The 115,343-nt window shown below is 39.0% G+C and carries 98 protein-coding genes, 16 pseudogenes and 1 other annotated feature (1 of these 115 running past the window's edge); of the genes and pseudogenes, 58 read left to right on the top strand and 56 right to left on the bottom strand.

Annotation, left to right across the window (positions count from 1 at the left end):
* The 3 genes from ACT3S9_RS19635 to fhuF form a co-directional block, all read left to right on the top strand.
* Positions 1-961: the final stretch of a pyridoxal-dependent decarboxylase gene (locus ACT3S9_RS19635; protein WP_444751166.1), read on the top strand. Its footprint begins 971 nt before the window's first position; 961 of the gene's 1,932 nt are visible here — the last part of the coding sequence; its start codon lies beyond the left edge, outside the window; the stop codon is at positions 959-961.
* 45 nt (positions 962-1,006) lie between these two features.
* The gene (locus ACT3S9_RS19630) at positions 1,007-3,154 is read left to right on the top strand and encodes a TonB-dependent siderophore receptor (protein WP_444751118.1); all 2,148 of its coding nucleotides are present in this window, start codon (positions 1,007-1,009) and stop codon (positions 3,152-3,154) included.
* 105 nt (positions 3,155-3,259) lie between these two features.
* Complete coding sequence (fhuF, locus tag ACT3S9_RS19625) at positions 3,260-4,063, top strand: siderophore-iron reductase FhuF (protein WP_444751117.1); 804 nt, start codon at positions 3,260-3,262, stop codon at positions 4,061-4,063.
* A gap of 64 nt (positions 4,064-4,127) precedes the next feature.
* On the opposite strand, the pseudogene ACT3S9_RS19620 reads toward fhuF, so the two are convergent.
* The 7 genes and pseudogenes from ACT3S9_RS19620 to ACT3S9_RS19590 all read right to left on the bottom strand — a co-directional run.
* Positions 4,128-4,834, bottom strand: a pseudogene (locus ACT3S9_RS19620) (aspartate-semialdehyde dehydrogenase); the annotation flags it as partial.
* Between the two features lie 16 nt (positions 4,835-4,850).
* Positions 4,851-5,282, bottom strand: coding sequence for a hypothetical protein (locus tag ACT3S9_RS19615; protein WP_193039146.1), 432 nt, complete (start codon positions 5,280-5,282; stop codon positions 4,851-4,853).
* Positions 5,283-5,333: 51 nt separating this feature from the next.
* On the bottom strand, positions 5,334-5,741 hold the full coding sequence (locus tag ACT3S9_RS19610; protein WP_193039147.1) for a hypothetical protein: 408 nt from the start codon (positions 5,739-5,741) through the stop codon (positions 5,334-5,336).
* An 86-nt stretch (positions 5,742-5,827) separates the two neighbouring features.
* Positions 5,828-6,148, bottom strand: coding sequence for a hypothetical protein (locus ACT3S9_RS19605; protein ID WP_444751116.1), 321 nt, complete (start codon positions 6,146-6,148; stop codon positions 5,828-5,830).
* A 5-nt stretch (positions 6,149-6,153) separates the two neighbouring features.
* Positions 6,154-6,753: a hypothetical protein gene (locus ACT3S9_RS19600; protein ID WP_193039149.1), complete on the bottom strand. Its 600-nt coding sequence runs from the start codon at positions 6,751-6,753 to the stop codon at positions 6,154-6,156.
* A 15-nt stretch (positions 6,754-6,768) separates the two neighbouring features.
* Positions 6,769-6,933 (bottom strand): hypothetical protein, encoded by a 165-nt coding sequence (locus ACT3S9_RS19595; RefSeq protein ID WP_193039150.1) that lies wholly within the window; start codon positions 6,931-6,933, stop codon positions 6,769-6,771.
* Between the two features lie 33 nt (positions 6,934-6,966).
* Positions 6,967-7,200: a hypothetical protein gene (locus tag ACT3S9_RS19590; protein ID WP_193039151.1), complete on the bottom strand. Its 234-nt coding sequence runs from the start codon at positions 7,198-7,200 to the stop codon at positions 6,967-6,969.
* Between the two features lie 137 nt (positions 7,201-7,337).
* Between ACT3S9_RS19590 and ACT3S9_RS19585 the strand changes: the two genes are divergently transcribed.
* Positions 7,338-8,222: an IS982 family transposase gene (locus ACT3S9_RS19585; protein WP_193039152.1), complete on the top strand. Its 885-nt coding sequence runs from the start codon at positions 7,338-7,340 to the stop codon at positions 8,220-8,222.
* Between the two features lie 219 nt (positions 8,223-8,441).
* On the opposite strand, the pseudogene ACT3S9_RS19580 reads toward ACT3S9_RS19585, so the two are convergent.
* Positions 8,442-8,584 (bottom strand): annotated as a pseudogene (locus ACT3S9_RS19580) (transposase); the annotation flags it as partial.
* Positions 8,585-9,501: 917 nt separating this feature from the next.
* On the opposite strand from ACT3S9_RS19580, the gene ACT3S9_RS19575 reads away from it, so the two are divergent.
* Genes ACT3S9_RS19575 through ACT3S9_RS19560 form a run of 4 tightly spaced genes read left to right on the top strand, consistent with a single transcriptional unit; the run spans position 9,502 to position 12,369 of the window.
* Complete coding sequence (locus ACT3S9_RS19575) at positions 9,502-11,052, top strand: PepSY-associated TM helix domain-containing protein (RefSeq protein ID WP_193039161.1); 1,551 nt, start codon at positions 9,502-9,504, stop codon at positions 11,050-11,052.
* Complete coding sequence (locus tag ACT3S9_RS19570) at positions 11,049-11,402, top strand: hypothetical protein (protein WP_193039160.1); 354 nt, start codon at positions 11,049-11,051, stop codon at positions 11,400-11,402. The genes ACT3S9_RS19575 and ACT3S9_RS19570 overlap by 4 nt, the downstream gene beginning before the upstream one ends.
* Positions 11,399-11,683 (top strand): DUF3325 family protein, encoded by a 285-nt coding sequence (locus ACT3S9_RS19565; RefSeq protein ID WP_193039159.1) that lies wholly within the window; start codon positions 11,399-11,401, stop codon positions 11,681-11,683. Before ACT3S9_RS19570 ends, ACT3S9_RS19565 begins: the two co-directional genes overlap by 4 nt.
* Before the next feature lie 17 nt (positions 11,684-11,700).
* Positions 11,701-12,369, top strand: coding sequence for a hypothetical protein (locus tag ACT3S9_RS19560; RefSeq protein ID WP_193039158.1), 669 nt, complete (start codon positions 11,701-11,703; stop codon positions 12,367-12,369).
* A gap of 738 nt (positions 12,370-13,107) precedes the next feature.
* Here the strand turns inward: ACT3S9_RS19560 and ACT3S9_RS19555 are convergent.
* Positions 13,108-13,368, bottom strand: a complete 261-nt coding sequence (locus ACT3S9_RS19555; protein WP_443490314.1) for a hypothetical protein — start codon at positions 13,366-13,368, stop codon at positions 13,108-13,110.
* 30 nt (positions 13,369-13,398) lie between these two features.
* Between ACT3S9_RS19555 and ACT3S9_RS19550 the strand changes: the two are divergent.
* From ACT3S9_RS19550 to ACT3S9_RS19530, 5 genes and pseudogenes are all read left to right on the top strand, one after another.
* A pseudogene (locus ACT3S9_RS19550) lies at positions 13,399-13,569 on the top strand (transposase); the annotation flags it as partial.
* A 217-nt stretch (positions 13,570-13,786) separates the two neighbouring features.
* Complete coding sequence (tnpB, locus tag ACT3S9_RS19545; protein ID WP_193051349.1) at positions 13,787-14,032, top strand: IS66 family insertion sequence element accessory protein TnpB; 246 nt, start codon at positions 13,787-13,789, stop codon at positions 14,030-14,032.
* A gap of 547 nt (positions 14,033-14,579) precedes the next feature.
* Positions 14,580-16,259, top strand: coding sequence for a group II intron reverse transcriptase/maturase (ltrA, locus tag ACT3S9_RS19540; RefSeq protein WP_193051351.1), 1,680 nt, complete (start codon positions 14,580-14,582; stop codon positions 16,257-16,259).
* A 415-nt stretch (positions 16,260-16,674) separates the two neighbouring features.
* Positions 16,675-16,908: pseudogene (locus tag ACT3S9_RS19535) on the top strand (transposase domain-containing protein); the annotation flags it as partial.
* Between the two features lie 9 nt (positions 16,909-16,917).
* Entirely contained in the window at positions 16,918-17,232 is a 315-nt protein-coding gene (locus ACT3S9_RS19530; RefSeq protein WP_444751165.1) for an IS66 family transposase zinc-finger binding domain-containing protein, read from the top strand.
* A gap of 62 nt (positions 17,233-17,294) precedes the next feature.
* Here ACT3S9_RS19530 and ACT3S9_RS19525 read toward each other — a convergent pair whose 3' ends face one another.
* Positions 17,295-20,279: a Tn3-like element ISKox2 family transposase gene (locus ACT3S9_RS19525; protein WP_008126957.1), complete on the bottom strand. Its 2,985-nt coding sequence runs from the start codon at positions 20,277-20,279 to the stop codon at positions 17,295-17,297.
* A 203-nt stretch (positions 20,280-20,482) separates the two neighbouring features.
* On the opposite strand from ACT3S9_RS19525, the pseudogene ACT3S9_RS19520 reads away from it, so the two are divergent.
* Together ACT3S9_RS19520 and ACT3S9_RS19515 are read left to right on the top strand one after the other, a co-directional pair.
* A pseudogene (locus ACT3S9_RS19520) lies at positions 20,483-20,593 on the top strand (ISAs1-like element ISPsesp1 family transposase); the annotation flags it as partial.
* 302 nt (positions 20,594-20,895) lie between these two features.
* A protein-coding gene (locus ACT3S9_RS19515) for an IS3 family transposase (protein ID WP_223230517.1) occupies positions 20,896-22,115 on the top strand; the annotation gives its coding sequence in 2 pieces (ribosomal slippage) (positions 20,896-21,184 and positions 21,184-22,115; 1,221 coding nt in all).
* Positions 21,174-21,290: a sequence feature (AL1L pseudoknot), on the top strand. It overlaps the preceding gene by 117 nt.
* A 627-nt stretch (positions 22,116-22,742) precedes the next feature.
* Here the strand turns inward: ACT3S9_RS19515 and ACT3S9_RS19510 are convergent.
* Complete coding sequence (locus tag ACT3S9_RS19510; protein ID WP_444751164.1) at positions 22,743-22,880, bottom strand: hypothetical protein; 138 nt, start codon at positions 22,878-22,880, stop codon at positions 22,743-22,745.
* A gap of 741 nt (positions 22,881-23,621) precedes the next feature.
* Between ACT3S9_RS19510 and ACT3S9_RS19505 the strand changes: the two genes are divergently transcribed.
* On the top strand, positions 23,622-24,230 hold the full coding sequence (locus ACT3S9_RS19505; RefSeq protein ID WP_175610072.1) for an ABC transporter ATP-binding protein: 609 nt from the start codon (positions 23,622-23,624) through the stop codon (positions 24,228-24,230).
* Between the two features lie 206 nt (positions 24,231-24,436).
* Here the strand turns inward: ACT3S9_RS19505 and ACT3S9_RS19500 are convergent, their stop codons facing one another.
* The 12 genes and pseudogenes from ACT3S9_RS19500 to ACT3S9_RS19445 form a co-directional block, all read right to left on the bottom strand.
* Positions 24,437-24,805 carry a hypothetical protein gene (locus ACT3S9_RS19500; protein WP_444751163.1) on the bottom strand — a complete coding sequence of 123 codons (369 nt, stop codon included), beginning with the start codon at positions 24,803-24,805 and terminating at the stop codon, positions 24,437-24,439.
* 135 nt (positions 24,806-24,940) lie between these two features.
* Complete coding sequence (locus tag ACT3S9_RS19495; protein WP_193051379.1) at positions 24,941-25,372, bottom strand: hypothetical protein; 432 nt, start codon at positions 25,370-25,372, stop codon at positions 24,941-24,943.
* Positions 25,373-25,464: 92 nt separating this feature from the next.
* Positions 25,465-25,701, bottom strand: a complete 237-nt coding sequence (locus ACT3S9_RS19490; protein WP_193051377.1) for a hypothetical protein — start codon at positions 25,699-25,701, stop codon at positions 25,465-25,467.
* Positions 25,702-25,734: 33 nt separating this feature from the next.
* Positions 25,735-26,004, bottom strand: a complete 270-nt coding sequence (locus ACT3S9_RS19485) for a helix-turn-helix domain-containing protein (protein WP_193051375.1) — start codon at positions 26,002-26,004, stop codon at positions 25,735-25,737.
* Between the two features lie 29 nt (positions 26,005-26,033).
* On the bottom strand, positions 26,034-26,774 hold the full coding sequence (locus ACT3S9_RS19480) for a hypothetical protein (protein WP_262977217.1): 741 nt from the start codon (positions 26,772-26,774) through the stop codon (positions 26,034-26,036).
* Between the two features lie 179 nt (positions 26,775-26,953).
* Entirely contained in the window at positions 26,954-27,628 is a 675-nt protein-coding gene (locus ACT3S9_RS19475) for a hypothetical protein (RefSeq protein ID WP_262977216.1), read from the bottom strand.
* Positions 27,629-27,819: 191 nt separating this feature from the next.
* A pseudogene (locus ACT3S9_RS19470) lies at positions 27,820-28,206 on the bottom strand (transposase); the annotation flags it as partial.
* Positions 28,207-28,284: 78 nt separating this feature from the next.
* Positions 28,285-30,030, bottom strand: a pseudogene (locus ACT3S9_RS19465) (Tn3-like element ISKox2 family transposase); the annotation flags it as partial.
* Between the two features lie 13 nt (positions 30,031-30,043).
* The gene (locus ACT3S9_RS19460) at positions 30,044-31,261 is read right to left on the bottom strand and encodes an IS4 family transposase (RefSeq protein WP_444750800.1); all 1,218 of its coding nucleotides are present in this window, start codon (positions 31,259-31,261) and stop codon (positions 30,044-30,046) included.
* A 95-nt stretch (positions 31,262-31,356) separates the two neighbouring features.
* Positions 31,357-32,616, bottom strand: a pseudogene (locus tag ACT3S9_RS19455) (Tn3-like element ISKox2 family transposase); the annotation flags it as partial.
* A gap of 102 nt (positions 32,617-32,718) precedes the next feature.
* Positions 32,719-33,618, bottom strand: coding sequence for an IS4 family transposase (locus tag ACT3S9_RS19450; RefSeq protein ID WP_444751162.1), 900 nt, complete (start codon positions 33,616-33,618; stop codon positions 32,719-32,721).
* A 95-nt stretch (positions 33,619-33,713) separates the two neighbouring features.
* Positions 33,714-34,973, bottom strand: a pseudogene (locus ACT3S9_RS19445) (Tn3-like element ISKox2 family transposase); the annotation flags it as partial.
* Between the two features lie 139 nt (positions 34,974-35,112).
* Between ACT3S9_RS19445 and ACT3S9_RS19440 the strand changes: the two are divergent.
* The 3 genes and pseudogenes from ACT3S9_RS19440 to ACT3S9_RS19430 form a co-directional block, all read left to right on the top strand.
* Positions 35,113-35,280 (top strand): annotated as a pseudogene (locus ACT3S9_RS19440) (IS66 family transposase); the annotation flags it as partial.
* Positions 35,281-35,779: 499 nt separating this feature from the next.
* A complete protein-coding gene (locus ACT3S9_RS19435) occupies positions 35,780-36,775 on the top strand; it encodes a tyrosine-type recombinase/integrase (protein ID WP_193039156.1) in 996 nt (331 codons plus the stop codon).
* Between the two features lie 8 nt (positions 36,776-36,783).
* Positions 36,784-37,275, top strand: coding sequence for a hypothetical protein (locus ACT3S9_RS19430; protein ID WP_193039155.1), 492 nt, complete (start codon positions 36,784-36,786; stop codon positions 37,273-37,275).
* Positions 37,276-37,458: 183 nt separating this feature from the next.
* Here ACT3S9_RS19430 and ACT3S9_RS19425 read toward each other — a convergent pair whose 3' ends face one another.
* Together ACT3S9_RS19425 and ACT3S9_RS19420 are read right to left on the bottom strand one after the other, a co-directional pair.
* On the bottom strand, positions 37,459-37,863 hold the full coding sequence (locus ACT3S9_RS19425) for a TetR family transcriptional regulator (RefSeq protein WP_192532726.1): 405 nt from the start codon (positions 37,861-37,863) through the stop codon (positions 37,459-37,461).
* Entirely contained in the window at positions 37,856-38,026 is a 171-nt protein-coding gene (locus ACT3S9_RS19420) for a hypothetical protein (RefSeq protein WP_443490311.1), read from the bottom strand. Before ACT3S9_RS19420 ends, ACT3S9_RS19425 begins: the two co-directional genes overlap by 8 nt.
* 161 nt (positions 38,027-38,187) lie before the next feature.
* Between ACT3S9_RS19420 and ACT3S9_RS19415 the strand changes: the two genes are divergently transcribed.
* Positions 38,188-39,347, top strand: a protein-coding gene (locus tag ACT3S9_RS19415; RefSeq protein ID WP_086962489.1) for an IS3 family transposase whose coding sequence is annotated in 2 segments (ribosomal slippage) — positions 38,188-38,461 and positions 38,461-39,347 — 1,161 coding nt in all. Because the reading frame shifts where the segments join, the coding sequence is not laid out codon by codon here.
* Positions 39,348-39,371: 24 nt separating this feature from the next.
* On the opposite strand, the gene ACT3S9_RS19410 is transcribed toward ACT3S9_RS19415, so the two are convergent.
* From ACT3S9_RS19410 to ACT3S9_RS19400, 3 genes and pseudogenes are all read right to left on the bottom strand, one after another.
* On the bottom strand, positions 39,372-39,797 hold the full coding sequence (locus ACT3S9_RS19410; RefSeq protein ID WP_444751161.1) for a hypothetical protein: 426 nt from the start codon (positions 39,795-39,797) through the stop codon (positions 39,372-39,374).
* A 146-nt stretch (positions 39,798-39,943) separates the two neighbouring features.
* Positions 39,944-40,879 (bottom strand): annotated as a pseudogene (gene tnpC / locus ACT3S9_RS19405) (IS66 family transposase); the annotation flags it as partial.
* A 31-nt stretch (positions 40,880-40,910) separates the two neighbouring features.
* Positions 40,911-41,075: pseudogene (locus ACT3S9_RS19400) on the bottom strand (IS3 family transposase); the annotation flags it as partial.
* A 90-nt stretch (positions 41,076-41,165) separates the two neighbouring features.
* Between ACT3S9_RS19400 and ACT3S9_RS19395 the strand changes: the two are divergent.
* Positions 41,166-42,134 (top strand): IS30 family transposase, encoded by a 969-nt coding sequence (locus ACT3S9_RS19395; RefSeq protein WP_086959932.1) that lies wholly within the window; start codon positions 41,166-41,168, stop codon positions 42,132-42,134.
* 25 nt (positions 42,135-42,159) lie between these two features.
* Here ACT3S9_RS19395 and ACT3S9_RS19390 read toward each other — a convergent pair.
* From ACT3S9_RS19390 to ltrA (ACT3S9_RS19380), 3 genes and pseudogenes are all read right to left on the bottom strand, one after another.
* Positions 42,160-42,477 (bottom strand): annotated as a pseudogene (locus tag ACT3S9_RS19390) (transposase); the annotation flags it as partial.
* Positions 42,478-42,611: 134 nt separating this feature from the next.
* Positions 42,612-43,771 (bottom strand): IS3 family transposase gene (locus tag ACT3S9_RS19385; RefSeq protein ID WP_086962489.1). Its coding sequence is split into 2 segments (ribosomal slippage): positions 42,612-43,498 and positions 43,498-43,771, totalling 1,161 coding nucleotides; the frame shifts between segments, so codons are not numbered across the junction.
* Between the two features lie 67 nt (positions 43,772-43,838).
* Positions 43,839-44,783 carry a group II intron reverse transcriptase/maturase gene (gene ltrA / locus ACT3S9_RS19380; protein ID WP_444751160.1) on the bottom strand — a complete coding sequence of 315 codons (945 nt, stop codon included), beginning with the start codon at positions 44,781-44,783 and terminating at the stop codon, positions 43,839-43,841.
* Between the two features lie 683 nt (positions 44,784-45,466).
* Here ltrA (ACT3S9_RS19380) and ACT3S9_RS19375 point away from each other — a divergent pair.
* Positions 45,467-46,003, top strand: coding sequence for a DUF7010 family protein (locus tag ACT3S9_RS19375; protein WP_193039215.1), 537 nt, complete (start codon positions 45,467-45,469; stop codon positions 46,001-46,003).
* A gap of 105 nt (positions 46,004-46,108) precedes the next feature.
* Positions 46,109-46,438, top strand: coding sequence for a hypothetical protein (locus ACT3S9_RS19370; protein WP_193039214.1), 330 nt, complete (start codon positions 46,109-46,111; stop codon positions 46,436-46,438).
* A gap of 300 nt (positions 46,439-46,738) precedes the next feature.
* Here the strand turns inward: ACT3S9_RS19370 and ACT3S9_RS19365 are convergent, their stop codons facing one another.
* A complete protein-coding gene (locus tag ACT3S9_RS19365; protein WP_193039213.1) occupies positions 46,739-47,713 on the bottom strand; it encodes a transposase in 975 nt (324 codons plus the stop codon).
* 73 nt (positions 47,714-47,786) lie between these two features.
* A complete protein-coding gene (locus tag ACT3S9_RS19360) occupies positions 47,787-48,053 on the bottom strand; it encodes a hypothetical protein (protein ID WP_226898110.1) in 267 nt (88 codons plus the stop codon).
* A 667-nt stretch (positions 48,054-48,720) separates the two neighbouring features.
* Here ACT3S9_RS19360 and ACT3S9_RS19355 point away from each other — a divergent pair.
* Both ACT3S9_RS19355 and ACT3S9_RS19350 read left to right on the top strand, forming a co-directional pair.
* The gene (locus ACT3S9_RS19355; RefSeq protein ID WP_024594843.1) at positions 48,721-48,906 is read left to right on the top strand and encodes a hypothetical protein; all 186 of its coding nucleotides are present in this window, start codon (positions 48,721-48,723) and stop codon (positions 48,904-48,906) included.
* Positions 48,907-49,174: 268 nt separating this feature from the next.
* The gene (locus ACT3S9_RS19350) at positions 49,175-50,617 is read left to right on the top strand and encodes an IS1182 family transposase (protein ID WP_443488188.1); all 1,443 of its coding nucleotides are present in this window, start codon (positions 49,175-49,177) and stop codon (positions 50,615-50,617) included.
* 695 nt (positions 50,618-51,312) lie between these two features.
* Here ACT3S9_RS19350 and ACT3S9_RS19345 read toward each other — a convergent pair.
* The 3 genes from ACT3S9_RS19345 to ACT3S9_RS19335 form a co-directional block, all read right to left on the bottom strand.
* Positions 51,313-51,780, bottom strand: a complete 468-nt coding sequence (locus ACT3S9_RS19345; RefSeq protein WP_193039003.1) for a hypothetical protein — start codon at positions 51,778-51,780, stop codon at positions 51,313-51,315.
* Between the two features lie 597 nt (positions 51,781-52,377).
* Positions 52,378-52,725: a type II toxin-antitoxin system RelE/ParE family toxin gene (locus ACT3S9_RS19340; protein ID WP_024608499.1), complete on the bottom strand. Its 348-nt coding sequence runs from the start codon at positions 52,723-52,725 to the stop codon at positions 52,378-52,380.
* Positions 52,709-52,984 (bottom strand): prevent-host-death protein, encoded by a 276-nt coding sequence (locus ACT3S9_RS19335; RefSeq protein WP_024608500.1) that lies wholly within the window; start codon positions 52,982-52,984, stop codon positions 52,709-52,711. Before ACT3S9_RS19335 ends, ACT3S9_RS19340 begins: the two co-directional genes overlap by 17 nt.
* A 252-nt stretch (positions 52,985-53,236) precedes the next feature.
* Here ACT3S9_RS19335 and ACT3S9_RS19330 point away from each other — a divergent pair, with 252 nt between their 5' ends.
* A complete protein-coding gene (locus ACT3S9_RS19330) occupies positions 53,237-53,410 on the top strand; it encodes a hypothetical protein (RefSeq protein ID WP_158001147.1) in 174 nt (57 codons plus the stop codon).
* A gap of 994 nt (positions 53,411-54,404) precedes the next feature.
* Positions 54,405-55,280, top strand: a complete 876-nt coding sequence (locus ACT3S9_RS19325) for a DNA replication terminus site-binding protein (protein WP_193039002.1) — start codon at positions 54,405-54,407, stop codon at positions 55,278-55,280.
* 62 nt (positions 55,281-55,342) lie between these two features.
* On the opposite strand, the gene ACT3S9_RS19320 is transcribed toward ACT3S9_RS19325, so the two are convergent.
* Positions 55,343-56,902 carry an ATP-binding cassette domain-containing protein gene (locus ACT3S9_RS19320; protein ID WP_192532416.1) on the bottom strand — a complete coding sequence of 520 codons (1,560 nt, stop codon included), beginning with the start codon at positions 56,900-56,902 and terminating at the stop codon, positions 55,343-55,345.
* Positions 56,899-58,503: an ATP-binding cassette domain-containing protein gene (locus tag ACT3S9_RS19315; RefSeq protein ID WP_444751159.1), complete on the bottom strand. Its 1,605-nt coding sequence runs from the start codon at positions 58,501-58,503 to the stop codon at positions 56,899-56,901. The genes ACT3S9_RS19320 and ACT3S9_RS19315 overlap by 4 nt, the downstream gene beginning before the upstream one ends.
* A 172-nt stretch (positions 58,504-58,675) precedes the next feature.
* Between ACT3S9_RS19315 and ACT3S9_RS19310 the strand changes: the two genes are divergently transcribed.
* From ACT3S9_RS19310 to ACT3S9_RS19255, 12 genes and pseudogenes are all read left to right on the top strand, one after another.
* Positions 58,676-60,781 carry a TonB-dependent receptor gene (locus ACT3S9_RS19310; RefSeq protein ID WP_192532418.1) on the top strand — a complete coding sequence of 702 codons (2,106 nt, stop codon included), beginning with the start codon at positions 58,676-58,678 and terminating at the stop codon, positions 60,779-60,781.
* A 110-nt stretch (positions 60,782-60,891) separates the two neighbouring features.
* Positions 60,892-61,569 (top strand): TetR/AcrR family transcriptional regulator, encoded by a 678-nt coding sequence (locus tag ACT3S9_RS19305; RefSeq protein ID WP_192532419.1) that lies wholly within the window; start codon positions 60,892-60,894, stop codon positions 61,567-61,569.
* A gap of 49 nt (positions 61,570-61,618) precedes the next feature.
* Positions 61,619-62,578, top strand: coding sequence for an ABC transporter permease (locus ACT3S9_RS19300; RefSeq protein ID WP_192532420.1), 960 nt, complete (start codon positions 61,619-61,621; stop codon positions 62,576-62,578).
* A gap of 44 nt (positions 62,579-62,622) precedes the next feature.
* Positions 62,623-63,519 carry an iron chelate uptake ABC transporter family permease subunit gene (locus tag ACT3S9_RS19295; RefSeq protein WP_444751158.1) on the top strand — a complete coding sequence of 299 codons (897 nt, stop codon included), beginning with the start codon at positions 62,623-62,625 and terminating at the stop codon, positions 63,517-63,519.
* Entirely contained in the window at positions 63,516-64,295 is a 780-nt protein-coding gene (locus ACT3S9_RS19290) for an iron ABC transporter ATP-binding protein (RefSeq protein WP_192532422.1), read from the top strand. The genes ACT3S9_RS19295 and ACT3S9_RS19290 overlap by 4 nt, the downstream gene beginning before the upstream one ends.
* Positions 64,292-65,263 (top strand): siderophore ABC transporter substrate-binding protein, encoded by a 972-nt coding sequence (locus tag ACT3S9_RS19285; RefSeq protein WP_192532423.1) that lies wholly within the window; start codon positions 64,292-64,294, stop codon positions 65,261-65,263. Before ACT3S9_RS19290 ends, ACT3S9_RS19285 begins: the two co-directional genes overlap by 4 nt.
* A 63-nt stretch (positions 65,264-65,326) precedes the next feature.
* Positions 65,327-65,536 (top strand): annotated as a pseudogene (locus tag ACT3S9_RS19280) (transposase); the annotation flags it as partial.
* Between the two features lie 214 nt (positions 65,537-65,750).
* The gene (locus tag ACT3S9_RS19275) at positions 65,751-66,797 is read left to right on the top strand and encodes an NAD(P)H-dependent flavin oxidoreductase (RefSeq protein WP_192532424.1); all 1,047 of its coding nucleotides are present in this window, start codon (positions 65,751-65,753) and stop codon (positions 66,795-66,797) included.
* A 273-nt stretch (positions 66,798-67,070) separates the two neighbouring features.
* Positions 67,071-67,202 (top strand): hypothetical protein, encoded by a 132-nt coding sequence (locus ACT3S9_RS19270; protein WP_263972588.1) that lies wholly within the window; start codon positions 67,071-67,073, stop codon positions 67,200-67,202.
* Positions 67,203-67,427: 225 nt separating this feature from the next.
* A pseudogene (locus ACT3S9_RS19265) lies at positions 67,428-67,591 on the top strand (IS3 family transposase); the annotation flags it as partial.
* A gap of 208 nt (positions 67,592-67,799) precedes the next feature.
* Positions 67,800-68,765 carry an IS66 family transposase gene (gene tnpC, locus ACT3S9_RS19260; RefSeq protein ID WP_443487924.1) on the top strand — a complete coding sequence of 322 codons (966 nt, stop codon included), beginning with the start codon at positions 67,800-67,802 and terminating at the stop codon, positions 68,763-68,765.
* 413 nt (positions 68,766-69,178) lie between these two features.
* Positions 69,179-69,379: a hypothetical protein gene (locus tag ACT3S9_RS19255; RefSeq protein ID WP_192532843.1), complete on the top strand. Its 201-nt coding sequence runs from the start codon at positions 69,179-69,181 to the stop codon at positions 69,377-69,379.
* Between the two features lie 948 nt (positions 69,380-70,327).
* On the opposite strand, the gene ACT3S9_RS19250 is transcribed toward ACT3S9_RS19255, so the two are convergent.
* On the bottom strand, positions 70,328-70,594 hold the full coding sequence (locus ACT3S9_RS19250) for an ATP-binding protein (RefSeq protein WP_226916418.1): 267 nt from the start codon (positions 70,592-70,594) through the stop codon (positions 70,328-70,330).
* A 1,042-nt stretch (positions 70,595-71,636) separates the two neighbouring features.
* Entirely contained in the window at positions 71,637-72,194 is a 558-nt protein-coding gene (locus tag ACT3S9_RS19245) for a TetR/AcrR family transcriptional regulator (protein WP_192532844.1), read from the bottom strand.
* Between the two features lie 138 nt (positions 72,195-72,332).
* Here ACT3S9_RS19245 and ACT3S9_RS19240 point away from each other — a divergent pair, with 138 nt between their 5' ends.
* Together ACT3S9_RS19240 and ACT3S9_RS19235 are read left to right on the top strand one after the other, a co-directional pair.
* Positions 72,333-72,860, top strand: a complete 528-nt coding sequence (locus tag ACT3S9_RS19240) for an HPP family protein (RefSeq protein WP_225741060.1) — start codon at positions 72,333-72,335, stop codon at positions 72,858-72,860.
* Between the two features lie 342 nt (positions 72,861-73,202).
* Positions 73,203-73,388, top strand: a complete 186-nt coding sequence (locus tag ACT3S9_RS19235) for a sigma factor-like helix-turn-helix DNA-binding protein (protein ID WP_226898076.1) — start codon at positions 73,203-73,205, stop codon at positions 73,386-73,388.
* A 158-nt stretch (positions 73,389-73,546) separates the two neighbouring features.
* Here the strand turns inward: ACT3S9_RS19235 and ACT3S9_RS19230 are convergent, their stop codons facing one another.
* Positions 73,547-73,837: a hypothetical protein gene (locus tag ACT3S9_RS19230; protein ID WP_192532765.1), complete on the bottom strand. Its 291-nt coding sequence runs from the start codon at positions 73,835-73,837 to the stop codon at positions 73,547-73,549.
* A 190-nt stretch (positions 73,838-74,027) separates the two neighbouring features.
* Between ACT3S9_RS19230 and soxR the strand changes: the two genes are divergently transcribed.
* Positions 74,028-74,492 (top strand): redox-sensitive transcriptional activator SoxR, encoded by a 465-nt coding sequence (gene soxR, locus ACT3S9_RS19225; RefSeq protein WP_192532764.1) that lies wholly within the window; start codon positions 74,028-74,030, stop codon positions 74,490-74,492.
* Positions 74,493-74,542: 50 nt separating this feature from the next.
* Here the strand turns inward: soxR and ACT3S9_RS19220 are convergent, their stop codons facing one another.
* Together ACT3S9_RS19220 and ACT3S9_RS19215 are read right to left on the bottom strand one after the other, a co-directional pair.
* Entirely contained in the window at positions 74,543-77,629 is a 3,087-nt protein-coding gene (locus ACT3S9_RS19220) for an efflux RND transporter permease subunit (RefSeq protein ID WP_193039001.1), read from the bottom strand.
* Between the two features lie 2 nt (positions 77,630-77,631).
* The gene (locus tag ACT3S9_RS19215; RefSeq protein ID WP_192532762.1) at positions 77,632-78,723 is read right to left on the bottom strand and encodes an efflux RND transporter periplasmic adaptor subunit; all 1,092 of its coding nucleotides are present in this window, start codon (positions 78,721-78,723) and stop codon (positions 77,632-77,634) included.
* 652 nt (positions 78,724-79,375) lie between these two features.
* Here ACT3S9_RS19215 and ACT3S9_RS19210 point away from each other — a divergent pair.
* The 4 genes from ACT3S9_RS19210 to ACT3S9_RS19195 all read left to right on the top strand — a co-directional run bounded on the left by ACT3S9_RS19210 (position 79,376) and on the right by ACT3S9_RS19195 (position 85,238).
* Positions 79,376-79,942, top strand: coding sequence for an RNA polymerase sigma factor (locus ACT3S9_RS19210; RefSeq protein WP_319021296.1), 567 nt, complete (start codon positions 79,376-79,378; stop codon positions 79,940-79,942).
* 12 nt (positions 79,943-79,954) lie between these two features.
* Positions 79,955-80,989 carry a FecR family protein gene (locus ACT3S9_RS19205; protein ID WP_192532760.1) on the top strand — a complete coding sequence of 345 codons (1,035 nt, stop codon included), beginning with the start codon at positions 79,955-79,957 and terminating at the stop codon, positions 80,987-80,989.
* Positions 80,990-81,123: 134 nt separating this feature from the next.
* On the top strand, positions 81,124-83,622 hold the full coding sequence (locus tag ACT3S9_RS19200; RefSeq protein WP_192532759.1) for a TonB-dependent receptor domain-containing protein: 2,499 nt from the start codon (positions 81,124-81,126) through the stop codon (positions 83,620-83,622).
* Positions 83,623-83,732: 110 nt separating this feature from the next.
* Positions 83,733-85,238, top strand: coding sequence for a purple acid phosphatase family protein (locus tag ACT3S9_RS19195; protein ID WP_193039086.1), 1,506 nt, complete (start codon positions 83,733-83,735; stop codon positions 85,236-85,238).
* A gap of 624 nt (positions 85,239-85,862) precedes the next feature.
* On the opposite strand, the gene ACT3S9_RS19190 is transcribed toward ACT3S9_RS19195, so the two are convergent.
* The 6 genes and pseudogenes from ACT3S9_RS19190 to ACT3S9_RS19165 form a co-directional block, all read right to left on the bottom strand.
* Positions 85,863-86,171, bottom strand: coding sequence for a DUF2149 domain-containing protein (locus tag ACT3S9_RS19190; RefSeq protein WP_193039085.1), 309 nt, complete (start codon positions 86,169-86,171; stop codon positions 85,863-85,865).
* Positions 86,158-86,544 (bottom strand): MotA/TolQ/ExbB proton channel family protein, encoded by a 387-nt coding sequence (locus ACT3S9_RS19185; RefSeq protein ID WP_225741080.1) that lies wholly within the window; start codon positions 86,542-86,544, stop codon positions 86,158-86,160. Before ACT3S9_RS19185 ends, ACT3S9_RS19190 begins: the two co-directional genes overlap by 14 nt.
* A gap of 140 nt (positions 86,545-86,684) precedes the next feature.
* Positions 86,685-87,869, bottom strand: a pseudogene (locus tag ACT3S9_RS19180) (cobaltochelatase subunit CobN).
* Positions 87,870-87,905: 36 nt separating this feature from the next.
* Positions 87,906-88,658, bottom strand: coding sequence for an IS21-like element helper ATPase IstB (istB, locus tag ACT3S9_RS19175; RefSeq protein WP_089368257.1), 753 nt, complete (start codon positions 88,656-88,658; stop codon positions 87,906-87,908).
* Positions 88,651-90,150, bottom strand: a complete 1,500-nt coding sequence (gene istA / locus ACT3S9_RS19170; protein WP_443490308.1) for an IS21 family transposase — start codon at positions 90,148-90,150, stop codon at positions 88,651-88,653. The genes istB and istA overlap by 8 nt, the downstream gene beginning before the upstream one ends.
* A gap of 87 nt (positions 90,151-90,237) precedes the next feature.
* Positions 90,238-90,465 (bottom strand): helix-turn-helix domain-containing protein, encoded by a 228-nt coding sequence (locus ACT3S9_RS19165; protein ID WP_318779440.1) that lies wholly within the window; start codon positions 90,463-90,465, stop codon positions 90,238-90,240.
* Positions 90,466-90,846: 381 nt separating this feature from the next.
* On the opposite strand from ACT3S9_RS19165, the gene ACT3S9_RS19160 reads away from it, so the two are divergent.
* From ACT3S9_RS19160 to ACT3S9_RS19110, 11 genes are all read left to right on the top strand, one after another.
* On the top strand, positions 90,847-91,983 hold the full coding sequence (locus tag ACT3S9_RS19160; protein WP_008466968.1) for an ISAs1 family transposase: 1,137 nt from the start codon (positions 90,847-90,849) through the stop codon (positions 91,981-91,983).
* Between the two features lie 286 nt (positions 91,984-92,269).
* The gene (locus tag ACT3S9_RS19155) at positions 92,270-94,684 is read left to right on the top strand and encodes a TonB-dependent receptor plug domain-containing protein (RefSeq protein WP_226898088.1); all 2,415 of its coding nucleotides are present in this window, start codon (positions 92,270-92,272) and stop codon (positions 94,682-94,684) included.
* A gap of 2 nt (positions 94,685-94,686) precedes the next feature.
* Positions 94,687-96,009: an aminotransferase class V-fold PLP-dependent enzyme gene (locus tag ACT3S9_RS19150; RefSeq protein WP_192532834.1), complete on the top strand. Its 1,323-nt coding sequence runs from the start codon at positions 94,687-94,689 to the stop codon at positions 96,007-96,009.
* Positions 96,010-96,370: 361 nt separating this feature from the next.
* Positions 96,371-97,282 (top strand): IS110 family transposase, encoded by a 912-nt coding sequence (locus ACT3S9_RS19145; RefSeq protein WP_318779444.1) that lies wholly within the window; start codon positions 96,371-96,373, stop codon positions 97,280-97,282.
* A gap of 368 nt (positions 97,283-97,650) precedes the next feature.
* Positions 97,651-97,908: a helix-turn-helix domain-containing protein gene (locus tag ACT3S9_RS19140; protein WP_086957896.1), complete on the top strand. Its 258-nt coding sequence runs from the start codon at positions 97,651-97,653 to the stop codon at positions 97,906-97,908.
* Positions 97,908-99,140: a type II toxin-antitoxin system HipA family toxin gene (locus tag ACT3S9_RS19135; protein ID WP_086957895.1), complete on the top strand. Its 1,233-nt coding sequence runs from the start codon at positions 97,908-97,910 to the stop codon at positions 99,138-99,140. The genes ACT3S9_RS19140 and ACT3S9_RS19135 overlap by 1 nt, the downstream gene beginning before the upstream one ends.
* Before the next feature lie 196 nt (positions 99,141-99,336).
* Positions 99,337-100,473, top strand: a complete 1,137-nt coding sequence (locus ACT3S9_RS19130) for an ISAs1 family transposase (protein WP_008466968.1) — start codon at positions 99,337-99,339, stop codon at positions 100,471-100,473.
* A gap of 52 nt (positions 100,474-100,525) precedes the next feature.
* A complete protein-coding gene (locus ACT3S9_RS19125) occupies positions 100,526-101,104 on the top strand; it encodes a hypothetical protein (RefSeq protein ID WP_444751157.1) in 579 nt (192 codons plus the stop codon).
* A gap of 253 nt (positions 101,105-101,357) precedes the next feature.
* On the top strand, positions 101,358-102,197 hold the full coding sequence (locus ACT3S9_RS19120) for an alpha/beta hydrolase (RefSeq protein ID WP_024605656.1): 840 nt from the start codon (positions 101,358-101,360) through the stop codon (positions 102,195-102,197).
* Positions 102,198-102,416: 219 nt separating this feature from the next.
* On the top strand, positions 102,417-102,821 hold the full coding sequence (locus ACT3S9_RS19115) for a DUF1801 domain-containing protein (RefSeq protein ID WP_192532261.1): 405 nt from the start codon (positions 102,417-102,419) through the stop codon (positions 102,819-102,821).
* A 107-nt stretch (positions 102,822-102,928) separates the two neighbouring features.
* Positions 102,929-104,383 (top strand): hypothetical protein, encoded by a 1,455-nt coding sequence (locus ACT3S9_RS19110; RefSeq protein ID WP_192532260.1) that lies wholly within the window; start codon positions 102,929-102,931, stop codon positions 104,381-104,383.
* 358 nt (positions 104,384-104,741) lie between these two features.
* Here the strand turns inward: ACT3S9_RS19110 and ACT3S9_RS19105 are convergent, their stop codons facing one another.
* The gene (locus ACT3S9_RS19105) at positions 104,742-105,836 is read right to left on the bottom strand and encodes a ParB family protein (protein ID WP_192532259.1); all 1,095 of its coding nucleotides are present in this window, start codon (positions 105,834-105,836) and stop codon (positions 104,742-104,744) included.
* A gap of 4 nt (positions 105,837-105,840) precedes the next feature.
* The gene (locus tag ACT3S9_RS19100; protein WP_086998901.1) at positions 105,841-107,046 is read right to left on the bottom strand and encodes a ParA family protein; all 1,206 of its coding nucleotides are present in this window, start codon (positions 107,044-107,046) and stop codon (positions 105,841-105,843) included.
* Between the two features lie 270 nt (positions 107,047-107,316).
* On the opposite strand from ACT3S9_RS19100, the gene ACT3S9_RS19095 reads away from it, so the two are divergent.
* Positions 107,317-108,471, top strand: coding sequence for a replication initiation protein (locus tag ACT3S9_RS19095; RefSeq protein WP_444751156.1), 1,155 nt, complete (start codon positions 107,317-107,319; stop codon positions 108,469-108,471).
* Positions 108,472-109,575: 1,104 nt separating this feature from the next.
* Here ACT3S9_RS19095 and ACT3S9_RS19090 read toward each other — a convergent pair.
* The 5 genes from ACT3S9_RS19090 to ACT3S9_RS19070 all read right to left on the bottom strand — a co-directional run.
* Positions 109,576-109,881, bottom strand: a complete 306-nt coding sequence (locus ACT3S9_RS19090; RefSeq protein WP_226916305.1) for a transposase — start codon at positions 109,879-109,881, stop codon at positions 109,576-109,578.
* A gap of 139 nt (positions 109,882-110,020) precedes the next feature.
* Positions 110,021-110,455, bottom strand: coding sequence for a hypothetical protein (locus ACT3S9_RS19085; RefSeq protein WP_193050459.1), 435 nt, complete (start codon positions 110,453-110,455; stop codon positions 110,021-110,023).
* Positions 110,448-112,442 carry a hypothetical protein gene (locus tag ACT3S9_RS19080; protein WP_444751155.1) on the bottom strand — a complete coding sequence of 665 codons (1,995 nt, stop codon included), beginning with the start codon at positions 112,440-112,442 and terminating at the stop codon, positions 110,448-110,450. The genes ACT3S9_RS19085 and ACT3S9_RS19080 overlap by 8 nt, the downstream gene beginning before the upstream one ends.
* On the bottom strand, positions 112,442-114,277 hold the full coding sequence (locus ACT3S9_RS19075; RefSeq protein ID WP_193050457.1) for a hypothetical protein: 1,836 nt from the start codon (positions 114,275-114,277) through the stop codon (positions 112,442-112,444). Before ACT3S9_RS19075 ends, ACT3S9_RS19080 begins: the two co-directional genes overlap by 1 nt.
* Positions 114,267-115,343, bottom strand: a 1,077-nt coding sequence (locus ACT3S9_RS19070) for a tyrosine-type recombinase/integrase (protein WP_444751154.1), incomplete at its 5' end; no start/stop codon positions are given. The genes ACT3S9_RS19070 and ACT3S9_RS19075, both read right to left, overlap by 11 nt.

Raw genomic sequence — 115,343 nt, 5'->3', positions numbered from 1 at the left:
TCACAAAACATTTTTCCAGCCAGTATGCTGTTCTGCCCTATTGGTTAAAGACAAACGGCTATTGAGCTTTCTAACTTACCACGCCGATTACCTCAATCCAAAGGCACAAGCACAAGCAGGCGTACCCGATCTAATAAACAAAAGCTTACAAACCACACGCCGATTCGATGCTTTAAAGCTCTGGTTAAGCTTAAGAACAGAAGGGCCTGATGCGATTGGTGCCATGTTCGATACCTTGCTTGAAAAAACACAGCAAGTATACCAACGGTTGGTTAAAGAAAACCAACAACTTCTGACATTAGCTGCCTTACTACATCAAGACAGCCAACAAAATAGCTTACTAGTTGAACTAATTAATACCTCTCAACTCACTGCAAATGAGTGGGTAAGCAAATTAATGGATCTTTATTTACAACCTCTATTACATGCGTTCTTTGCGTATGATTTAGTGTTTATGCCCCATGGTGAAAACCTGATCCTCGTTTTAGAAGAACACCAACCAGTTACCATTTTAATGAAAGATATCGGTGAGGAAGTCGCGATACTAAACGGCAATTCACCTTTACCTGGTCATGTTGCTAACTTAGCGGTGTGCCTAGAAGAGGACATGAAATTAAACTATATACTACTGGATATTTTCGACTGTATTTTCCGCTTTATCGCACCTCAGCTTGATGCACAAAATTGTTTAACTGAACATGGTTTTTGGCAATTAGTCGCTGATAAAGTTTATCAGTATCAGCATGAAAAACCGCAATTTTCCGAAAAATATACACGTTACAACTTATTTAAGGCTCGCTTTACGCGTACCTGCTTAAACCGTATTCAATTGAATAATAATCAGCAGATGATTGACCTTGAAGATAGAGAGAAAAATCTCCGTTTTGCTGGGGATATCAAAAACCCACTGCATGATTTTGCAACTAGTCATGACTTTCAACATGACATAACAATGGCCTAAGCATAGGCCTCACTATTTATATACGTAATAGGACTACGAATAAAAATGAAAAAGACTAACTACTTTAAACTCACGCCTGTCGCACTTTCTTGTTTAGCGATATTTAGCCAATCTTTACAGGCCGAGCAAAAAAAGCATAGCGATATGGAAGTACTCACAGTCGTTGGTGAACAAAGCAATGCCCGAGGCTATAAAGTTGAGCAAATGAGTACAGCAACGGGTTTAGAATTGTCATTTCTAGAAACACCACAATCAACCACAGTCGTAACTGAGCAAGCGATGAAAGATCAACAACTAAACTCAGTTATTGAAGTGATGAGCAGCGTAACAGGGATTAATACCCGACCTTCTGACAACGACCGCTATTCAATCAGCGCCCGTGGTATTGGCGTAAGCAGTATTTTATATGACGGAGTGGCAACAACCTACGATACTCGCTTTAACTATGGTGACAACTTGATGGATAGCGCAATTTATCAGCGCATAGAAGTTGTTCGCGGTGCAACAGGTTTGATGCTGGGGTCGGGTAGCCCGTCGGCTGCGATTAATTTAGTTCGTAAGCGTCCGACAGAAGAGTTTCAAGCAAGCGTAAGCCTAAGTACAGGTTCATGGCAACAGTTACGCGGTATTGTTGATTTATCGGGAGGCTTAAATCAAGACGCAAGCGTACGAGGTCGAGTCGTCGTAGCGTATCAAGATCGTGAAAGCTATCAGCATCGTTACGAGCAGCAACGACAAACCCTATACGGTATTATCGAAGCAGATATAGGTCGTAATACATTACTGACGTTAGGTGCTGACTACCAAGACACTAAACCTGAAGGCACAATGTCAGGCGGATTACCGTTATTCGACAACCAAGGCAATAGAACTAACTACAGCCATCATATATCAACAGCCCCACGTTGGGCGTCATCCAAAACCAAAGCGTTGAATAGCTTTGCTACGATTGAACATAATTTTAGTGATGACTGGCAACTCAAAGCAAGCTACATCTATGGCGATAACGATTTAGAATTTGATGTGTTATGGGCTACAGGTAACCCAGATCCAATAACCAACGAAGGTATGATACCTGGCTCATTGGCATTTATTGACGGTAATCGAACCCAACATACATTCGACTTAAAATTAACGGGTCACTTTACCCTCTTTGACCGCTCACAACAAATTCTAATTGGCGCAAATCAACAGAAGCAAGAGTTTGCCAATCCATATTATGGCTCTTTAGATGAGGCTCTACCTTTAGGTGACTTTAGAGATAAAGGTTTTACATATCCGACCCCTACATGGAGCGATGAAGTTCTGTATGGCTCATGGGGAGAAACAAAACAACAAGCAATATACCTTGCCTCTGATATTGAGTTAACCGACTCACTTTCTATGGTAATAGGTGGGCGTATTGATAATTGGGAAACTGACCAAGATAATTTTGGCACCATTCATGATTACGAAGTTGATAATGAATTTACCAGCTATGTCGGCGCCACCTATGCTATTGGGCAAAATGTATCACTGTATGCCAACTACACAGATATTTTTACACCACAAAGTAGAGTGCAAGCTGATGGCAGTTACCTCGATCCTGTTAAAGGAAAAAACTATGAAGCAGGTATTAAAGCCAGCTTATTTGAAGAAGCGTTAGACACCTCACTCTCGGTGTTTGAGATCCGTCAAGATAACGTTGGTGAAGCAACGGGAGAAACCTTACCAGGAACAACGGTTCCTATATACCGCGGTATTGATGGCACTAAAACACAAGGATTCGAATTTGAAGCCAATGGTTCAATCAATGAGCAATGGAACGTCTATTTTGGTTATAGTCAATTTGAAACAGAAGACCCTGATGGTGAAAAAATAACAACCACCAGCCCAAAACATCAAGTAAAGCTCTTCACTACCTATGAATTAGATAACTGGGTAAATGGCTTACAACTGGGTGCTGGTGTTAATTGGCAAAGTGAGATCCACAGAGATGTTACTAAGCCAGATAGAAGCTCAGTGGAGGTTAGCCAGCAAAGTTATGGGCTTGTTCGATTAATGGCAAGATACAATGTAAACGATCAACTAACATTGCGCGCTAATTTAGACAACGCATTCGATAAACGTTATTACAGCCAATTAGGCTTTTATAACCAGTTTCAATATGGCGCACCACGAAACTTTAGCATCACTGCTCAATATAGTTTCTAAGTAACTCGACATTATTGCGAATTGCTATTATGCCGCCTCTGTATGAGGCGGCATAAAATACACTTTAAAGACGCAATTTTGTGAAGAAACTTCCACCCCAGCATAATGAAAGTACAAACATACATGGCGTTACACGATACCACTGAGCTAAACTCTTTACTGGAGCGACAGGCTCCATTTTATAGTCAGCATTTTAAAATTATTGAGCCACATCAACCTCTCCCCAAAAACTGCCAACCATTATCACAACGGTTAAATAAACCGCATTATACAGAAGCACTCGTTACTTTTTCTAAGAGCTATCAACAACAGCAACAAGAATCAATCGACTTTAGCGCATTACATTCTATGTGGGGCCAATGGTTTTTCGGCTTTTTGCTTCCGCCACTATTAGAATACGCATTAAAAAGCCAAGCGAGTGTATTGCATGCTGCGATGAACCTTAAAAACTGGCATTGGACTTATCATCAAACGGGGCGAGTAGAATGTTTCTATTTAGTACTTAGAGAAGATCAAATTCAAAGACCGACTGAGTTACCCATCACATTGCTAGAGCGGTTACTTGTTAAGCTGATAAACCCTATTGTGAAACAACTAAGTACCCTGTCGCCGGGGTCAGAAAAGTTATTTTATAGTCATGTTGCGTACTGTTTTTATTGGTATTTGTCAGAGATGCCGTTAGCTCAAGAATTTAAATTTAATTTACTAACCCAGTTATTTAGTAAAGACACATTATTACTCGCTAAAGACGCTACTTTGCCACACCCTTTATGTCGCAAAATTAGACTTAAAAATAGTGAGTACCCACGTATTATGTGTTGTTTACGGCATAAATTACCTAATACACCAATGTGTAATATTTGCCCATTGAACAAAAATAAACACAAGGTCTGTAAAACAATGATGTAAAGGCTCTGTAAAAGAGCCTTTATAGAATATTTGAGCAAAGTTTTTTGCTCAAATATAATCTCATTTAGCCTTCAACAATAATGCGTAGCATACGACGAAGTGGCTCTGCAGCACCCCATAGTAATTGGTCACCCACGGTAAACGCACTGATGTACTCAGGGCCCATAGATAATTTACGAATTCGACCAATTGGGATATTCAATGTGCCTGTAACTTTAACGGGTGTTAAGTCTGTCGCGGTGATATCACGTTCATTGGGTACGACTTTAACCCATTCGTTATGCGACGCTAAGATTTGCTTCAACTTGCGCTTTCCATTCCTCTTTCGATTGCCCTGATGGCATAGGCACATCAATCCACGGAATTAAGCTGCCTGCTAACGGTACGCCAAATTGATCTTGAGGTAGCTCGCTTGATGCAATTTGCTCAGTTACAAGCTTGTCTATTTCTAAAATGGCCGCTTGCGGGTCGGCAAGCTTATCTGCAACGCTTGCGTGAATAGAGCCCATTTGAGCAATAAGCTCTTTCATATTACGAGCGCCGGCACCTGAAGCTGCTTGGTAAGTCATAGGGCTTACCCATTCAATTAAGTCTTGCTCAAATAAACCACCTAAAGCAAGCAGCATTAATGAAACCGTACAGTTACCGCCTACATAGGTTTTAACACCTTGTTCAATGACGTCTTTATTAACAGGATCAAGCACGATTATACTGTCATCTGTCATCTGACATACGCAGAGCTGACGCTGCATCTATCCAATAGCTATTCCAATCACCAATATTATGACTAATTGCTTTCAGCATAATGTTCAAATACTGATTCAATATCTTTTTTAGTTAACTCATTAAGTGTAAGGTCTCGACTATTTGACAAGCCATAATAGTATGTTTCATCTGTTGTAGTGATTACATTTGTGTCGTTCTTTAAAATCAAAACATCAACATTAGCAACGCAATACATTTCATCTATCGAAACACCTAAACCATCAATATTTTTAATTTTAACTTGTGCAACTTCGCCCTTGGCTTCTGATTTCTTTCTAACATCAATAAGAAGATATTTTGCACAGTAATCTTTTACCATCCTTTTATTAATAACTAGCTCTAGCATTTCAGGTTTTTGTATAACTAGACCTGAAGGTTTGGTTAGGTGATAAGTAATAGCGCTGCTAGTTGCAGCTACCACAGCCATGATCAGATATATTTTTAAGCTATTCATGCTTTGCGGTTACTCCTATTTTCCAATTAGGTTTGTGGGCGCTCTTGATTTTCAATTGCTCTCAAGCTCAACGAAGTGGCTCAAGAAATTTGTCATATTAATTAAATCGTCGATGGTAAAGTTACCGAAATCGTTGCCCTTTTCGTACGGGTATCTGCTTGCCTGAAAGGCTCCTTCAAATTGACTCAGAACAGCTTTAATGCATCCACCGAATTCAGCTTTGTAAGCGGATATCAATCGTTTTTGGAAGGCTTCTGGAATCACTTCCAGACGCTTCATTAAGCCGTGACCATTTCCACCTACGCTTTTTGCTTTCGCATAAAGCTCTTCAATACAGGAGCTCCCACTATCAATAGGTGTTCTAACTTCATCAGCCGAAAGTGACTTTAAGTAAAGTTCGATCGCTACAGTTGCCAAATTAATAAGAGGTAATACGACGCCTTCTTCTACCTCTTCCACTGCCTACAGGCTTTCTTAAACTGGTCTGCTGCGTCTTTTACAAGGATGTTTGGTATTTCCATTAATTCGTATTCCAATTTAATTATTTATTTGTATCGGTGAAATAGCATCTTATAATCTTTGTCTGAAATAGATGCTGTCCAAAATTCAGGAGTAAATGGCCCCTTTTTTACTTGCCTTTTTATTTCTTTCTTATGCTCATCTGGCATGTTTACGCCAAAATATATATCTGTTATTTCATCTTCTTCTAAAGATAAGCACTCACAATCATGTTTTAACTCAAGGCCTTTTAAGAGGTCGATATTTTGAGTTAATTCGATGTGTGATTTTATGTCTCTCTCATGATTTGGGTTGAAAATAGATCTGTACTCATTTTCATATTCCCATGTTTTTGATTTGCTGAGCATTGGACCTAAACCCATGTTTTTGATTTGCTGAGCATTGGACCTAAAAATTTAACCATCTGAGTTATCAATGGAAAGGTTAGTTCTGGATAGTTGTCTGTGTAATTTATTCTACGCGCCTGAGAAGCTACCTTCCCTCTACCCGAAAATTTAATACAATACCCTCTATGCGAATCTGCATAATGCGCCCAGGATAAGGGGTTTTCGTGACTTGTAGTAAAACAACAGACACGCAAGCTTTGATACGCCTCTATGACGCACCTTTTTAACTTACCTTGAATACTTTTATCTCTGAGCAATTGTTTTGTATTAGGTTCAGAAAGTGTTCGATGAAATAATTGATGATATGCTGTTAAGTCAAGTATGAGCCCAGATTCTTCGATAGATTTTCTCTCAGGCCAATTAAGCTTGGGTTTAAATTCGAACGGATCATTAAAGTTACAAGGTAAATTATGAAATAACCAACCATCGACAAATAGTTTTTTGTGACGCTCTATTTGCTGAGGATTGTAAGCCGAATATCGGAACAAAGCCTCTATATTTTGAGATTCAGCACTTGGATATTTGTTGTTATAATAATCAATAATACTTGAAGAACTTTTAGACATTCATATTCCAATACATTAATTTATAGATTTAGTGATAGAGCTTTGGCGCTCTTGATAAGATGCCATTTGCCAATAATCGGCCAAATCAGTATCAAGTTTTTGATACGGGTTATCTTGATACGCAACCCCTAACTTGTAATCTACTTTACCGCGATGCCAAGCTGACTGTGAAGCGTTCATAATTAGTTTCCACATTACTTATTGGTAATATTATTAAACAGCGTTTTTAATGAAGTTTTTTATTAAACGATTGAAATCACTTCCCGCCGCATCATCTTCTCCAGTTACTACTAGCTCAAAACTTTTTGCCAGATAAACGGATAACTCATCATCCATACCATCGATGACAGAGCCAGCGAAGTTTATAAATTTTTCAACTCTAAATTCAATACCTTGCATTTTTTCAGCAGCTAAATGAAGCCCTGTAAAATCAACATCCAGTTCCATTACTTACTCCTGAATTCCAATGATAATTGTAAAATCAATCGGTAACTAACCTGAATCTCGTTTAAGAAATTGAACTAAATGCCTGTTCCGAGATCCGATCTTTCGACCAAGAACGATTGGATAGACAAGGAACAGGCATGATTAAATTAGTTGAATTGTTTTGCGATGTCGATGATTTTTGCAAAGTATTTATACCTCAATGGGAAAAACAATTACTCGAAGATGGTACCCAAAAACGTCAGCGAGCAGGACGTATGACGACCAGTGAAATTATGACTATTGTCATTAGTTTCCATATGTCGCATCACCGTGATTTTAAAAATTACTATCTTGGCTATGTTTCACTTATGTACAAAAGTGAATTTCCTAACTTGCTCAGTTACACGCGATTTTTAGCCGTTATGCCGAGGGTACTTGTGCCGATGTGTGCCTATTTTACTTCACTTAAAGGTAAACCCACAGGTGTTGAATTCATTGACTCTACATGTATCAAGGTGTGCCATAATATTCGTATTCCTAGGCATAAAACCTTTGATGGAATAGCCCAGCGAGGCAAAGGAACGATGGGTTGGTTTTATGGCTTCAAACTGCATTTAATTGTTAATCATCATGGTGAGATTGTTGCTGCAAAAGTGACAACAGGTAATGTGCATGATACGCAGCCAGTGCGTGAATTAGCGAGCTGCCTGACAGATAAACTGTATGGTGACAAAGGATATTTAAGTAAAGCTTTAGAAACGGACTTACTTGATAAAGGTGTAAAGCTTATTACGACTGTTCGCAAAAATATGAAGGCAAAAGCGATGTCACTATGGGATAGAGCGATGCTTTCAAAGCGCTTTATAATCGAGACAATTAATGACCAACTCAAGAACATATCCTTCATTGAACATTCGAGACATCGGAGTATGAACGGTTTTATGTTGAATTTAGTGGCTGGATTGGTGGCTTATTGCTTAAAAGAAAATAAGCCACACCTTAATTTAACTGACGTAGAGCTCAATGCATTAGTTATCGCTTAAACAGATCTCAGGTTAGTTAATCTATATGCTAACTGGCGCTTTAATAACTCATGGAATGCGACATTAAGTGCAACAAATATAACTGACGAAAAATATTGGGCTAATATCGATTTTACAATTAAATGGACGTATTAACTCAATAAACCATAATAGACACCACGCGATTTTATAATCGCGTGGTATCAAATAACTAGGGGCTGTTGATCTTTGTTGTACATATATCCACATCATAGTAAATGCTAAAGCAAGCATTTACTATGATGATTTCGTTCAAACTTTTCATACCGTGTGACTATACCTCTATATTGCTTAATACTGCCAAATGCATTCTCAACCAAGTGCCGATACTTGTACAGTAAATATCCGGTGATCATCACCTAGATATCGATGTTCCAAGGCAATAATCGTTCTATGCCTGCCTAAGGCTGACAAAGCTAATCGAGGCAATGCATGATGTAATCAAATGGCCTTAAGCCGTTGGATTTCGCATTTTATGCCGAAAGAAAAACTATGCCGAACCACTTGGCTAGACCCTTATAATACAAAGATATTTGCATATTATTGCTTCGGCATAGTGTTATCTAGTAATCCCACTAATAATTAATTTACGGAGAAGGATTATGAGTTCTTGACATTCTACAAGTGTAAAAAAAACAGTAACGTGACCTCATACGGACCTTTGTATCTAGCGTCAATTATCTTAGCCGGTGATACCAAATTTGATTTACTCTTATTGAGCAGTGCTAGTAACTGATCCAGTGATATTAATTGAGTTGCAGGTGTACTTGGCTAGAGGCTTACTTATCAATTGTATCAATGATAGTATTAAGCGCCTGATCTTTAATACGCTCAGGCGTAAATATAGTGACTGACTGTGGCGTTTCTCTAAGGCTTAAACCTAAGCCTGTTGCGGTATCAATACTTTCGTTAACGGTATATTTTCCTTTGATAACAATTGTTTAAATCACTTTATCTTCTTGACTCTCACTTTGTTCTGCTAACTCATTTGCCATACTTAACATTGGGTTGAGTGAAACTGATATTACTGCAGAAAGTGTACGAACAAGCATTCTATTTTTTCATTATGTTTCCCCTAAGATTAATGTGCAATGTTCTCATTTTTACAATAGCACTAAATACAAATAAGAGTGCATATCATTTGCATTTGTTTTTGATTGTGTTTATTATAATAGCTATAATGACGGGCTATTTAAAAACCTCAATAGATAGAATTGTTGCTGCTAATGTCAATAACAAAGAAATGTAATAAGGAACTTCGTTGAAAGCACGTTTTAGGGATAGTATGACTTGGCTACACACCTGGGCAGGAGTAGTAGCAGGTGGGTTGCTATTCGTAATATTTTTAACCGGTACATTAGCGTACTTTAATAATGAAATAACCGCGTGGATGCGGCCTGAAATACGCCAAATAATCTCACCTGAAAACGCACTTAATAATGGGCAAGCTTACCTCAGTGAACATGCCACTAATGCTAAAAGTTGGACAATCTTGTTGCCTACAAAGCGATTTTCACCTACAACTCTTTATTGGCGGGATCCAACAGTAAAAGGCCGTGGCTTGAAAGTAGTTAAGCTTAATGAACTAGGAGAAAAGATAACAGCCCGAGATACTCGCGGAGGAGAGTTTTTATATCGTTTCCATTTTGATTTGCATTATATGCCCGCTTTCTATGCACGTTGGCTAGTCGGGATTTGTGCAATGTTTATGTTAATCGCTATTATTTCTGGCGTAATAATCCATAAAAAAATATTTAAAGATTTTTTTACTCTTCAATTTAATAAAGGTGATAAAAGCTGGCTTAATGGCCATACAATTACTTCTGTTTTAGCTCTCCCATTCCATCTCATGATCACTTACACCGGATTAGTCACCTTAATGTTTATGTATTTATCATGGTCCATGTCGCTAGCAATGAATGATAGAAATGAATATTTTAATACGATAGGTCAACAACCCTTAGTTCCAAGCCCCACAGGAATTACCGCTAAAATGAAGCCTTTTAGTCACCTATATATTGATGCAAAATCACATATAGGTGATTCAGACTTCAGTTATGTTGTCATTAATAATCCCTCTGATGAAAATGCCAGTATTGTATTTTTTGAAGGCGCTACCAAACACTTACTACCTGACTATCTAACTTTAAGTTACTCTGCTGCGACAGGTGAGCTGCTCAGCGAGCAAGTTATTACTAATTCAGCAGAATTAACAAGACGCACCATGATCAGCTTACATTCTGGTCGTTTTGCAACATTACCCGTGCGCTGGTTGTATTTCATTTCTGGCATTATGGGATCAATTATGATTGCAACAGGGCTTATCTTATGGTCAGAAAAGCGAAAGAAATCATCTATTTCTAAAGGGTCAAAAATTGGTAATCATCTAGTCGACCGACTTAATATAGGAGTTGTAATAGGATTACCTATTGCCATAGCTTCTTTTTTTGTTTCCAATAGACTTCTGCCGTTAATGCTTATTGATCGTGCTGACATCGAGATTCACTGCTTTTTTGCCGGTTGGATATTCACATTACTTTATTCTGCAGTTAGAGGAATAAAAAATAGTTGGCGAGAATTATCGATACTAGCTGGAGGGTTATTTTTAACCTTACCTTTACTTAGTGTTTTTACAACACACAGACACTTATTAAACTATCAAATAGAACTAGATTTAACGTTACTACTGATTGATTTATTTTTTATTATAGCTGGTGCCATATTTATTTTTATCGCCTCGCAAATTAAAAAGTATCGTAATGTTAAAGCAATGAAACTATCGGCTCGACAAGGCAAAAGGTCGTACACATGAATAAGTTTAAAACCACTGAAAATAAGAATCATTGGTTGGAAGTTACATTCTTGTGTTGGCGTATAGGTCTTGCAATTATTGGTAGTTATATTGCCGTTAGTGTTTTTAGTGCTGCAATACCAAATGTGCTTTCTACATTATTTAGTATTAATAAAGCAACTGTATTTTTATGGATGATTTTATTAAGTTTTTTATTATATAGCTTGCTCGTTTTGTGGGTTATTTCATCACGGCACTTACTTAAAACATCAATTCAATTAACTATCATTACTATCTTCTTATTGCTCGTTCTGGAGTGGAGTACTACTGCACAATTAATTCCCGAAATATCCAAGATAATTAAATTATGATGCTATTACTAATTTGGCTAACATCTTTATTTGGGTTCAGTGTTCTATCATTAAGTATGGCTCGTCATCGAAAATTGCTACAACTTTCACCATTAACTCAGAAGCAAGAAAAATATTACTTATGCCTTGGTTTAATAGCATTAGCAGCGTCATTAGTCTTTGCTTTTATCCATCTACCAAACTCAGAAGCTGTTCCTATTTGGTTCGGTTTATTAAGTGTCGTAGCATTAAAGGTTGCTATTTACCTGAGCGTTAAATTTCATCTCAAATTACCAAAATAAAATTAAGGAACTAACTTATGAATCAGATACTAAACTCACTTATAGTATTGTTTTTACTTTACGCAACGAATTTACAGGCTCATGAAATATGGTTAGTAAAAGCTGATACTAACCAAGTCCACTTGTTTTTAGGTGAACCCGGCGATGCCGAATCTGGAGATAACATATCAGGTCTAAGGAATACCAAGATTTATACAGATACAATCAGCAATTCAATACCTATTGTACAACATCAAACACATTGGTCAGCTAAGGTAACACAAGAAGGTGATGTAAGAGCTACCATCGATGATCTTTGGCATCCATGGGATATGGAAGAGGTGCCAACATGGCAGTTTTGGAAGTCATCAAAAAAGCAAGCCGCAAAGCTATTTGCGAAAGCAGGTCGAAATGATACTAAAAGTAAAACGGAATTCGAATTCGTGCCAGTATCAGCACAAAGTAACACTTTTATACTCACTTATCTAAATAAGCCTGTTCAAGAGCATTCAGTTATGGTCTTAACACCAAACAAAACACTAATAAAATCGCTTACAAATAAACAAGGTGAAATTACAATATCAACTGATATAACTGGATTATATGTGATTTCTAGTGATTACCCTGTAGACGGAAAAACTATGATAGCTGGTAATAATGTTGATAGTACATTCAATATCACTAGTATTAGCTTTTGGGTAAAATAAGTATATATATACCTAAGAATGAAAAGTTTATTCTAGAGGACGTTATGCTCGAGTGATTTTTAGAATATATAGAAAATAAAATAATCAATTATAACTATCTGTCATAATTGATTCAATTAAGAATTTAATGGGTAGGCGGAGTAAAAAACTTGGGGCAACGCACTAAAGAAGAAGCTAAAAGTATAACAATATTAAAACATACCTCGCTTGTACTTATTTAGTATTTATTTAAAGCTAGTCAATCTTGCAATATATCTATTTTAAGTAATTAGATTGCCTTTCCTATAGATTGGAGAGGCAATTAGTTACAATGATTAATTGTCTAATGAAACTGGTTAAATGACTTGAGAAGCCACATCAGGACTGAATTTAAAGCACTGCTGGTAACAACACTGGGGGAAATTACAACTTGGCCTTTGAAATACAAGTAAAATGAGTTTAGGTTTTGGCGCTTAATTTGTCTTCGCAGGCTGCGCCAAAACCGCTTGTATAGCATTAATAAAAAACGTAAATGCGGTTTCTTTGATTCAAAGAATAAGTGCATAACTCGAACGGGTAGAAAAAACGGTCAGCCGAATATACGCTAATCTCTTTTTCTCTGGTAAGAGATGCAACAATGAAAACATATAAACAACAGACCTATGAACTATGATGGTCTAATGAAACTGGACAGGTTTATAGCGTAAAATGAGCTAAACCGAAAAGGTATCAATATGACCAGAAAATCAAAAGCCACACTCAGTGCACAGCAGAAACTTGAATATGCCAAATTAATGGTAGAGCCAAATGCGCCGCTAATGTTTGCTTACCTTTTTTATGATGTTTGGGCGGCTCTGTGGATTTATGCTGCTCAGTTTCGTTGAAGGTACCTCGCGGGGCTTTTTCACTTTTCTTGCCGTATTTTTGCGATTTACTTAATTTAAGCTCAGCCAGTAAATGGTCGATACGCGCTTGCATTTCAACCTTATCCTCTTGTAAAACATCAAGCTTAGCCTGCATAAGAGCAAGCTGATTTTGTAGTTCGGTAATGAGGATATTGACTGGTGCATGTACAAATATCGGCACTTGGTTGAGAATGCATTTGGCCGTATTAAGCAATATAGAGGGATAGCCATACGGTATGAAAAGCTTGAACGAAATTATCATTCAATGCTCGCTTTAGCATTTACTATGATGTGGCTACCAATGTGGGCTGATTGATATATGTACTACAAAGATCAACAGCCCCTAGCTTTTATGCGGTAAGAAAGAAACTCGGCCTATCATCGAATAATTTCGTTCGCGCCAAAATTACACAGCAAGTCGAAATAGTTGATGAACAATCATCCATCACGTTAACTGTTGGCAAGGCTAACGTGAGTTTGCCAGCCACAACCTCCGCAACGTATTTAAGCCAATTACTACGCGAGTTTGTTCAATGAAAATGTTTGTTGAGCCGTCAGAGGTTTTTCTGCATCGGGATTTTGTCGACTTTCGAAAAAGTATTAATGGCTTAGTGAGTATTGTTGAAGATGAGCTTGTTCGCGATGCCTATACCGGTACGTTGTTTGTATTTTGTAACAAGGCCAAAGATAAGCTGAAAATTATATACTGGGATAAAACAGGGTTCGCGCTTTGGTATAAACGACTTGGTGCGACAAGAAGTCGCTTTGTTTACTGTTGAACTTTGATTCAACCCTTCGTATTGCCGAAGGTTTCCTATTTCGATATGCGTCACTAGCAATGGTGGGGTGTGAAGCTCGAAAGACAATGTAGCCTTAAGTTCAATAGTGATGTTGAACAAACTGCAAGCATCATGCGGTTGGGCCCTAGGAATTAATGGTATGTGTAATTAACTGAACAGTTGTAACTGTCGTCATTGTAAACAAGCTAAAGATGCTGACAAGCTTGAACCAAAAGGTGTGGTGGACAAGTTAACATGCTCTAGTCTCATGTTACGCAATTTAATGTGCCCCCGGCGGATTGACTGACACTAACCCATTATGTGAATAAAGCGGAACTTGGTAAGCCCGTATGCTCCCTCGTTGAGGTAGTTTCTTCGTAAGAATGAATGACGGGCATGCGGGTAAAGGACGATGGAGAAAGCGAATGCCTTGCTGTAATGGCAAAGATAGATGTATTGAACGTGACATCATGCGAAAGCATAGCCCACTTCCATCGAGTGGTTAATCACAAGAAATTTGTAATAAGATTTTAGCTTAGGAATGCAAATGAATTGCTCTTATGAACAATGTGCACCTATAAACGAAGCGCAATGCTGGTCTAACATCGATTGGAAGGCTGCAAAGCGCTACGTAGGATCATTGCAAGCGCGTATTGTGAAAGCAGTAAAGCAAGGGAGAAAAGGGAAAGTTAAAAGCCTGCAATGGTTATTGACTCATTCCTTTTATGCGAAAGCCCTTGCGGTTAAACAAGTAACGGAGAACAAAGGGCGTAAAACGTCTGGTGTTGATGGCGAAACATGGCAAAGTGCTACTAAAAAATGGCGAGCAATCTCATCGCTCAAACGCTCTGGATACAAGGCAAGTCCATTAAGGCGAGTCTTTATTCCAAAGTCGAATGGGCAGAAAAGACCTCTCGGTATCCCCACAATGCTGGATCGTGGGATGCAAGCACTATATTTGCTAGCCGTTGAGCCAGAAGTGGAGACAAACAGTGACGGCAATTCTTTTGGTTTTCGAAAACAAAGGTCTTGTGCTGATGCGATCGAACAATGCTTCAAAGTATTGTGTCGCAAACGTGCGGGAGAATGGGTGCTTGATGCGGACATTAAAGGTTGCTTCGATAATATCAGCCATGAGTGGATGCTAAAGCACTTAAACATCGACAAACCAATCCTTTCACAGTGGCTGAATGCTGGCTTTATGGAGTCTGGTAAGGTATATCCAACACTTGCAGGAACACCGCAAGGAGGAATAATCTCGCCGACGTTAATGAATATGGTATTGAATCAACTGCAAGGAACAATTGAAGAAGCTTCTGGTGTTAAAAGAGGTAAGCACCGTGAAATTCGTTCTAATGTTAAGAGAGTCTCTGTAATCAGATATGCCGATGATTTTGTTGTAACGGCTCATTCTCAAGCGTTTTTGGTAGATACAATATTGCCTTGTATTAATGAATTTATGTCCCAACGTGGTTTGGCATTATCGCCAGAAAAAACGCACGTTAGGCATATATCAGAGGGTTTTGATTTTCTTGGTCAAAATCTCAGAAAGTATAATGGCAAATTATTGGTCAAACCCAGTAGCAAAAGCGTTCTACATCTGATGAATAAGTTGAGACTTACGATCACCAAATATCGCTCTAGTCGACAAGACAGGCTAATCTTTCAGCTTAATCCAATATTAAGAGGTTGGTGCAATTATCACCGACACAGTGTCGCAAAGGAAGTATTTTGCAAGATTGACTCTGATATATGGTTGCTACTCTGGAAATGGGCATGTCGTAGACATCCTAGAAAAGGAAAATACTGGATTAGGGCTAGATACTTCCACTCTGTTGGGCCGCGTAATTGGACATTCTGCACCGGTGATAAACAAATAGGCTTATTTCGGTTAGCAGCAATGCCGATTGTGCGACATCCAAAGATCAATTCCGATGCAAACCCTTACGATCCGACACATGAAACTTACTTTGAATCTCGGCTTGATGTGTTAGTAAATTCTCGCAACAAAGAACGTCTGCATAGATTATTATCACGTCAAAATGGTGAGTGTTTGTATTGCAAAGAAAAAATAACGGCTAAAACTGGTTGGAATATTCACCGCCTAGTACCTTTATACTTAGGTGGTGATAATAAAGCGAGTAATACCGTGGTTGTTCATCCTTATTGCCATAACAGCATTCATAGGAGTCAAAATACTGCTGCGCCATCCTACATGGCGTTATAACGACTTGAGCGGTATGCGGGGAAACTCGCACGTACCGTTCTTAGAGGGCTGGGCTCGAGTAATCGGGTCTGGCTACTCGACAAAAGCAAAAATTCAAATGGCCAAGTAAACTATCGACCCAGGAATTTGAATTAACCTATCAACAACTGAGTTGGTTGTTATCTGGATATGACGTGCTTGGCCATGAACCGCTGCACTATCAATCACCGATTTAACTCGATCTTTTATCAGTCAACGATCGTGTCGCAAGTCCATATTTTATATGCGTTACAAAGCAGAATCATCTGTCTATTCTTGCTAAACTCGATGGATGAAAATTGATACACACTCACTCCCTGACGACCCAGAACAACTCAAGCAAATGTTGCTTGAGTTGTAGGCTAAAACTACCCAAGAGTTAGCGAAAAAAGATAAAATCATCAGTGAACAAGCCATTCAAATTAATCAGTTTATTGAACGCTATGAAATTGCCAAGCGTAAACAGTTTGGTAAAAGCTCCGAGCAACTCCCGGGTGCGAGGGAAACCTTCAATGAAGCGGAAGAAATCATTGATGAGGCCGATAAAACGTTATTAGCTGCGGCTGATAGTCACAGTAAGGTCACAATTAAAAACAAACCGACGCGCAAGCCACTGCCAAAAGAATTACCTCGAAAAGTGGTGACAATTGATGTGTCCATTGATGAACAAGTGTGTGATTGTTGCCAAGGTAAGCTGCATAAAATTGGTGAAGCTCGTAGTGAAAAACTTGAGTTTGTTCCTGCGTACATCAAAGTGATAGAGACAGTTCGACCGAAATATGCCTGTAAAAGGTGTGAGCAAACTGGCACAGAAAATTCTATAAAAGTTGTACCTGTTCCAACAACACCCATTCCTAAAGGCATTGCCACCAGTAGTTTGCTGAGTCAAATCATCAGCGCCAAATATCAATATGGGTTGCCGCTATATAGGGGTTCTAGGGATTTTCCCCTCTAAAGTAACATAAATCGCCACAACCCTCGCAGTTAATGGCTTGTGGAGCTGGGTTACCTTTCATTTTAGACTTCATTTTCAACAATAGGCCTAGTTATTTCCTGTAAATCAGGTAGTTTGCGGTTACTAGCGAACTGATAAGTGCCGCTCAGATTAATGTTCTGCCATGCAACGGGTGATACTTGTCGAGTTATTGCTGCTTTTTCCTCGTCACCAACTTCTTCAAAGTGCAGTAATAGATGACTTAGGATCATCGAGTTAAAGTAGATAATAGCATTTGCCGTCAAACGGGCACACTCGTTCCAGACGACTATTTCTGATTCGTTTTTTCCACGGAACTGGTCACGATTGACCGATGCAATAGCTCGCCTGAGGAAATGCCAGGCTTCGCCTCGGTTCAGTGCTCGTTGAACATATTGGCGCAGACTTGCATCATCAATATAATCAAGTAAATATTGGGCTTTGATGAGCCTATTATATTCCGTTAATGCTTGTAATATAGGGTGTCTAGATGGATAACCAGATAATTTGCGTACTAGCAATGCCTGTGTTGTGCGTTTTTCTTGAAGGGATAACACAATACGCTGAATATCCTGCCAGCCTTCTTCAATCACATTCATTTTTATCGGCTTTTTCAGCGCCAGATGCGTGTTTCCGTCGTCGCTTTCAGTTACGTTAAATAGGTCATTGATCACACTGGTGAACTGAGCATACCTAGGCGCAAAACTATAACCGCATAAATCCAATAAGGCATAATTAACATGATTAACACCATGGGTGTCGGTTGAGAGGACATCTGGCTTAAGATCACTAGTATTAGATTGTAGTAAGTCGTAAATATAATGGGACTCATGCTCATTAGATCCTATGATACGGGCATTTAACGCACTATGATTGGCAACTAACGTCATGGCCGTAATACCTTTGTTGGTGCCGAAGTATTTCGAGGAGTAGCGAGTTTTAAAAGTCTCAAGGTGAGTTTCAAATTTTTGCCCATCGGTACTGGCGTGCAGGACGTCTTCTTGGATGTGATAGTGGCGGAAAATAGGGAGTGCCGCTACTGCGTTATTGATGATATCACTAGCCTCTTGCAAGGTTTCAGGCCTAATATAATTAGCTTGTATAGTGCTTAGATGCTCATAACTGCGATCAGATATTTGTGCCATCCCATATACGCCGCGATGTGTCGCATTCGCAATTAGAATAGCCAATAAATCATCCTGATTGGCGCCTACTTGTTTTTGTATTGGCAGCACGTGTGCGAAGCATTGCATAAAGTTGGTTTCTTGTTCAACATAACGCAACACATCAGCAATACTGACGGGGATCATTTGTTTAAAGAAAGGGTTGTTGACAAGTGATTGGGAGCCTTTAACTGGCAGTCGCCATCGTGTGCCACTTCGGCTCTTCATGATCACATTGCGGTTATCACCATTATCAATGTGACGAGCAACATCTTCTAGGGATGTTGTTAAGCGTATTTGTTTTACTTGCAGTAGCTTCTGAATCGGCTGCTTTAGCTTTTCCAATGTTGATGATGCCAATAGATCAGGCTGTATTGACGATGCAATTAAGTCGTCTTCTAGCGCACGATATTTAGTGACGTTTGATAAGTAAATTCGACCATTAAGCCGAGAAGCCAGTTGACGGTAAAGCAACCATTCGTATCGCTGTGGATGAACAACATCCTTGTTAATTAACCATGGACGATGTTTTTGTTGGATAAGTGTACTATCCATTGTTTGCAATGTATTACCTGCTAATAGTTCTGTTTTTGTGGTTTTGAGCTGGGTCACTAATGCTTCTGAGCCTTTACCTGCTTGGCATTCAAGACATAGAAACACGGGCCTTAATAACTGCTCAATTAACCCGTTTTGATCATCATAATATTGCCATTGATATTCTTCTACCGTGCGTTTTTGCTTTTTTAAGTACAGGCATAGCGTTTCTATATCTTGGTTATTCATTACACTTAATGCTTGTTGCCTAACCGTTGCAAATGGTTGATTATCGTCGATACTGTCATCAACAAACAGATGCAGTAATTCTGCGGCTTTGGTGACATTGTCTGCAGCTGACCTCCATGAGTCAAACACTGCCTGTTGGGCAAACGCATGCGCAGCTTCTTGTTGTTTACGGATATGATGAATAAACCCATCAGCCAATCGCTCTAGGCTTTGCCGTATGCGTTGAGTCAGAAAACACAGCAACCATAGGTGTTGCTGTGGACGCTTAAAGCGTTTTAGTTTACTGCCATAATAATCCACCATTTCACCGAAGTGTTGTTGGTTTTTAGACGATAAGGCTAAGCCCTTAACAGCATTATCAATCTGTCTTGTATAAGGCTGTAACTGATGATACACCGTCAGTTCTTTTTTTAGCTCTGTCACCATAACGCTTTTTGCACCGGCTCGAAGCTGGCTTAAGGAGAGCCCATCTTTGTCATCGATAATAGTATTTAGAAATCCGTGTAGTTCAGATGAAACATGAATACGAAGCTTATTATTTAACGCCTTCTTGACCTGTTGGATAACACGACTGATAAGCTTTTGTAAGACAGTATATTTAGGGATGGCAATTCTATGCGTTGCTAGATATTCAGCGGCTGCATCGAATAGATAACGAGGCTCAAGCCAAGCTTTGCCGACCATAACAAGATGTTCGTACAGCGGCGCAAAGTGCAGACTTTCGTCCCATTTCTGATAGTTTAATAACCTCAGTATTCTTTGATATATACGGTCACGCTGCATCTTATTAATGCTGAAAGGCCTGATCCCTTTGCCTCCTTGAACTTGCGTTGAAATAAACTGCATATCGTCAAAGATGAGGTTAAAGCTAGGTGAAAGAATCACAGGCTTAGACTTAAAATACCCTAATAACGCAATGAAATAGCATCGGTGGTTCCTTAGGCGAATACTTTTCAACTCTGTTAACTCGATCTCGTTTGGCGTAAAATACAATCGTTGTTGTTCAAGTGATAATAGCGGCGGAGAATATAGATCAAGCTGCTCAGCTTTGGTAAGAATTGATAGTTCGTTTTTTATAGCCATAGGAATTAAATTAAGTTTAAGGGGTTGTTAACCTCATAATTTGCCATACTTTGGAGAAGTAACCCACCTTTGTATGCCTTTAAATATGGTGAGTATGGCGATTTATGTTACTTTAGAGGGGAAAATCCCTAGAACCCCTTATTAGATCAGAAAAGAGCTGGGTGTTAAAGCCTTTTTACAAAGTGCGATCCCGCCGTGGTTGTGCAAGTAAATATAAGTTACACTTTATTTCTATGTTCGACTGTGAAGCTAGGTTAATGTTATTTCATAAAACAGTCGGCAGTAAGACGAATGAAATACCCGCCGTAAGAGACAGTAATTACGTTAGACGCATTATATTATCACACTGACATCGCTTGTATGAAAAGCTCTAGGACTAATTTCAGTTAATGCAGGTTTACGAATTTGATTATGAAACTGTTTATAACCACAGCACAACCCGCTTGTGTTCGCAGGCTCTGATGTATGTCTTATAAATTAGCATGTTACAGACAAGACAACCTTTTAAATACCGTTTTGAGTAAAGATCCAATCGACAAGTACTGATGGTGCTTTTCAGAGATAAATGAATCGCCCCGTGTTTGCCAGAGACTCAATAACTTGAGAAACTGGAACTATGAAAAAATCAAATCGCTATACATCAGAATTTCGTGAACGTGCAATTAGGCTTGTTACCACACAACAGCATGAATACCCTTCTCTTTGGGCTGCGCTAGTATCGATTTCAGATAAACTGGGATGTACCCCAGAAACACTTAGAGCATGGGTCAAGAAATCTCAAGCTCAACCGTCTAAACCCTCTTCTAATACGCAATCAACTGAAGAACGCCTTGCCGTCTTAGAGCGCGAGAATAAAGAGCTCAAGCGAACGAATGATATCCTGAGGCAAGCTGCCGCTTTTTTCGCCCAAGCGGAGCTCGACCGCAAACAGAAGTAATAGTGGATTTTATTGATGCTTGTAGAGAGCATTACGGTGTCGAGTCAATTTGCAAGGAATTGCCGATTGCACCATCAACGTATTATTCTCATAAACAGATACAAAGAGAGCCTGAGCGACTGTCTAACCGCAAAAAGCGTGATGCTGAGCTGATAATACTCATTCGCGAAGTGTGGGAGGATAATATGTCAGTTTATGGTGCAAGAAAAATATGGAAGCAGCTACAGCTTGACGACCATCAAGTCGCCCGCTGTACAGTCGAACGATTGATGCGAGTTATGGGAATTCAAGGTGTTCGTCGGGGTAAAGCACATAAGACAACGATACCTGACGAGCAACAAGATAAGCCACTTGATTTAGTTAATCGTCAATTTACTGCTGAGCAGCCAAATCAACTTTGGGTAGCTGACATCACCTATGTTGCCACATGGAGTGGGTTTGTTTATGTCGCTTTCGTGATAGATGTTTTTTCACGATACATTGTAGGTTGGCGTGTATCAACGACAATGCACACAGAGCTTATTCTTGATGCGTTAGAGCAAGCTATTTGGCATCGTGGCAACCCCGAAGGGTTAATTCACCACAGCGACAGAGGCAGCCAATATTTGTCTATACGATACACTGAGCGACTTGCTGAAGCTGGAATTCAAGCGTCTGTAGGCAGTGTGGGTGACTCTTATGACAATGCATTGGCTGAAACAATAAATGGATTATTTAAAACAGAGATTATTCGCAGAAATGGTCCGTGGAAGAATGTTGATGCTGTTGAATACGCAACGTTAGAGTGGGTCAATTGGTTTAATAATCAACGCTTATTATCTTCAATTGGGTATATTTCACCAGCTCAATATGAAACAGACTACTATGATAATTTAAACGAGTCAGGTAAAGTGGCCTGACTTAAACAAACTGGTCTCCGATGAACTCGGGGCGATTCAAAAAGCTTTTAATTAGCGCATAACTTGGTTAATCTAATGTAGTTCTGTTTTTGATCATGTTTTTATTGGCGTAACTATTTGATCATTAACAGGTGTTAATTTTCTTAAGATACAACCTATGAATTTGTATTAGCCTGATATGATGACTCTTTTATAGAGTATTTTTATTAGGTTACATCTTTATCAAAGTTTACTCGTGCACTGCCTGTTTCGCAAGGCTGGAAGTTTATACTTTCATGAATTAATACTATAATATTTAGCGCAAAAGCTTACTCAAATTCACAATAAAAATAACGATTAAATTAATATGGCCAATAAATGGATGTATGTCCTTAGCAATGATCTGAAGCAATATAAAAGCAACTTGTTATTGAAAAAAATAAGCAGGGGAATCTTTATAATTTTCATACTTGGAGTATTGATACCTCGAGATGTTCAAAGTTTTTTTCGCTTGTTATCCAATACTTCTGATGCCTTGTTAATTACATCACAATTATCATCATTGTTCTCAATTATAGTTTTTAATAGTGTATTGTTATTCAGTTATCTTATTCAAGTTAAGATACTACCGATTGCATATAACACAAATTATATGCCCAGTATTTTTGATCGTCTGTCGATTTCTATTGCAAGGGCTGTATTCTTCACCATTACCAATTGGTTTGTTTTAGTTTGGGTTTTAACGGGGCTGCTATTATCATCAACCGATATTGCTCTTGTTATCATTCTTAAAATTTTATTTATTACGCTCAATATTCCCGTAACTTTATCTCTGATGCATGAAAAAAAATATGTGTTACTGCCAATATTGTTTGGGCAGTTAGTGATATATGCCTATTTAAGCAATGTGATTTTTATTTCGGTGTTAAATATTTTATTACAAATTTTTGTTCTTTCTAAAATATATGATACAGGTATCAGTACCAACAAAATTAAATTTTTCCGTTTCGTAAAAAATACCCTTACCCCTAAAATTTTTCATAGTTTCATTTTCGGCCCTCAAACTTTACGAGTTGGCATAATGTTAAGGGGGAATTTGCAAGCATCTGTTGGCATCGTTTGCACTCTAGCCTTTCTTTATGGAATTTTTTACCATTCATTATTATCAACCAAAGGAGAAAGTACTAGGATATTATACCTGTACACTTCGTCTGTGCTATATTTGTTGTCATATATTTATGCTAAGTTAAATCTTGAAAGAAGCAAATTCAGCAATTTTCTAACCTCAATATCACCACGTTCATCGGAGGTTATTCATGATTTTGTATTTACCTTAATAGTATTTGAGCTCGTCCAAATTTTTTCGCTTTATTTCTTCCCCATAGCACTTGAATGGTTTCAATTTGTGCCGCTTATTTTATTCCCGATACCTGTGTTAGCTATCTGTTGCTTTCTGTCAACGATTAATAACCGATATAGGAAAGTATACCTTTTCTTGTCCTTTGTCTTAATAGTATGGTTAATAATATGGAATTTTTAGAGATAAAAAATGCTTCTATTACTTTTGGCAAGAAAAAAGTGATTAGAAACTTTAATTATATATTTCGTCCTGGCGTGACTGTGATCACTGGGCGGAATGGTGTTGGTAAATCAACTCTTTTATCAATTGCAAGCACACTAACATCACCGGATACTGGTGAGGTCAGTTGCAGTATTATAGGAGTAAAACAGCCATTAAATATTATAAAAAATGGTACTTTTGTTCCTGATAAACCTGATTTCTATCATTTTATTACTATCAAAGAATTTCTTAAGTTAATGAAAAAAATAAAAGGCTTATCATATAATTTACATGAATCAACACTTTTTAATGAATTTAATTTAGTAAAACATCTTTACACTCCCTTTCATGCATTGTCATTTGGTACTAAAAAGAAAGTATTTTTACTTGTCGCATTGACAATCGACGCATCCGTCATTATTTTGGATGAACCAACGAATGGTTTGGATGCCGAAAGTCATAAGGTATTAATAAAACACATAAAAAACAATCATCAAGCTGGCCATATTATTATTATGTCAAGCCACGATGAAGAATTCATCCGTCATTTTGATGCGACAATGATTGCCCTTTAATCATTTAATAAAGTAACTATAGGTTTTATTATAGTGTTAACACTACCATAAGGTTGTACTAGGAAGATTAATTAGAAGGTGATAGAGAAACCCGTCACCGGAACCTGTCTGTCCAAATCTTTGGTACATAGCATTCTTTGTAATCAATTGAAGTGGCTGATAACCTATCGCTTTTTCTTTCGAATAAATACCCTATGCATTCCAATCTAACAATTTTGATGTTTTTTTATCGCAGTATCAGGACGATAAAAACCATATATTTCCTTGTATAATTCATCGGCTTCCTTGGTGGCTGATTTCGACTGATTTAGTAAAGCAGGATCAACAACCTCACCCTTCTCGTTTTTAAGGCGAATAACATTCAAGTAAGACCATTCTCGACTTCTGGCATTATTAAGCGCATTAATTTTTGAATTAGCCAACACTCGTAATAATTTATCAATTACCAAGCCTAATACAGCTACGGATAAGCACATGGCAACCCATCTGTCATCTTGATAGTTAAATGATGCAGCTAACACGCCTAGCCACTTCATTGCAGAAACAAAATTTTCTAATAAATTCATAAGCTTCACATTCATTTCCTCTGTATTCCAACTGTTTAGATAGGGCGGCCTTGGCGCAGCCTGCGAAGACAAATAAAGCGCCAAAACCAGTTAATTTAGCCGTAACACCTTCATTTGTTAAGCTATCCACAATGATTTTCTCCCTCATTCCAATATTTTTCTTTTGCGCTCTTCCAATAAATAATCATATTCCGATGAGCGAATATCTTGATCAACAACTCTATTTGGCCAACGTTGTTTTTGCTTGCACCAAAATCCTATTCCTCCACCTATAACATGGACTGGTTGAATAACCTGGCTTGTGTTATCGACTAACCAGCGAACCATTGAGCTACCATATTTGATCCCAACAGTAGATGCTTTAATACTATGTACTAGGATTAAGTCACTATCTGCCCATAGTTCTGTTCTAAGCTGTCCAATATAGATATTTGAAGAATACAAATAATAATCAGTAGTTGCCCCTTGGTGCGGTAATCGAAAACCTACAGTTTCGGTTTCCACTCTATCAACAAGTGGTTCATAGATTAAATTTTTAGATTTTTGAAGAAAAAATTCCTTTATTTTAGATAACATAAACTCTCATTCCTTGATTTATTACTTAAATGTAAGTGACATCGACAATAAGGGAAGGACAAATGGTTCAGTACCATCTGTATTACAACGTGTTAATTAATAACTGAAGATTCTGCTAATGACGGCTCAAGCTCAAGCAACTGCAATCTTTGTTTGTTATAATATTCAACAAGCCTTTTGTTTTTGATAACAGCTTCTTGAGAGGTGTCACCATCCCAACTTACTCTTTCTTCACCCAGTTCAACAATATTCGCTTCTACTGCTTTAAATGCAGCATTTAAATCACTGAATTTAGCTACTTCAGCAATAATCTGTTTCTCATTACTCATAACCATTTTCCTGTTATTCCAAGACTTCTTAACTTATGGATATAATAGCACGTCTTTAACGTGCTCCAAGTTGTTTTTTAGCCAATTTTTATTCAATATTCCCCAATCTACAACCGAGTACGAACCGCCTTTGTTTTCAAGCGCTATAGAAAGCTCAGGAATTGCTGCTAATGTGTCTTGAGCTGTTCGCCTTGGCATTCCTGTAGCTTCCATAATTGCTGGCACAGTATTAACGCCTGCGCTAATCAGCCAAGTCACGTAAGCTCGCCTATATAAGCTAGTTTTTGTTTTGCTATGTGTCATTTAATAACTCTGTGAAAATATTTTTAAAGCTAATCATTTTGAGTTTCCGATGGTAACAATATATCCTCAAATGTTTTTAAGTTAGCAATATCACATTCCGATAAAAATCTATCCTCGAACCCTAGCGCGGTTATTAACTGATACTTACTTGAGGACAAATACCTAATTACTTCTAAATGCTCCTGATATTTTTTGATTATGTTATTTATTGCCTGCTCCCTACTTCTAGTAGAGCGTCCTTTCCAAGCTGGCTCGTGGTGAAACAATCTATTTCTAAATTTATTTAAAGTACCAAAATTTTGAAAAATTGTATTCAAGGAAACCTTACTTGCTTTGGCGTTGGGAAAGCATTGGTTAAATTTGAATTGCCACAAGTTATGCTCTCTATCTCTTGAGTTATTATAGTCTTTCGATAGCATGTGAACCCAGAACCCAAATGGTAGCCGCGATACTAGATCATTTGTTGTGTATTTAGCTCCCACTTCATCTAAGCACTGTTGCTCAGCTTGGGCCACTTGATTTTTTGATTTATCGCTAATTGTTTTTGTTTTGAACCATTCTGGATCATCAAACTGCTCTGTCGCACACTGGTGTATTGAATTTCTTAAAGTAACTTCAAGTAGTTGAACAACTGTGAAAAAATGGCTCATAATGCTCTGCATTGACATATAAATAGCTATTAATTCATGGTCAGATTTACAGGAGAATACTTGACGATACGTTTCAAGCTTTTCCGTAGATAGACCCTTTTTTATTTCTGCAAGCTCCAAATTATTTGCCCTTATTAAATTTATTAGGTATTATTACAACAACTGAGGCATTGCCTCTTGTTGCGATAGCCCTGTCCTCTTACGCTCTATGAGTATTGACAACAGGTAGCGAGTTTAAGAGCCATCCCAATTGGGGTGGCTCACTTGTTTCTGACGCACAATAAATTCTGAAATACACCTTAATACCCTGTTACTTTTATTCTTGAGTAGACATTATTAATAGCCTCTGATATTTGCAACAAGTTACCATTATATTTGTCTGTTACTACTTGCCTTGATGCATAGCCAAATAAATCAGCTACAACACCATGGTCAACATTTCTAGCTAAGTGAATTATTAACGAATCTTCAAATGTTTTAGCTGTGGCCCATTCTAAACCAGCTTTTTTAAGTAATGCGTTTACTTTAGTTCTTAGGTTGGTTGGCTGTTTATTAATACCACCCTTAACTTCACGTTCACTCATTGCATACTCATTAAGTCGATCATTAAGCAAAGCTGGTGCGTATTCACTAAACCCTCTGTAAGTGCCTAAGTTATGTCTATACTTCGCAGGCACTTTTTGTTGCTCGTACCAATCGAGGTAATTTTCAATAGCTTGGCAGAAAGCTTCTGGCACTTCGATAATGCGGTCTTTTTTATTTCGACTGTAGGCCGCTGGTAAAACCCACTTGCGATACACTTCACCCTTATCATTCATTAACTGATGCAGCTTTAATAAATTATGCTCTGAAAGCGACAAGGGAACGTAAGCAAGCTGAGTTATTAGATACCTATCTTTAAGTTCATACTTTCCCGTACAAGCCGTGTTTAGAAGCGATTCTATGTCGGTATCTACTAATATTTGTCTCAACATTTATATAATTGCATAAACCATATAATATTTTATGCAATATAGACTACATTATTTCTTAACAATAACAAGTGGGCTAGGGCTGTTAAAGTGGGGTCATATTGGGGTTTTGTGCCCATCCCCTCGAAATGAACCTTAAGCCTATTTTATAACCAACACAGAGGGCGTTCAAAATTCTGTGTCAGCTTAAATTTTTAAATGTCGAGTACGCTATCTAAACGTCCTTCAAAATAAATGGCCAGCTGAGATAAACACAAGCTCCAATTGTGGATTGGCATGGTCCATTTCTCAGTGGCGTTTAATATGCCAGCATAAAGTAATTTCAACAAGCTGTTTTCGTTTGGAAAAGCGCCTTTCGTTTTCGTTAGCTTTCTAAATTGACGATGCACAGCCTCCACAGCATTCGTCGTATAAATGACTTTACGAATATGTTCAGGATACTTGAAGTAAGCTGATAAGTTATGCCATTTATTGCGCCAGGAGTTAATCACAAGCGGGTAAGAGTTACCCCATTTAGCCTCAAGTTCATCAAGTGCTAACTCAGCAGCTTCCTTGGTTGGAGCACGATATAGGGGTTCTAGGGATTTTCCCCTCTAAAGTAACATAAATCGCCACAACCCTCGCAGTTAATGGCTTGTGGAGCTGGGTTACCTTTCATTTTAGACTTCATTTTCAACAATAGGCCTAGTTATTTCCTGTAAATCAGGTAGTTTGCGGTTACTAGCGAACTGATAAGTGCCGCTCAGATTAATGTTCTGCCATGCAACGGGTGATACTTGTCGAGTTATTGCTGCTTTTTCCTCGTCACCAACTTCTTCAAAGTGCAGTAATAGATGACTTAGGATCATCGAGTTAAAGTAGATAATAGCATTTGCCGTCAAACGGGCACACTCGTTCCAGACGACTATTTCTGATTCGTTTTTTCCACGGAACTGGTCACGATTGACCGATGCAATAGCTCGCCTGAGGAAATGCCAGGCTTCGCCTCGGTTCAGTGCTCGTTGAACATATTGGCGCAGACTTGCATCATCAATATAATCAAGTAAATATTGGGCTTTGATGAGCCTATTATATTCCGTTAATGCTTGTAATATAGGGTGTCTAGATGGATAACCAGATAATTTGCGTACTAGCAATGCCTGTGTTGTGCGTTTTTCTTGAAGGGATAACACAATACGCTGAATATCCTGCCAGCCTTCTTCAATCACATTCATTTTTATCGGCTTTTTCAGCGCCAGATGCGTGTTTCCGTCGTCGCTTTCAGTTACGTTAAATAGGTCATTGATCACACTGGTGAACTGAGCATACCTAGGCGCAAAACTATAACCGCATAAATCCAATAAGGCATAATTAACATGATTAACACCATGGGTGTCGGTTGAGAGGACATCTGGCTTAAGATCACTAGTATTAGATTGTAGTAAGTCGTAAATATAATGGGACTCATGCTCATTAGATCCTATGATACGGGCATTTAACGCACTATGATTGGCAACTAACGTCATGGCCGTAATACCTTTGTTGGTGCCGAAGTATTTCGAGGAGTAGCGAGTTTTAAAAGTCTCAAGGTGAGTTTCAAATTTTTGCCCATCGGTACTGGCGTGCAGGACGTCTTCTTGGATGTGATAGTGGCGGAAAATAGGGAGTGCCGCTACTGCGTTATTGATGATATCACTAGCCTCTTGCAAGGTTTCAGGCCTAATATAATTAGCTTGTATAGTGCTTAGATGCTCATAACTGCGATCAGATATTTGTGCCATCCCATATACGCCGCGATGTGTCGCATTCGCAATTAGAATAGCCAATAAATCATCCTGATTGGCGCCTACTTGTTTTTGTATTGGCAGCACGTGTGCGAAGCATTGCATAAAGTTGGTTTCTTGTTCAACATAACGCAACACATCAGCAATACTGACGGGGATCATTTGTTTAAAGAAAGGGTTGTTGACAAGTGATTGGGAGCCTTTAACTGGCAGTCGCCATCGTGTGCCACTTCGGCTCTTCATGATCACATTGCGGTTATCACCATTATCAATGTGACGAGCAACATCTTCTAGGGATGTTGTTAAGCGTATTTGTTTTACTTGCAGTAGCTTCTGAATCGGCTGCTTTAGCTTTTCCAATGTTGATGATGCCAATAGATCAGGCTGTATTGACGATGCAATTAAGTCGTCTTCTAGCGCACGATATTTAGTGACGTTTGATAAGTAAATTCGACCATTAAGCCGAGAAGCCAGTTGACGGTAAAGCAACCATTCGTATCGCTGTGGATGAACAACATCCTTGTTAATTAACCATGGACGATGTTTTTGTTGGATAAGTGTACTATCCATTGTTTGCAATGTATTACCTGCTAATAGTTCTGTTTTTGTGGTTTTGAGCTGGGTCACTAATCTAAGGGATCCCCAGAAATAATCATTAAGTTTCAATTACATCACTCACATCCATATTTTTCCAATCGAGTTTCACTACCACCTGTACGAAATAGGCTAGCCCTTCCAAATAATCTCGCCGTCGCAGTTTAATGGACTGTTTTTTGAAGTATCGCAGCCCAACAAATGCCCATGACACTACTCGTCTTTTTTTGGTTGAATTAGCTTGAAAAGCGCCTGTCTTTCCTGCTTTGTCTATCACTGCCCCCAGCATCATTGAGAACCAATGAACCAGAGTTGCGAGCAGTAAAAGTATGTCTAATCGATTGAGTTTGTTCGTTCTGTGCAGATCTGAGCCTAAGCCGAATCTAACACTTTTTTGATCTCGAAACCCTGCCTCTATCTGCATTCTCATACCATATAGCTTGAGCACTTTTTCGAGAAAATGGTGCCTTTTTGGAAGTGAAGAAACGAGTAGCCAAGGCTCTTTATAACCGCGTTCTTTATCTCTTTTTAATAACTTATGTCCCTTGCCAACCAACACTGCATGCGTTTGATATTTTGCACTTTTGGTCAGCTCGGTCGCGCCAAGATACTGGCTCTTACGTTGATTGCTCTTGAATAGTGACTGGCATGGAACAAACTCATCGCTGCCCTGCGTTTTCAAGTGTGCCGTACCTCGAACTCGGCTAATATAATGCCAGTCATTGTTTCGCACGGCTTTGAGCCAAGGAACTTTAAAGCCCGCATCCGTAACAATAACGGGCCGACAATCACTCGGCAAGATCAGTTTGAGCATCTTCAAGAACCGTTTTTGTACTTTTGGGCAATGATATTGAAAGCTGAATGCACTTTCCTGGTATAAGGTCAAAGAGCGACCTTCACTGACAATGCTAGCACGCAGAATACAGTATTTGGTTTGTGTATCTGCATGACTCCAATCAACCAATATGACGGGATGCTTTTCAGTGACCACAAAACGGCTTAAGCGAACATAAACCGATGTCGATTCACGCAAAAGCTCGTGGTTATTGAGTAGTCGATCAATACGCTTAATATCATGTTTTTCAGTTGTTTTTGAATCCAAATTGCGACCAATAGATGTCAAGGTGCATTGCTGACAGTGCAAAAGAGATTTAACGGCAGCGACTAGAGTATTAAATCTGGCTTTATGAATAGAGTTAGGGGTGACAGCGCGGAGCATATTGTGCAAAATAGTAGACGCATTCATGGTGTTTAGTTCTGTTGTTTTTAAGCGATTCATAAGATCACAAAACACCATGAATGTTCCCTCACTACCCATATTTTTTAACACTATTAGTTCATTGATATATAAAGGCTAATTTTGGGGATACTTTAGGTCACTAATGCTTCTGAGCCTTTACCTGCTTGGCATTCAAGACATAGAAACACGGGCCTTAATAACTGCTCAATTAACCCGTTTTGATCATCATAATATTGCCATTGATATTCTTCTACCGTGCGTTTTTGCTTTTTTAAGTACAGGCATAGCGTTTCTATATCTTGGTTATTCATTACACTTAATGCTTGTTGCCTAACCGTTGCAAATGGTTGATTATCGTCGATACTGTCATCAACAAACAGATGCAGTAATTCTGCGGCTTTGGTGACATTGTCTGCAGCTGACCTCCATGAGTCAAACACTGCCTGTTGGGCAAACGCATGCGCAGCTTCTTGTTGTTTACGGATATGATGAATAAACCCATCAGCCAATCGCTCTAGGCTTTGCCGTATGCGTTGAGTCAGAAAACACAGCAACCATAGGTGTTGCTGTGGACGCTTAAAGCGTTTTAGTTTACTGCCATAATAATCCACCATTTCACCGAAGTGTTGTTGGTTTTTAGACGATAAGGCTAAGCCCTTAACAGCATTATCAATCTGTCTTGTATAAGGCTGTAACTGATGATACACCGTCAGTTCTTTTTTTAGCTCTGTCACCATAACGCTTTTTGCACCGGCTCGAAGCTGGCTTAAGGAGAGCCCATCTTTGTCATCGATAATAGTATTTAGAAATCCGTGTAGTTCAGATGAAACATGAATACGAAGCTTATTATTTAACGCCTTCTTGACCTGTTGGATAACACGACTGATAAGCTTTTGTAAGACAGTATATTTAGGGATGGCAATTCTATGCGTTGCTAGATATTCAGCGGCTGCATCGAATAGATAACGAGGCTCAAGCCAAGCTTTGCCGACCATAACAAGATGTTCGTACAGCGGCGCAAAGTGCAGACTTTCGTCCCATTTCTGATAGTTTAATAACCTCAGTATTCTTTGATATATACGGTCACGCTGCATCTTATTAATGCTGAAAGGCCTGATCCCTTTGCCTCCTTGAACTTGCGTTGAAATAAACTGCATATCGTCAAAGATGAGGTTAAAGCTAGGTGAAAGAATCACAGGCTTAGACTTAAAATACCCTAATAACGCAATGAAATAGCATCGGTGGTTCCTTAGGCGAATACTTTTCAACTCTGTTAACTCGATCTCGTTTGGCGTAAAATACAATCGTTGTTGTTCAAGTGATAATAGCGGCGGAGAATATAGATCAAGCTGCTCAGCTTTGGTAAGAATTGATAGTTCGTTTTTTATAGCCATAGGAATTAAATTAAGTTTAAGGGGTTGTTAACCTCATAATTTGCCATACTTTGGAGAAGTAACCCACCTTTGTATGCCTTTAAATATGGTGAGTATGGCGATTTATGTTACTTTAGAGGGGAAAATCCCTAGAACCCCTATCTGCATTCTCATACCATATAGCTTGAGCACTTTTTCGAGAAAATGGTGCCTTTTTGGAAGTGAAGAAACGAGTAGCCAAGGCTCTTTATAACCGCGTTCTTTATCTCTTTTTAATAACTTATGTCCCTTGCCAACCAACACTGCATGCGTTTGATATTTTGCACTTTTGGTCAGCTCGGTCGCGCCAAGATACTGGCTCTTACGTTGATTGCTCTTGAATAGTGACTGGCATGGAACAAACTCATCGCTGCCCTGCGTTTTCAAGTGTGCCGTACCTCGAACTCGGCTAATATAATGCCAGTCATTGTTTCGCACGGCTTTGAGCCAAGGAACTTTAAAGCCCGCATCCGTAACAATAACGGGCCGACAATCACTCGGCAAGATCAGTTTGAGCATCTTCAAGAACCGTTTTTGTACTTTTGGGCAATGATATTGAAAGCTGAATGCACTTTCCTGGTATAAGGTCAAAGAGCGACCTTCACTGACAATGCTAGCACGCAGAATACAGTATTTGGTTTGTGTATCTGCATGACTCCAATCAACCAATATGACGGGATGCTTTTCAGTGACCACAAAACGGCTTAAGCGAACATAAACCGATGTCGATTCACGCAAAAGCTCGTGGTTATTGAGTAGTCGATCAATACGCTTAATATCATGTTTTTCAGTTGTTTTTGAATCCAAATTGCGACCAATAGATGTCAAGGTGCATTGCTGACAGTGCAAAAGAGATTTAACGGCAGCGACTAGAGTATTAAATCTGGCTTTATGAATAGAGTTAGGGGTGACAGCGCGGAGCATATTGTGCAAAATAGTAGACGCATTCATGGTGTTTAGTTCTGTTGTTTTTAAGCGATTCATAAGATCACAAAACACCATGAATGTTCCCTCACTACCCATATTTTTTAACACTATTAGTTCATTGATATATAAAGGCTAATTTTGGGGATACTTTAGGTCACTAATGCTTCTGAGCCTTTACCTGCTTGGCATTCAAGACATAGAAACACGGGCCTTAATAACTGCTCAATTAACCCGTTTTGATCATCATAATATTGCCATTGATATTCTTCTACCGTGCGTTTTTGCTTTTTTAAGTACAGGCATAGCGTTTCTATATCTTGGTTATTCATTACACTTAATGCTTGTTGCCTAACCGTTGCAAATGGTTGATTATCGTCGATACTGTCATCAACAAACAGATGCAGTAATTCTGCGGCTTTGGTGACATTGTCTGCAGCTGACCTCCATGAGTCAAACACTGCCTGTTGGGCAAACGCATGCGCAGCTTCTTGTTGTTTACGGATATGATGAATAAACCCATCAGCCAATCGCTCTAGGCTTTGCCGTATGCGTTGAGTCAGAAAACACAGCAACCATAGGTGTTGCTGTGGACGCTTAAAGCGTTTTAGTTTACTGCCATAATAATCCACCATTTCACCGAAGTGTTGTTGGTTTTTAGACGATAAGGCTAAGCCCTTAACAGCATTATCAATCTGTCTTGTATAAGGCTGTAACTGATGATACACCGTCAGTTCTTTTTTTAGCTCTGTCACCATAACGCTTTTTGCACCGGCTCGAAGCTGGCTTAAGGAGAGCCCATCTTTGTCATCGATAATAGTATTTAGAAATCCGTGTAGTTCAGATGAAACATGAATACGAAGCTTATTATTTAACGCCTTCTTGACCTGTTGGATAACACGACTGATAAGCTTTTGTAAGACAGTATATTTAGGGATGGCAATTCTATGCGTTGCTAGATATTCAGCGGCTGCATCGAATAGATAACGAGGCTCAAGCCAAGCTTTGCCGACCATAACAAGATGTTCGTACAGCGGCGCAAAGTGCAGACTTTCGTCCCATTTCTGATAGTTTAATAACCTCAGTATTCTTTGATATATACGGTCACGCTGCATCTTATTAATGCTGAAAGGCCTGATCCCTTTGCCTCCTTGAACTTGCGTTGAAATAAACTGCATATCGTCAAAGATGAGGTTAAAGCTAGGTGAAAGAATCACAGGCTTAGACTTAAAATACCCTAATAACGCAATGAAATAGCATCGGTGGTTCCTTAGGCGAATACTTTTCAACTCTGTTAACTCGATCTCGTTTGGCGTAAAATACAATCGTTGTTGTTCAAGTGATAATAGCGGCGGAGAATATAGATCAAGCTGCTCAGCTTTGGTAAGAATTGATAGTTCGTTTTTTATAGCCATAGGAATTAAATTAAGTTTAAGGGGTTGTTAACCTCATAATTTGCCATACTTTGGAGAAGTAACCCACCTTTGTATGCCTTTAAATATGGTGAGTATGGCGATTTATGTTACTTTAGAGGGGAAAATCCCTAGAACCCCATATAGGCAAGAAAAAATATTCAATGAGTATGGTATTGAGCTGAGCCGTAAAACCATGTCAGATTGGATAATACGGTGTAGTGAATTGCTGATGCCATTAGTTAACGAGCTAAAAGCAGCATTGCTTAGTCAAGCGGTGCTCCATGCCGACGAAACGCCCTTAAATATAGCCAGCAGTTTATGTGCGTGCCCTGAGTATTCGTTAGTGAGCCGTGGAGCACTTACTGGCTCGAAAGAAAAGCGGTGATCATCAAATGATTTTCGCTCATTATTCGTAGCCAGTAAGCACATACCATAAACCACTTTAAAGTGTAGTTCTTAGGTGTGAATGACTATATATCGCTCAAAGCTGTCATTCTTCTTCTAAATTCCAACTTTAAGCTATCTGATCTACCAAACTAAAAAGCCTACTCTTTACTATGTTTATGCGAATTCAGCTTTACCTCTACTTATTAAAATGTATCTTTTAGAAAGTAGAGCCTGTGATATAATAAATATCGAGTCAACACCATCAGAATTTAAAATTAGAAGCTGTAATTTAGGTGGTGATACTGAGCAAAATAAACACAGATAATATGTCCGCACTTCATTATGTAGGGTTGTTCTAAACACACAAACTTAAACTAAGTATGGAGCAAAAGCACAAAGTTACTTTGAGGCATCAAAAAATGCACGAACAAAACAAAGATGAAAATACCGAAGTCACATTTCTCCCTGCAGAGCGTACTTTTGAAGTGTTAAGTGCGGAGGCTGCGGGCACTGGTGTAAATGGTATTGAAAAAAACCCTGCAGTTTCATACTTAATGGGCTTAAGGGCTGAAAGTAGCCGGCTAGCCATGAGGTCGTTTTTAAACAACATCGCTAAAATGATGGGTTACCATGATTTAAGAACCTGTCCTTGGGGTATGCTTGAGCGGCACCATGTACAGGCAGTTTTGACCATGCTCACTGATGCGGGAAAAGCACCGGCCACTATAAATAATTACTTGGCGGCAATAAAAGGTGTAGCCGTAGAGGCGTGGACACTTAAGCTTATTAGCACTGACACTTACCAACATATCAAGTTAGTTAAATCGGTTAGAGGGTCAAGGATACCCAAAGGTAGAGCCCTGGCCCCTGCTGAAGTGAAGAAATTATTTTTCACATGTGAAAGTGATAAGTCTGCTATTGGGGTTAGAGATAGCGCTATTTTATCTGTTTTAGTCGGGTGCGGATTACGAAGGGCTGAAGTTGTATCCCTTGATTTTGCTCATTATAACCGGCATAACCGCTCTCTAAAAGTGTTAGGTAAAGGTAATAAAGAGCGCATGGCATACTTGCCAGATGGCGCATTTCAAAGGCTTGAAAGCTGGGTTGAGGAAATAAGAAGTGACATTCCAGGGCCACTATTTAGTCGTGTTCGCAGGTACGATGATGTGACCTCAGAGCGCATGACTAGCCAGGCAATTTACCATATTTTAAATAGTAGATCTGTCGAGGCCGGAATAGAAAAGTGTGCCCCGCATGACTTAAGAAGGACATTCGCTTCATCAATGCTAGAGAACGGCGAAGATCTAATTACAGTTAAAGATGCAATGGGCCATGCAAGCTTAGCAACAACGCAAAAATATGACTTTAGGGGTGATGAACGCCTAAGAGCAGCGAGTAAACGCTTAGATATTTAGGGGGAAGAATGTCACAACAGAACAATTTTGGTGAAGCACTTACATTTTATGCAGATAGGCACCCAGAACCATTAAAGCGCACAGCTATGAACGTTCAGTACACATCTAGTCGGCTTGGCTTGCAGACGTTAAGTATTGAAATGACTACTATTAACTCCCCTGGTGAATCACCAGACTGGGCAAGTAAAACGATAATTCAGTTGACTAAAAGCGAGTTAACCAGGTTGTGTGGCGTGTTATTTGGCTTGAAAAGCGAAGTAAAAGCTTCATTTCATGGCGAGAATAAAAACAAAGGGATGGCAGTTTATAATAATGGTGCACAGGGGGCTGCTGTCACTATTTCAGTCGCTGGCCGACACTTACATCACTTTTTATCACCCGATGATAGACTTGAATTAGGGGTTTTTACTTTACGCAGATTGTCGGACGCATGGAAAGTTACACCGTCTGATACCTTAGCAATATTACGTCAAAATGAGTTGATAAGAAGAAGCCAGTAATGAAAGACATTCCTTATGTGGGTAACTCTCATGTCGGAGGACAATAATTATAAATAGTTCGTTACATGTAACTGTGGCTAACCTTCTGTTTTATATAACTTTGTTTGAGGTTACACTTTTGGATGTTTTTAACTATCTCAAAAGTAACCTTAATTTGAAATTATTAACATTAAATTCAGGCAGTTAGCTGTATATTAGTTGCGTTACATTGCTATTGTCCGCAAGAACATTGCTCAGAGCCATGTTTTTTCGTATTAACGTAGCATTTTGTGATTGAACTTTAGCGAGCATAGCTTTCAATTCTGCCACCTCAGACCGCAACTCTCGATTGCGGTCTTTGTATTTATTAAGTTCAGTTTGTTTGGCATCACGTTGCTGTCGAATATCTTTGTTTACACCGCCTTTAATACGCTCTAATAGTTCAGGGCAATCACGGTGAATCAATGCTCGACTTACACCTGCTTCTTCGGCAACGGCAGCGACACTCATTTTGCGTTTATGAGAAACAGTATTTGGACGACCTTTTTCGATTCGAACAATGGCAAGTCGAACCGCTTTATGTGTCGCTTTTTCTTTCTGGTTAGACATTTATCACCTCGATATTCTCTCTTTCGTTAATCTCTTGCTTCATAGCTTCAACATCAATACCCAATGCCACTAGAACCTTTTCACAGCGTTCCATGCCTTTTTTTACCGCCGCTCTACCAGCTTCACCAATATCATCCAATTGCATCAGTTTCATTTGCTGCACTAGCATTCCCTCCCAATAGGGCAGGTGTCGCTTATCTACAATGCCGCTTTCACAGCTATCAGGCTTACCACACTTACACTCATCATCATTGGTGCTGTAATGGTCTAATGAAACTGGACAGGTTTATAGCGTAAAATGAGCTAAACCCAAAAGGTATCACTATGACCAGAAAATCAAAAGTAACACTCAGTGCACAACAAAAACTTGAATATGCCAAATTAATGGTAGAAGAAGGTTATACCAATAAGCAAATTGAAGAGATGTCTGGCGCAGGAAAGTCAGCAGTATCACGTTGGAAGCAACAATATCTATCTGAGCTAGATGGTAAGAGCCCGGGAAATGTACAAGCACTCACACCAGAACAGCAACGTATTCAATTGCTAGAGAAGCAGCTACAGCGAGCTTTAAGGGATAATGATATATTAAAAAAAGCCACCGCTTTCTTCATTCGCGACAATCAAAATTTAAAGTAATTAAAGCGTTGAAGAAAGCGACCCCAAGCTATACGGTATCTGAGTTGTGTCGTGCTTTAGAAGTCAGTACAAGTAGTTATTACTATGCGCCCGTCGCGCCAAATAAGTCAGAGCAGGCACTGCTGGAGTTAATTAAATCTATCGCTGACGATTCTGGTTATACGTATGGTAGACGCAGAGTGAACGTTGAACTGAATGCGTTAAATCATACGATTGGAATATATAAAACAGCGGCACTGATGAAAAAGTTGAATATAAAAGCCATCAGGCCGAAGAAAAAACATTACTACCCTAACTCAGGTGATGAACATAAGTACGCACAGAACCTCTTAAAACGAGAGTTTAACCCTGATTCACATAACACGCATTGGGTCGGTGATATTACCTATATCAGGAACCATCAAGGGTGGAGCTACTTGGCCTGTGTGTTAGACTTATCAACGAGGGAAGTTGTAGGGTATGCCTTATCAACAAGCCCAAATGCTGAATTGGCTATAGCAGCATTGAATAATGCTATTAAGCGTCAACAGCCGGTTCTTAATCAACTGATGTTTCATTCCGATCAGGGGTGTCAGTATTCTGCGGCCTCGTTTAGAGCTCGGTTATCACAACTAACTATAACGCAAAGTATGAGTCGTCGAGGTAATTGTTGGGATAATGCAGTAATGGAGCGATTTTTTAGAAGTTTAAAAACAGAGCGACTGAATCGCCTGTCATTTATAAATCATCATTCAGTTATAAGTGAGGTGGACAATTATATTCAGTTTTACAATTACAAACGTAGGCATTCTACGCTTAATTATATGACGCCACATCAGAAATATAATGAATTAAAAAATGCCGCTTAGAATCTCTACAGAATTTGTTGACCATTACATACACCACCCAATACCTGTTGAGCGAATTGGTATGGAGCTAGAGTATGCCTTTGCCATAGCACTAAGAGAGCCAAAAGATTTAATTAACTCTTTATCCTCACGGACTTTCATGATGTTTTGAGCTATGTCGCCACCAGTGATAGGCATGTCTAGTTCAAACCAATCTTGCTTAATTTCTTCTTCAACCAGATATTTCTCTCGAAGCATTTCTTCAAACAATTCAGCATCAAAAGCATCATTAAAGGCATACAAAGTGGTCATGGTAATTGACCAATGTTTAAAGTGGTCTTTTAATGCTCTCAAGTCACCTAATTCAGAGTGAACCGCATAATTAGCAAAGGTACGTCTGAATTGGTGCGCTGATAGGTTCCAATTATTCCCTATTTGTTCACATAAGTTTGGCAACCTAGTGTTAGTCATTGCCACCCCTGACAATAGGTAAATTGCGTTTCCTTTTCCCCGGTTTTTCGATAGGCAGATGTGGTTTGAGATTTCCTCAAGTCGATGTGCTTCCACATGATCGTTGCTTGCTTTCGCTTTTAGTGTAAACGTCCGGTGATCATCACCTAGATATTGATATTCCAAGGCAATAATTGTTCTATGTCTGGCTCAGGCTGACAAAGCTCATCGAGGCAATGCATGATGTAATCAAATGGCGTTAAGCCGTTGGATCTTGCAGTTTCGATGATGCTGTATAGGTGAGCGCTTGCTATTGCGCCGCGTGAGGTTTGGCTAAACATCCAGTTCTTACGGCCAATAACAAATGGTTTGATAGCACGCTCGGCGCGGTTATTGTCGATATTAAGCTGACCATTTTCAAGGTAAACTATAAGTTTATGCCATTGATTAGCGAGATAGGTTGCTGCCTCTGCTAACTTGGTTTTCCCGACTAAACGTGGCTGGTTTTGCTCTAGCCATTTATGCAGTTTATCGATAATAGGTTTCGCTTGCTCTTGCCTTATTTCATGCTTTTGTTCTGGTGTTTTATCGTTGAGTTTTGATTCAATGCCGTACAGTTTTTGAATAAGACTCAAGACTACGTCGGCTTTGCCTGTCTTGTTTTTACCCTGCACGTGTTTTGCTTCTATAAATTTACGACGTGCATGGGCCCAGCAACCAACGAGTGTTGATTGCGTTTGTGCATACGCTTGATAACCATCAACCTGTAAATAGCCCGAATAGCCATCCAGATAATTAACCACACAGGAAGCTGCCCGACTGTTTTGATAGTCGTAAAGCACAATGTTTGGTATTGGGTTGTGTTTATTTATAGCCGATGGCGAATCCGTGCCGGTACAATATAGCCACATGTAACTTTTTACTTTGTCGGCGTTGACCACATTGACCGTCGTTTCATCGGCATGTATCGCAGGCTGTTTAAGTAACGCGTGTTTCAGTCGTTGTATCAGCGGTTCAAACAAGGTAGCGGATGCGAGTACCCAGTCACTCATGGTTTTACGGCTAAGCTCAATGCCGTATTGCTTGAACATCGACTCTTGTCTGTTGTAATGGTCAACTAATTTTAGAGAGATTCTAAGCGGCATTTTTTAATTCATTATATTTCTGATGCGGTGTCATGTAATCAAGCGTCGAATGCCTGCGTTTGTAATTATAAAACTGAATATAATTATCTACTTCATTTATCACTGAATCATGATTTATAAATGAAAGACCATTCAAACGCTCTGTTTTTAAACTCCCCTAAATTCGGATAATAAGTGCAATTTCTCAGATTAGATGGCCAGCTGTTATAATTCGGCCATTTTCTCGCCAAAGGAAATTGCTTTAATGAAATATAAACAGCTGACACAAGAAGAAAGATACCAGATTTACGCGTTAATAAAAGCAGGAAATAACCAAAAGCAGATAGCTGAAGAACTAACTCGTTCACCGTCATCTATTTCTAGAGAGCTAAAACGCAATAAAGGACTTAAAGGCTATCGGCCTAACCAAGCCAATAACTTTGCTGAACAAAGACGTAAGTCATCTTTCAAAGCAAGTAAGTTAACAGAGGACGTCACTCACTGGATTAATAAATTGTTGCATGACGGACTTTCCCCTGAGCAAGTGGCAGGCCGCTTAGCTTTAGAGAAACAGGTCGTTTTACATCATGAAACAATTTATCAATATATTTACAGAGACAAGGCTCGTGGTGGCAAGCTACATAAGACACTCACTCGTGCATGTAAAAAGTATAAAAAACGCTATGGAAGCTATGATAAACGTGGACAGATAGTTAATCGAGTCAGCATTGATGAACGCCCAAGTATTGTGGATTCAAAGTCTAGGATTGGTGATTGGGAGGGCGATACAGTGATAGGTAAAGGGCGTAAAAATGCGCTTGTCACAATGGTTGAACGTAAAACGTTATATACAGTCGTTCACAGAATTGAAAGCAAGCATGCGAAAATAACAGCCGATGCGCTGATCACGTGTATGACACCATATAAAGGTAAGGTTATTACCGTGACGTTAGATAATGGAAAAGAGTTTGCTCACCATGAGCATGTTGCACAAAAATTAGAAGCTGATGTGTATTTCGCTCATCCCTATTCATCATGGGAGCGGGGCATAAATGAGAATACCAACGGCTTACTTAGACGCTTCTTCCCCAAGGGAACTGACTTTATGGCGCTAAGTGAAGCAGAGATACAGGCGGCAGTTGATAAGCTCAACCATCGGCCAAGAAAAACAAGAGGGTATAAAACCCCTCATGAATTATTTACGGGGCAATCAGAAGTTCTGGTGGCTGCATAATGATTGCACTTAATACTTGAATTCAAGTCCTAAAAAAACGCTCCATAACGGCATTATCCCAACAATTACCTCGGCGACTCATACTTTGTGTTATCGTCAGTTGTGATAACCTCGTTCTAAACGAGGCCGCTGAATACTGACAGCCTTGATCTGAATGAAACATCAGTTGATTAAGAACCGGCTGTTGGCGCTTAATTGCATTACTTAATGCTGCTTTAGCTAGTTCAGCATTAGGGCTTTTTGATAAAGCATAACCTACAATTTCTTTCGTTGATAAATCTAACACGCAGGCCAAATAACTCCACCCTTGCTGGTTTCTAAGTAGAGTAAGAGACAGAACGTAGTCGAACTATTTTTCTGCCTCTCCTCTCCGAACCGTACGTGCACCTTTCAGCGCATACAGCTCTCCGCTTAATTGTGGCTTACAGCCATTACAACATCGCTGTAGTGTAATGGTCAACAAATTCTGTAGAGATTCTAAGCGGCATTTTTTAATTCATTATATTTCTGATGTGGCGTCATATAATTAAGCGTAGAATGCCTACGTTTGTAATTGTAAAACTGAATATAATTGTCCACCTCACTTATAACTGAATGATGATTTATAAATGACAGGCGATTCAGTCGCTCTGTTTTTAAACTTCTAAAAAATCGCTCCATTACTGCATTATCCCAACAATTACCTCGACGACTCATACTTTGCGTTATAGTTAGTTGTGATAACCGAGCTCTAAACGAGGCCGCAGAATACTGACACCCCTGATCGGAATGAAACATCAGTTGATTAAGAACCGGCTGTTGACGCTTAATAGCATTATTCAATGCTGCTATAGCCAATTCAGCATTTGGGCTTGTTGATAAGGCATACCCTACAACTTCCCTCGTTGATAAGTCTAACACACAGGCCAAGTAGCTCCACCCTTGATGGTTCCTGATATAGGTAATATCACCGACCCAATGCGTGTTATGTGAATCAGGGTTAAACTCTCGTTTTAAGAGGTTCTGTGCGTACTTATGTTCATCACCTGAGTTAGGGTAGTAATGTTTTTTCTTCGGCCTGATGGCTTTTATATTCAACTTTTTCATCAGTGCCGCTGTTTTATATATTCCAATCGTATGATTTAACGCATTCAGTTCAACGTTCACTCTGCGTCTACCATACGTATAACCAGAATCGTCAGCGATAGATTTAATTAACTCCAGCAGTGCCTGCTCTGACTTATTTGGCGCGACGGGCGCATAGTAATAACTACTTGTACTGACTTCTAAAGCACGACACAACTCAGATACCGTATAGCTTGGGGTCGCTTTCTTCAACGCTTTAATTACTTTAAATTTTGATTGTCGCGAATGAAGAAAGCGGTGGCTTTTTTTAATATATCATTATCCCTTAAAGCTCGCTGTAGCTGCTTCTCTAGCAATTGAATACGTTGCTGTTCTGGTGTGAGTGCTTGTACATTTCCCGGGCTCTTACCATCTAGCTCAGATAGATATTGTTGCTTCCAACGTGATACTGCTGACTTTCCTGCGCCAGACATCTCTTCAATTTGCTTATTGGTATAACCTTCTTCTACCATTAATTTGGCATATTCAAGTTTTTGTTGTGCACTGAGTGTTACTTTTGATTTTCTGGTCATAGTGATACCTTTTGGGTTTAGCTCATTTTACGCTATAAACCTGTCCAGTTTCATTAGACCATTACAATTACATCTGCACTTGAGCGTAACGGAAGGTAAACCCGAGAAATTTCGAGCCTGATACGGGACCGACTCGACTTTTCGATTCATTCACTTTGAGTTTTAATCGCTGAGTGATAAACGCAGTAATTTCCCGTTGGATTATGAGTCCTTCGCTTTTCATTTTTACTAAAATGATTATGTCATCAGCGTAACGTGCAAACTTAAGGTGTTTGTAGGTTAGCTTCTTATCTAATTCATCGAGTAAAATATTGGAAAGTAAAGGGGATAATGACCCACCTTGAGGGACTCCTTTGGTTGACTCAAACCACAGACCCGTTTCGCGCTCTGCTATCCCCGCTCGGAGGTATTTACCAAGTAGGCGCATAAGTGCTTTGTCTTTGACTTTACGACCAACACGATTCATCAGCATGTCATGGTTTACTTCATCAAAGAACTTAGACAAGTCAATATCAACTGCTGTTTTATAACCTTGTTTAACACAAGATTGAACATGATTTACTGCTTGGCTGGCTCTTTTATGAGGGCGATAACCATAACTATGTGGTGAAAATAGAGGCTCAAAGTAAGGGCTAATCACTTGAGCAATAGCTTGTTGGATTACTCTGTCAATAACAGAAGGGATCCCAAGCATTCGCTCACCGCCATCGGGTTTGGGTATCATCACGCGTTTGACTGGCAAGGGTTGATAAGTGCCGCTAAGTAATTGTTGTTTAATACCCAGCCAATGTAACTTAGCGAAGTCATTAAATTCCTCAATACTCATATTATCAATACCCGCAGCCCCTTTATTGCGCTTAACATGTTGCCATGCTGCACCAATGTTGTGGTTGCTCAGTACCCTTGCCATCAGGTCACGATCTGTTTTGTTGTATTCATTCGAGGTATTATTCACAGTCGAACGCTGTTCATCACTATCACAACACGGTGATCTATGTGAATTCAAGTTCATTTGTAGTATCTCCTCTGGTTAAGATGTTCAGGCCTTCACCGTGTCCCCTCCATTACGATGGGCGTTTGGCTACTATGCCGTCTGCTGACTTCTGATAAATCACTCTAGCGATTACTCGATAAAGCGCGTCGAAACTAACGCTTATTTACTGCTATTTCGCTCGCTGTAGGTCGCAGCAACCAAAGCGCCAAGGGTTTGAACAACCAGTCCCTAACTGGTAATCTCCAAGCGTTAGCGCGGATGCGTGTTTATCAGATATCCCCGAATAAGGAGCATCGACTTTCTCTGCACAACTGCATCATTTACGGTGGCCGTTAGATCACATGACTTCGCTATCTTGTACTAGCTCGTCTCCAGCCTACGCCTCATATGATGTTTTTGTTCATCAGCTCACAGATTTGCTAGCGGCTTCCTCTAGACTATCTCTCGCGATTTAGCCCTTGCCATTCGCTAGTAGTTATCGTTTAATAACAGTGTGTTATTTAAACGGTGATCTTCCTACAGAGGACTTTCACCTCATAAGTCAATGCCCATGTCGGGCGTACACAAGTCATTCAAAAGGACACAAAACAGCAGGCTTGTGCTCCTTCGTCGCCAATTTTAGCCTGCTATTTTGTGCCGTTTACGGCAAGCGTTATGTGCTTCAATAAGTCTGAGCATTACTCAAGCAAGGAGAAAGTATTTTGACATTAGATGAATACAGAATAGAATTTGAACAATCTTCAAACAGATCTATTTCAATGCCGGTTGCTGGAACCATTATTTGGGGTTTAGTTGGGCTTTTAAGTACACAATTTAGCGCAAATATTTCTATATATATTCTACTTTTTGCAACAGGCGGTATTTTTCCTATAGCTTTAGTAATTGCTAAATTTAGAAAAGAGAACTTAGTTTCCTCATCCAACCCTTTAGCAAAGCTAATGGGCCTATGCATAGTGATGGTTAATCTTCTTTGGGCTGTCCATATTCCATTACTTTTAAATGCACCTGAATTTGTTCCTTTGAGTTTAGGCGTTGGCTTAGGACTTCATTGGGTAGTATATTCTTGGATCGTTAAACACCCTGTTGGCTTAATTCATGCTGTGCTAAGAAGTATTTTAATTGTAGCCGCTTGGTATTTATTCCCTAACAGTAGTATTTTAGCTATCTCTTGCGTTATCGTTTTAACTTATTTAATAAGCATTTATCAAATGTTAACCAGGAATATGATAAGAACATAACAAACACCTAAACTCCGACAATGTAAAGTTGTCATAGTTTTGGCAAACAAAAAACCACGCCAACACATTGCGTGTTATACGGTTGTTAGTTTTTAAAGGAGTCGAATGACCATTAAAATATTAGGATGGTTTTCAATAATCATAACAACTCTTGCACTAGCACCAAGTATTGTACCTGGAGCCATGTCAATATTAGCTTTTTATCTATCTTTGGGGGCTTTAATTATCTCTATATCAACTATAAAATCGGCGGGTGTTTTCTACTTCAAAACAACTGCTATTATAGTTTGTGTTGGGATGTTAGTTGTTAATGATTACCTTCGTTTTTATGGCTCACTTCCACAAGCTACGTGGGCTGAAAAGATAGGGTTGTATGCTTTTTATATAGTAATTTGTATTACAGGTTTTTTTAAAGCCAAAAAGTATTGTAAATAATAAAAACTAACAAGAACTTCAAACGGAAAAAACACAAGGAAATTTATGATTCAGTGCACTCGCTGTGAACATTAAAAAGATGTTTTTAGCTTTTCTTTATCTGCACTCCCATTTTACTTTAAATGTACAAATTGTAACCTTACATATTCAGCCAAGATAACGTGGCACTATATGATTGTGACGAGCTAAAACAGCCTTGTTTTATATCTTCCTCTAAAAGCGCAGCGTCTTTTCGCCCTCTTTGTGCATAAATCACTAAAAGACCTTACTTAGCAAAGAGAATTGAAAAACCAAAAGGGGTCAAATCTTGACTTCAGACATCAAACAATCTCGAAGTTTTTCTAATTGTAATTCAACCTTCTTATCTTCAATCATTAATGCATTTAATCTACCGACAGTTTTTGATATCGCCGAATAGTGTTTAACATTAAAAACATCTGCTAATGCCTGCAAATTTAATCCCGTTAAATCTTGGCATAATTTTATAGCAAACCAGCGTGGTAAATTTTTCTCTTTTCGCCCCTTTTTAACCGTTATAATCTCATCAACTTCAACATTAAAGTGTTTAGCTAAGTAAGCTATAACATCATCTGCTGAGCGTTTTTTACTAACAAGCTTTCTTTCGCTATCTGATTTAGCAATATAGTCTTTTATGTTTTCAATAAAGTCCTCACAACCCAAAACCGACAATAACTTTTTAGCACTATAAAAAGCGCTTATTTCTTTATTGTTTTCATATTCAACAAATTGCTTATAAGCAGCATATTTACGCTTTTTGCCTTGCAGCGAAAATATAAAGTCTCGAACGAGCCATTTAGGCGTCGATCCCCTTTTAATGAAAGCTGGATAACTAGACCATTTATACTTAGCAAGCTCTTCTACCAACGGTATGTTCGTTTCAATTGGGTTACGATGAATATACCGACTAACATGCAATAAATAGTTATCAGCATCCACCAGCACCGCTTTGTAGCGCCCTCTAAACAGCGCACCATCGGTGTTATGTACTCTATTAAAGTATTGGGTGTAAAGGCCATTAATATGCTTCATGGCTCGGCCTAAATTTGCATCAGGGGTTTTGATTAGCAGGTGGTAATGATTGGTCATTAAACAATATGAATGCACTTCAATATTAAAGCGAAAACTTGCTTGCTCAATACAATGTAAAAAATACTTAAAGTCGTTATCACTTAAAAAGATATTTTCGCGCCCTCTCCCTCGATTCATTACATGATAAAACGCATTTTCATACTCTATTCGCAGCGGCCTAGACATAGTAATTCACTCAATGAGTAGTAAACTATAAATCTAGACCTTTGATGTCTGAAGTCAAGATTTGACCCCTTTATTATGCGTTTTTTAGAATGTTGGAACTATGGAGCTTAGATAAATGCCAATATTCGCTATTGCCAGAGCTTGCTTTACACTGATGGTGTTCGTATGAGTCATCATTATTGCCTATTACCAAGTCAACTCCGACCTCATCATCCCCAATAGGCTCTACAATCACATAACTTATCTTTTCTTGTAACAGCCGCAATAACTGATATGCAACCCAATTAGATTCATACCTGTTGCCAAGCTTTTCTGCATATCCACCTGCTTCTAACGCCATACTGTCTTTTCTCAACATAACCTTACACATCAGTAAGATATGGCATATATCCTATTTTTACAATTATTCTTCTAGTATCTGTGACAATTTAGGGACAGGTGACGACTTAAGTATTCAGTTCATAAAGTTAGTAAGGCCTGAAGCATGTCGATATTTTAGTATTAGAAAAAGTAACTTAAATTACGAGCTTTTAATTTAGCGTTCAATCTTATTCTGGCACGTTTTGGGGCAAAAGTTTGTTAGAACAAAAGGCAGACTGCGATAAATAGCATCGAAAAGTTTCAAACTTTATTGCCATGGTTTCGGTATTTATTGTCGAGTTTCATACTTTAATGTTATGCATACTTAAAAGTGTAACATCTCCTTTAATGGTTAATATCTGCGGTTGTAAGGGTGAACTGAACTAAAGCATAGTTCTTATAGAGGTAGTACTTTCTGTGCTGATTGGAATCTAACAGAGGCGATGTTGCCAAACTCATTTCTGCCCCATAATGAGTTAACGTAATTACTCTAAGGGGCTTTGAGCAAACAGCGGTCATTGGAAAAGTTAAATTTATTCTAGTGCTTTGAGTAGAAATCTAATTTTGTCCAATAACATTATTAAACGCCGTTTTGGTGTGTTATAAGCTGTTAGTAAGACACGAATATTTCGCATATGGAGTTGCCAATGAATAACGAAACAAATAACCCTCGCATTAAAGAAGATGTTGAGCCAAAAGACCTAATTAAAATGCAAACTGAAGTCGGTTTAATTGAATCAATGCTTCAGTCGAAGACGCTCACAGCTATAGTCATCATTGCAATTATTTTGTTGGGTGGCTTTTTCATGTTCTTGTCCAAGGTGACAGGTTAGCCGCAACAGAATGTATTGCTAACAAGCATCTAAATCCTACATTGCCGGCAGCCACACTTTTAGCAAGCAACGCAAAAAGCCCGCCAGTGCAAGGCGTATTAGGCGAGCGTTAACAATGTCCGCAATTGGCACAGACTGTGTGAAAACTCTGATCACCTTTTGGTCTAAGTATGTTCTGCTTATGATCTATTAATCTATACATTTAGTTCACTTAATATACTGATATTTATATAATTAGACTATTGATTCAGTTGAGGGTTGAGGCAGTATGTCAAAGTTTATAAGCGGTGAAAGTCGTGACCAATCAACGTTATTTCCAGAATCGTTGGAAGATTACGTCAGTGAAGATAATACGGTCAGAGTGATTGATGTTTTCATTGAGGAACTAAATCTAGCTGAATTGGGGTTTAAAGGATTAACTTTAAAGTCCACAGGCCGCCCTAAGTATCATCCAGCCACATTATTAAAACTGTATCTTTATGGTTACCTCAACCGTATTCAATCATCCCGCCGATTAGAAACCGAATGCCAACGCAATATTGAACTGATGTGGCTACTTGGTAAGTTGGCACCCGACTTTAAAACGATTGCTGATTTTAGAAAAGACAACGGAGATGGTATAAAAAATGTGTGCAAAACGTTTGTTGAAGTCTGCCGTCGTCTGAATATGTTTGAGAAACCCGTTGTTGCCATCGATGGTAGTAAGTTTAAAGCTAGCAACAACAAAGGCAATAATTTTACGCCAAGCAAAGTTAAATTTCACATCGACCGAGTCGAAAAGAACATTGAACGTTATCTTGAATTACTTGATGAAGCCGATAAAGAGCAAGCTAACGTCACAAAAATTAAAGCCACAAAAGAGAGACTAGCTGACTTTCGCAGCCAGTTAAAAAAACTATACGAGATTAAAGAACAAGTTGAAGCTCATCCTGATAAGCAAATATCCACTACTGATCCTGATTCACGTTTAATGAAAACTCAAGGTTTTACAAGAGTTGTGAGTTATAACGTGCAAAGTGCGGTTGATACCAAGCACCACCTTATAGTGGCGCATGAGGTGACCAACGTGCCAGATAGAGGCCAGCTTGCGTCAATGACAAAACTCGCACAAAAAGCATTGCGCAAGGAAGATATAAGGGTATTAGCAGATAAAGGTTACTTCAGTCAGCCCGATATAAAAGATACTATCGATTTGGGTGCAGAGCCAATCATGCCCAAGACGGATACATCGTCCTCTGAAAAGAAAGGGATATTTAACCGCTCACTCTTCAAATACGATGCAAATAAAGATATTTACTTATGCCCCGCTGGTAATGAACTTCAAAATCGAATGCAGGTATTTGAGCAAGGTAAATACCTTGATGTTTACTTCAATCACATTGCTTGTCGAGATTGTAAAATAAGAAGTCAGTGCACTAACTCTAAAAAAGACCCTAGGCGAATAAGGCGGTGGGTGCATGAGATTCTGACAGAAGAAATGCTTCAAAAGCTAAAGAATGAACCTGAATTGATGCTTCATCGCAAGCAAACTGTTGAGCACCCCTTTGGCACAATTAAACTCTGGATGGGAGCTACCCACTTACTAACACGAGGTTTAAAAAGCGTGAGTACAGAAATAAGTCTTCATGTTCTGGCTTACAACTTCAGAAGAATGCTCACAATTATGGGAGTTAATGGTCTAAGTAAAGCGATTAGAGTAGCGTTGCTATAGCAGTTTCGCTCGCGCGGAGAAAATTGTGATACTGAGAAAAAATCGATCGCAACCATCCTAGATGGTTTTAAACTAAGAACATACCAAGACAATTTATTAAAAATTAGTTTTTACACAGTCTGGGCACAGAGCCGTCCTTCGGCTTTAACTTATTTCTGTCCAAAAACAAGCTTGAGCGACAGTCTGTTTCTGTCACTTTCTTTCTTAGTTAAGCCTACTTTATTCTCCACATTTACCAAACTCACTTATTAAACCAATAAGATTGCCTTTTTCTGGGGCGTATAACGTATTTATTATTAATGTTCCGCTCTTATCATCAAAAGCAACGTTCAAATGATTTCCGCTTTTTTCAACGCCTTTATAAATTTTGTCGCCGTTAGTTGATTTTTCGAGCTTTAACCATTCAGTTTTGTTGGTTTCAATATCAACCCTTCCAAGTGAAATGTATCATTAATTCTTATTGAAACAGGATAAGTTTGAAAATATGTATTCTTAGTATTGCTAGAAACTTGATCAAGGTTTAAGGATGCTTTATTGGTGGCCAATGACACCGACCAGTCACCGCTTTGATTTGCAGATATATTACACTCAATGACCTTTGAATATGCGAATGTAGGCATTATGAGTATCACCACTATAACTTTTATCCAGCTTTCATGCTTTCTCTTTTGTAAAAATTATTAATATTAGCTTTTCTAATTTATTATTTTACCATCTTGGCTTCTTAAAACAGTAATCCACGGGTCAGGTTTTTTAAGTTGCTTAATTTCGGCATCTTTTATCGCCGCAGACTCTAACCACAATAATGTTCCATCACTAGCTTTGACTTGCGCCAATTCTCTGCCTTTATAATAAGATTTATTTAAAAATCCATAAATAATATTACCTTCCCTAAGAGAGAAGCAGTGTTTATCAATACCTCTTTCTTTTGGTTTGATACCGCTATCCAATTCGTCTATTAGCTCTTCCCAGTGCTTTTTATTAGGGCATGCAGAAACACCGAATTTAAAAGAAAGGTACCTTGGTTCCTCTTTAAGCTCATCAAAGCATTTGCTACGGTCATCTGTATTTTTATATGCATTACATATTTGGTCTGCTATTGAGTTATTTGGGAAGCTTGAAAAGGGCAAAAAAGCAATTATTAATATTATGATGGCTTTCATTGAATAATCCTTATAATCCACAGTGCTGAAGTTTTATTTATTAAGTTGTGTAAGTGTACTGCTAATTAAGTAATCAATGAAAGTTAAGTTTAAAGAGCAATACTATTTTCTTCAGTGCGGATATATCTTAAATCTAATTTTTTAGCTTTGGCCCTAGTTTCTACAGATAGCCTCCATTAAAAATGGGGGGATTACCGAGGCTTTACAGCAAAGAAATACACAATGGGAAGCTTTGAATTCAGAGGGCAGACTAGCGTTTAGGCAAAATGAATATAAAAAAATAGTAGAATCACTTGTAAGTAATTCTCCAGGAGAAAATGATGCAATATGTTTTCATGCAGGGGTTGAATTGTTTGAAAATGACAGGACACCACGCCACCATTATATTCAATCGTCTTTTGATTCAAATGTATGCCAAAATAACAAAACCACTTCAACGAGAAGACCATGAAACAAGAGAAATATTAGAGCTGTTTTACAAAAAATATTGTAGAACATAAAGGCCAATAGCACTTCTGGGGAGCAATACATCGTTTAGAGGATCAGCCGACATCCTTTTTCGCGCGCCTGTTAGGGCGCAAGAAAATAAAAAAGTTCTTAAATATGCATCAGACAGTAGTCTGTCAGGGCCCTTTCTATATCTTGTTTTTGTGATAAAAATACATCAGCCACTACTTTACTTTCATCTTTTATGACGCGGTATAGTATTCGAATGCCGCCTTTGTTGTACTCTCTCCATGTTTTAATTCCAAGCTCTTGCATTAGAGGCGGTGATATTTGGCAAGATTCCGGTGCTCGTTTTATTCTTTCCTCAAAGTCATCTATTATTTTCTCTATTTTACTAATAACTTCTATTTCAGTTGAGTAGTATGATAGATGATTGATTAGGTTTTCCGTTGTCTTATAAAATGATTCGGTGTATTCAATCTCAAATTTTTGCGTCATTATTTATTTTCTCCGCTTCAAGTTTACGATTGGCTAATCGTTTCTTGAATGAAGCACTAGACATAACTCTGTTGTTTTTTGAATCTTCTACAGAGAATGATAAAAGCTTCAATAAAGCGACCGCTTCATCTCTTCTTTTCTTCTCTGCAAATGACTCAATAACAAACGATGGGATTCCGTTCTGAGTTATAATCATAGGCTCATCAAGTGTTAAAGTAGCCGCATTTTTCTTTAGGTAGCTGATAGTCTCAACTCTCATGGTATTCACCTTTTTATTTGTTCCAAATTAAGCACGAAGTATTCAACTGCTTACTTAAATTATAGCATGAGAATAATAAAAGACTAAATTTAGTCTTTATTTAGGCTTCCCCACAAGGTGTATATCTTTATTTTAAGGTTTATCCACGAGTACCTTAGGGTAAGTCTTTTTGTGTGTAGATTTTTTTAGTTGATATACTCCTCCTAAAGAAGAATAAATAAGGATTCTATTCGTGACGTTTTTAATGAGTATGTGACAGAAGAGTGGTTTGGTTTATCGTTTAAAGAGGGGGTTTGGGCGCGGGTATTCCAAGTGTTTCATGCATTATTATTTGTTCTACTTGCTATGCGTGGATTTGTAATAGGTCTTGTTATTGCAATGATTGTTGGGGCGGGTATCTTCGTACAGTGGCTTATTTTTGGATGAAGTTTTAAATAAAACTTTTCCTATACTTAGTGTTATATCCTATTTTCATAGCTAATCATTTTCCCGTTACTTCAATTCCACTGCATCCCTACTTTAAATCATAAGTTCAAAATGTTTAATAGTTTATCGCATTAGGACTAGTTAGTCATGTTGCCATTAAATGCATTAATACTTGTTAAACATATAATTTATTAGCTTTTAAGGCTGCCAGGAAGTGGGGTAAGAGTTTTAAATGGTGTTGTGTTAGCCATTGCTATTGCTTTTACCTTAGGTGGTGCTGAGGGGGGGGGGCTAGCTACTCAGGCTAAGCGACTTTAGAGTAATTAGGGATCACTCTTTAACTAACCTAACGCTGGACATTTAACAATGAGCCAGATTAGAGCACTATTAAAACAAGCTTGCTTTACCATAAGAAAACTGAGAAATCGAATTGCACACCATGAGCCTATTTTTAATCAAAATACCTTATTGGATGTATACCCACTAATTGAAACAACCGTTGAAATGCGGTGTACAAACACCAGATGTTGGCTAAAGTAAATAGAACAGGTCAATAACCTACTTCAAAATCCAGTGATTTAAAACAATTGAAAACTAATCAACAAGACATATTTGATAGGTAAAAAATTTCCGTTTTCAAACAAATAGCAAACCGTAAAGGTTGGATTTTTGAAGATATTGGAAATCAAAGAGACATTGATGCGGATACGGATTTAAGTGGTAAGGCTCATCTAGACCATCATGCATTTAAGGGTTTCTAATAACACCCCCTTAACCCCGAGCTTCTTCTCAGCCAACCTCATTGCCTTTTCTATTTTATCTCTCTTTTTCTCTCTCTTTCTCATTCTAATCTCAGGGCGAGGCCAGCCAAAGTAGTACCACAAAAGTTAATATTAAAAGAATTACATGGTTAACTTCCATTATATTGCATGATGGTCTAGTCTTAGGCTATTAACTGTACTCTGTGCTTTCACAACAAATAATGAACCATACTATGCCTTTTATCACTGACCGGTTTGATGAGTTGAAAAACAATATCCGTTCTCTCAATACAATCCTCACACATACGCAACCATTGGCCGCTCTTGCCTACCCACTACCCTGTACCTCAAAGGGAATGGAAAGTGAACCGGTTAAATATATTGCAGCAGAAGAACATACCGGACATAAGGCTGTTGAACTCGCGGCATCCTGCTACCAAGACCTTTACATACAACCAGGCTATTCACAAAAATCAGCGCGGCGCACTGTCGGCGTTATTTGGCTCTCCCCTGCCCAAAACCCAACAAGCATTACTATCCCTGAGCTGGTGGATAAAATAAACGCGGCAAAAACGGATATCGAAAACCATATCATTCAAACGTATGAAACAAGGCAAGACCGGTTTGAAGCGCTTCGCGCAGAGTGCCCTGGTATTATGACCATGCACCTATATAGGCATATTCGATGTTATTCAGAGCAAAACATTCAATCAATTCGGTTCGCCTGGCAAAGAAAAGACTCGCTATCTAAGCCGGTTAAAAAAGACCTTTTACTTAAAATTGAAGAGGAATTTGATAGATCGGGGTCTGAATACCGCGTACCTCTTGAGCAATTGATCAATAGAATTAAGCAAACTCCTGGGGAGCTGCTTAGGATACGCAGGCAGGTTCGCGTCCAACCGGCAGCAAATATACGCTTTGATGCCGGAATAAAAACAGTAACAGCACCAATGCCGATAATCATAATTCAAAGTAATGAGCTTAAGCTTAAAGCTTTAACTGATTTTGATGCTAAATCACAAAGAAAAATACGATCAGACAAAGCGGTATCAGAAGTTATCGGCTCCTTTGGTGGGGTAACGATTGAAGCATATAATTTTCTAATTTAACTAACGGGTGAATATAGCCTTCAAAATAAATTAAGCCAACCAACAATGTGGCTCAACTTTTATCACAAATGAATTATTTGTTCTGGTTTCCAAATATCGCCTGAGTTATGGGTGACAACTAATAAAGTGCATTTGAGTTCTTGTAATTGTTTTATAATAGACGCCTCTGTTTGAGGGTCTAGTGCTGATGTTGCTTCGTCAAGAATAACAATAGGTGCATTTTTGATAATAGCTTGAGCGAGTGCCAGACGTTGTCGTTCACCGCCAGAAAGCGCTGCTCCATATTCGCCGACAGTTTGATTGATCCCTAATGGTGAACGGTCAAGTAAATTACCTAACATCATTGCCCGTGCGATTTTTTCTACTTCTTGATCACTTGCATCGGGTTTACTAATTCGAATATTACTCGCAATTGTGCCACTAAAAATGACGGGGACTTGAGGTACATAAGCAAAAAAACTTGCTCGCTGTGACAGTGGTATTGTTTTTAGCCATGTTGTGCCGATTTTAATATAACCGTGCTTAGGATCATCAAAACGCATTAGTAAATGCAATAATGTGGTTTTGCCTTTACCGCTAGCACCATTGATTAAAACCCGCGTCCCTTGATTTATGATGCATGAAAAATCATTAAAAATAGGCGGATAACTAATATCCTCTATCGAGACAGTAAAGTTTTCAACTAATACTTGTTGTGTTGAATCAAGCTCTGGCAATGTTGGTGCGGCTAAAATTTCGCGGTAATTTTTATATGCAGCATATTGATCATTCACACTTAGTGCGGCGAGGGCTAGTGCTTCTATTGGGAAAGTCGCACGAAGTGCTAAAAGCATGACTACGAAATAAAGCTCGTTTTGTTTAACATCGGTTAAATATAAAAATAATAATGCACCGAGACACGGTAATATTACGGCAATAGTAGAGCAAAATGTTGCCAGCGCAGCTGCTGTATTTGTTTTAAATAGCGCAATACTTTGGGCTGACCATGCTTGTTCTACTCTTGTTGTTGCATTTTCACACCCTCCTGCAGATCGTAGTAATTCAAGGTGTTCAACTAACTCAAGTGCCGCATGTGTGGCTTCGACTTCGGTTTGATTTCTTTGCTGATCTGTTTTTGCTAAAGCTTGCTGAGCACGATACTGTATAAATAATGATAGGTAGAGTAACCCGCCGAATAATAATCCTACTTGAAAATTAACAACCCAAAATATAGCAAGTGTGATAACAATGGGCACTAACGGGGCATGTATAAAATGTTGCAGTTGGTGTGCAGGAATACTCATAAAGCCTGGTATTTGCTGAGTGTTGAGTTTTAATAATTGTGATCTATTATGAGTTGTAAACCAGGTTACTTTAATACGACTTATGATGGTTGAAATACTATTATAAAGCGCATTAGCAAGCTTTGCGCCAGTATGGAACCCTGCACTTGTGACCAGTGATGTTAAAAGTACAGTCAGTACCCCAAGAATAATGATAAGAGCAGTTGGCCACTGTTTTAGGATTGCACAGGCGATGGCGATATAACTCAATGACTCTAGTAGAGCGACAGCGCACCAGCCGAGAGAAACGGGAATTAGTTTTTTAAATGCGTGATCTTTCAACACAGAATATAAACTCATAGTTTTTCTCCACATAGGGTGTCTTTTGTCATGTAAATATGTTCGTTGGCTTGCGCCGCAAGAGTATGATCGTGAGTGACCATGATGATGATTTTTTGTTGGGTTTGCGCGTAGCTTTTTAATTGCTTAATACAGCGCATTGCTGTTTTTTCATCTAATGCGCTGGTTGGTTCATCTAATAAAATAACTTTAGCTTTGCTTAAAAATACACGTGCTAAATGTAGGCGTTGCTTTTCACCACCAGAGAGTAAGCTAGCACTGTGTGATAATGAGATAGGTAACTGCGCTTGTTCTAACGCATTATTATAGTGTTCGTCTGTTGTATTGGGCTGAGTTAATGCGAGGTTTTCTTTTACACTGGCGTCAAGCACAGGTAATTGTTGTGGTAATAACAGTGCTAAACGTGACCATGCTTGCTCGCTTAATGGAGAGCAGTCTTCTCCTTGATATAATATTCTTCCTTTATATGAGGGCTCAAACCCCGAAAGGGCGCGTAATAAACTCGACTTACCAATACCACTTACCCCGCTAATGGCCAACAAAGTGCCACTTGATACAGCAAAATTAATGCGTTGTGTCATCAATTGCGCCGTGATCTGTAAACTCAACTGTTCAACGATTAAAGAACCACTTCCAGTCACTAAATTTGTCTTTTGGCCAAAAGGGATTACAGGTGTTTGTAAGAAATCTTCAATACGTTTTGCTGCGGCCTTTCCTGCGCGGACATAATCTAAGCCATGACCTAACTTTAATGCTGGAGTGACAATTGCTAAGCTAAAAAACAATAATGAAGCGAGCTCTTCTATTGGCCAATTTCTACCGACTGAATATGCAATTGTAAACGTTGCAACCGCTTGTAGCATGGAAGTTGCAAAAGCCACAACACCAGATACGCGTTTTATACGAGAGCTGATATTTTTTATAAAGTGAGTTGTGGCATGCTTGAATTGATTTAGCGGGCCTGAGTTCGTTATATATGTTCTATATGTTGTAACACCGTTGCTGTATTCATTCAGTGACGTGGTTATTTCAGCCATAACATCAAAGCGTTCAGTTTGTTGTTTCGCTGTCAGTTTGGGAATAACTACTAAATAACACATTGCCGCTATGAGCCCCGGTAATAGCACAACTAACGCGATTAATCGTGTCTCTACAAGTAAAAAAGCAACCGTTAGGCAAGGTAAAATCAATAAGTTTGCTACCTCAGTGGGTAAGTGCGCTATCAAATGATGCATTGCAGTAATATCATCTCCTAATAGCCGTTTTAGGTTATCACTTTTATAATTAGCGAGTTGATGTGCCGGTAGTCTTGTAAGGTGAGTGGCTACTTTACGCCGTAATTTTTCTGAAAATTGCGCTTCTGAAAAATGAGAGAGCCAAGCTGATAATGCAAATAAAAGGGCGCTTACACACCAATATACACTGGCAAAAATTAACCAATGTGCTGAGTCTTTTCCACCAATTAATTGAATAATATACCAAATAGCAAGTAAACCTGAAACTCCTGCTAATACGGCACATAACACACCAAACAATAGCATGGGTAAGGAGGGAGCTAGTATCGAAAAAAGCTGATTGCTTTTTTTAAAATCAAACAACATATGACAGACCTTTCGCTAAAAATAAAGCTAATACAAAGTGTTGGTTTAAGAAGATATTTAAACCGTAAAAAAGTAAGTTTGAATCATTTATCAACGTGGTGTTGATAAATGATGCGAGAGATAGTAATCTAAATGAAATTTATTATCAACAACGTAATGGGATAGTTAAGAAATGCGCAGTAATAAGTCTACCTACTCACTGATAACACCAGCTTTGTGTTTAATTTTGCTGACAAACTCATTTATTTCATGGAGTGCTGCTGCACAAACAAGCATGCCGAACGATGATGAAGCAGAGAATAAAGGTATTGAAAAAGTGATTATTTATGGTCAAAAGCTTGAGCGTACTCTAAAAGAAACAGCTAACTCAGTACGACTTATTACTGCAGATGACATTAAAAAAAATGCAGATCAAGCCACCATCTCAGAAATATTACGAGGTACAGCAAACATTACCTTTGCAAGTAATACTGATGCGCCAATTATTCGTGGTACTGACACCAAGGGGCCTGTAAGTGATGGTAATGCATATTTATCTAAGCCTGTACCAAGTGCAACGATTAGTGTTGATGGCAGATATTTAACTTCAAGTGAACTTGGGCTAGGGGCCGCAGGTTTATGGGATGTAACTTCTGTTGAGGTATTTCGTGGACCACAAACCACCTCTCAAGGTGCCAATAGTATTGCTGGTGCTGTCGTTATAAAAACAAATATCCCCACATTTACACCTGAATTTGCGTTACAAAGTTTGGTTGGAAGCCGGAATAAAGTTCGTATTTCAGCTCTTGCATCGGGGCCATTAGGTGATGACTTTGCTGCTAGAATAGCGGTTGATTATAGCTCAAGGGATACGTTTGTCACTTACACAAACCCTGAGTTTACCGCTCATAACTTTGATTTAGACTTTAAAAATAAAGACTTACGTGCCAAGTTATTATGGCAACCAAGTGCTTTTGATGGTTTATCAAGTATGCTGACTTATGCGTATAACGAAGTTAAACGCCCTAGAAATGAAATTGTAACAGAGCCATACAGTAATTTAGAAAACTCATCTTTGTATCAAGATAATCAAGTGAGTAGCAGTAACGTTGGGTTATGGGATTTAGAATATGAATTTCATAACGGCGTCACATTGTCTAATCAAGCGCAATACTCAGAAGGAGACTACGATTATAACTTCGCTGCGCCTTATGCGGGTATAGCAATACGTACAAATAAGAATCTATCGGATGAATTGACCCTAAATATCAAAGATGAGAAAAATAAATACCAAGCAGTGGCTGGGCTTTTTTATTGGAAAGATAAAACAAATAACATATTGAATAATGCTTTTGGTCAAGCAGACGCGGATTTAGAGCATGAAAGTATTGCAGCTTATGGCGAGTTGGCTTGGCACTTTACGCCCAAGTGGGAGTTGACCAGCGGACTGCGATATCAAAAAGATACCATTAGCCATGAAGGTATGGCCACTTATGCTCCCGATCAATATTATGTTTATGAAAAAGCATTTGACATTTTACTCCCGAAATTATCGTTAACTTATAAAATTAATGACAGTATTAATGTCGGGGCTTTGGTTAATAAAGGCTATATACCGGGTGGAACCGGCTTAAACTTTCGTGCCGGTGAGTATTATACCTTTGATGAAGAGTACGCTTGGAACTATGAAATATTCACTCGTGCGGAGCTATTTAATAAAAAGCTAACAATCGATGTCAATGTATTTTATACACAATTTAAAGACTCTCAGCGAGCTGTCACTGATTACCTCGACGGCCGCCCATTTGGCACTATTATAGTTAATGCGGATGAAGCGAGTAGTTATGGTGTGGAATTAAACGCAATGTATGCACCAAGCGAAAGCGTGTCATTGTATGGAGGGATCGGTTTATTAGAGACTGAGATCAGTGAGTTTGAAGACTTCAGAGGAGAATCCTTTGTTGGTAATGAATTCAGTAAAGCGCCAGGTTATATGTTTAATTTAGGCACAAATTACAAAATAACCGATGGGCTATTATTGGATATTAATATGCGCTACAGCGACTCTTATTATTCATCAGACACCAATGAGCCTGAATTACGAGTTAGCGGTTACACCGTTTTGAACATGAATGCTTCTTATCAGTTCAGTGAAATGACCGAAGGGTTTATTTATGCCCGAAATGCGTTAGATAAACATGCCCCATTAGCAAAATTTAGTGACCGCAGTACCCAAGGTGAATCTGCTTATTTACTTGAACCTCGAGAGCTAGGTATTGGTGTCAGAATGAATTTTTAAGTTGCGTATTGCTTCATTTTTATTATTACGTTGCGACTGTTTTTAAATAAAACATTTTGTATATAGCGCATCCTCGTTAAAATGCTTTTTATATTATGAAGGAGTGCTCTATGAACGAAATAAATAATAAAACGGCGCAGCGTGGCCGACCTAATCGCATTTCGCGAGAAATTATTGCACGAACAGCGCTTGATATGGGCATACAAGACGCGACCTTAATAGGGGTTGCAAAGAAGCTAAAAGTAGACCGTTCATCACTGTATCATCATGTTAAAAGTCGTGATGATGTGATTCGGTTAGCCGCGGAAATTGCAGTAAAAGATTTGCAATGGCAAGCCCCTGCGGATGTGAGTTGGCGTGAAGAACTCATTATTCTGACTGATTCACTTTGGCAACTTTATGCGCAACACCCAGGGTTAGCGCAAGTGGTGCAACAAGCTAAAGTAACACCTATTGAAGGCATGCATGCTTTTGCAGAGTCGGTGATGCGACTTCAGCAAAAAGGGTTCTCCCTTAATGACGCTGTGGTGAGTGTTGATCTACTGGTCAATATGGTGTGCGATAGTTTTTTAGGGTGGTGGTCAACCGATATAGTTGAAGCAAATGGTCTGTTGCGTAAAGAGCGTTTAATTACGCTGTGGCAACAACAAGCTGATTTGCACCCTAATCGCGCAGAGCCAATTAATACCATGGTAGCCATTATGCAAGCAGGTTCGCTGCAATGGTGGGTAAATAAACGCGACTTAATTTTAGATGGTATAGCACTAAGATTAGACGCTGCTAAATAATATCACGACCAATGTAATCAGTTGAGTAGTGATGGCTAAAAGACAAAATATGACAGTTAAATCACAGTTACTCTTTTTATTTTTAATTACTTTAATATTTGCTTTCACCTCGCTTTTTTTAGGGGTCGCAGAAGTTCCATTACAAGCACTTACCAATGGCTCTCAAGATGCATGGTTTACAGTTCTAACAAGCCGTATTCCTCGGTTGTTTTCTTTAATTCTAGCCGGTGCTGGATTAGCTGTATGTGGTGTGATTTTACAGCAGGTAGTACAAAACAAATTTGCTGAACCTGCCACAACAGGCGGGTTAGATGCAGCTAAGCTTGGTGTACTTATCGCCGTTATTCAGTGGCCGGAGTTTGGGATACAAGGAAAAGCACTAAGCGCTTTACTCTTTTGTTTATTAACCAGTACATTTTTTGTGTTGTTTTTACGTCAAGTACGTATCAAAAGCACCATTTTAGTACCTGTATTAGGTTTGATGTATGGTAGTGTGCTGAGCGCTGTCGCTAATTTCTATGCTTATCAAAATAATTTAATGCAAAACATGCAGGCTTGGTTGTTAGGCGATTTTTCTAAAGTGATTCAAGGCAACTATGAAGTACTCTATTTCATTTTACCGATAGTCATTATTGCTTACGTTTTTGCACAGCGTTTTAGTATTATAGGCATGGGTGAAAGTGTCGCCACTAGCTTAGGACTTAATTATTTTGCAATGATGAGTATCGCATTATTCATCGTTTCTTTATGTGTTGCGACCATTATGGTAACGGTCGGAAGTTTGCCTTTTGTTGGCCTTGTTATTCCTAACTTAGTTGCTATACGTTATGGCGATAATATCCAAAAAACACTGCCTTTATCTGCATTATACGGCGCTTTATTTTTGATCATATGTGACATTATCGGGCGCTTAATCATTTATCCTTTTGAAATACCTATCGGCCTAACTTCAGGGTGTATAGGTGGTTTACTGTTTCTATTAATTTTAAAGAAAGTAAAACAGCAATGAAGCCTCTTAATATCAGTGTATACGCCTGTATTTTAACTTTACTCATGCTTTTTTTATTTTGGGATTCAGGTTTTGATTTTCAATATGTGATCCCGAATCGTTTAATACGTTTAGGAGCTATTATTGTCGGCGGTGTTTGCGTTGCTTTTGCGGCGATTTGTTTTCAGACAATCACTGAGAACCGTATTATAACTCCGGCAGTAATGGGGTATGAAGCGATTTACTTGTTATTTCAATCATCACTTATTTTAGTTTTAGGGGCTGCTAGTCAAATAGTTGTAAGTAAAAATCTAAACTTTGTTTTATCAACTTTGGTGATGATAACTTACTCATTTATATTACAACATTGGCTGCTTAAAAGTACCCGTAAGCAATTGTTCCACTTACTTTTAGTTGGGTTGGTAGTAACAATTGTGTTGAGTAGTTTTACCCAGTTGATTCAATTTAGTGTCAGTCCTGGAGAGTTTGCAATTTTTCAAAGCTATAGCGAGGCCACTTTTAATCGTGTTGATATTACCCAGTTGAGCATCGCAGCTGGCTTAACAGTCCTAGTATGTATTGCTTTAGTACAGCAACATAAATATTTTGATATTTTGTCATTAGGTCGTGAGCAAGCAATCTCATTGGGCATTGATGCCCAGCACTTTTTAAAATTAAATTTAGCTTTAATTGCCGTTTTAGTTGCGATTTCAACAAGCCTTTTAGGCCCCACTGCTTTTATGGGCGTATTTGTAGCAAATTTAGCTTATTCCTGTGCAAAAAAAGCCCGTCATTTAACAATATTATTCATGGGGGCAGGTATCGCTATCACATCCTTTTTAGTCGCCCAATTACTGGTAGAACATATTTTTAATTATCGTATCACGGTCAGTATTTTAGTTAATTTGATCTGCGCTATTTACTTTTTTGTCATTATTATTCGTCCTCGGAGTTATTTATGATATCAGTAAAAAATTTATATAAAACGTATCAAGATAAAGTCGTACTGAATGATATTAATATTGATTTTCCTGTACATAAAGTGAGTTCCTTGATTGGACCAAATGGTGCTGGGAAAAGTACTCTATTAATGACAATAGGGCGACTGTTAGCACAAACATCAGGAGGTATAGAGCTAAATAATAAAAATATTTACACAACACCTCTACGCCAGTATGCGTTGCAAGTCGCAACATTGAGGCAAACGCCCCATTTTGATTTGAAAATAAAGGTACGAGAACTTGTCGCATTTGGTCGGTTTCCTCATAACCGAGGTGCGCTTACGAAGCTAGATGAACGGGTTATCGATGATGCACTGGATTTTCTATCTTTAACTTCTCTTAGAAATGCTTATATCGATGAGTTAAGTGGTGGGCAGCGGCAAATGGCCTTTTTAGCGATGACAATTGCCCAACAAACACCGTATTTATTACTTGATGAACCACTCAATAATTTAGATATGAAACATGGCGCGCACATTATGAACGCATTAAGACGGCTATGTAACGAACAACAACGAACAATAGTTTTAGTCGTGCATGATATTAATTTTGCAGCAAACTATTCAGATCATCTAGTCGCCATGAAAAACGGCAAAATTCACAGCTCTGGCTCTATAAATCACGTCATTACTGAAGATAATTTACGCGACTTATATGAACTAAATATAGAAATTTTGCAGAGCAAAACAGGGACTATTTGTAATTACTTTAATTTAACAGCAGAGCAAAGACGATGACCCAACGAATAAAGCAATTATTTTCATTAACACTCCTTATAATTCTCAGTGGATGTGGGCCAGTTACTGAAGACAATGTGCAGGTTATAGACCAAAATAGCCAGTTTGAACCAATTAAAATTACCCATAGTTTAGGAACGAGCGTAATTAATTCGATACCTAAAAAGGTTATTGCTTTAGATATGAATGAAGTTGATACTTTAGCGCAATTACATATCCCAATAGCAGGTATGCCAAAAGACTTTGTTCCTCATTTTTTAGCTAATTTTGAAAAAGACCCGGATATTCAAGATTTAGGCGCAATTGTGCAGCCTAACTTAGAGCGAATCTATGCACTCAAACCTGATTTAATCTTAATTTCATCATTACAAGCAAACCATTACCAAGCACTCTCTAAATTAGCACCGACCTTGTATTCAGAGGTTAACTATATGCAAAGTAGTGATGACCAAATTAAAAAAATTGAAGAGCATATACTCTCTGTGGGGAAGATCTTTAACAAACAAGTTAGAGCGAATCAGGTTGTTGATAAATTAGAAGTCAAAATACAAAGCACACGAACGAAAATTGAAAACCGTTCTGAAACTGCAATGATAATCCTGCACAACAACGGTGCATTACGGTTTTTTGGCCCACAATCACGCTATGGATTTATTTATAGTGCACTAGGTATGAAGTCTGCAAGCCCTTCCGTTGAAGCGGGTTCCCATGGACAACCTATTTCCCATGAGTTTATTTATAAATATGATCCTGACATTATTTACGTCATTGATAGAACGGCCGTTATGGAGGGTAAATCAACAATAAGTTATCAGAATTTAGATAACCCATTACTACGTAAAACGAAAGCCTGGAAAAATAAGCATATTCATGTTGTTGATCCAGAAGCTTGGTATGTTACGGGAGCAAGTTACTCTGCTTTAATGATTATGATGACAGATATCTTAGTCGGCTATGATGCTGTTTAAAAAGATTTCTTAATTTTACGTGCGTAAATACGGTGCTGTGTAGTGGTACGAAAAGCCATTTAAACAACGAATGCCATTGAATCACTCAACAGCGTTATTCGCCGAGCGATTAAAAACCGTAAGCTATTTCCAAATGACGATTCTGCAAGAAAAATGATTTATTTGGCAATAAAAGAGGCATCGAAAAAATGGACGATGCCAATTCGAGACTGGCGTAATGCAATGAGTCGTTTTATCATTGAATTTGAGGAACACCTCAGTAAACATATTTAAAGTCTAAAAACGGGTAGTTACACAGAACCCGTTACAGGCTCCAAAAATATCTCTAACCCACGTTGTTCAACAACCTGACTATCAATAGAGTCATTCAGCAACTAAATAAACACTATCCTATACGTTTTTTATCCGCTTCTGTTACAGTAAGTCAGGTAAACCTCTAAATACCATAATTAAGATTGTAATCGATATTATAAACAGGAAGCCTGCTATGACCTTACTAGAAAAACTCGACATCACTTACCCTATCATCCAAGCCCCTATGGCAGGCGGCGCTACCACACCAGAATTGATAGCAGCAGTTAGCAATTTCGGTGGACTCGGCTCGTTAGGCGCTGGCATGACCGCGCCAACCGCTTTAAACGAGCAAATTAATACTATAAGAAATCTCACTGAGCGTCCTTTTATGGTTAATCTAATGGTACTATCAGACTATGATGCCAGCACCCTTGACTCTAAAGTACCAGAGTGGCTTGCTCAGTATTACAAAGAGCATAAAATAGCAGCCGTACTTCCTGACAGACCAGCGCAAAACTTTGCAGAGCAGCTACAAGTGCTCTATGACAACCCAGTTCCTGTAGCGAGCTTTACCTTTGGAATCATTAGTGCTGAGCAAGTTCAGCGTTTGCAGCAATTGGGCACGCGTGTGATAGGTACGGCTAATCATCCTCACGAGGCTAAAGCATGGGCAAAGATTGGTGCGGATGCCGTATGCTTACAAGGAATGGAAGCTGGCGGACATCGCGGTGGCTGGCTACCAGAAAGCGAATCCGATCCGTTGGGGTTACTGACTTTGATTAGTCGGACGCGAGCTTGTACTGATATTCCTTTGATTGCCTCAGGTGGCATCATGACCGGACAAGATATCAAAGTTATACAGACAGCAGGAGTGCAAATAGCTCAGCTTGGGACTGCGTTTTTGACTACAGATGAATCTGGCATTAATAACGTTTATAAGCAAGCACTACTAGATGTCAGTCTTGGTAAACGTAGTGCTGAAACACGTTTGACTCGATTATTCTCAGGCAAACAAGCTCGAGGCCTTGTTAATAGCTATATTATTGATTTTTATGAGTTTGATAACAAAAGTAAACTGCCGCATTATCCCCAATTAAACGCTATGACTGGGCCCATGCGCAAGACGGCTGAAAAAAATAAAGATCCAGAACATCTATCATTATGGGCGGGGCAAGGCGTTACTCAGGTGAAACAAGAGCGTGCTATTACTTTGTTAGAGCGGCTGGTACAAGCGTTGTGAGCATTAGACAACAGCCATTCTCGATAATGATCCCTACCACTACTTCTAGACACGCGGCCAAATAAGTACAATAATCATTGAGGTACTTATGACAACAACAAATAAACCACTTAAAACTCATACGACTGAATTTAAAAAATAAGCCAATCTGTTCACTGTAAAAATAGGTGTTGCTACCACTACTAGAAATTTAGACATTCATGAATCGCAAATCTATGACCTGCGCAATAAGCTTCAGCAAAAGAAAAGCTGATAGAAAAGTAGCTGAAAGAATTGACATCTACTGTAGCGACCACTTTATTAGTCATAGCAGGCGATAACCCAGAGCTTAAAAAAGAATCATCTTTCGCTGCGTTATGTGGTGTTAGCTCATTAGATGCTTTATTAGGAAAAGCAACGTCATAGATTAAATCGTGGAGGTGCAAGAGATGCTAACAACGCATTATAGACAGTCGCTTTGATAAGAAAGCGAAGTAATGCTCGGACAAAAAAATATGCATTAAAATGCTCATCCAAGGTAAAGCAAATAAAGAAATTCAGCGATGCTTGAAACGTTATATAGCAAGGTAGTTATATCCAATTATTGTTTCTGACTTATCTAATGTGAGTTGATATTGACATAGGAGCGTCAACGCACCAATGGAGCGATTTTTTAGAAGCGTTAAAACGGAATGAATGCCAAAGGTTGGATATGGAATTTTATAGGTGCTAAATATAGCGTTAGTGATTATATCAACGGATATTACAACAGCGTTAGGCAGCATCATTATAATGCCGGTTTAGCGCGCAATTAAGCCCACAGACTAATGTTAATGCTACCTATGCATAATTACCTCAGTATATTAACCTGAGGTAATTATGAATAAACAGCAAGAAATAAAACACTGGCAAGGCATCTTTAAGCAGCAAAAATAATCACCGCACCTAAACCTAAACAACCAATACCGGGGAGTATTGCCAGCCCCGAGGCATTAGCGGCGGTTGTGACAGGCAGATACTGCGATGCCTTACCACTTTAATCGTTTCGTTGAAATACTGGGCCGTGGCGGCCTTGAACTATTGCGCGGAACATTAGCTAATTGGTGTATTAAAGCGGGCCTGCTTATCAGCCCATTAGTGGCAGCCATGCAACTTCACTTGCTTAGTGAGCACAGTTTATGTGCCGATGAAACCCGTACACAAGTGTTAGATGAAGGTGATAACCCTAGCAGCAATTCTTACATGTGGGTTTATCGCAGCAATAAGGTTAGCCGTGAGCCTGTCGTGATTTACGATTACCAAGCAGGTCGAAGTCGCGCTTGCGCAAAAGAATTTCTTGCAGGTTATCAAGGCTATTTACAGTGCGATGGCTACCGTGTTTATGACGGTATTGAAGGCATTACCCCTGCTGGTTGTTGGGCACACGCTAGGCGGAAATATGACGAAGCCTTAAAAGCAGAATCTAAAAAAAAAGGCCGTGCGCATAAAGCCATCAGCTTTATCAGCCAATTATATAAACTGGAAACCCACGCTAAAAACAAAAAGTTATCTCCTCAAGCGCGGTATCAGTTACGACAAGAAAAAGCCTTACCCATATTAATGCACTTTAAAGCATGGCTTGATGAAGCGAGTGATAAAGTGACCACAGCGAGCTACATTGGAAAAGCGATAAAATATACCCTCAATCAATGGCCGAAATTAATGCGGTATAGTGAAGATGGCGAACTAGGGATTGATAATAATATTACTGAGCGAGATATTCGGCCGTTTACCACTAGTAGGAAAAACTGGCTATTCTCAAAGTCAATTAATGGTGCCCAAGCAAGCGCCACACTCTATAGTATTGTGATGACGTGTCGTGCCAATGACATCAATCCTTATTACTACTTTATGCATTTATTTAAAACGTTGCCGAATCGAGATGTGGGTGATGATGATTTTACCGACCTAATACAGTGGAATGTGCAGCTAGACTCCGATTATAGCTAAGCGCACTGCTTAATGTTACCAGCAATGCAAAAATGATCCACTTCAATAATTGAAATTTGATCCAGTTAACTTAACACTGGTGCTTTTGGATAAGCACCATGATTTCAAAAGAAGAGTTCATGAAAATAAAAGTCTTAGCCATGCAAGGCATGTCTCAACGAGCCATCGCTAAACAATTGGGCATATCGATACCTTCAAGGTGACTTTGACGCACCGCATTATTCTACTCGTCAAACGGGTATTTCAAATTAGAGGTCTTTAAACTTTATTTACATTCTTGATTAGCTAAAGCGGCTCCAACCTGTTGCACCATCACTGCCGGCAGAAGTGACAATGCCTGCATTTGATCTGTCCTCGGAGACTCAACTGTTACACCATGATTTAAATATTTACGCGCTGTTTTCGGAGGCATTATGAACTTACAATTAGCACGTTTGCATGAACTAACAGAGGAGCTTCAACTCGCTGGTGTTGAAACGAACGCGACAGCGCTAGCGCAGCAAGCAGCAAAAGAAGAATGGGATTATTTACAGTTTTTAGAGCGCATACTACAAAGCGAGCAGATGCACCAATGTAAACAGGTTATGTTTACATGTATGGCTGAATTTCCGTAATTAAAAATCGTTCGAGGAATTTGATTTTACGTTTGCCATTAGTGGCTTAAACTACCTATTAGAGGTTAATTTATTCTGTTAGAAATAATACTTTTACGCCTGCTATTTTCCAAAAAAATCCTTAGTTAACTTTATTTTTACTTCTTATAAAGCTAGATTTATCTAACACTTCAGAAGCATAATTCCGTTACAGCTGACCTGCTAAATGCGTTACAGCGCATGACATTCATAGCGTTACAGCGTGCGCTGTAACACACCCAGCACGTAATAATTATAAAATACGAAAGCACGATAGTGCGAAGTAGTTTATTGATTGAAAGCGTGTTGTTCAGACCAGTGTCGTGACTAGTAGCCAACTACAATAGACTCCACTAGTTCGTAAGCGTATAGCTAACGACACCTAGCCTTCTTAATGTTCCAAGGTAACAGTAGCGCTAGGTTATCAGGCTGCTCAGCTAAGTGCTGTAAGCAAGTAGAAATATAATCATGCACCATAAGGTCATTGGCCTTTGCGGTTTATGCCGAAAGAAAAACTATGCCGAACCATTTGGCTAGACCCTTATAATACAAAGATACTTGCATATTATTGCTTCGGCATAGTGTTATCTAGTAATCCCACTAATAATTAATTTACGGAGAAAGATTATGAGTTCTTGGCATTCTACAAGTGTAAAAAAACAATAACGTGACCTCATACGGACCTTTGTATCTAGAGTCAATTAACTAGACTGGTTGACACTAAATTTTTTCTGCTCTTAATTGAACGCTATTTTTCGCCGGTAACTTTTACCTTCGCAATGAGTAATAGTTGTATCATCGAATAGTTTGTCTGATGTGATGATCAGCTGTGTCACTCATAGCGATGTGCTATCAATTCAAACTGTGCGCTCGTTTCCTGTTCCATTTTTCGAACGCAATCAACGATTAATAAGCTGTATTTATCGAACTTTAAAAGTCACCTTGCAAGCGCAAGCGTCTGATTTTATGGAAAATAGCTGACGCGGTAACAAACTTAATTGTATGGCTTTGTTCGATAAGCCTATAACCGATGCTACTGGCGATATGCACTGGCGGCAAACAAAAATACATTACCACAGTGCTCAAACCACCCTGCTGATTTGTTAAATCAGCAGCAAGAGTAAAGCCTAAGGTGTTTACTTCATTGCGTGTCGTAAGTTTAATATAGTATCGCATCGCTGTGGGCTCGATTTTCACTCAGGCATTCCGCAGTTGAAACATGGTGGCAAGCTTTAACTATTTCAGCATTAAAGGTAACGAGGCCGTTAATTTATCCATGTAGACCTCCAAGTATCATGCTGCTATAAGCGCTTAAACTGTGTTGCTTTATTGTCATTGTGGGTATGTTTGAAGCAATCACCAAAATTTTCGCTTCGGATAGTCGGTAATTGTCGCTTAATACACCGTAATTACGCAACTAAAGTTCATTATACATTAGATCGTTACATAGAAGAAAACATCAGAAGTCAATAAAAAGCAACATTTTTACCAATATCGCTATAAGGAATTAAAGCAACAGCTAGAGAAGCATAAGAAAGTGCATCCAACGCAGGCTGCTATATTTAAATGTATTTTTATACGTGAAGACCTATGAGGCAAACACGCAATTTAACATAAAAATAGCTATCGTAAATGCTAATTTACAAGAGCTATATTTCAATTAGAAAATAGGCTAGATTTTTGGGGTGATATTAATTTTTTGCTTTCTTCAAAGTGAATTATTTACACTGAATAACTTACGTAAGGGCAATGAGCTGTTCTAGGTTTAACCTGCGTAAGAATATTAACATCTCGTTTTGACCATTCACTAGGTGGTACTGAATTAATGCCCATCGATGTACTAATATACCCTCTTTATGCGTATGTAAATTCACTGCGACCTTAATCATCTAAAAATACAGCAAGACGTGTTCTGTAAAGTATCGCGCAGAGCCCAGTATTTATAGTTACTAATATACACATTGAATACTTTGCATAACACTAATAGGGTAACGCTCTCGTTGATTCAATTTCTCGATTAACGAGAATTGTTCAGGGAAGCAGATATCAAGAGAGCGGTGGTGAATTCAATAGGTCAATACAACACCTTACAATCGATAATTAGGTAGTTATGACTGACTTATCAAAACGTGGTTTAAGTGATATTGTATGCAAATAGAATAACATTTCTTTCTTAATGGGTGGCCAAAATCACCGTACCACTACAGTTTCACCAGTCAATGAAGTTGTTATTTCTCCTTTAGAATTTTTTTCCTAGCGTTTGAATCACTAACCTATAAATGGGTCTATACAGTGTTATATCATCAAATTCAGCTCGAACAATCATGCCTTCTATGAAGGCCATGATGGCTTCAGATTTAGCCTCTACTTGCTTTTCATCGAAATCAGGAACATTCGAAATAATATCCTTGATTAGGGCTTTCAGCCATTGTTTATGCATAGATGCTGAATCCGCAATGACGCTATCAGATTCTTTAAATTCCGACATGGCATGCATAAACATACAACCATGAAAATCCTCAGCACCAAACCATTTGAAGTGCCAATCAACCAGTGCATCTAATTTTTCTTCTGTGCTCATTCCGGAGGTGATCACATCACCCAATCTATCTTCAAAATGTAAATGTCTTCGATCAAGAACCGCCAATATCAATTTATTTTTTGAACCGAAATGACGATACATCGAGGTTTTCGATATGCCTGCCTTATCACGAATAAGATCAACTCCAACGGCTGTGTACCCATTCGTATTAAATAAGGATTCTGCAGTATCTAATATATTTTCTTTGGTGCTCATAAATTAATTTCCGAATTTTTAGATAAAACAATTGCAAAGAATGTACAAGTCTGTACCATCCTTAGCGGTGGTACAGGTCTGTACCAGAGGCAATGTACCACGATTTTAATCGATAGCGTTATTTTTAAGGAATTAATTATGAAAAAATTAAAAGGAGGCGGCTCACTTCCGCCACGTCCATCATTACTTCTGCTTACAAAAGGCTTAATCGGTGGAACGCTTGGTATCTTTTGTCTGTGTATTCTCGGTCAGTACTCAGGAGCACCTTGGCTAATGGCCCCCTTTGGTGCCACATGCGTTATTTTGTTTGCTGCATCAGCCTCACCCCTTGCCCAACCAAGAAATGTCATCGGAGGTCACTTAATTGCTGCTTCAGTGGGTCTGGCTGCGCTCTACGGTTTAGGTGACTCATACATTGTTATGTCCGTAGCGGTCGGCGTATCAATCATGGTCATGCAATTTTTACGAATGGTTCACCCGCCAGCCGGCGCAAATCCAGTCGTGATTATTCTTGCAGGAAAATCTGTTGTCGGTTTGAGCTTTTTATTCACACCCGTTTTAGTAGGCAGTGTACTGCTTGTTATTATCGCGTCTCTTATTAACAACTACGGTGTTAAAGATGGTTGGCCTGTGTACTGGCATGGATTTGGTAAAAGTCGAGGATAATAGCGATGTCTTTACTAACGTTGTCTCTGTCTAGGACTCTAGATAAAAACACATTAGATGAAATTACTGATATGCTAACCAGCGTTACACAACTAGGGTGGATTGGGTGACTGATATCACATATGTTGCAACGTGGAGTGGCTGCATATTCTCTCCAGCTTTGATCACTAAAATCACTTGTAAATGATCACTTTTATGCTCTTAATGATTTTGCCGATCAAAGCTTAATACCACTCATAACCGAGTTCACGTTTTATCATTTTTGTAGGTGTGTTAAACCGTTATCTGAATCGTTTGATGAGGATAACAACAATAAAAACAATGACAACAAGACCTATATCTATGAGTAAATTACATTCCATTTTACGGCTGAAGTACTCAGCACAATTATCCCATCAAGAGATTGCCAGAAGTTTAAATATTTCAGCTGGTACTGTGGCTAATTACCTTAAAAAGGCCAATGAGTTAGGATTAAATCAATGGCCAATACCAGAGGGTAAACAGCAAAATACATTCCTCGGCAGATGAGAAAGTGGTCAAAAGAGCTGTTTGAATATCCATAAAAAATCCGTAATTAGCGAAACTAATTACGGATTATTCACGATCATTTAGATCGGTCAACCGATCAATTAACCTTAACTGATCGGCATTAGCATATTTGGTCGGCTTATTGCCTCGCATATAGCTTAGGCATCAACTGCGTTATTTTTGTTACTTTTAACATAAGGCTTAACGAACTGTGCGTGGGTAATTTTAACTTTTGAACTCAGTTTTTGTAGTCCATGCCTCCTGTAATTGCTAGATCCGCAAGCCTCCATAGCTAATTTAACATCGAGTAGCATTTTTTTACATATCATCGCTAACCATTTGCTTCGCGAATACTTACCTTTCCATTGGATCTCACTGGATCGATAAACGTAATGCACATAAAAAATAGACTTTGCAATATCAACACCTACTTTAGTAATGTTACTCATGCGTTTATCCTCAATCGAACGTGATTTTTTGACAATTATCATTGTGGCCTAAAAATGCCAATTCGTCAGCTTGAGGAAGAGTACATCTAAAATAACCTACAGGTCTTTAGTGTATTCACAAAATAAGTCTCTCTTGAATAAACAGGGGGATTACCTTAAACTCACACCTAAAGTTAACTTTAGGTGTGAGATGGTTATTGGCGGTTCTTTAGAGATTAATGCGCCCCTGAAAGTAGGTGAGGTAGCTAAGAGAGCGGGTGTCACCATTGCAACCCTACATTTTTATGAAAAGAAAGGCTTGATATTTAGCAGCCGTAGTGACGGTAACCAGCGCCTTTATTCAAGAGATGTATTAAGGCGGATAGCAATAATTAAAGTAAGTCAAAATGTTGGGATTCCATTAATTGAAATTAAGCAGGCCTTGTCTGTGTTACCCAAGTTTGCAGCCACTACACAAAAAGATTGGCAAGTTCTATCAAGCAACTGGCATGCGACTCTTGATGCAAAAATAAAAAAATTAGTGTTGTTAAGGGATCAATTAGAAAACTGCATTGGATGCGGCTGCCTTTCAGTTAAAGAGTGCCCAATACGTAATCCTGGTGACATATTGGGGAAACAAGGTAGTGGCGCAGTATTACTACGCACAAAACCCTGAACTTTTATGATGACTATTTTAAGTGTCTAATTAAAATAGTCATCTAAGGATTAAAAAGTACTGTCAGGTGAGTTAATAGACCTCGTTATAGATACCTTTTTGGTTGAATACGCTGCACGTATATTTGCTATTAATATGTAGAATACTGGCAATATAAATAATGTGAACAAAGTGCCAATCACCATGCCGCACACTATTACTACTCCCAATGCAAACCGACTGTTGGCTCCGGCGCCATCAGCAAATAAAAGCGGAATTAAGCCAAATGTCATCGCTGCGGTGGTCATTAAAATAGGCCGAAGTCTAACCGATGCCGACTGCAACACAGCATCGAGTGCTGAGCACTTCTTATTGGCCTGAAGTTCGTTTGCAAATTCAACAATCAATATTCCATGTTTACTAATTAGCCCTATGAGGGTAATTAAGCCAATTTGGGTGTAAATATTGAATGAAGCATAACCTAGCGCCATTGGCAAAAGTGCACCAAACAATGAAAGCGGCACAGTGATCAATACAATAAATGGATCGATAAACGAGCCATATTGGGCGGCTAATACGAGATAAATAACCAGCATCGCCGAAGCAAAGGCAAATAACAAGGTGCTACCTTCTTGCTTGAACTGTCGCGTTTCTGACTGCCAGTCATAGGAGTAAATAGCCGGCAGTGCCGCAACTTCACTTTCTAAAAAGCTAACAGCTTCACCCATCGATATGCCAGAGTTGAGAATGGCTTGTAGTGTTGCAGAGTTTTGCTGATTAAACTGCGCAAGTCGGTTCGCATCAACTACCGTCTCTATATTGGCGATAAGTGATAAAGGAACTAAGTCACCACTTTTGGCACGGACATAGTAGCTATTGATATCAATGGAAGACTGACGTTGAGATGCTTTTAGCTGTGGAATAACATCATAGGCCCTGCCTTCGATAGAAATTCTGTTAATGTAATTCTCGCCCACCAAAACAGACAGCGTGTCGCTTATTTCGGCCATATCAATGCCTATATTATTCGCTTTGACCTTATTTACCGTAATGTTGATGACAGGTTTATTGAAAGCTAAGTCACTGTCTACCACAGCAAAGAGTCCACTTTGACGGGCTTTTTGTTTTAGCTCTTCCATCACCCTATACAAGGCGGTGTTTTCCCCAGTTGATTGTAGAACAAGTTGCACTGGAAGCCCTCCAGTGGATCCGGGCAGTGGAGAAAGTTGAAATGCAAAGATACTGCTACCTTCGACTTCATTTACTTTGGCTTGTAGTTCTCCTTGAATAAGCGATGCCCCTCGTTCTCTGTCATTCCATGTCGATAAGTTAATACCTCCAAAGCTATTTGCCGGCCCGTCATTACTATTGATGATCCATGTGCTGGTTGTTTCAGGTATCGACATATAAATTTCATCAAGCTCTCTATTAAAAGTTTCTGCATAATTTAAGTTCGCATTTTCAGGGGCTTTTATGGCTGTTAGTATATTAGCTTGGTCTTCAATCGGGGCCAGCTCACTGGTCGGTAACTTAAATAGCAGTATCAGACTCATAAAAATCACCAGAGCAAAGCTATAAACTATCCATCTGCGTTTTAACAGTTTCTGCAGCACACTTTCATAACGTGTAGTGAGTCGTGTAAATAAAAAATCAGGGCACTTTGATAGCAATGTGGTGTGTGAGTGGGGCTTTAATAACATTGCGCTCATAACCGGGGATAACACTAGTGCTACAACACCTGATACCACTACCGCACTGGCTAAGGTTAGGGCAAATTCTTTAAAGAGCGCGCCGGTTAATCCTTCAATCAGCGCGATAGGTGCATAAACCGCGACTAGGGTTAGAGTCATCGCGACCACTGGGCTGGCCACCTCACGCGCCCCTTTTACTGCCGCCTGTAACGGCGTTAAGCCTTCTTCGATATAACGGTGAATATTTTCGACCACCACAATCGCATCGTCTACTACCAAGCCAATTGCGAGGATCATCGCTAATAAGGTGAGCAAGTTGATACTGAAGCCAAATGCCATCATCAGTGCTGCTGCGCCGAGCATCGAAATGGGAATAGTCATAATGGGAATTAAGACACTGCGCAGCGAGCCTAAACTCAGCAGAATAACAACCATGACTATTATTATCGCCTCAATAAGGGTTTTTATTACTTCGTTAATTGATGCATCAATAAACCTCGCAGTTTCAAACGCAAGCTCTACTTGCACGCCCGGAGGCAGTTTGGCTTCTATTTTGGGTATAAGACGTTTTATCTCAGCAACAATAACCAGCGGGTTGCCTTTAGGTGTTGGAGATAAGCCTATATGCACGGCGGGCTTGCCATTCATCAATGCGCTGGTATCTGAGGACGTTCCGCCATATTCGACCGTTCCGATATCTTGAAATCGCACCAAGCCATTTACATCATCTCTGATAACTAATGAATTGAAGTCTTCAATCGAGGTTATATCAGTGTTAACTCTTATATTGGCCATCACATAAGCGCTTTTGATGGTACCTGGCGCAGATTGGATATTATTACGCTTTAAGGCCGTTAACACTTCTGTTGCGGTGACATTACGTGCAAGCAGTTGGTCGTTATTGAGCCATATTCTAATGGCCATATCCTGGCCACCAAAGTTTTGCACTTTAGACACGCCCTCTATTTGCGAAAACAGTGGTTCAACCTCTCGAGACAAATAGTCTGTTAACTGAGGGATACTAAGACTGTCGCTAGAAAAACCAACATAGGCAACTGCAGTGGACTCGCCATTGGTTAATTCAATAACCGGATCAAATGCTTCTTGCGGCAGCTTGTATTTAACCGCATTGACCTTGGTGACCACATCAGTCATCGCTTTAGATGCGTCGCTATTTAATCGCATTCGAACAGTAACCGTACTTTGGTTTTGATTGGAAATGCTAGAGATAAAATCAACATCGCTTACTGATGCGAGTGCTTGTGAAATAGGTTGCGTAACAAAGCCTCTCATCAAATCTGCCGACGCACCGGGATACGTTGTGTTAACCGATATAGTGGCACTCTCTAGTTGAGGGTATTGCCTGATAGGGAGCTTGGTTGTTGCATAGAGTCCGGCTAATACAATAAGTACGCTAATAACGACAGCTAATACCGGGCGGGCAATAAAATAATCGGTGAATTTCACGTTTAATCTCCTATTTTACTAGAGACGTTAAATTCATTTCTGGCGGCTTCATGCACATGCATGCCATCAAATAGTTTTAAGTGTCCAGATACAACCACCCTATCCTTGTCAGAGAGGCCTGCGAGTACTTCTGTATAGTTATCTACACTACGTCCAACGGTGATTATTTTCCTCTGCACCACAAAGCCGTTGTCATCATTTGACTTAGTCGCGGTAAATACCGTGTTGCCGTGTAAGGAATAACTAATAGCGGTTTCAGGGATAGTTAAGACCGTTTTATCGCTAGGTGTGGTCAGCAATACACGAGCAAACAATCCAGCCCTCAGTTCATTGTTAGTATTATCAACTAAGGCTTGTGCTCTAATGTTGTGAGACTTACTCAAAATCGGCTCAACAGCCACAAGGGTGCCAACAATTTTTTTATTATCTAAGGCATCAATGAAAATATTGACATTTTGCCCTGTGGATAAACCGGCATAAGACTTATCGTCTAGGGTAAAATTTATTAGCATTTTAGTATTATCAACAATACTAATAAGTGAGGTTTGCTCAGATACAACATCACCTATATGTAAATAATTTATGCCTACTATTCCGTCAAAAGGCGCTCTGGTGATTTTTTTAGCTAGGGTACTTTCTGCTAGTTTAATACTTGCTCTTTGGGCTTTTAGTTCGGCGTAAGCCAAATCGACTTCACTTTGTGATACCGAATTCATTTTCACCAGTTCTTTTAGCCTTGTATATTTAATAGTAATAAACTCTGCTTCGGCTTTTAACTTGTCTAATAACGCCGCTTCCTCGCCGACATTCAGCTTAAATAAAACCTGGTCTTTTTTAACAACATCACCTGAATTGAAAGAAATCTGAGTAATTTTCCCGACGCTCTCTGGCGAAAGAATAACTTGTTGGTAAGCCTCTAAAATACCTATCCCCAAGACAGTGTTGTCCCATTTTTTTGCACTGACAGATGTTAATGCAACTCGCACAGAGCTATTTTCGTCGGCGTTTGATTTGCAAGGTATAGGGTAGGTTAACAGCAGGAATAAAATGGTCAGTAGTTGCCATAGTGTTTTAGTAAACGTTAATTGAGTCATGTTGTATCCAGTTGTATGAAAGTGCTCAGATAATAAAACCTCAACTTAAGATAAGGTCAAGAGTTTTTATTTAACTTATTTATTATTTAGAGAATATTTGCTCAACCCTCTATTGGAGGAAAAAAATACAGTAAATAAAAACGTAACGAGCTATAAAAAGTAGCAAAGCGAATCATGATAGAAAAGCGGCGTGTCTGGCTATTTTTTGACACGACCAAGGCGAAAAAGCTAGCACTGTGCTGTGTTTAGCGTAGTGAAAATGGAAAATTCAATGGTCTTGAGCCCTATAGCTACCCTTATACTCTGCTGAGAAAATTGCCTTATACTGAAACAGGAGAGAAAGTCGAAGCACTACTCCCTTCGAATATCAGTAAGGACAATTAGCCTACTTGGTTATTAAGGCATGCAGAAAATTGAGCGATTCTTATTGGCCCTAACTACAGTTTTATTTCCTCTTTTCAAAATGATTATATTTTAGTAAAAAAATCTATCTTAATAGTCATCCCCCTGCCATAAGCTGTTGCTAGAGTGCATATATTCCAATAGTAATTAAGCTATATAAATGAATAAATCCTTGTATAAGGATCAGGTGTGTTTCATCAATGCGGATACTAATAAGCATTCGGTGAATAAAAGCAATCTACATACAACAATGCAATTCAAAAAAATAGATGATTTATTTCGAGAGCACTGGCTTGACGTATGTCGATTATTACATAAATCATATGGATCAGGGCCTCCAGAGCCTGAAGATGTTGCCCAAGAAGCTTTTAGTCGATTTGCACAAATGAACAATCCTGAGAAAATACATGATCCTAAAGCCTATATCTTAAAAATTGCTATCAACATCACACTTAAATCAATTGGACACTTATGTAAAACTCGGGAGTTTATTACCGAGCAATTACTGATTGATGAAGAGCAAGTAGATACATTTTGCCCAGAACGTATTTTACAGGGTGAACAAAGTATTGAAATTATTCAAAAAGCCACAAAGCAACTCAGTAGTAAGCAACGCGATATATTAATGCGCGCCAGAATAAAAGGGCAAACATACGCGCAAATTGCCGCAGACACAGGCTGGAGTATTGCTGATATTTGTCGTCAATTAAATACTGCAATGTATATTTTAGAACAAGTTGATAGAGGTTCGGCTAGTAATAGCAGTAAGTTAAACAGAAGCAGTACTAGCAACCCACTTGTAAGCCGCCCTACCTAACGAGTAAAAATCATGACAGACCAATACAACGAAGAAGCGTTAGTAAAAAACCAAGCAAGAGAATGGCTTACCTATCTTTACTCTGGAGAAACGACGCAAGAAAAACATGATGAATTTATTATGTGGATCAATATTAGCAATGCGAATAGACAAGCCTTTACCCAATCTTACAAAGTCTGGCAAACTATTGGAGTAACAGATTCAGCTCTAGAGTGGTTAGAGCAATACGCTATACGAGAATCTGTAAAATTATCATCCAAAAAACCAAAAAATATATTTACTCAATCCGCAATATGGTTGAGTGGTATTGCCGCGAGTGCTTTGTTTTTATTTGTTAATTTTGCATTTTATGCCCCTGAAGTCTTGAAAGTAACGGCACCTGAAATAGTATTTACGTCACCCATTGGGGAAAACCGAACGGTAATATTAAGTGATGGCACATCTGTCACATTGGCAGGAAACACCAGTATTTCAGTCAATATAAATCCATATGAAAGACGTATATTTCTGCGTAAAGGCAGTGCTTATTTCGACGTTAATCAAGATCCAGCACGTATTTTTTCAGTATCAGCTCAACATACAGAGGTTCGCGTTCGTGGCACTGCTTTTGAAGTTGAATATAGCACTGACAATGAGCTAAAAATTTCAGTACAACGTGGAATGGTAGATGTAGCAGATTTACCTGAGTATGGCGGTCAAGATGAAAAAGTTGTTCAGTTGCAATCAAATGAACAATTACGTGCCGATATTAATGGTAAATTTATTAACGGTATTACTCATTTCAATCCTAAAACAGAATTTGCTTGGCTAAATGCACGATTAATTTACGATAACATACCACTCAAAGATGTAATCGTGGATATCAATCGTTACATTACAAAACCTGTTATTATTTCAGACGACAGCATTAACAACCTTCCGATTACTGCATCATTCACTTTCGATCAAATTGACTCTGTTTTAGCAGGATTAGCTGGCGCTTACCCTATTAAGTTAACAGAAAAAGTAAATCGTACACTCATTACAAAAGCTAACAATACCCCATAGCGAGTAAGTACTCGGGACGTTTTTTCATAAACTTCAGTTTATGAAGCTTTTGTTAAATATGTATGTTTTCTGAAAAATTTTTCTTTTTTGTGACTCTTATAACGAACCTCTATTAATTAACCGGAAGATACATTATGAAAACATTACTCAGTAAATCTATTAAGTTTGCACTTTTTAGTGGTGCACTTGCTTCTTTAACACCTCAGGGTGTATTTGCACAACAAACTGAAGTAAACATTTCCACCCAACCTTTAGGTCAGGCGCTTAACCAGCTTTCTCAACAAACAGGAACAGTAATTATCGCGCCAAGTCGCCTAGTGAGTAATAAACAAGCCGTTGCTGCTATCGGAAAGCTGTCAGTAACCCAAGCAGTTGAACAGTTATTACTCGGTAGCGGTTTAATAGCACAAGAACAGCCTAGTGGTGCCATAATAATAAAAAAAGCCGACGCAAATCCTATCTCATCAAATAAACGCACAGCTAACTCTAGTTATCATGCACCAATGGATGAAATTGTGGTTACTGGGCTTAAGCGCGAGAGCAGCTTACAAGATACTCCAGTAGCAATTTCTGTACTGGATGGTGATGAGTTAAAAGCACAAGGTGTAACAGACTTCACGGACTTAATTAATAGTCTATCGGGCATATCAATCAATTCTGCTTTTGGTGGCCCTGAAAATAGTTTTATCACTATTCGTGGGATTGGTGGTGCTGATGACTATAAACCGAATGGTAACCCATCGGTTGCATTACATGTTAATGGTATTTACCAAACATCTAACGCTTATTTAAGTATGCCGTTATTTGATTTAGAACGAATTGAGGTACTTAAAGGTCCGCAAGGCACACTATATGGCCGCAATACAACGGCCGGTACAATTAACGCAATTACGCGAGCCCCTGGTGACACATTAAACGGTTATGCTGATATCGAGTATGGTTCATACGACTTGGTTTCTGGCAGCGCTGCTATTGGTGGACCCGTATCAGATAATTTAGGTGTTCGGGTTGCTGTATTAATGAAACAAGGTGGTGGTTTCATGGATGGCAAAGGCGCTGGTAACTTTGCTGGGTTCGTTCCTGAAGGTGCTGAAGGAATTATACCCCCTGTTACTGATCCAGGTGAACGCGATGGGTTTGGTGATGCTGATTTATTTGCTTTTAGAGGCACTGCTGAATATGAGTTTGATAGTGTAACATCATTAACCTTACACTACTTTTTCAGTCAAAACCGCGGCGATACTCGTCAATACGACCGTATAGCATTCGATGATGACTCGTCTAACATTAATGCTGGAGAAAACGATAACCCTTATGAATTCTATACCAGTGAATATTACTCACATGAAATAGACGTAAGTGGGCTTTCGGGTGACTTCAGTCGTCAATTAAATAAAGATTTAAATTTAGATGTGTTATTCGCTCAACAAAGTAGTGATCGGAATGTTAGCGGTAATGGTGACGGCACTTCTTTCCCTCGCTATCAGTACAATTTTGATGATAGTTTGAATCAAACATCGTTAGAAATACGATTAAGCGATAGTACTGGAGGTCAATTTGATTGGATAGCAGGTACATTTTTCATCAACGACTCAGTAGATTTTACCAGTAACTGGAACAGCTATACTGTAATGTCTCAATACAGCTCACCTTATAATCAGCGACGTAACAGTGTTGCCGTTTTTGGTAATGTCGACTGGAATGTATCAAACGATTTAGTTCTTAGTGCTGGTCTGCGTTATACGAAAGATAGCGCTAAATTTCGCGGTGAAAATATTGATGCAGATCCTTGGGGGCTGTCAATATTTGAAGATACTTTTCAAACGGATGCTAATTTCTCTTGGGATCGACAATTCGATGACAGTAACATGTCGGGGAAATTAGCCGTTCAATACTTTGTTAATAATAACTTTAACGTGTTTGCTTCTGTTAGTACGGCTTATCGTGGTGGTGGTTTCGACGGCACCTCTATTTTTTCAGAGGAAGAAACAGAACCTTTTGAATCAGAAGAAGTTCTCGCATATGAAGCGGGTGCTCGATATGTAAATGACGCGTTCAATTTTACGTTAGACGTGTTTTCTTATGACTTTGAAGAATTACAAGCAACAGCTCGTTTATCAAATGATACAAACGGCAGAACAAACGTAGGGAAAGCAACTGTTCATGGTGCTGAAGCTTCACTCACTGCGACCCTATATGAAGCAGATAGCCATAGGGTTACCTTCAATACCGCGGCTACCTATTTAGACACTGAAATTACAGAGTTCAATTCAAACCGAGTTAACGACGTCATCAGTACCATTGGCGACCCACTTCCTGGTTCACCAAAATGGAGTCAAACGGCCGCGCTTAACTATGAGACATCGCTCACTAGCAATACTCAGTTAAACGCACGCCTTAATTATAGCTACCACGATGAAGAGTCAAATCGCTTGAATGCGGGTGAAGGTAATACAACCCCTTCGTATGGCATTCTTGGATTGCGTGTGGATGTAACATTTAATAATGGTTTAAATCTATATGCTTATGGCCGTAATATTACTGATGAGGTTTACTTTCTTGAACTCAATAGTGGCTCTCGTTTAGTCGGCGCACCCGCCACTTATGGCGCTGGTATTAGCTACGCATTTTAATTAGCAACACAAACTATTAGTACTCTCTTTGAGTACAGTGTTTTATTTTCATAAAGCGTCCCAGACCTGAGACGCTTTTTACTAAATATTTGTATATTTTAGGTGACTTTATGACTTCATCAACGTGTTTTCCTTGGTTAGCTTTATCCTTACTTATTTTTAATACTGCATTGGCTGATTCGCCATTACCCGCTAAATCGGAAACCCCTTATGAGCAGGCCACCTCATGGCCAGATCGAATTATTGCAACAGCGACGGAAAACCCAGCGACAACTATTTCACTCACTTGGCGAACAAATAGCATTACCGGTAGTACTTACGGACAAATAGTTACAGCAAATTCAGATGCCAGATATGACATACATGCAAGTACAGTGAAAGCAATTACGAACACTGTATCCTTAAAGCAAGGTAAAAATAATCAAGGAGAGTTCGAGTACCCTGCTAATAATAAACTTCCTGATGTTAATTATCATGCAATCACATTTAAAAACTTATCACCTGATACATTATATAATTACCGTGTTAGCGGTGTCGAAGGTAAATGGTCTCCTTGGCAACAAATTAAAACATCACCTTTACAAGCGAATAAAGATGTTGAATTTCTCTATTTTGGTGATGCACAAAACGGAATTTACTCTCACTGGCCGATGGTATTAAGACGTGCATGGAAAAATGCAGCCAATGCTGAATTTGCTATTTATGCTGGAGATTTAGTAAACGAAGGAGCTAATGATAAGCAATGGTCAAACTGGTTAAATGCTGGGCGCTTTATCCATGGTATGTTACCCGCTGTATTGGTAGCAGGAAATCATGAATATGATTGGCAGATACACACTAATAAAGATATTAATACTAGTAATAATAAAAACTGGGCACTTTCAACTCTTTGGCAGGATCAATTTACATTACCTCCTGCACCTACTTTAGCCAATGTATTACAAGAAACTGTTTATGCATCGCATTACCCTGACTTAGATGTTTTTGTACTTAATTCTGAAGCGCAAGGTGACGTTAATTTATTACAAGCACAAGCTGAGTGGTTAGATGATCAACTACAACATAGCAAAGCACAATGGCGGATTGTGACTATGCATCATCCTATATTTTCTTCGTGCGGCGTACCATTAAATACTCCAGGGCAAGATGAGCCAGAAGTCAGGGCTGCTTTCTTACCCATTTTCCTGAAACATAATGTCGATTTGGTGTTACAGGGCCACGATCATACGTATGCTCGTGGCAGCATAGGCACAAAAGAAGATATCTCAGTATTGGCCAGCTCTACCTCACCTAAAAAGGTTAAATCTGTGTTTGTGACATCTGTGGCGGGCCCTAAAACTTACCCACAAAAACCGACACGGTGGCAGGAATACAATCACTACGGTGTTACTCTTGAGCGTATAGGTGAAAATACTTCCACCTATCAAATTATTAAAAAAACAACTAACAAACTAATATATAAATCATTTACTACAGATGGTAAATTATACGATGGCTTTACTTTGGAAAAGGCCGAAAGTGGTCAAAAAACCTTAAATGTCATGAGCGATTTACCTAAGCAACGTACTTTTAATAACACCGGCGACTATAAAAGCCACCATGACTTAGCAGAGTAATCGACTGTTTCGAATAATCTCCCTCTTTAATTGGAATTTTCAACTATTGAGGTTCACTATTGAGGCCTTGCCTAGATTAAAATATCGCATCAGTGTAGATATCACGTTTAGGTTAGCCCTCAACAAGTGCTACAGAGCCATTACTTTATTTTTCGACAATTCATAAAATCACGGTATAAAAAGACATGTCCAGATTCAACAAACACCTTACTTGCAAACTTATTACTTTTCCTATGTTATCCATGGCCAGGCTGGCCAACAGCGCAAGCTAACATTGCTTCTTCGTCAACACGGATTTTGATATTTAGAGTTCATCGCTTTTTTCAATTAAGGCATCTATACCTGCTTTTTCTACAAGTTCTCAGTAAAGACAGGGCGTACCTCGTGATACGCCCATGAATTTACAAGCTATTTCAACGTTATCGAATTATTAAGCTTATTCTAATAAACTAGCTTAATGTTTAATGACTGGGTTGTTAGTACACAAGTTGAAACCTAAGTATTTATATTAAAAAACAATGCATTAACAGGGTTGACTTTCAACTTTGCAAGTCGATATGTTAGATTAAGTCGAAATAAATACATAAATTTTTTATATAATAGAGCAATGATTTATTTTTCCACTTATTTACTTGGTACATAAATAAGGCTGCCATCTTCCATTTGATAGGTTTCACCTGCTTTAGTGCCCTGCCCTTTCCCTATTTCACCATTTGACTCATACCGAGTCAGTTTTTCACCATTCTTTACTGTAATTTTCATATCCGCTTTACCTGGGTTTTCAATTACAACAATATCTTTATTCGAAAGTGGGCTCAAAGGGTTTGCTGCGATCACAGCCAATAAAATATCAATGATCACCAGAAATAAATCAACCAAATTAACAACCGACAATATTGGGTCATCCGCATCATCACTATCAAGAAAACGCATTAGCCTCTCCTTGTTGTTCATCTTGGCATTCCAAGTCCCGTAATTCTTCTAACCAAAATCGGCGCTTCACTGTAAGCACACCAAAGGTAATACTTGCAGCAATAAGTGATAATATAACAGCTGAAAATGCCACGACCATATTACTCGATACTTCACTCACTTGTCCTTCACCCAATGCTAGCAGTGCAGGTCCAATAGATATCATCGTTGCGACTAGCCCAAGCATTGGCGAAGTCCGAGTAACAATACGTAATTTTTCTAATCGCTTTAGTATCCACAGCTCTAAATCTTCACTATTAGAAACAGCCTCTGTGCGACTATAACTAGCAAGTTCTGATACATAAACCTGACGCTTACTTTGTACATATTCCATCGTAAAACTCCCCAGTACAAGCAAAAAATAAACTAAAAAAAGTAATATCAGCGACATTACTGGAAATAAGAAAAAACGTGTTAAATCATATAATATACTTTCAAACTCGTTCATTTTATTGACCTTTAATTCGATGTTTATTAAGCTGTTTCTGGTATATTGCACCACTGAGGATCAGCCCTAACATAGCTAAAACCAGCAACAGCCGAGTAATACTTGAAGATGTATTCGATCTGCAAGGTTTGACTACCGCCTTGACCGGCATTCGGGCCATAGCCTGCAACCAATTCAGACAAAAGTTCAGCGGTTTTGATAGCTGCTTTGTGCTGAGGATGTTCTTGCAACAACTCAGCATATCGTGTTGCGAGTGCTATTTTTGCTTGGTCACTCGCTTGCCAATAATCCTTGCGAATAGCTTCTGCCATACGCTCAATAATTTGCATTTGGGCAACAGGCTGTTGTTCATCAAACCACTCGTTAAGGCCAAGCTTATATTTATCTTCAACAAAAACTTGGCTCATTGCTTCCCATTGATCATTACGGATCACATTCGGTGTAGTCGCCTGCCAACCAAACACATTATTTACAGTATTTAAAATTTCTAATGCACCAGCATACCCTTCGCCCTGCATTCCTTTTATCCAATTAGGATTGAGATATCGAGCCCGCATTTCTTCACTAATAAAATCAGCGGCCTTTACAATACGTCCTGTTGATTGGCGTAAATCACTTATATACAGCTCAGGCGATTGACCGTTTACTGATCTCACAGCCGCTGCCATACCATCTAAAAACTCAAATAGATGATCTGTTGATAACATGCCATGTAAATTACTTGAGCGTGACATAATAGCCGCATCAACGCCTTTAAGCTGTTGACCAAATAAATTAACACCTTGTCCAACACTGACTCCCCACCTCTTACGGCCATAGCAATATTGTAAGCGTGCAAGATACTGCTCAGCCAATGCAACCATCACCCTCCCATGATGTTGAATCTAAAGCTAGATTAGTCACTCCTGTTCCATAATCCCCGGGTTGATTAATTCGAGTTGGGTCGCCAAAGTGTTTTTTGCAATAATATTACCGTCATCAAGCGCCGCTAGGCGTGCTATTGCATCCGCCAGTAAACTCATAAAACCATCAAACTGGTCACGGTAAACACTCGTTACTTGGACCACAACATCGCTACGCGGATAAGAAAGTTGATCCTGTGCAATGATTTCAAAGTAACTCACTCGGTCATTTCGTCCCCACACTGGCTTTAAGCCTAAAGCTCTTAAAACTTGCCCTTCCACGACACCCATGTGACGCTGTGCTTCTATCTAGCGTCAATTATCTTGGCCGGTTGACACCGAATTTCATTTGCTCTTATTGAGCGCTGTTTTGCGCCGGTAACTTTCACCTTCGCAATGAATAATCGTTGCGTGATGAACCAAGCGATCGATTGCCGCGACAGTCATCGTTGAATCATCAAATAGTTCATCCCATTGTTCGAATGATTTGTTTGATGTGATGATCATGCTGTGTCGCTCATAGCGATGGGCTATCAATTCAAACAGCACGCTCGTTTCCTGTTCCGTTTTTCGAACGTAACCAACGTCATCAACGATTAATAAGCTGTATTTATCGAGCTTTACAAGCTCATCTTGCAAGCGTAAGTGTCGCTTTGCTTGCTGGAGTTGTTGAACAATCGCTGACGCGGCAACAAACTTAACTTTATGGCCCTGCTCGATAAGGCCATAACCGATGCTACTGGCGATATGCGTTTTACCAAGACCACTGGCGCCAAATAACAATATATTGCCACCGTACTTCAACCAATCCGGCTGATTTATTAAATCAGCAACAAGGGGCTTACTAACCCCATCAACAAGGGTAAAGTCGAAGCTGCTAAGGTGTTTACCCACGGGCAATTTTGCATCTTTTAAAAGCCGCTGAAGGCGTTTATCATCGCGTGTCGCAAGTTCAATATGGCACAGCTCAGATAAGTATTGCTGCGGGCTCCATTGTTCTTCTATCGCTTTTTTGCCCAGAGTATTCCACTGTTGAAGCATGGTGCTAAGCTTTAATTGTTTCAGCATTAAAGGTAACGAGGCCGTGAAGTTATCCATGTAGGCCTCCCGGTATCATGCTGCTATAAGCGCTCAAGCTGTGTTGCTTTATTGTTATTGTGGGTATGTTTGATGCAATCACTAAAAATTGCGCTTCACATTCTCGGATGGCCGGTAATTGTCGCTGAGTAATTGACGCTACTACAAATCGTCCTAATTGACGTTCACACCCACTTTGCTTCGCTAAATGGAGCAATTTCACCATGTAATAGCTCGCTTCATCCGCTAAAAGGTGGGCATTAACGTATTCCCAAATAGCTTTGTAATTGTCGCTTGGAAGTAAGTCGTCACGTAGTTGTGAGTAGCGAAATGCCAATGGTTTTTTAACCAGTGCGTCAATAACATGCAAGTAACTAATATTACGTGCACGGCATCCTTTAGAAGCATAGACACGCGCTAACGTTTGAACTAAATCGCTGCCATAGCGCAGCTCTAAACGGTTGTCATATAAACGAACAAGTAATCGGCTACCAACAAGGCGTGACGGGACGCTATAGGTAACACGTTTCAATGAAATAGTACTCGTACGTGACACCGTTAGATAATGCTCGGTGTAATTGACGCTCATCGTCTTTGGTAAAGCATGTAATTGTCGCTGCTCTACTGCGTATTTATCACTTACACGGCGATTACGGCGAGCTACAATGTCGGCAACAAACGATTCATAGACTTCTCTTGTCTGAAAGTCATAACTACCACGGATTTTTAATGCTTGCTCCAGTTGCGATTTAAGATGCCCATGAGGGCTCTCAATAGCCCCATTTTCATGCGCAATACCACGGTTATTGCGGGTCGCTTTAAAGCCATAATGGATAACTAGCTCATTAAAGCGCTCTGTAAAATCATTATCATTATCATTAGTATGATTACGATACGCGGCACTCAGACTGTCTGTACGCACTTCTTTAGGCACACCGCCGGCTGCTTTAAATGCGTTTTGCACGCCATCAGAAAAAGCAGCAAAGCTTTCACCGCCGTAAATCACTTGGGCGTAAGCCCAGCCACTGGCGGGCATACGATAATGAAACAACATATGCTTTAGGGGTTCACTAGCAATGGTAACGGGTGACTTCATATGTGTGAAATCACACATACCTAATAGGCCATACTCGTGTGTTTGCAGGAATACGACCTCTTTGCTTGAGCCATACAGTGCCCGCCATTTATGAATTCGACGCTCTAATGTACGCCGTGAACTCGGGTTAAATTTGTCGGTGTGAAACTCGCAAAGGTGATCAAAAATTCCCACTGGAGTTAACGTTGCATCACCTTGAAGTAGAGGGACAACAATACTATCCCAGATAGATTCAAGTGGATCTATACGCGTTCGCCATTGGCGTTTATTAGACAATGGCTGCTCATCCAGTTTATCAATGCGCCTTGCTGAACGTTCAGAAATACCTGCTTTCGCAGCCGCGATAACTTGGCTATTACGCTTTCTATGTTTCATATAAATAGTGACCTGCTGATCAGTGATTCGTGTTCCCGGCACAGTGAACTCCTCCGTTCTGCTGTACCGAACTTTATCAGATCAACCGGCCAAGATAATTGTCGCTAGACCGGCCACCGTAATTGTCGCTTAATACTCCTTCTTTAATAAAACGAGACGCGTTACTAGCACATGACTACTGACATTTGTACCGCCAGCCTTATAGGCATCATCTTTGAATGCTTTGGAATTATTATAGACGAATCGCTTACAACCGAAACTGCGAGCAAGTAGGTCTGCTTGCTCGGTAGTTGGGTAAAAGCGACGTTTGAATGCCTTTTTAACAATTCGTTTTTCCAAAGAAAAGTGTCTCTTCACGTTAATTTATTAAGTTGAATTTAGCAGTAAAAATTGTACAAGACAAATAGGCATTTTCTTACGAAAACGCCTATACACCATTGGCTTAGCGCAGCTGTTGATAAAATTATTTTAATTAATTTTTGAGATTTGGTGTTTAAGGGCACGCCGCGCTATCCATCCCTGCACTAAAGTACAGGGTATTCCGCGCAGGTACGATAATCTATGGAGTGCATGATAACGCATACGTTACCCCTAAGCATAGAGTTACAAAGCGTGGCTAATATGAGCATTAAATTTGTTGGTATTATTGAGTCTAAGCACGGCAAGATCATTATAAATTGAACTTATAGAGCAAGTAGTGATCAGATCAAGGCATAATAATTACTTGGTCGCATAAATATGAGCACTACTTTTCTGAAACATTTTAATTCAATTACAGATCCTCGCATTGAACGTTGTAAAAAGCATGAACTTATCGATATTCTTCTCCTTGCTATTAGCGCTGTACTCTCTGGTGCAGAAGGATGGGAAGATATTGAAGACTTTGGGCACCTAAAGCTTGATTGGTTAAAAAAATACGGCACGTTCAACGCAGGAATTCCAAAACATGACACGATTGCTCGCGTCATGTGTCGGTTAAAAGCAAATGAAATAGAAAGGGCATTTCAATCTTGGATATCATCACTGATTGAAACTACAGGTGCAGATATCATCGCTATCGATGGCAAAACCGCACGGCGTTCATTTACCACAAAAGACAGAAAAAGTGCCTTACACACGGTCAGTGCATGGAGTTGCCAACACCAGTTAGTGCTTGGGCAGACGGCTGTTGATAATAAAACAAATGAAATCACCGCAATACCAGAATTACTCACCCTGCTCGATATTGAAAACAGTATCATTACGTTAGATGCGATGGGATGCCAACAAGAAATAGCAAAACAAATCATCCAACAAAAAGCAGATTATATTCTTGCACTTAAAGGTAATCATTCAGGCATGCAAAAGGAACTAGAAGCGTGGTGGCACAAGTGCGAGCGTGAAAGGTTAACTAAGCATAATTGTGATGAACATACCGAAATAAGCTCAGGACATGGGCGTGTTGAAACACGTACATGCCAGCAGTTACTTATAGATAAAAGCTGGCTAGGCAAGGATTATCGTTGGCCTGGCTTAACGAGTATTATTAAGGTCAGGGCTGAAGTTCATGATAAGTCGGCAGGGTCGGATACCACTGAAACACGCTGGTATATAAGTTCATTAGACTTAAATGCAGCGCAAGCACTCAATGCAGTACGCAGTCACTGGCAGGTTGAAAGCATGCATTGGATGCTTGATATGAACTTCAGAGAAGATGAATCGAGAATACGCAAACTTCAAGGGCCATTAATGTTTAATGTAATGCGAAAGATAGCCATGGCGCTTTTTAAACAAGATGCATCTAAGTCAGCAAGTATGGCGAGGAAAAAGAAAATGGCAGGGCTAGACGATGATTACCGCTCAACCCTGTTAGAGTCTGGGATTAAAATGCGCTAGCCGTGTGAGTCTAAGCTGAATTCACTAAAGAGTCTAAATTCAAGCTTGTAATATAAATTTGATTTATTCAGGTTGAATAATTTCAAAATAAAACCTTAAGCGAATGAAATTAATGAATTTAAATCAAAACTCTCTTTGAGGGATTTTTGCAACATTGACTCATAAATCTCTAGGGTCTTATAAAAATGCTGACATATAAGTATCATGCTTCTGTCATGCCTCCTTCACAATAGGCTACTACTGTACTTCCAAAATATTTAATTTAAAAATATCATTGGAGAAGTACATGTTAAACAGATGTTACAAGTTATTGTCTCTGTCTATTTTAGCTTCGTTATCACCTTTTTCTCACAGTGCATTTGCACAAGATCTAAGCCATAATACTAGTGATAATCATCAAGAAAATGCTTATGAAACCTTAATAGTGACCGGCACTCGCAGCCAAGCCCGCACGCAATTCGATACGATGTCACCTATGGATGTTTTTTCAAGTGATGAAATGGATGATACTGCCTCAAGTGAATTAGTAGACATTTTAACGACATTAGCTCCTAGTTTTAACGTGCAACGTTTGCCGATGAACGATGGTTTGGTGTTTGTACGTCCTGCAACGTTACGCGGTTTAAGTCCTGATCATACTATGGTATTGATTAACGGTAAGCGTCGTCATCGAAGCGCTTTATTAGGATCTAATGGCGCACAAGGTGCAGATTTAGCTCAAATCCCAGCTGCAGCAATTAAGCGTATTGAAGTGTTGCGTGATGGTGCTGCTGCTCAGTATGGTTCGGACGCTATTGCCGGTGTCATAAACATTATTTTGGATAACACGATTGGTGTTGAAGGATATACCCAAGCAGGCCAATATTTTGAAGGTGATGGCCTTGAATGGCAGACGGCATTACGGGCAGGTATGAAACTGGGTGGTGATGGCCACTTAAGCGCCACCTTAGAGTACACGGATGCGGAAATGACGTCACGCTCGCGTCAACGCGGTGATGCTATCGATTTTGAACTACAAACAGGCATCAAAGTAAAAGACCCAGTACAAAACTGGGGGCAGCCTGAACGTAGCGCGCTACGTTTAGCCCTCAATGCAGAAACCTATATCGGAGCTACTCGCTGGTACGGTTTTTCAACCTATGGGGAAAGTGAGGGAGTGTCGGATTTTAACTGGCGTAACCCGCTTTCTACCAGCGCTTATAAGCCAAGTCCAGACAACTACCCTGATTATGATTTGCATAAACTATATCCAGCTGGTTTCTCTCCTAAGTTTGGCCAAGACGATCAAGATTTCGCTTTTACCACCGGTTTTGATGGAGATATAACGGCTGATTTTAGTTGGGATGCTAGCATGAGTATGGGCAGTAGTCGCATTGGTTACATGCTAGATGAAAGCATTAATGCATCATTGGGGACAGACAGTCCAACTAGCTTCTATTTAGGCGAATTAAAGCAAAGAGAAGTAAATGCTAATCTTGATTTTGTTTACCAGTGGACAAACAGCCTATTTGCTTATCCTACAAACGTCGCCTTTGGGCTTGAAACCCGTGAGGAAACATACCAGGTAAGTGCAGGCGATTATGCCTCTTATGCAGTTGGCCTTGCAGCGCAAGAAGGTTTACCATCAGGCTCAAATGGTTTCCCAGGTTACAGCCCACAGCAAGCAGGTAAATATAAACAGCGCAGTTATGCCGGTTATGTTGATGTTGAAATGCCAATTAATGAGCAATTTACTACCGGTGTGGCGTTACGCTATGAAGACTTCTCAGAGTTTGGCGATACGCTAGATGGTAAGGTTTCCATGCGTTATGAGTTATCTTATGATTTAGCATTACGCGGTACTGTCAGTACTGGTTTTCGAGCACCGACACCAGGTCAATTAGAAAGCACACGTACCTCGCAAGGCTTAGATACCATGACACTAAACCTGTTTACTTCTGGCCGCTTGGCACCGACTAGTCCTGTTGCTCAATATTTTGGCGCCCAGCCTTTACAAGCAGAAGAGTCAACCTCTTACACTTTAGGCATGACGATGCGAACTGATAACGGCTTCAATGGTTCAATTGATGTGTACCAAATTGATGTCGATAACAGACTTGGCCAATCACAGCGTTACAACGTGACTGATGAAATTCGCCAGGAGTTGTTATCACAAGGCGTAGCCAGTGCAGAAAGTTTCACCAGCGTTAACTTCTATACTAATGCTTTTGATACCCGTACTCGCGGTATAGATGTAGCAGGTAACTATACCTTTACTACCTCGTATGGTGATATTCGTGTAGCGGGGGCGGTTAATTATAACGATACCCAAGTAACAAAGCAGGATGGCACCATTGGTGACAGTGGTGTAGTGCGAATTGAAGATGGCCTGCCTAAGTTTAACGGTAACCTTAGCGCGTCTTGGCAGCGAAATAGTTGGGAATATTTCGCTCGATTACGTTACTACGGCAAGTGGACTGATAGCGCAGACCAAGCCAACGGCCAGTTATATCAAGATTTTGGTAGTGAAATGCTAATGGATATTTCTGCTACTTGGCATTATAGCGATGCCCTTAAAGCTCGCTTAGGGATTGAAAATCTATTCAATAGCTATCCTGATGAAGCAACGTTGCAAGCGAGTCGTGGCTTAATTTACTCACGTCATGCGCCTTACGATACCGACGGTGGTCAGTATTATATTCGTTTTGATTATAAGTTTTAATTATGATGAAGCGACGTAACTTTATCAAGGGAGCCGCCGCGATGGCGGCTATGCCGCTGGTATCGAATAGTGTACTAGCATCCGGCACAACCCTAGCCAGTAATGATATGGCGAATACAATTATCAATAATAGTTCAGGTTTGAAACACGTATCTGATGAAGCCTTTTGGCAGCAAGTACGTCAGCACTATCAATTGCCGTCAGATGTTATTCAGCTTGAAAACGGCAATTGGGGCGTGATGAGTAAGAGTGTTTTGCAAAGTTATATGAGTCATACTCAGCGGGTGAATCAATATAGTTCACACTATAGTCGTCGTGAATTTATGCAGGAATTTAAGCCTATTCACCAGCGAGTTGCCACAATGCTGGGGTGTGCAGCCACTGAGATCGCCTTTGCTCGCGGTGCTACTGAAGTTTTGAATAATTTAATTGCTGGCTACCGCAACTTAAAGCCCAATGATGTGGTGATGTACGCTGATACTGATTATGACAGTATGCAAGCGGCTATGTGTCAACGAAGCAACCCTGTAGTGAAGATAAATTTACCTGAACGGGCGAGTGCTGAGGAATATGTCGCTTTTTATCGAGCGGCAATAGAACAACATCCAAGGGTGAAGCTGTTATTATTAACTCATTTAAGCCACCGGCATGGTTTAGTGTTACCGATAAAAAAAATTGTCGCTATGGCACGTGAATATGGTGTGGATTGTATTGTTGATGCAGCCCATTCTTGGGGGCAAATTAATTTTAATGTCGCCGACTTAGGTGCTGATTTTGTCGGCTTTAACCTACATAAGTGGATGGGTGCACCGATCGGCGTGGGCGTGATGTATATCAAAAGTTCGCGCTTAGCAGATATTGCACCAGCCATCGGTGACACTACAGTACTAAAAACAAACTCTAAAAGTGATACTCCTATCGGCGCTACTTATAATCGTATTCATACTGGCACATTCAATTATGCAGCTTGGTTGGCAGTACCAGCAGCACTCGATTTTCATGATAATATTGGTGGTGATTTAAAAGCAGCACGGATTAAATACTTACGCGATTACTGGGTAAACCAAGTGGCTGAAATACGACAGGTACAGTTAGTTGCTAGTAATGAACCAGGCACTTATGCAGGCATATGCTCCTTTCGCTTATATGGTGAAACCAGCGTAGCCGGCAATGAGGCTATAGCAGCTAAGTTATTACAGCAACATAAAATATTTAGTGTCCATCGTAATGGTTTGGCTAATGGGGCATGTGTACGTATTACACCTGCGCTATTCAATACAACAGCTGAGATGAATAGTTTGGCTCAAGCTTTAAAAGCTCTTTAATTTCCGTAAATGGTAATTGCCCCTAGGCAGAACTCTTCGGGCAGCGCCTGCTTGGCATTAATGCTGCATTATCAGATGTTTATGGATAATAACCATATTACATAGGCTCTGCCTTGCCTAAATACCAAATAGACTGCTGCAAATTTAGCCTTGAAAGGTCAACAGATGTATGGACTCCCACTTCCATCAGAAGTAACGTAATAAGTGTCCAAACTTTTACTAAGGAGCCCATACATGTTGAATTGTAATGTGATAGCGATTGATTTAGCAAAAAATTTATTTCAAGTTTGCAAAACGCAAAGCAATGGCAAAGTTATTTATAACAAAACAATAAGCAGAGCCAAGCTTAAAGGAGTTATTAATTAAAGAAAAGCAATCTTTAGTTGCTATGGAGTCATGTGGCGGAACGCATTATTGGGCGCAATTTGCTAAACAGGCAGGGCACCAGATCAAAGCGATTAACGCGCGACAGGTAAAAGCGTTTCGTCAAGGGCAGAAAACCGATGCAAATGATGCGCTGGCTATTTCAGTTGCAGCGAGACAGCCTCATATAAAAGGAAGTCGTTTACTTTCAGTGCAAGAGCAATGCTTACAAGGCATTGAATGTATGCGTGATTTATTAGTCAAAGAAAAAGTCAGTTTAGGTAATCAACTAAGAGCTTTATTGTTAGAGTTTGGTTACCCAATTGCTCAAGGGGATACGAAGTTGACCCAAGCGATACCTGAGATATTAGAAGATGCTGAAAACAGCCTAACAGGCGCTTTTCGCTTCACAATTAACCGAGTTTATCAGCGTTTTACTGAGGCGATTGAAGAGGTGAAGCTGATTGAAAAGCAATTGCATGAAGTAATTAAAGAAGATCAAACCTGTATACGTTTGCAAGCATTAGAAGGCGTGGGACCTGTCTGTGCAATACTGATTAAAATAGCACTAGGTAATATAACCCATTTTAAAAATGGTCGAGAAGCTGCGGCCTGCTTTGGTCTAACACCAGTACAGCATAGTAGCGGGGGAAAACAAAATATAGGCTCGATATCTAAAGTAGTAGGAAATAAGAAGCTGCGTAGTGCTTTGTATAAAGGCGCATTAGCTGTTGTTTCACAACTAGAAAAAAGAGAAGTTCGTAGCCAAAAAGATATATGGTTAAAAGCATTAAGTGTACGTCGAGGCAAAAAAGTAGCCGCTATAGCGTTAGCAAATAAAACAATCAGAACGGCTTTTGCAATGCAAAAGCATAACAAAGATTATCAGCCACAATTACTTGTGGCTTAAAGACTTGTCAGAAAGATCGATTGAAATAGGTAAGACCGACCTTCAATAGACTGTTAGGGTCTGAAGTTTGAAAAACTGCTCAACAGAAAAGTCATGAAGGTGCGAATACATTTGAGGCCAGGGGTAGCTCCTCAATTTGAGCCCGTATATAAGCTAGCATCTAATTTATTTCAATTTTATTTTTGACATTAATAGGGAGTCCATATAAGACCCTAGTTACCAAATAAGTATAGACTCATAGTTAACTGACCCAGCAGGTTAGCCATGTAGCTAACCTACTGGATCTTTATCTCAATATTAGCCATATGGATAACAATGGCATTTTAGGTTACAATGTTAGCTGCATAATAAATTCTATTGGTAATTGTATGGCTAACAGAGTCGAAATTGGGAAGAAAGTCAGCGTAAGTAGAAAAGCTTTAGGCTATACACAACAAAAGCTTTCAGAAATAACTAGCATTAATAAAACAACAATTTCAGAAATTGAGAATGGCCGATTTACTGGATCATTCGATATTTTTGAGCGCTTGCTCGATGCTGTTGATTTACAGTTTGATGTTTCTCAAAAAAAGTATTCGCTACCTGATTGGGATGAAATTGAAAATATATTTTCAGAGGGTGAATAATGAGTACAAATCCAAACTTACCTAGTAAAGTTAAAAATATTACCGTGTGCACTAACAATACAGAGCTTGGTATATTAACTCATGGCTCAATTCATCATTACCAGCCGACACAAGAAAATCAGCACATATCGTTAACAATGACAAAAAAAGGTATAGACGGTTACTCTTCAGGTTCTCTGCATCCTATCTTTTCGCAGAACTTACCAGAGGGCTTTAATCGCCGCTTTATAGCTGACAAGTTAGCAAGGTATGCAAAAGTAAATGACATGTACCTTCTCGCTTTACAAGGAGAGCAAGGCATTGGCATGCTCTCATATAAAAGTGAACTTTCGTTACCAGAAGCAGATACTATTCCACTGAACGATATCTTATCTTACAACAGTACTGAGCCCCTATTCCCTCAACTGTTAGAAAAGTACTATCTAAGAAACTCATTAGCTGGCGTACAACCTAAAGTAAGCATTCCTAATGCAAATAATATTAAAACTGACAGAACAGTCCAACAAAAAGATTTAATCGTAAAATCATTTGATTCTGAATTTCCATTACTTACTGTAAATGAATTTGTATGCATGGAAGCAGCTAGATACTGCGGGTTTAAACCACCTAAAACGTATTTATCCCATAATCTTGAAACATTTGTCATAGAACGCTTCGACACTGCACAAGATGGTACAAAGCTAGGCTACGAAGACTTTACCACTTTATTAAAAAAGCCAAATGATCCCGATGCAAAATACACGGGCAATTACGAAACACTACTCAAAGCAACAAGCTTGTACACTAATAGCCAATCAGAAGTTGAAAAAATGTATAAGTATATTGTATTTAATTGCTTAATTGGTAACGGTGATGCACACCTCAAAAATTTTGCTCTTCAGTACACACCAGATATGTCGAGGGTTTACCTTTCCCCACCTTTTGATATAACACACACAAAAATTTATGAGGCTATCGACAATAAAATGGCGCTTAAGCTTTCTAACAGTAAAGAATTTCCTGATATAAATCATTTATTAAAACTCGCTGAGGGTACTCACTTTAAAATTAGGAAAGCTAAAGAAATAGTAGAATCCCTGAGTGACAACATACTTGATTACCTGAAGCAATCTGAAGAAGTGAAGTTATTTAATGGCTTACGCAACTCAATAGAAAACTCTGTATCAAGTATAATGACACCAAGCTATTCAACAAAAAACTATCGTCATGACAGAATAAAAAAGTTTGAGTAATATTAAGACATCCATATAGCAACAGTGAAACTAAAAAGAGGGTGTAACTAATTTTATTGGTCACCACACTACAGTTCACGGTGCAATAAAGTTGGAATTAAAAGGTGAATCGATGCACGGCAAGATCATTATAAATTGAACTTATAGAGCAAGTAGTGATCAGATCAAGGCATAATAATTACTTGGTCGCATAAATATGAGCACTACTTTTCTGAAACATTTTAATTCAATTACAGATCCTCGCATTGAACGTTGTAAAAAGCATGAACTTATCGATATTCTTCTCCTTGCTATTAGCGCTGTACTCTCTGGTGCAGAAGGATGGGAAGATATTGAAGACTTTGGGCACCTAAAGCTTGATTGGTTAAAAAAATACGGCACGTTCAACGCAGGAATTCCAAAACATGACACGATTGCTCGCGTCATGTGTCGGTTAAAAGCAAATGAAATAGAAAGGGCATTTCAATCTTGGATATCATCACTGATTGAAACTACAGGTGCAGATATCATCGCTATCGATGGCAAAACCGCACGGCGTTCATTTACCACAAAAGACAGAAAAAGTGCCTTACACACGGTCAGTGCATGGAGTTGCCAACACCAGTTAGTGCTTGGGCAGACGGCTGTTGATAATAAAACAAATGAAATCACCGCAATACCAGAATTACTCACCCTGCTCGATATTGAAAACAGTATCATTACGTTAGATGCGATGGGATGCCAACAAGAAATAGCAAAACAAATCATCCAACAAAAAGCAGATTATATTCTTGCACTTAAAGGTAATCATTCAGGCATGCAAAAGGAACTAGAAGCGTGGTGGCACAAGTGCGAGCGTGAAAGGTTAACTAAGCATAATTGTGATGAACATACCGAAATAAGCTCAGGACATGGGCGTGTTGAAACACGTACATGCCAGCAGTTACTTATAGATAAAAGCTGGCTAGGCAAGGATTATCGTTGGCCTGGCTTAACGAGTATTATTAAGGTCAGGGCTGAAGTTCATGATAAGTCGGCAGGGTCGGATACCACTGAAACACGCTGGTATATAAGTTCATTAGACTTAAATGCAGCGCAAGCACTCAATGCAGTACGCAGTCACTGGCAGGTTGAAAGCATGCATTGGATGCTTGATATGAACTTCAGAGAAGATGAATCGAGAATACGCAAACTTCAAGGGCCATTAATGTTTAATGTAATGCGAAAGATAGCCATGGCGCTTTTTAAACAAGATGCATCTAAGTCAGCAAGTATGGCGAGGAAAAAGAAAATGGCAGGGCTAGACGATGATTACCGCTCAACCCTGCTAGAGTCTGGGATTAAAATGCGCTAGCCGTGATGTATTAGCGTTTGTTACTGATGGGTTGCTTGATTTAGCAGGAAGCATGGGGGCTCAATCAGAAGCGGATAGGGCTTTTAACTGGAAGCCAATGCTAGTGTATCTAGCTGATTTAGATCACGACAACCTTGATAGCTCTGTCGTTAAAGTTGTTGAAGAGCAGCTAGCGAAAACTTTTGATAATATAGAGGGCACTGAGTATGTAGGTATTGCCAGAGCTAAATCTGATTCCTACCTAGAAAATTTTATGTTTTTCTTTAAAGGGGGTTCTCTATGCAACGCTGAAGAGCATAACCTGTACGTATGGTCTTCACCTGAGCCTCATCCCGGCCTTTTAGATTTTAAACCTTCTTACAATGGTTCATGTGCTGCTGCAGTGAAAGTTGAGGTTGCTGGTAAGGTTAGTTTTAATGGCAAAATTCAAGATGTAATTACCATTACGTTTTTGACTGCGTATGATCGGTTAACCGATATTGCTGTGGCAACTTCTGGCTTCGCTGTTGTTCCAAAGACTTTTGGCAACTGGGGTGGAGCTGTTAAACATACTGTATCCGCACCGTATGTAGTCCATGATAATAGAATGTATTTATTCACTAAAGATAATTTTTCTGTTGAGCTAAGATAGAGCAATTGAAAGAGGCTAAATATTGTTGTTAATTGATTGGTTAAACTGCTCTTTGCGCATATATTCATGAAAATGAGCGCTGAGCGCATATTATTCTATTTAATTTTTCTTTAAAGTTTTTAGAAAACTTAGTGGTAGTAATGCTTTAGGTTATTTGTTAAAACTATATAAAGTAGATAAATGAGCGTTCAGTCGGAAGAAATATGCGCGATGAGCGCACTATAAAATTGTTATACACATCAGGGAAGTTAGTATGAAAAATTTGGTATCGGCGTTCTCAATCTTGTTATTTACCTTGCCAGTATTCGCGGATGACTCAATTTTATTAGGCACATCCACATCGTTAGAATCGAAGATCATGGCTGAGAATAGACCTTATATGGTTTATTTACCCCCATCTTACGAAAAAAGCGAAAATACCTACCCTGTCATTTATCTTCTTGACGGCGATATCCATAGATTTAAAGGGTTTGTCGGTGTACTTGAATCCTTAAGTACAGAAACGCTGGAGAATCAGGTTCAAGAAGCTATCGTAATTGCCATTCCGAATACAAATAGATCTCGTGACTTAACTCCGTCATCGATTATAGAGTGGAAGTTTAAAGACCGCGTTTTGGAAACATTCGAGCAAACAGGAAACGCTAATCAGTTCGCTAAATTTCTTGAAAAAGAGTTGATACCCGCCGTTGACACTGCATATAGGACGTCCAACAAGCGATTGTTAGTTGGTGAGTCGTTTGGCGGTTTGTTCGCAGCAAACACTCTTATAGAGTCACCATCTGTATTTACAGATTATTTAATCATAGATCCCACATCGCTATGGGATAATGATTACTTAAATCGGGCATTGAACGCCGGCAATAGAGATATAAATTTCAATTCTCGAGTTTACTTTGCTTTCGCAAACAATTCTCATTTGGGAGATATCGGGCTGACCAATTATAGATGGGGTGCTACTTTTGCTTCATCTGTAATTGATAATAATGATGCTATTTCGGAGCAACAATATTTTAAAAATGAGACTCATGGTACCGTTGCTTTTTTAGCTTGGTACAATGGGCTTAAGACACTTATGTCAACCACCAAGCAGTGATGTGTATAACAAAACAATTAAGCCGCCTGCTGCGTCCCTTATTTCAAAGTTGAGGCTGTAGAATTACTCTTTTTTAAGAAAAACATCCTGTTTTATGGGTCCCAAATGCATTACCTAATGCTCTAAAAACGCTTAGAACTAATTGCAGGAGCTAGTTTTTTAATTGATTTTGGCTGTTGGAGTTATTCTACAGGCTCGTTATGTGAATAGGAGGTTCCAGTGAACAAGGTAGTCAAAGAACGCTTCGATGAATATCCGGAAAATGCTCGTATTAGGCTAGAGGAGCTAAGAAATCTAGTCTTTCAAATCGCATCTGATTTGGAGCTGGGTGAAGTCGATGAAACTCTAAAATGGGGTGAACCTAGCTATAGTGTAAAAACAGGCAGCCCGCTAAGAATGGACTGGAAGCTGAAATATCCTAATAATTATTACCTATTCTTTAATTGCCAAACTAAGTTAGTCGATACATTTAGAGAATTGTATGGTGAAGAACTGGTGTTTCAGGGAAACAGATCAATAGTTCTGTCCTTATCGCAAGTGTTACCAGAAACAGCAATCAAGTCCTGTTTAGAGTTAGCTTTAACCTATCAGCAGCGTAAACATTTACCTCTTTTAGGCGCGTGAAGATCACAAAATACAGTTGGCTATTTTCACTCCGTTCAATATTTTAGCCAACAATATTTTGCCGCTTAAGGTGGAGTTATATTTTTAATTGAGTTCAGAGGTATTTGATGGCAAAAGCTAAGTTGTCTCGAGATCAGAAAAGAAAGAAGAGGCTTGAAAAGAGACGTAAAAAAACTGATGTGGCAGTTAAGTTGCCATCAGGAGTGAGGAGTATTTCTAGACGTCAATTTGACGCTTTTTGTTTTTCACGTCATCCTATGGCAAGAAGTACAGCAGATGAAAAACAGTGGTTTATTGCATACGATAAAAAAATTCTAGCAACTGTTTTTAGAAATGCAATCGATAATGATTATGGCTTTGTCATTATGGGGCGTGATACTAGAAAAATATTTAGGGTGCTAGAAGTAAGCAAAACATTTAAACCGAGTGAACTAGGTGCTCGAAATGAACTAATCAAAGCTATTAAAAAATATAAAAATGATGGTAAATCTTTTTACCCTCAAGGGGATGAAATTAAATTAACCAATGAACTCTTTGAGCCTTTAGTTGAGCGAGGAAAGTTGAATCCCATCTATATAGCTTTAGCTGAAGAACCTAGGATGGAAGCAGCTCGAAATTTGATAAAAGAAATTGTGTATACTTTTGATGACCCTGATGGTCATTATATAAAAGAATTTCAAACACATGGCTTTGACGCTCGTCTTTGGGAGTTGTATCTATATATCTATTTCCACGATAAATTCACTCAAATTAAAGGGAATGCTGCACCTGACTTCCACATTACTAATGGGGTGCATGAGTATTTAGTTGAAGCTGTGACAGTGAATCCGAGTGAAAATCAAGCGCGTCCAGATGAAGAGGCGCCGGAAGATCCCGAAAAGTTACGAGAGCTTCTCAACGGCTATATGCCAATTAAGTTTGGTAGCCCTTTATATTCTAAGCTCAAGAAGAGATATTGGGAAAGATCTCATGTTCAAGACAAGCCATTAGTATTCGCAATACATGACTTTCATATTACAGGCTCTATGACTTGGTCTAGAACTGCCTTAATGGAATACTTATACGGTTTTAGGGCATCGATTGTAGATGGAAAGCCAAAAATTACCCGCATAGAGACTCATGAATGGAAAGGTAAATCAATTCCTTCTGCCTTTTTCAATCAGCCTGATTCTGAGCATGTTAGTGCTATCTTATTTAGCAATGCAGCAACTATTACAAAGTTTAATCGTATGGGTAAGCTCGCTGGTATGGGGGGGGAAGATATTAAAATCTTGAGGGATGGCACTCGGTTTAATCCTGATCCAGAGGCTTTTGCTGGCATACCTTTCCATGAAGATGTAGATTCGCCTGAGTATACGGAATCATGGTCAGAGAGTTTGGTAATATACCATAATCCAAATGCCTTGCATCCTGTTGACCCTAATAACTTTCCAGACATTTCACATATATTTTCGTGCGATGAAAATGGGGAACAAGGTTTCTATCAGCCATACGATGTGTTGAATTCAACCTCATTCGTTATTTCTACAAAGGAACCGATTCCTGAGTTAGCAAAAATATAACAAACGCTTTATAGCAGGCTTGCGCTCCTTCGTCGCTAATTTTAGCCTGCTATTTTACGCCGGTTAAGCGAAGCGTTACCAATGTCCGGTTATGGCACATAGCTGCCGAAAAACTAGCCCAGAAAACTCTAAACTTTATTATCTTGGTTTCATACTTTAGTTTAATTTTAACTTTTTAATATCAACCCAGCAGATATATGAGCGTGAGTCAGGCTAGATACTGTTGATTTATTCAGCCTGAATAACTACAAATAAAAAACACTAAAGACTTTAAAAACAATAACTTAAAACAAAACCTCCGTTGAGGAACCTAAAAGGTATTCACTCATAAATTAGCTATGACTGAATACCTTTATTATTAAAGCGAGTCTTGCAACACTTTAGCAATAGCCTGGTCTAAAGTATCTTGTACTTCTTTTGTTAGCTGTGAAAACTCATAAGCGAATTTTCTACCTTTAACGCGCTTACGTGCATAGGTATTCTTTTTGCTAAAATTTGCAAGTGGAGTAACGATAGCCTGCTCGGTTGGCTTAGGTTTGTATGTTTTAATAGCGTCTGTAACTATTTTTAATATAGCTTCTTTATAATCGTCTTGAACTAATTCACTATTGATATTAATTATATTGCTTTCTATATCCTTTATAAATTCATTTACGTTTTCACCTAACGTTTTTTGTACTGTATTTAATACTTTGTAGTCTGAGTGTGACAATAAAGAAATATCCGGAAACAGCTCAATAATAGCACTATCGATAGAGGCAGCAGTTAGCGCCTTACTTACCTTGGCTTGGCTTAAGCCCATTTCTTCAGCTAATTCAGATTGCGTGAGTTTTTTATTATATTTTTTTTCATAAAGCTGACTTTCTAACTGACAACGCATACCAATTTCACGTAAGTTGTGCTCTTTACTAACTTGCAGCTGCTTAGCTAATGCTTTAGCGTCACCAGAGCTAATATCGTCATCTGTGACTAATATTTTAAATGAGTTAATTTTACCTGCTTCAAGCAAAAACCTAGCTCTACGCCTGGAGCCATCTAGCAGATCAATTACGCCATTAACTACGCCATTAACTCTTCGGCCTATAGCTGGGTAATATTGTTGTATACATAATGAGTCTAGATCTTGAAGAGATTCTTTGGTTAGACCAGATTGATCTCGACCATTCACTTCAAATGTGACCGAAGTAAGCTCTTTAACTTGCTGATAACTTAATGTAATAGGAACAAATTGCGCTATTTTTCCTGATTTTAACTTCCAGGATACACTCTCTCCAACATTACTTATCCCTAGATGGGTTTGTAATACATCCATTAGTGATAATTTAGAACCAGTGATCTCTGCTTTTAATTGCTTTGCAAGCGACTCTATATTACTTTTCTGTCCTGACTCGATTGCATCTTGCGCTCCGACTGCATTGCCAAGTGGTGATCTTATTCCACGTTTTCTAGCCATGATTTTACTCCTGCTCCTGCTCTTGCTTACGCCATACATTTACAATATCGCGCTGTAGTTGACTTGTTACTTCATAAGCATTTTGCTGTGCCACTTGGTATGACATTTTACTTTTTGGGTACTCACTTTTAGACATATCAAACACCGTTGATAATAAAGATGATGCCTGCCTTACAGCTTCACCATTTTTAAATTCTTTAGAGTATAAATAAGGTGAAAAGCTATCATTAAGGCTATTGAGTAACTCCGTTGTTGTTGAACTGTCTTTATGATTTGTAATAAGTATTTTCATGAAGTCATACCCCTGATGCTTCGCATTATTCAATAATCCCCAGACTTGCGGTATATATGAAAAATAAGAACACGTTGCATCTATGTCATTTTCTGTAATTGATAGTGGGAAAAGTACACTGGTTGCGGCGTAGTAAGCGTTATACGTTGCATAGCCTAATGATGGAGGGGTATCTATTATGATAATATCGAATTCATCTTCAACTTCATTTAAAATCTTACTCAAAATAGAGTAGGGCGAACTTAGAGACTTATTAAATACGCCTTCATGAAACCACCCCTCAATACCACGATCTGATTGTGAGGCAGGTAAAATACGGAGGTTTGGAATTGTAGTAGGTAAAAAGGCACTTGAAATAGCTTCTTTTTTAGTTTCATTTTCGTCTAATTCATAGTTTCCCATGATCAGATCGCCTACAGATAAACAACCTTCTTGTGCTGATTCAGGGGCGTAATACATTGATAGTGTAGCTTGTCCATCCATATCAATAAGGCCTACGCGATACTCTTGATGAAACTCAGTAGCTAGTCCTGAACCTATTGTTGCACTTGACACTGTTTTACCAACACCACCTTTTTGATTCTGAATCACTATAATCTGTGCTTTCTGCTTATCACTACGTTTGAACTTAGGTTCTTTACGTAATTCAACAGAGAGCGAATCTCTTACTTTATAAATTTCTTCGATGTCAATTGACCACTGTGCATCTTCGTGTCTACGTGGGTCAATACCCAGTGAAGCGCAATACCTATCTAAAGTTTTTACATCAATATCTAAATATATAGATGCTTCAGCTCGCGTAAAACTTCTAAGCTCCTTACGATGATTTACTAAAAGCCTCTGATTGCGTCTTTTTATATAGCGATCAGCGCCTTCCTTTAAATCTTGAAAAATGTGAGTAGTCTTTTCAATGGTCATAGATGAATCCCTTTTTGTTTAAAACAAGTGTATCCCTTGTTTTTTGAGTTGTCCATGTATTTTAGAGGTATTTGATTTTTTGTTTTAGTTTTATAATTTGAGTTATTCACATTGAATAATTACCAAAAAAGAAGCCGTAGGTGTTGGCAAATAGGGATTGTAGGTAAAATACAACTTGAGGAATATTTTTATCGTTATTTTAAAAAATGACTATTGAAATACAAGCTCCCCTCATCATCGAAATATAAGCTAATTAGAGAGTATATTTTAATGTCTAATATGTGTAATCTAGTAAAAACACCAAGAATATGTCATCAACTAGCAAATACAGTCTCGACATTGGAAGAAGAAATGAGCATCGATGAGAAAAAGAAAGTAGTTTCAAGGGATTCTCTTCCTAAACACATAAAAAAGAGCCATCAGATAGTATTTAGTCGCCAAGATTTATCTGCCCGTGAAGCAGATATATTTGCACTCATGATTGCAACTATGAAAGAAAGTGATTGGGTTGGAACAACCCCTAAATACGAGTTTTCAGCATCTCAGCTCTCCAATTGGCTCAATATAGCGCCAAAACATATAGCGACATACCTTAACCCTGTAGCTATGCGGCTATCACGATATAGCGTTGGTATAAAAACTGAAGATGGTAATGGTGAAATTGAATTTGACTATAAACCAATATTTAAAAATATAAGCTATAAAAACCGCACATTTACAATGATACCTAATGATCTTCTGAAGTCTGAGTTTATAGAGTATAAGCAAGGATTTGCGCTGATCAATACCACAAGCTTTTTATGCATAAAACAGGAATACGCAAAGCGACTCTATGAAATACTTAGTAGGTTTAAAGAGCCCGGCTACGAAATGCACTTGATTAAGCTTGATGAACTAAAAGGTTTATTTGGTCTATATGATGAAAAAGGGAATTTAAAATCAGATAAATTATCTTTTAAAAATAATGGGGTTTTTATGCAGAGATGCATTAGAAGCAGCATTGATATTCTCAAGGCCAATCCTACAACAAATAAAGAGCTATTATTTTATGAAAGTGCTAATGGTGAAGTTGGCTACGAATTAAAAAAACAAGGCAACAAAATCATAGCTATCAAATTCCTTATGAGTTGGATAACAAAAGGCAATATTGAGGAATTTAATGAACGCGATGCTATTACAACTATTAAAAAGCTAGAGCTTAAAAGGCAGCAATTAAAGTCTGAAGGCAATGGTAAAAAATTATCAACTGCAGAACTTAAACTGTTACTTTCTGCATACAATTACACTGGTAATGAGAAGCTATCTAATAAAATAGCTACAACCTTGATTGAAAGGCGTAATAACCGCGCAGAACAAGCATCCAGCAAAGAAGAAATAGATATTGCGAATAAACTGACTATAGATAATTTAGATATTCCATATTAAAAAGCATATTACATATTTTTGGTATGTGCTCTCAATAACACCAAAAATATGTAATGTAGCTCATATAAAATATGCTCACGTAGACCTATTTTTAATAACTTCCCATAAAATACGACGAATATAGCCCTACAAATAAATAAAACACCAAGAATATGTTACGTACATACAAAGGTACAAGCTCTCAACACCAAAAATATGTTGCGTACATGCAAAGATATAACCCCTAACACCAAAAATATGTTGCATACCTACAAAAATAGTACATGCAAAAATATAATCCCTCAACACCAAAAATATGTTACGTACATACAAAGATACAAGCTCTCAACACCAAAAATATGTTACGCATATACACAAATACAAACTTTCAACCTCAGAATTGTGTTAAATATATTAAAAAAGAGCTTAATCTATCATTTTGCATGCTAGCAATGAAACATATACTGTAAAAATAGTGTATGTCGTCAGAACCTTATTCTAAAAAAGAACACCAAATATATGTAATCTAAACACCAAATATATGTAATCTAAACACCAAATATATGATCCGAAGCACCAAATATATGATCTAAAACACCAAATATATGATCCAAAACACCAAATATATGATCTGATATTGCATTTTTATCTTTCAATAACAATAACTTACAGGCACCTATAGTTCTTATAGATCTTATAGTTTTAATAGATTTAATAGAATTAATAGGTACTGTGGATATGTGAATAAGTTAATGTCGAATCTAACGAGTTAATTAGATCAATATTTTACTAACTCATTAGTGAAATAGTTAACAATTAAGACTAATTACCCTATTAAGCTACTATTAAAAGGGATTAAGCTTTAAAAACACTGTGGAGTAGGTAAATACATGATCTCTAAATTATCTTTATTATCTAGCATCAATTAACTTGGACAGTTGATTTCATTAAGTCAGAACGTTACCTATAGACGGATATACATTGTGAACTACCCACAGACGCCACCACGTGTCGATCAATGGGCTTCTACAGTCTAGCTTATGAATGCTAGGCTGCTTCTTTTTTCTCAGATCCAACAGCAAACTTCGATAGCTCGAAGACTTTCATTTTATTAGCTGCTTTCCGCTAAGAAGTGGGATTAACCCTTGCGACGATTCCAGCCGCTATTAAGTCTAACTCACCTGTGTTCGCTATGCTTTTAGCCGCTGAAAGGTCGCGATTTTGATGCGCTCCGCAAGCCACACAAATGAAATGTCTATCGTTCAATGTTAAAACATGGTGCTGGCCGCATTCTGCGCAAATCCCAGTCGATTTTTCAAATCGACCAATTTCATGATAGAGCTTGCCTTCAAGCTCAGCCTTGTATTTTGAAAGCTGAGTTATCAGAGCCATCACATTGTCAGCTACCATGCTGCCATTGAATTTTTGCATCGCTTTTACGTTCACCGTTACACAAAGGAATATCAAAATATTGTGAAACCTTTTTAAATACAGTTACTTAATAGGGTAGAGTGTTTTTCTCATATTTTTGGTTAAATAGTTGAGAATCAAGAAGTGTTATTCACACCTATTATGAAATACTGACCAGTCTTTTTCTACCTAGTTCTTCCTGCAATTCGTACAACCTAAACATTAGCGTGGCGTTTAAAGCCTCCATTTCTTTCTGAGCTGTCTTGGCATCATCTCGCTCTGAACGATATTTTTCTTTTAGCGCTTTCTCTCGCTTTAAGTCAGCTTTCAGCTTCTCGACTTCTGTTAGTTCTGCTTCGCCCAAATCCATGCCTTCAATGGCTTGTTTCTTAGTTTTGTTAAAAGTATCTATTTTTGGAGTCGCACGCTCTACGAATTCTTTGAATTTATGCACATAGCTATGACTAAGGCGTGCCTCTTTGTTAACCTTGTTTAAAGTTAGGGTGCCTTCTGGTTTTACTCTTATAGGGCATCCAGACAACAACCGCTCTAGCGCCTCTTCCAAACGCGCCTCTGTAATTACTTTCTTATCCATTGTTTGCCTCTGTGATTACTATGACACCGTGAACTTTATCTTTAAATTCAATGAACTCAACATCGTGATTTTTCATTAGAGCTTCATTGATCTTTATTTTCTGCTTTATTCCAACAAGGATGCTCTGCATCATCGAATCACCTTCGTTCATTGCCCTAAAGCTCTGTATCAACCTCTTATTTTGACGTTTTAATTCTTTGGCAGTTTTGTCGGTATTCACTTGGAACTCACAAGGCTTCTTCTCCGCAGCGAATTGCCCAATACCACATAAACGACTGCAACTTGGGTTAAGGCAATATCCACCTGTAGGAAGCTTAACAATGGCGATGGTTTTGTTTCTTACCAATTCTTCTATTTCAGTCCTAGACATATACACTTGATGACCATTCTTCACCCTCTGAAATTTATCCAAAGCAATACGCTCACCGCCACCGCCGCTGAGGTGTTCAGTCTCATTGTATATTTCATCAAAAGCGTCAACCCCCATATGAATACCTTCCTCTTCGAGTAATTCTAAAAGGTCGGCATCAAGCAACAACTCTTCCATCGCTTGAAGAGCTGCGTTATTAGCGTAGTAATCTGACATATTGATGTTTTGATGCTTGTATTGAAACTTTATTGCAGTGCTTGAGCCGAATCCGTACCGTTTGAAAAAGACAGCAAAGCTTCGCCTAAAATCATGAGGTGTCAGCCTTGGTAATCCCTCACCTGAAGTCATTTCTCCTTCACGAGATGGGTTAAGTCGGTTGAACTCTTCGATATCTTCGTTACTAGCTGTCAATTTAAGAGAAGCTGCATATTGGGTCAGCAGTCTTTGACTATTTGCTTGCACAAACGAAGCCGCTGACGTGGTATTATGACGTAAAATAATAAAAGCTGAATTTAGTTCTTTTGATGCTTTAGCGTGTTCATCCTCTCTATAGGCACCACTATTAATTTTCTCATCAATGAGCGTTTTATAATGATCTCTTAAGCTTTCAGTCATATCGAATGCAAGCTCAAGTGCATCTTTAACAATAGGGTGTGTTTGCCATGTTACGGTTCTGGGTATTCCGTCTTCACCTTTTGATGTTTCACCCGATACAATCGAGATTAACTTGTGCTTGCCTACCTGCTTGGTGCTGTAACGAGAAGGGTTAAAACTTAGCACCTCACCTATACGCCCACCACTAAAGGCCAATGTGACAATCAAGCACACTGATTGTATTTTGCCAAGCTCTGAACCATTTAAAGTGATATTAAAATCAGGGATCTGATGATCGATATTCTTTAGCCTTTTCCTTATCTGATGATCTACCGCTTTATCATTTTGCTCTTTAGTCAGAGAGTTATTGCTAAAGTCACACTGCGACTTAACATCATCAGATATCTGGATTACTTGTGATACTAACTTTGAGATCCCGTGTCGGAGTACGTGGTATTTTTCAACAACATTAATTGCATCAGCAATGATCGCATAGTACATATCAATTGGAATGGCAATACTTTGTTTGGTTATACGCCCCTTTGATAATGCCAATAATTCATCACCACTAAACCTCCTACCGATGAGGTTAGCTTGATACAATATATTGAAAGCCGTGAGCATCCCTCTTATGGATATATCGTTGAAATTAGAAGCAGACACCTTCCTTTTAAACATTCTATAAACAACATCATCACTAAGGCTGTTCCAGTTACAACCCGAAAGGCACTGAGCTATTTTTTCCAACCCTCTTCTCCACGCATTCAATTGGCTAGCAGTCGGAGGTGCAGATTCTTGCTCCCTCAGAAACTCATATATGGAGAACAGCGCATCTTGGATATGCCTACGATATTGTTTTTCAACTTTTGAAAACGAAACCACAGCGTTTTTACCAACGGCTTTAGCTTCTGAGCCAGATAAGTCCCATGATTCATCATATATTAATGATAACGTCTCACCTTCAGATGTACGCGAAACGACAGTGTTGTTGATGTATGGCTTAGCCCTAACTAAACTGGACATTATGCAAACACCTCCAATAGATCATTTAAGCTATATACGCTGGAATATAATGGATGTACCTCAGTCTTATGTTTCTCCAACGCTTGCTTAAAATTCTCTTTGGACTTTTCCTCGAAACGCTGAAGTATCCCATTTACTGTTTGGTATAGCGTGTTGTATTTACCGTCTGGAAATGAATTAATCGACGGCAATTGCTGCATCTCTTGTAACGTATCTCTAAATGAGAGCATGAGCCAAATATCTTGAACGTCGGACACAAGAGCGTGTTGTTCACATTCGAAGCAACCTAAAAAATCAGTACAAGCAGGCTCAATGCTGTCTGTTGCTACACCAGCCTTTGCAAGTGATTTTTCAATTAAACGAAGTGCACCCTTTGTAGAATCATTGCACCTTACCCCTAATGGTGTCCTAGCCTCATGAGAGCGTTCTTCACCTTTTCGTAGTTCCTGATATTCATAGTCACTTAAGATGTCACCATACTTGAATTTGGCCTCTTCTGTAGCAGCCTTAATGTCTTTTCCTTTTGCAATGTTGAACTTCGCTTCAATAGATGCTCCCAGGTTATTTTCATGATCGCCTTCCACACCTGTTGAATAGCTTCTTCCTATCGTTTCTATACTGTTATTAGCCGACATAGCTACTAAGAAAACACTATCAGTAGCCTTCATCAAAGCATCTAGTTTGGTTTTTCGCATTGAAGAGGGGCTTATCTCCACCAATCCCAAAAGCTTTAAAAGCTTATTGATTGATTTTTGCGGTGAGTCACTAATATCCGCAAAAGACAAAGCTTCTCCGCTTACCGATCTGTATGGAAACAAAAATGCTTCAGGTTCGTGAGAAGTAATATCGCCTGAAATGGCATACCATTTATCTAAAAATGACTTGGCATACTTGCTGAATCCAAGTGAATTGTCTTGCTCTTGATGTCCAGCTCTTCCTTTAACGCTCTCTAATATATATTGACCACCCCCCACTGACTTATACTTGATATCTTTCCTTTTCATATACATTAAAGGGCTAGTATTCATTCCTGTCCACATGTAGCAAAGCATCAGAGCAAGTTTCGTCATTTGGTTTACCCAGTCCCCGCGAGCGACAGACTTTGTAAACGACATCCTTTTATGTACAACCTTTTCTTCGTGTCTGCGGCACATCTCTGCGTTAAAAAGTGTTTCGTCATACAAAGGGTGGACCATAGGGCGCGTGCCATTTTGAAAGTGTTCAGCCAGAACATAAAAGGCTATTAGCATTTGCTTAGCAACAGGCTTAAGCTCACCTTCTAAACTGAGAGCTTTTTGACCTTTTGTGTTTTTTCTAGATCCTTTCAATAATGGAAGTGCCTTTGCTGTATCCAGTATTCCTTTTTGTTCAAATATCCATCTAAAAGATGAAGTAACTACTCTCCAAGACCCTTGCGTATATTTTCCTTCTTTGTACCAGTTACCCCATTGATTCATGTATTCTTTTATGAGGTTTTCATTGAAATACTCACCATCTGAAATGGCATGACCTTTTGAGTCTAACCACGCAAGGTACTTCAATATGACGCTGAATGTGATGCTTCTAGTAGCATCGAAATTGGGAGCTAATAAGCAGTACATTTCTCGAATAAATTGGTCACGATTCATATTGCGTAACAAAGTACCGTCAGGGAAGTTATTAGTACCCCTTTTTAGAACTGGACAACCAAAATATCTTAAACGTTTAAAATGAACATTCTTGTGCTTCCCTGCGGATAAAGATATATCTTCAACACGTAATTGATATACTGATGCTGGAGGTTTTATTACACTCTCAGTGGGAAGGACCGCCTTTCTTTTGCTTTTAACTTTCATTTACCCTTTCCTTGTGAGTAAGCTGAACTTCACTTGTAGAAATATCATCAAAAACTCCTATAAAATCTAAGATGTCTTCGTAAATTTCATCCCCTGTAGGCTCATCTTGGGCTATTTTTAGATATAAAAGGGTCGTACTCTCATCATCGTGTCCAAGCAAAGCCGATACTTGAGCTAAAGCCATATCTGGTGTCGTTTTTCGCAGTAACGCTCTAAACAGAGCGACAGCGAAAGTGGCTCTTAAGTTATGAATTGTTGCCTCTAGTGTTCTGCCTGTCTTAACTTTAACAGTAGCTCGGATCTCTCCCCATCTAGCGTTTAAATCATTTAACTTAGTGAAGAATGGCTTACCTGTAGAGCTTATAAATATGTAATCCTTGCTCTCATCAACACCATCCTCGACATTGAAGAATGCAACGTCACCAGCTTCTCTTTTCGACTTGCAAAGCTCTTTAAATTTCTTTAGTCGCTTCAGATAGCGATCAGTTCTGGTGTAGTCATATATCATTTGCATAGTGCTTGCAGGAATGATCGTTTTTCGAGTTTTGTTATTCCCGTCGCGAGTTTTTGTTAGCGACCCATATTGCTCACCGACTCCAAGCCGTAGAATAGGCTTACGGTGATCGGGCTTGATAATTTGACCTTGATGCAAACTTGCGACTTCTTCTCTTCGCAATCCAGTAAATCGTGAAACCAAGAAGAATAGCGAGTATTCAATTGCTAATTTAGATGGTTTGAGATGTCCTGAAACATTTTTGATAACTGTTTTAGTGTTAAGCAAAATATTTTCAACCTCCTTCCATTCTGTATTGGTAAGAGGTCTAATATCTTTTCTTGATGATGGAATTGCGCCGCCTGAATTTCGTTTGGAACGAGGGAAATTCAAGCGTAAATCTGTTGTATGAACCGCCTTTGACATGTAGCCTTTCATGTTCGTGCCACTTGTCTGAAAGTTAATGTTGATTATCTCATGGTCAAAAGGAGGGTTGTTAAACCTGTAACCTTGTCTTAGGTGAAATGAATAAAACTTAATAACGGCATTCATATAAGCTGTTGCTGTTGTTCT

This window comes from Pseudoalteromonas sp. AOP31-A2-14 (assembly GCF_052378035.1).
Taxonomy (GTDB): domain Bacteria; phylum Pseudomonadota; class Gammaproteobacteria; order Enterobacterales; family Alteromonadaceae; genus Pseudoalteromonas.
This window is presented reverse-complemented; position numbering and strand designations above follow the sequence as displayed.

Excerpts from the sequence above, each read along its gene's own strand:
- ACT3S9_RS19195 (WP_193039086.1), top strand. The coding sequence starts at position 83,733 with ATGACTTCATCAACGTGTTTTCCTTGGTTAGCTTTATCCTTACTTATT.
- ACT3S9_RS19290 (WP_192532422.1), top strand. The coding sequence starts at position 63,516 with ATGATATCAGTAAAAAATTTATATAAAACGTATCAAGATAAAGTCGTA.
- ACT3S9_RS19105 (WP_192532259.1), bottom strand. The coding sequence starts at position 105,836 with ATGGCTAGAAAACGTGGAATAAGATCACCACTTGGCAATGCAGTCGGA.
- ACT3S9_RS19490 (WP_193051377.1), bottom strand. The coding sequence starts at position 25,701 with ATGAGTAATGAGAAACAGATTATTGCTGAAGTAGCTAAATTCAGTGAT.
- ACT3S9_RS19615 (WP_193039146.1), bottom strand. The coding sequence starts at position 5,282 with ATGAATAGCTTAAAAATATATCTGATCATGGCTGTGGTAGCTGCAACT.
- ACT3S9_RS19245 (WP_192532844.1), bottom strand. The coding sequence starts at position 72,194 with ATGAGCACCAAAGAAAATATATTAGATACTGCAGAATCCTTATTTAAT.
- ACT3S9_RS19510 (WP_444751164.1), bottom strand. The coding sequence starts at position 22,880 with ATGATAACAAGAGCAATATCGGTTGATGATAATAGCAGCCCCGTTAAA.
- ACT3S9_RS19430 (WP_193039155.1), top strand. The coding sequence starts at position 36,784 with ATGTCACAACAGAACAATTTTGGTGAAGCACTTACATTTTATGCAGAT.
- ACT3S9_RS19325 (WP_193039002.1), top strand. The coding sequence starts at position 54,405 with ATGCCTTTTATCACTGACCGGTTTGATGAGTTGAAAAACAATATCCGT.
- ACT3S9_RS19315 (WP_444751159.1), bottom strand. The coding sequence starts at position 58,503 with ATGTTGTTTGATTTTAAAAAAAGCAATCAGCTTTTTTCGATACTAGCT.
- ACT3S9_RS19555 (WP_443490314.1), bottom strand. The coding sequence starts at position 13,368 with ATGCAGGCTAAGCTTGATGTTTTACAAGAGGATAAGGTTGAAATGCAA.
- ACT3S9_RS19140 (WP_086957896.1), top strand. The coding sequence starts at position 97,651 with ATGGCTAACAGAGTCGAAATTGGGAAGAAAGTCAGCGTAAGTAGAAAA.
- ACT3S9_RS19155 (WP_226898088.1), top strand. The coding sequence starts at position 92,270 with ATGTTAAACAGATGTTACAAGTTATTGTCTCTGTCTATTTTAGCTTCG.
- ACT3S9_RS19310 (WP_192532418.1), top strand. The coding sequence starts at position 58,676 with ATGCGCAGTAATAAGTCTACCTACTCACTGATAACACCAGCTTTGTGT.
- ACT3S9_RS19125 (WP_444751157.1), top strand. The coding sequence starts at position 100,526 with ATGGGGGCTCAATCAGAAGCGGATAGGGCTTTTAACTGGAAGCCAATG.
- ACT3S9_RS19460 (WP_444750800.1), bottom strand. The coding sequence starts at position 31,261 with ATGAATCGCTTAAAAACAACAGAACTAAACACCATGAATGCGTCTACT.
- istB (WP_089368257.1), bottom strand. The coding sequence starts at position 88,658 with ATGGATAACTTCACGGCCTCGTTACCTTTAATGCTGAAACAATTAAAG.
- ACT3S9_RS19495 (WP_193051379.1), bottom strand. The coding sequence starts at position 25,372 with ATGTTATCTAAAATAAAGGAATTTTTTCTTCAAAAATCTAAAAATTTA.
- ACT3S9_RS19275 (WP_192532424.1), top strand. The coding sequence starts at position 65,751 with ATGACCTTACTAGAAAAACTCGACATCACTTACCCTATCATCCAAGCC.
- ACT3S9_RS19080 (WP_444751155.1), bottom strand. The coding sequence starts at position 112,442 with ATGTCCAGTTTAGTTAGGGCTAAGCCATACATCAACAACACTGTCGTT.
- ACT3S9_RS19095 (WP_444751156.1), top strand. The coding sequence starts at position 107,317 with ATGTCTAATATGTGTAATCTAGTAAAAACACCAAGAATATGTCATCAA.
- ACT3S9_RS19295 (WP_444751158.1), top strand. The coding sequence starts at position 62,623 with ATGCTTTTTTTATTTTGGGATTCAGGTTTTGATTTTCAATATGTGATC.
- fhuF (WP_444751117.1), top strand. The coding sequence starts at position 3,260 with ATGAAAGTACAAACATACATGGCGTTACACGATACCACTGAGCTAAAC.
- ACT3S9_RS19435 (WP_193039156.1), top strand. The coding sequence starts at position 35,780 with ATGCACGAACAAAACAAAGATGAAAATACCGAAGTCACATTTCTCCCT.
- ACT3S9_RS19605 (WP_444751116.1), bottom strand. The coding sequence starts at position 6,148 with ATGCTCAGCAAATCAAAAACATGGGAATATGAAAATGAGTACAGATCT.
- ACT3S9_RS19340 (WP_024608499.1), bottom strand. The coding sequence starts at position 52,725 with ATGACGCAAAAATTTGAGATTGAATACACCGAATCATTTTATAAGACA.
- ACT3S9_RS19585 (WP_193039152.1), top strand. The coding sequence starts at position 7,338 with ATGATTAAATTAGTTGAATTGTTTTGCGATGTCGATGATTTTTGCAAA.
- ACT3S9_RS19230 (WP_192532765.1), bottom strand. The coding sequence starts at position 73,837 with ATGAGTAACATTACTAAAGTAGGTGTTGATATTGCAAAGTCTATTTTT.
- ACT3S9_RS19100 (WP_086998901.1), bottom strand. The coding sequence starts at position 107,046 with ATGACCATTGAAAAGACTACTCACATTTTTCAAGATTTAAAGGAAGGC.
- tnpC (WP_443487924.1), top strand. The coding sequence starts at position 67,800 with ATGCCTTACCACTTTAATCGTTTCGTTGAAATACTGGGCCGTGGCGGC.
- ACT3S9_RS19630 (WP_444751118.1), top strand. The coding sequence starts at position 1,007 with ATGAAAAAGACTAACTACTTTAAACTCACGCCTGTCGCACTTTCTTGT.
- ACT3S9_RS19235 (WP_226898076.1), top strand. The coding sequence starts at position 73,203 with ATGAGTAAATTACATTCCATTTTACGGCTGAAGTACTCAGCACAATTA.
- ACT3S9_RS19485 (WP_193051375.1), bottom strand. The coding sequence starts at position 26,004 with ATGACACATAGCAAAACAAAAACTAGCTTATATAGGCGAGCTTACGTG.
- ACT3S9_RS19200 (WP_192532759.1), top strand. The coding sequence starts at position 81,124 with ATGAAAACATTACTCAGTAAATCTATTAAGTTTGCACTTTTTAGTGGT.
- ACT3S9_RS19160 (WP_008466968.1), top strand. The coding sequence starts at position 90,847 with ATGAGCACTACTTTTCTGAAACATTTTAATTCAATTACAGATCCTCGC.
- ACT3S9_RS19110 (WP_192532260.1), top strand. The coding sequence starts at position 102,929 with ATGGCAAAAGCTAAGTTGTCTCGAGATCAGAAAAGAAAGAAGAGGCTT.
- ltrA (WP_193051351.1), top strand. The coding sequence starts at position 14,580 with ATGAATTGCTCTTATGAACAATGTGCACCTATAAACGAAGCGCAATGC.
- ACT3S9_RS19475 (WP_262977216.1), bottom strand. The coding sequence starts at position 27,628 with ATGTTGAGACAAATATTAGTAGATACCGACATAGAATCGCTTCTAAAC.
- ACT3S9_RS19130 (WP_008466968.1), top strand. The coding sequence starts at position 99,337 with ATGAGCACTACTTTTCTGAAACATTTTAATTCAATTACAGATCCTCGC.
- ACT3S9_RS19590 (WP_193039151.1), bottom strand. The coding sequence starts at position 7,200 with ATGGAACTGGATGTTGATTTTACAGGGCTTCATTTAGCTGCTGAAAAA.
- soxR (WP_192532764.1), top strand. The coding sequence starts at position 74,028 with ATGGTTATTGGCGGTTCTTTAGAGATTAATGCGCCCCTGAAAGTAGGT.
- ACT3S9_RS19210 (WP_319021296.1), top strand. The coding sequence starts at position 79,376 with ATGCAATTCAAAAAAATAGATGATTTATTTCGAGAGCACTGGCTTGAC.
- ACT3S9_RS19595 (WP_193039150.1), bottom strand. The coding sequence starts at position 6,933 with ATGAACGCTTCACAGTCAGCTTGGCATCGCGGTAAAGTAGATTACAAG.
- ACT3S9_RS19335 (WP_024608500.1), bottom strand. The coding sequence starts at position 52,984 with ATGAGAGTTGAGACTATCAGCTACCTAAAGAAAAATGCGGCTACTTTA.
- ACT3S9_RS19205 (WP_192532760.1), top strand. The coding sequence starts at position 79,955 with ATGACAGACCAATACAACGAAGAAGCGTTAGTAAAAAACCAAGCAAGA.
- ltrA (WP_444751160.1), bottom strand. The coding sequence starts at position 44,783 with ATGAACTTGAATTCACATAGATCACCGTGTTGTGATAGTGATGAACAG.
- ACT3S9_RS19075 (WP_193050457.1), bottom strand. The coding sequence starts at position 114,277 with ATGAAAGTTAAAAGCAAAAGAAAGGCGGTCCTTCCCACTGAGAGTGTA.
- ACT3S9_RS19560 (WP_193039158.1), top strand. The coding sequence starts at position 11,701 with ATGAATCAGATACTAAACTCACTTATAGTATTGTTTTTACTTTACGCA.
- ACT3S9_RS19190 (WP_193039085.1), bottom strand. The coding sequence starts at position 86,171 with ATGCGTTTTCTTGATAGTGATGATGCGGATGACCCAATATTGTCGGTT.
- ACT3S9_RS19395 (WP_086959932.1), top strand. The coding sequence starts at position 41,166 with ATGAAATATAAACAGCTGACACAAGAAGAAAGATACCAGATTTACGCG.
- ACT3S9_RS19350 (WP_443488188.1), top strand. The coding sequence starts at position 49,175 with ATGTCAAAGTTTATAAGCGGTGAAAGTCGTGACCAATCAACGTTATTT.
- ACT3S9_RS19505 (WP_175610072.1), top strand. The coding sequence starts at position 23,622 with ATGGAATTTTTAGAGATAAAAAATGCTTCTATTACTTTTGGCAAGAAA.
- ACT3S9_RS19320 (WP_192532416.1), bottom strand. The coding sequence starts at position 56,902 with ATGAGTTTATATTCTGTGTTGAAAGATCACGCATTTAAAAAACTAATT.
- ACT3S9_RS19085 (WP_193050459.1), bottom strand. The coding sequence starts at position 110,455 with ATGGATAAGAAAGTAATTACAGAGGCGCGTTTGGAAGAGGCGCTAGAG.
- ACT3S9_RS19215 (WP_192532762.1), bottom strand. The coding sequence starts at position 78,723 with ATGACTCAATTAACGTTTACTAAAACACTATGGCAACTACTGACCATT.
- ACT3S9_RS19565 (WP_193039159.1), top strand. The coding sequence starts at position 11,399 with ATGATGCTATTACTAATTTGGCTAACATCTTTATTTGGGTTCAGTGTT.
- ACT3S9_RS19305 (WP_192532419.1), top strand. The coding sequence starts at position 60,892 with ATGAACGAAATAAATAATAAAACGGCGCAGCGTGGCCGACCTAATCGC.
- ACT3S9_RS19285 (WP_192532423.1), top strand. The coding sequence starts at position 64,292 with ATGACCCAACGAATAAAGCAATTATTTTCATTAACACTCCTTATAATT.
- ACT3S9_RS19255 (WP_192532843.1), top strand. The coding sequence starts at position 69,179 with ATGAACTTACAATTAGCACGTTTGCATGAACTAACAGAGGAGCTTCAA.
- ACT3S9_RS19300 (WP_192532420.1), top strand. The coding sequence starts at position 61,619 with ATGACAGTTAAATCACAGTTACTCTTTTTATTTTTAATTACTTTAATA.
- ACT3S9_RS19370 (WP_193039214.1), top strand. The coding sequence starts at position 46,109 with ATGACCATTAAAATATTAGGATGGTTTTCAATAATCATAACAACTCTT.
- ACT3S9_RS19425 (WP_192532726.1), bottom strand. The coding sequence starts at position 37,863 with ATGTCTAACCAGAAAGAAAAAGCGACACATAAAGCGGTTCGACTTGCC.
- ACT3S9_RS19355 (WP_024594843.1), top strand. The coding sequence starts at position 48,721 with ATGAATAACGAAACAAATAACCCTCGCATTAAAGAAGATGTTGAGCCA.
- ACT3S9_RS19600 (WP_193039149.1), bottom strand. The coding sequence starts at position 6,753 with ATGTCTAAAAGTTCTTCAAGTATTATTGATTATTATAACAACAAATAT.
- ACT3S9_RS19345 (WP_193039003.1), bottom strand. The coding sequence starts at position 51,780 with ATGAAAGCCATCATAATATTAATAATTGCTTTTTTGCCCTTTTCAAGC.
- ACT3S9_RS19120 (WP_024605656.1), top strand. The coding sequence starts at position 101,358 with ATGAAAAATTTGGTATCGGCGTTCTCAATCTTGTTATTTACCTTGCCA.
- ACT3S9_RS19525 (WP_008126957.1), bottom strand. The coding sequence starts at position 20,279 with ATGGCTATAAAAAACGAACTATCAATTCTTACCAAAGCTGAGCAGCTT.
- ACT3S9_RS19450 (WP_444751162.1), bottom strand. The coding sequence starts at position 33,618 with ATGAATCGCTTAAAAACAACAGAACTAAACACCATGAATGCGTCTACT.
- ACT3S9_RS19185 (WP_225741080.1), bottom strand. The coding sequence starts at position 86,544 with ATGGAATATGTACAAAGTAAGCGTCAGGTTTATGTATCAGAACTTGCT.
- tnpB (WP_193051349.1), top strand. The coding sequence starts at position 13,787 with ATGAAAATGTTTGTTGAGCCGTCAGAGGTTTTTCTGCATCGGGATTTT.
- ACT3S9_RS19365 (WP_193039213.1), bottom strand. The coding sequence starts at position 47,713 with ATGTCTAGGCCGCTGCGAATAGAGTATGAAAATGCGTTTTATCATGTA.
- ACT3S9_RS19150 (WP_192532834.1), top strand. The coding sequence starts at position 94,687 with ATGATGAAGCGACGTAACTTTATCAAGGGAGCCGCCGCGATGGCGGCT.
- ACT3S9_RS19240 (WP_225741060.1), top strand. The coding sequence starts at position 72,333 with ATGAAAAAATTAAAAGGAGGCGGCTCACTTCCGCCACGTCCATCATTA.
- ACT3S9_RS19570 (WP_193039160.1), top strand. The coding sequence starts at position 11,049 with ATGAATAAGTTTAAAACCACTGAAAATAAGAATCATTGGTTGGAAGTT.
- ACT3S9_RS19360 (WP_226898110.1), bottom strand. The coding sequence starts at position 48,053 with ATGGCGTTAGAAGCAGGTGGATATGCAGAAAAGCTTGGCAACAGGTAT.
- ACT3S9_RS19410 (WP_444751161.1), bottom strand. The coding sequence starts at position 39,797 with ATGACTAACACTAGGTTGCCAAACTTATGTGAACAAATAGGGAATAAT.
- ACT3S9_RS19135 (WP_086957895.1), top strand. The coding sequence starts at position 97,908 with ATGAGTACAAATCCAAACTTACCTAGTAAAGTTAAAAATATTACCGTG.
- ACT3S9_RS19090 (WP_226916305.1), bottom strand. The coding sequence starts at position 109,881 with ATGCAAAAATTCAATGGCAGCATGGTAGCTGACAATGTGATGGCTCTG.